The organism is Bradyrhizobium sp. 139, assembly GCF_023074175.1.
GTDB lineage: Bacteria > Pseudomonadota > Alphaproteobacteria > Rhizobiales > Xanthobacteraceae > Bradyrhizobium.
Genome location: NZ_JADPKS010000154.1, coordinates 56,007 through 145,588 on the forward strand (window position 1 = coordinate 56,007; position 89,582 = coordinate 145,588).

76 protein-coding genes and 3 pseudogenes are annotated in these 89,582 nt (G+C 63.6%); 58 read left to right on the plus strand and 21 right to left on the minus strand.

Translation table 11 applies throughout. From position 1 onward, the window contains the following. Positions 1–442 precede the first annotated feature (442 nt). The 4 genes from IVA80_RS33195 to IVA80_RS33210 are packed head-to-tail and all read left to right on the plus strand — an operon-like array spanning position 443 to position 4,455. On the plus strand, positions 443–2,083 hold the full coding sequence (locus IVA80_RS33195) for a hypothetical protein (protein ID WP_247439241.1): 1,641 nt from the start codon (positions 443–445) through the stop codon (positions 2,081–2,083). Between the two features lie 60 nt (positions 2,084–2,143). Further along, entirely contained in the window at positions 2,144–3,187 is a 1,044-nt protein-coding gene (locus IVA80_RS33200) for a TAXI family TRAP transporter solute-binding subunit (RefSeq protein ID WP_247439243.1), read from the plus strand. After that, positions 3,184–3,813, plus strand: a complete 630-nt coding sequence (locus IVA80_RS33205; RefSeq protein WP_247439244.1) for a hypothetical protein — start codon at positions 3,184–3,186, stop codon at positions 3,811–3,813. Before IVA80_RS33200 ends, IVA80_RS33205 begins: the two co-directional genes overlap by 4 nt. 24 nt (positions 3,814–3,837) lie before the next feature. After that, positions 3,838–4,455: a DsrE family protein gene (locus tag IVA80_RS33210; protein WP_247439245.1), complete on the plus strand. Its 618-nt coding sequence runs from the start codon at positions 3,838–3,840 to the stop codon at positions 4,453–4,455. 140 nt (positions 4,456–4,595) lie between these two features. Here the strand turns inward: IVA80_RS33210 and IVA80_RS33215 are convergent, their stop codons facing one another. Then, positions 4,596–5,339, minus strand: a complete 744-nt coding sequence (locus IVA80_RS33215; RefSeq protein WP_247439355.1) for an SDR family oxidoreductase — start codon at positions 5,337–5,339, stop codon at positions 4,596–4,598. Positions 5,340–5,484: 145 nt separating this feature from the next. On the opposite strand from IVA80_RS33215, the gene IVA80_RS33220 reads away from it, so the two are divergent. From IVA80_RS33220 to IVA80_RS33240, 5 genes and pseudogenes are all read left to right on the plus strand, one after another. Next, the gene (locus tag IVA80_RS33220; RefSeq protein WP_247439246.1) at positions 5,485–6,255 is read left to right on the plus strand and encodes a methyltransferase domain-containing protein; all 771 of its coding nucleotides are present in this window, start codon (positions 5,485–5,487) and stop codon (positions 6,253–6,255) included. A gap of 206 nt (positions 6,256–6,461) precedes the next feature. After that, on the plus strand, positions 6,462–7,463 hold the full coding sequence (locus IVA80_RS33225; RefSeq protein ID WP_247439247.1) for a DctP family TRAP transporter solute-binding subunit: 1,002 nt from the start codon (positions 6,462–6,464) through the stop codon (positions 7,461–7,463). Positions 7,464–7,817: 354 nt separating this feature from the next. Beyond that, a pseudogene (locus IVA80_RS38795) lies at positions 7,818–8,048 on the plus strand (TRAP transporter small permease); the annotation flags it as partial. A gap of 267 nt (positions 8,049–8,315) precedes the next feature. Then, positions 8,316–9,596, plus strand: coding sequence for a TRAP transporter large permease subunit (locus IVA80_RS38800; RefSeq protein WP_247439357.1), 1,281 nt, complete (start codon positions 8,316–8,318; stop codon positions 9,594–9,596). 120 nt (positions 9,597–9,716) lie between these two features. Further along, the gene (locus tag IVA80_RS33240) at positions 9,717–11,645 is read left to right on the plus strand and encodes an alkyl sulfatase dimerization domain-containing protein (RefSeq protein WP_247439248.1); all 1,929 of its coding nucleotides are present in this window, start codon (positions 9,717–9,719) and stop codon (positions 11,643–11,645) included. Between the two features lie 141 nt (positions 11,646–11,786). Here IVA80_RS33240 and IVA80_RS33245 read toward each other — a convergent pair whose 3' ends face one another. Then, entirely contained in the window at positions 11,787–12,857 is a 1,071-nt protein-coding gene (locus tag IVA80_RS33245) for a glycosyltransferase family 4 protein (RefSeq protein WP_247439249.1), read from the minus strand. Positions 12,858–13,133: 276 nt separating this feature from the next. Between IVA80_RS33245 and IVA80_RS33250 the strand changes: the two genes are divergently transcribed. From IVA80_RS33250 to IVA80_RS33270, 5 genes are all read left to right on the plus strand, one after another. After that, positions 13,134–14,897, plus strand: coding sequence for an ABC transporter ATP-binding protein (locus tag IVA80_RS33250; RefSeq protein WP_247439250.1), 1,764 nt, complete (start codon positions 13,134–13,136; stop codon positions 14,895–14,897). Positions 14,898–14,955: 58 nt separating this feature from the next. Further along, positions 14,956–17,160 (plus strand): amylo-alpha-1,6-glucosidase, encoded by a 2,205-nt coding sequence (locus IVA80_RS33255; RefSeq protein ID WP_247439251.1) that lies wholly within the window; start codon positions 14,956–14,958, stop codon positions 17,158–17,160. A 22-nt stretch (positions 17,161–17,182) separates the two neighbouring features. Further along, positions 17,183–17,707 carry a PRC-barrel domain-containing protein gene (locus tag IVA80_RS33260; protein ID WP_247439252.1) on the plus strand — a complete coding sequence of 175 codons (525 nt, stop codon included), beginning with the start codon at positions 17,183–17,185 and terminating at the stop codon, positions 17,705–17,707. 23 nt (positions 17,708–17,730) lie between these two features. After that, positions 17,731–19,017 carry an MFS transporter gene (locus IVA80_RS33265; protein ID WP_247439254.1) on the plus strand — a complete coding sequence of 429 codons (1,287 nt, stop codon included), beginning with the start codon at positions 17,731–17,733 and terminating at the stop codon, positions 19,015–19,017. Positions 19,018–19,181: 164 nt separating this feature from the next. Continuing rightward, positions 19,182–20,129 (plus strand): oxygenase MpaB family protein, encoded by a 948-nt coding sequence (locus IVA80_RS33270; RefSeq protein ID WP_247439358.1) that lies wholly within the window; start codon positions 19,182–19,184, stop codon positions 20,127–20,129. 120 nt (positions 20,130–20,249) lie between these two features. Here IVA80_RS33270 and glgA read toward each other — a convergent pair whose 3' ends face one another. Continuing rightward, positions 20,250–21,707, minus strand: a complete 1,458-nt coding sequence (glgA, locus tag IVA80_RS33275; protein WP_256467562.1) for a glycogen synthase GlgA — start codon at positions 21,705–21,707, stop codon at positions 20,250–20,252. Between the two features lie 146 nt (positions 21,708–21,853). Here glgA and IVA80_RS33280 point away from each other — a divergent pair, with 146 nt between their 5' ends. From IVA80_RS33280 to IVA80_RS33315, 8 genes are all read left to right on the plus strand, one after another. Continuing rightward, positions 21,854–23,050 (plus strand): CoA transferase, encoded by a 1,197-nt coding sequence (locus IVA80_RS33280; RefSeq protein WP_247439258.1) that lies wholly within the window; start codon positions 21,854–21,856, stop codon positions 23,048–23,050. A 132-nt stretch (positions 23,051–23,182) separates the two neighbouring features. Continuing rightward, on the plus strand, positions 23,183–24,727 hold the full coding sequence (locus tag IVA80_RS33285; protein WP_247439261.1) for an ABC transporter substrate-binding protein: 1,545 nt from the start codon (positions 23,183–23,185) through the stop codon (positions 24,725–24,727). Between the two features lie 7 nt (positions 24,728–24,734). Next, a complete protein-coding gene (locus tag IVA80_RS33290; RefSeq protein WP_247439263.1) occupies positions 24,735–25,685 on the plus strand; it encodes an ABC transporter permease in 951 nt (316 codons plus the stop codon). Then, on the plus strand, positions 25,672–26,544 hold the full coding sequence (locus IVA80_RS33295) for an ABC transporter permease (protein ID WP_247439265.1): 873 nt from the start codon (positions 25,672–25,674) through the stop codon (positions 26,542–26,544). The genes IVA80_RS33290 and IVA80_RS33295 overlap by 14 nt, the downstream gene beginning before the upstream one ends. Then, entirely contained in the window at positions 26,541–27,533 is a 993-nt protein-coding gene (locus tag IVA80_RS33300; RefSeq protein ID WP_247439267.1) for an ABC transporter ATP-binding protein, read from the plus strand. Before IVA80_RS33295 ends, IVA80_RS33300 begins: the two co-directional genes overlap by 4 nt. Continuing rightward, the gene (locus IVA80_RS33305) at positions 27,530–28,501 is read left to right on the plus strand and encodes an oligopeptide/dipeptide ABC transporter ATP-binding protein (protein WP_247439269.1); all 972 of its coding nucleotides are present in this window, start codon (positions 27,530–27,532) and stop codon (positions 28,499–28,501) included. The genes IVA80_RS33300 and IVA80_RS33305 overlap by 4 nt, the downstream gene beginning before the upstream one ends. 85 nt (positions 28,502–28,586) lie before the next feature. Then, positions 28,587–29,654: an alcohol dehydrogenase gene (locus IVA80_RS33310; protein ID WP_247439271.1), complete on the plus strand. Its 1,068-nt coding sequence runs from the start codon at positions 28,587–28,589 to the stop codon at positions 29,652–29,654. Between the two features lie 133 nt (positions 29,655–29,787). After that, positions 29,788–30,867 (plus strand): isocitrate/isopropylmalate dehydrogenase family protein, encoded by a 1,080-nt coding sequence (locus IVA80_RS33315; RefSeq protein WP_247439273.1) that lies wholly within the window; start codon positions 29,788–29,790, stop codon positions 30,865–30,867. 114 nt (positions 30,868–30,981) lie between these two features. On the opposite strand, the gene IVA80_RS33320 is transcribed toward IVA80_RS33315, so the two are convergent. The 5 genes from IVA80_RS33320 to IVA80_RS33340 all read right to left on the minus strand — a co-directional run bounded on the left by IVA80_RS33320 (position 30,982) and on the right by IVA80_RS33340 (position 34,234). Continuing rightward, positions 30,982–31,266, minus strand: a complete 285-nt coding sequence (locus IVA80_RS33320; RefSeq protein ID WP_247439275.1) for a hypothetical protein — start codon at positions 31,264–31,266, stop codon at positions 30,982–30,984. A gap of 210 nt (positions 31,267–31,476) precedes the next feature. Beyond that, positions 31,477–32,298 carry an enoyl-CoA hydratase gene (locus IVA80_RS33325; RefSeq protein WP_247439277.1) on the minus strand — a complete coding sequence of 274 codons (822 nt, stop codon included), beginning with the start codon at positions 32,296–32,298 and terminating at the stop codon, positions 31,477–31,479. A 130-nt stretch (positions 32,299–32,428) separates the two neighbouring features. Next, positions 32,429–32,668, minus strand: coding sequence for a hypothetical protein (locus tag IVA80_RS33330; RefSeq protein ID WP_247439278.1), 240 nt, complete (start codon positions 32,666–32,668; stop codon positions 32,429–32,431). A 118-nt stretch (positions 32,669–32,786) separates the two neighbouring features. Continuing rightward, on the minus strand, positions 32,787–33,158 hold the full coding sequence (locus tag IVA80_RS33335; RefSeq protein ID WP_211382658.1) for a helix-turn-helix transcriptional regulator: 372 nt from the start codon (positions 33,156–33,158) through the stop codon (positions 32,787–32,789). Between the two features lie 29 nt (positions 33,159–33,187). After that, positions 33,188–34,234, minus strand: coding sequence for a LysR family transcriptional regulator (locus IVA80_RS33340; RefSeq protein WP_247439279.1), 1,047 nt, complete (start codon positions 34,232–34,234; stop codon positions 33,188–33,190). Between the two features lie 479 nt (positions 34,235–34,713). On the opposite strand from IVA80_RS33340, the gene IVA80_RS33345 reads away from it, so the two are divergent. Both IVA80_RS33345 and IVA80_RS33350 read left to right on the plus strand, forming a co-directional pair. Beyond that, entirely contained in the window at positions 34,714–34,980 is a 267-nt protein-coding gene (locus tag IVA80_RS33345; protein WP_247439280.1) for a hypothetical protein, read from the plus strand. A gap of 205 nt (positions 34,981–35,185) precedes the next feature. Then, on the plus strand, positions 35,186–35,917 hold the full coding sequence (locus IVA80_RS33350; RefSeq protein WP_247439281.1) for a cytochrome c biogenesis protein CcdA: 732 nt from the start codon (positions 35,186–35,188) through the stop codon (positions 35,915–35,917). 183 nt (positions 35,918–36,100) lie between these two features. On the opposite strand, the gene IVA80_RS33355 is transcribed toward IVA80_RS33350, so the two are convergent. Beyond that, complete coding sequence (locus tag IVA80_RS33355) at positions 36,101–36,442, minus strand: DUF1236 domain-containing protein (RefSeq protein WP_247439282.1); 342 nt, start codon at positions 36,440–36,442, stop codon at positions 36,101–36,103. A 139-nt stretch (positions 36,443–36,581) separates the two neighbouring features. On the opposite strand from IVA80_RS33355, the gene IVA80_RS33360 reads away from it, so the two are divergent. Beyond that, positions 36,582–36,815: a hypothetical protein gene (locus IVA80_RS33360; protein WP_247439283.1), complete on the plus strand. Its 234-nt coding sequence runs from the start codon at positions 36,582–36,584 to the stop codon at positions 36,813–36,815. A 171-nt stretch (positions 36,816–36,986) separates the two neighbouring features. Here IVA80_RS33360 and IVA80_RS33365 read toward each other — a convergent pair whose 3' ends face one another. Beyond that, positions 36,987–37,133 (minus strand): hypothetical protein, encoded by a 147-nt coding sequence (locus IVA80_RS33365; protein ID WP_247439284.1) that lies wholly within the window; start codon positions 37,131–37,133, stop codon positions 36,987–36,989. A gap of 80 nt (positions 37,134–37,213) precedes the next feature. Here IVA80_RS33365 and IVA80_RS33370 point away from each other — a divergent pair, with 80 nt between their 5' ends. The 3 genes from IVA80_RS33370 to IVA80_RS33380 all read left to right on the plus strand — a co-directional run bounded on the left by IVA80_RS33370 (position 37,214) and on the right by IVA80_RS33380 (position 40,126). Then, positions 37,214–38,212 carry a TRAP transporter substrate-binding protein gene (locus tag IVA80_RS33370; RefSeq protein WP_247439285.1) on the plus strand — a complete coding sequence of 333 codons (999 nt, stop codon included), beginning with the start codon at positions 37,214–37,216 and terminating at the stop codon, positions 38,210–38,212. An 82-nt stretch (positions 38,213–38,294) separates the two neighbouring features. After that, positions 38,295–38,810: a TRAP transporter small permease gene (locus tag IVA80_RS33375; RefSeq protein ID WP_247439286.1), complete on the plus strand. Its 516-nt coding sequence runs from the start codon at positions 38,295–38,297 to the stop codon at positions 38,808–38,810. Beyond that, on the plus strand, positions 38,807–40,126 hold the full coding sequence (locus IVA80_RS33380) for a TRAP transporter large permease (RefSeq protein WP_247439288.1): 1,320 nt from the start codon (positions 38,807–38,809) through the stop codon (positions 40,124–40,126). Before IVA80_RS33375 ends, IVA80_RS33380 begins: the two co-directional genes overlap by 4 nt. 52 nt (positions 40,127–40,178) lie before the next feature. Here the strand turns inward: IVA80_RS33380 and IVA80_RS33385 are convergent, their stop codons facing one another. After that, positions 40,179–41,453, minus strand: coding sequence for a serine hydrolase domain-containing protein (locus tag IVA80_RS33385; protein WP_247439289.1), 1,275 nt, complete (start codon positions 41,451–41,453; stop codon positions 40,179–40,181). A 164-nt stretch (positions 41,454–41,617) separates the two neighbouring features. On the opposite strand from IVA80_RS33385, the gene IVA80_RS33390 reads away from it, so the two are divergent. Continuing rightward, positions 41,618–42,535 (plus strand): dioxygenase, encoded by a 918-nt coding sequence (locus IVA80_RS33390; protein ID WP_247439290.1) that lies wholly within the window; start codon positions 41,618–41,620, stop codon positions 42,533–42,535. A gap of 13 nt (positions 42,536–42,548) precedes the next feature. Here the strand turns inward: IVA80_RS33390 and IVA80_RS33395 are convergent, their stop codons facing one another. Both IVA80_RS33395 and IVA80_RS33400 read right to left on the minus strand, forming a co-directional pair. After that, positions 42,549–44,285: a bifunctional protein-serine/threonine kinase/phosphatase gene (locus IVA80_RS33395; protein WP_247439291.1), complete on the minus strand. Its 1,737-nt coding sequence runs from the start codon at positions 44,283–44,285 to the stop codon at positions 42,549–42,551. A 60-nt stretch (positions 44,286–44,345) separates the two neighbouring features. Further along, positions 44,346–45,185, minus strand: a complete 840-nt coding sequence (locus tag IVA80_RS33400) for a formate/nitrite transporter family protein (protein ID WP_247439292.1) — start codon at positions 45,183–45,185, stop codon at positions 44,346–44,348. A gap of 670 nt (positions 45,186–45,855) precedes the next feature. Between IVA80_RS33400 and IVA80_RS33405 the strand changes: the two genes are divergently transcribed. The 3 genes from IVA80_RS33405 to IVA80_RS33415 are packed head-to-tail and all read left to right on the plus strand — an operon-like array spanning position 45,856 to position 48,930. Next, positions 45,856–47,169: a CmpA/NrtA family ABC transporter substrate-binding protein gene (locus IVA80_RS33405; RefSeq protein WP_247439293.1), complete on the plus strand. Its 1,314-nt coding sequence runs from the start codon at positions 45,856–45,858 to the stop codon at positions 47,167–47,169. 58 nt (positions 47,170–47,227) lie between these two features. Then, a complete protein-coding gene (ntrB, locus tag IVA80_RS33410) occupies positions 47,228–48,124 on the plus strand; it encodes a nitrate ABC transporter permease (RefSeq protein ID WP_247439294.1) in 897 nt (298 codons plus the stop codon). A gap of 11 nt (positions 48,125–48,135) precedes the next feature. After that, positions 48,136–48,930: an ABC transporter ATP-binding protein gene (locus IVA80_RS33415; protein ID WP_247439295.1), complete on the plus strand. Its 795-nt coding sequence runs from the start codon at positions 48,136–48,138 to the stop codon at positions 48,928–48,930. A 49-nt stretch (positions 48,931–48,979) separates the two neighbouring features. On the opposite strand, the gene IVA80_RS33420 is transcribed toward IVA80_RS33415, so the two are convergent. After that, entirely contained in the window at positions 48,980–49,171 is a 192-nt protein-coding gene (locus tag IVA80_RS33420) for a hypothetical protein (protein WP_247439297.1), read from the minus strand. 94 nt (positions 49,172–49,265) lie between these two features. On the opposite strand from IVA80_RS33420, the gene IVA80_RS33425 reads away from it, so the two are divergent. The 7 genes from IVA80_RS33425 to IVA80_RS33455 all read left to right on the plus strand — a co-directional run bounded on the left by IVA80_RS33425 (position 49,266) and on the right by IVA80_RS33455 (position 58,549). Then, entirely contained in the window at positions 49,266–50,645 is a 1,380-nt protein-coding gene (locus IVA80_RS33425) for an MFS transporter (protein WP_247439298.1), read from the plus strand. A 120-nt stretch (positions 50,646–50,765) separates the two neighbouring features. Continuing rightward, positions 50,766–51,194, plus strand: coding sequence for a globin family protein (locus IVA80_RS33430; RefSeq protein ID WP_247439300.1), 429 nt, complete (start codon positions 50,766–50,768; stop codon positions 51,192–51,194). A 10-nt stretch (positions 51,195–51,204) separates the two neighbouring features. Continuing rightward, positions 51,205–52,422: an FAD-dependent oxidoreductase gene (locus IVA80_RS33435; protein ID WP_247439302.1), complete on the plus strand. Its 1,218-nt coding sequence runs from the start codon at positions 51,205–51,207 to the stop codon at positions 52,420–52,422. A 14-nt stretch (positions 52,423–52,436) separates the two neighbouring features. Next, entirely contained in the window at positions 52,437–55,142 is a 2,706-nt protein-coding gene (locus tag IVA80_RS33440; RefSeq protein WP_247439304.1) for a nitrate reductase, read from the plus strand. A 299-nt stretch (positions 55,143–55,441) separates the two neighbouring features. Then, on the plus strand, positions 55,442–56,281 hold the full coding sequence (locus IVA80_RS33445) for an aldo/keto reductase (RefSeq protein ID WP_247439306.1): 840 nt from the start codon (positions 55,442–55,444) through the stop codon (positions 56,279–56,281). A gap of 186 nt (positions 56,282–56,467) precedes the next feature. Further along, a complete protein-coding gene (locus tag IVA80_RS33450) occupies positions 56,468–57,409 on the plus strand; it encodes a DMT family transporter (protein ID WP_247439360.1) in 942 nt (313 codons plus the stop codon). Between the two features lie 60 nt (positions 57,410–57,469). Further along, positions 57,470–58,549 (plus strand): zinc-binding dehydrogenase, encoded by a 1,080-nt coding sequence (locus tag IVA80_RS33455; protein ID WP_247439307.1) that lies wholly within the window; start codon positions 57,470–57,472, stop codon positions 58,547–58,549. Positions 58,550–58,552: 3 nt separating this feature from the next. Here the strand turns inward: IVA80_RS33455 and IVA80_RS33460 are convergent, their stop codons facing one another. Beyond that, entirely contained in the window at positions 58,553–59,014 is a 462-nt protein-coding gene (locus IVA80_RS33460) for an Lrp/AsnC family transcriptional regulator (protein ID WP_247439309.1), read from the minus strand. 133 nt (positions 59,015–59,147) lie between these two features. Between IVA80_RS33460 and IVA80_RS33465 the strand changes: the two genes are divergently transcribed. Next, entirely contained in the window at positions 59,148–61,511 is a 2,364-nt protein-coding gene (locus tag IVA80_RS33465; protein WP_247439311.1) for a transketolase, read from the plus strand. A gap of 304 nt (positions 61,512–61,815) precedes the next feature. Next, positions 61,816–63,246 carry an aldehyde dehydrogenase family protein gene (locus IVA80_RS33470; protein ID WP_247439312.1) on the plus strand — a complete coding sequence of 477 codons (1,431 nt, stop codon included), beginning with the start codon at positions 61,816–61,818 and terminating at the stop codon, positions 63,244–63,246. Positions 63,247–63,414: 168 nt separating this feature from the next. Here IVA80_RS33470 and IVA80_RS33475 read toward each other — a convergent pair whose 3' ends face one another. Beyond that, positions 63,415–64,383, minus strand: coding sequence for an SMP-30/gluconolactonase/LRE family protein (locus IVA80_RS33475; protein WP_247439314.1), 969 nt, complete (start codon positions 64,381–64,383; stop codon positions 63,415–63,417). A 91-nt stretch (positions 64,384–64,474) separates the two neighbouring features. Between IVA80_RS33475 and IVA80_RS33480 the strand changes: the two genes are divergently transcribed. Next, entirely contained in the window at positions 64,475–65,299 is an 825-nt protein-coding gene (locus tag IVA80_RS33480; protein ID WP_247439316.1) for an NAD(P)-dependent oxidoreductase, read from the plus strand. 248 nt (positions 65,300–65,547) lie between these two features. Here IVA80_RS33480 and IVA80_RS33485 read toward each other — a convergent pair whose 3' ends face one another. After that, complete coding sequence (locus IVA80_RS33485; protein WP_247439318.1) at positions 65,548–66,228, minus strand: GntR family transcriptional regulator; 681 nt, start codon at positions 66,226–66,228, stop codon at positions 65,548–65,550. A 182-nt stretch (positions 66,229–66,410) separates the two neighbouring features. Here IVA80_RS33485 and IVA80_RS33490 point away from each other — a divergent pair, with 182 nt between their 5' ends. From IVA80_RS33490 to IVA80_RS33500, 3 genes and pseudogenes are all read left to right on the plus strand, one after another. Next, positions 66,411–68,141 carry an IlvD/Edd family dehydratase gene (locus IVA80_RS33490; protein WP_247439321.1) on the plus strand — a complete coding sequence of 577 codons (1,731 nt, stop codon included), beginning with the start codon at positions 66,411–66,413 and terminating at the stop codon, positions 68,139–68,141. Between the two features lie 40 nt (positions 68,142–68,181). Continuing rightward, positions 68,182–69,032 (plus strand): annotated as a pseudogene (locus IVA80_RS33495) (TRAP transporter substrate-binding protein); the annotation flags it as partial. Positions 69,033–69,268: 236 nt separating this feature from the next. Continuing rightward, positions 69,269–69,487 (plus strand): annotated as a pseudogene (locus tag IVA80_RS33500) (TRAP transporter large permease); the annotation flags it as partial. Positions 69,488–69,497: 10 nt separating this feature from the next. On the opposite strand, the gene IVA80_RS33505 reads toward IVA80_RS33500, so the two are convergent. Beyond that, positions 69,498–70,292, minus strand: a complete 795-nt coding sequence (locus IVA80_RS33505; protein WP_247439323.1) for an enoyl-CoA hydratase/isomerase family protein — start codon at positions 70,290–70,292, stop codon at positions 69,498–69,500. 231 nt (positions 70,293–70,523) lie between these two features. Here IVA80_RS33505 and IVA80_RS33510 point away from each other — a divergent pair, with 231 nt between their 5' ends. Then, positions 70,524–71,744 carry an FAD-dependent oxidoreductase gene (locus IVA80_RS33510; RefSeq protein WP_247439325.1) on the plus strand — a complete coding sequence of 407 codons (1,221 nt, stop codon included), beginning with the start codon at positions 70,524–70,526 and terminating at the stop codon, positions 71,742–71,744. 189 nt (positions 71,745–71,933) lie between these two features. Here IVA80_RS33510 and IVA80_RS33515 read toward each other — a convergent pair whose 3' ends face one another. Next, positions 71,934–72,842 carry a ribokinase gene (locus IVA80_RS33515; protein WP_247439327.1) on the minus strand — a complete coding sequence of 303 codons (909 nt, stop codon included), beginning with the start codon at positions 72,840–72,842 and terminating at the stop codon, positions 71,934–71,936. A 19-nt stretch (positions 72,843–72,861) separates the two neighbouring features. Then, the gene (locus tag IVA80_RS33520) at positions 72,862–73,755 is read right to left on the minus strand and encodes a sugar kinase (protein WP_247439330.1); all 894 of its coding nucleotides are present in this window, start codon (positions 73,753–73,755) and stop codon (positions 72,862–72,864) included. Positions 73,756–73,964: 209 nt separating this feature from the next. Between IVA80_RS33520 and IVA80_RS33525 the strand changes: the two genes are divergently transcribed. From IVA80_RS33525 to IVA80_RS33565, 9 genes are all read left to right on the plus strand, one after another. After that, complete coding sequence (locus IVA80_RS33525) at positions 73,965–74,813, plus strand: VOC family protein (protein WP_247439332.1); 849 nt, start codon at positions 73,965–73,967, stop codon at positions 74,811–74,813. Positions 74,814–74,879: 66 nt separating this feature from the next. Then, positions 74,880–75,587, plus strand: coding sequence for a TetR/AcrR family transcriptional regulator (locus IVA80_RS33530; protein ID WP_247439334.1), 708 nt, complete (start codon positions 74,880–74,882; stop codon positions 75,585–75,587). A 242-nt stretch (positions 75,588–75,829) separates the two neighbouring features. Further along, complete coding sequence (locus IVA80_RS33535; protein ID WP_247439336.1) at positions 75,830–76,639, plus strand: ABC transporter permease; 810 nt, start codon at positions 75,830–75,832, stop codon at positions 76,637–76,639. Between the two features lie 55 nt (positions 76,640–76,694). Beyond that, positions 76,695–77,687, plus strand: coding sequence for an ABC transporter substrate-binding protein (locus IVA80_RS33540; RefSeq protein ID WP_247439337.1), 993 nt, complete (start codon positions 76,695–76,697; stop codon positions 77,685–77,687). 26 nt (positions 77,688–77,713) lie between these two features. Continuing rightward, complete coding sequence (locus IVA80_RS33545) at positions 77,714–78,532, plus strand: ABC transporter ATP-binding protein (protein WP_247439339.1); 819 nt, start codon at positions 77,714–77,716, stop codon at positions 78,530–78,532. A gap of 130 nt (positions 78,533–78,662) precedes the next feature. Beyond that, positions 78,663–80,072, plus strand: a complete 1,410-nt coding sequence (locus tag IVA80_RS33550; RefSeq protein ID WP_247439362.1) for a hypothetical protein — start codon at positions 78,663–78,665, stop codon at positions 80,070–80,072. After that, complete coding sequence (locus tag IVA80_RS33555; RefSeq protein WP_247439341.1) at positions 80,069–81,220, plus strand: Gfo/Idh/MocA family oxidoreductase; 1,152 nt, start codon at positions 80,069–80,071, stop codon at positions 81,218–81,220. The genes IVA80_RS33550 and IVA80_RS33555 overlap by 4 nt, the downstream gene beginning before the upstream one ends. 9 nt (positions 81,221–81,229) lie before the next feature. Next, positions 81,230–82,420 carry a dihydrodipicolinate synthase family protein gene (locus IVA80_RS33560; protein WP_247439342.1) on the plus strand — a complete coding sequence of 397 codons (1,191 nt, stop codon included), beginning with the start codon at positions 81,230–81,232 and terminating at the stop codon, positions 82,418–82,420. Further along, complete coding sequence (locus tag IVA80_RS33565) at positions 82,420–83,283, plus strand: sugar phosphate isomerase/epimerase family protein (protein WP_247439344.1); 864 nt, start codon at positions 82,420–82,422, stop codon at positions 83,281–83,283. The genes IVA80_RS33560 and IVA80_RS33565 overlap by 1 nt, the downstream gene beginning before the upstream one ends. Before the next feature lie 128 nt (positions 83,284–83,411). Here IVA80_RS33565 and IVA80_RS33570 read toward each other — a convergent pair whose 3' ends face one another. Then, positions 83,412–83,786, minus strand: a complete 375-nt coding sequence (locus IVA80_RS33570) for a PRC-barrel domain-containing protein (RefSeq protein WP_247439346.1) — start codon at positions 83,784–83,786, stop codon at positions 83,412–83,414. Positions 83,787–85,005: 1,219 nt separating this feature from the next. Between IVA80_RS33570 and IVA80_RS33575 the strand changes: the two genes are divergently transcribed. From IVA80_RS33575 to IVA80_RS33585, 3 genes are all read left to right on the plus strand, one after another. Continuing rightward, positions 85,006–85,161 carry a hypothetical protein gene (locus tag IVA80_RS33575; protein ID WP_247439348.1) on the plus strand — a complete coding sequence of 52 codons (156 nt, stop codon included), beginning with the start codon at positions 85,006–85,008 and terminating at the stop codon, positions 85,159–85,161. Positions 85,162–85,423: 262 nt separating this feature from the next. Next, positions 85,424–85,822 (plus strand): nuclear transport factor 2 family protein, encoded by a 399-nt coding sequence (locus IVA80_RS33580; RefSeq protein ID WP_247439350.1) that lies wholly within the window; start codon positions 85,424–85,426, stop codon positions 85,820–85,822. Positions 85,823–85,864: 42 nt separating this feature from the next. After that, complete coding sequence (locus tag IVA80_RS33585) at positions 85,865–89,236, plus strand: adenylate/guanylate cyclase domain-containing protein (RefSeq protein WP_247439352.1); 3,372 nt, start codon at positions 85,865–85,867, stop codon at positions 89,234–89,236. Positions 89,237–89,582 lie beyond the last annotated feature (346 nt).

Here is an 89,582-nt window from a genome sequence, read left to right on the forward strand (position 1 = left end):
TCCCATTGTTCGCGCCATTCGCCTCACTGATCCGGCGTAGCGGCCCAATTCGGCGGCTATCTTCGATGCGCCAACTCCCTGCCGGGCGAGCCTGACCAATCGCCGGACTTCCTGCTCGGCCCGCTGCTTTGGCTTTGGTGTTTTCATGGTGCGACGCTCGGCGGCACCAGTGAGCCCGAACAGCCAACACTTGGGAAATTTACGGGTACTGGAGGAAAGCGCGGCGCGAATGGGCTTGCGCAGCACCGGCGCCGGCGGGGCCGTGCTAAAGGATTAATTTGACTTCGTATTTGGCCTAAATTATATAATTTTATTTAATTTATTTATTTCATTTAAACCGCGGCAGCATTTCGATCTAAGCGTGTTCTGAATGAGTACTGAAACCAAGCGACCAGGCCGAGCAATCGCTCCATTATAATTGTTATCGAAAGAGGCGTGATACATGCGCCGACCAATTGATACTGCACCGAGGAACGAAGACATCTGGTTGGAAGATGCGACCGGCGTTGTTGAGATCGCTCACTGGTCGCCCGAGGCGGGCAAATGGGTTTGGAAGGACGGCTCCCCAATCAACAATGCGCCGACCCATTGGTATCCTGGGTATCCTGCAACTGAGGATGTCGATCCAGAGGACGAACCATCAGGCAGTCCGTTCGCAGCAGCTGTCATCTTGATCCCCGTCATCTTCGTTGGGGCGGCGATGCTCGGTGTGTTCGACCCATTCAAAGCGCGAACGATTCATGACGTGACGCGAATCGGCGGCGAGAGCGTCTTCAGCCTCGATCAGCGGCCGGACATCGCGAGCGGATCGCAAGCACTCCTTCAGCGCGAAGCGACCGGACCCCTGATGCTGGCTGTGCCGGCAAGCATGGTGCGGCAGCAGCTCGACGAAAATTCTCCGCGCAGCGACGCACTCGCCAGTGAGCTGGCCGCGGCGCACAGAGAGCTTGATGAAGCGGTCCAGCGCACGCACACGGCGGAAAACGTCGTGGAGGAGCTGCGGAAATCCCTTCAAGAGGAGCAAGCCCGCAGGGCCGAGCTCGCGAACGAACTTGCCGGAGCCCGCCGCGAGATCGACGCGCGTAACGCACAATCCCGCAACGCGGACGATGTGGCCTCGCAGCAGAGAGACGCAGCGGCGGGGGAGATCGCAGAACTGCAGCAGTCGCTGCAGCAGGAGCGGCAAAGGAGCGTCCTCCTGGTGAAGCAGGCGAACGCCGCGCAGGCAGCAGCGGCGAACGCCGAGCAACAACGTCACGAGGCGCAGTCACGCGCCGCCGCACTCGCCAGCGAACTTGCCGGAATACCTCGCGGATCGCTCACGGCGGCAGCTGCGGCCGCGGAGGAAAGCGAGGCGGCGGACCGGGAGAACGCGGAGTTGCGGCAGTCTTTGCAAGACGAGCGGCAGAAGAACGCCGTTCTCATCGCCGAGGGCAAAACAGCGCAGGCGGTAACGGCCAATGCCGAACAACAACGGCGCGCTCTCGAAGAGGCCGAGGCGCACGCCGCCGCGCTGGCGAGGGAGCTTGCCGAAACGCGCCGTGACATCGAAACCCGAAACGCGCAATTGCGCGAGGTGGACGCTGCGGCCTCGCAGCAGAGACAGGCAGCGAACCGAGAGATCGCCGAACTGCGGCATTCGCTGCAACAGGAGCGGAGCGGGACCGAAGCCAGGGAAGGCGAGGGTGCAACGGTATTGAGCCCCACCGACGCGCGCCCGCCGGTGGAGCAAGCAAATGGAGGCCCGATCTTGCCGGCGCCGCAGAACGTGGAATTGACTGCAGCCGGGCTGCCGATAATCGCAGACCAAAACGAGGTGGAGGCCCGATTGATCCCGCGCGCCAGGGCGTTGCTCGATCAGGGAAATATTGGCGCAGCGCGGATTGTACTTGAGCTTGCGGCTGAGAAGGACATTGCGCAGGCAAGTTTCATGCTCGCGGAGACCTATGATCCCGCGGTTTTGTCCGCCTGGGGTACCTATGGAACGCGCGGTGAAGCGGCCAAGGCGCGAGAGCTCTACGCGAAGGCACAGAGGGGCGGTATTCGCGGAGCCAAGGAACGGCTCGATGCGCTGCATCGCTGACAATGGACTTGTTGCTGCAGGACTAAAAAGGTTGTGATGACTGATCCGGAAGGAAACGACATGAACAAGGCGCCAAGGTCACTCGCGTTGCTCCTGCTCGCCGGGTTGGTGCCGGTCGCGCTGATGCTTCAGACGGCCTGCGTGGAAGCCCAAACGGTGAAAAACGCCAAGGCCGATGCACAGCTCGTCCGACGGCCGCTCCCGCAAGAGAACGAAAAAGACCGGATGAACGCCTGGACCGTCGGGCTCGCCGGTGGCCTGCTCGAAGGCGCACCGATCCGCCTCGCCGCAGAAATGGCCCGCGTCGTCGATGACGGAGCGGATCTGCAGCTCCTGCCGATCGTCACGCGCGGCGCCACCGATAATCTGAATGCGTTGATCTATTTGCGTGGTGTCGACACCGCCATCATCAATTCCGACGCGCTCGAGGAGTACAAGATCCAGGTTCCGCAGATCCGCAGTCGCATTACTTACCTGCTCAATCTCTTCCCGTCTGAGCTGCACGTTTTTGTGCGACCGGAGATCACAAGCCTGCAGGACCTTGCCGGCAAGAAAGTAAACTTCAATACCCAGGGCACCGCAGCCGCCTATTCAGGACCATTGATCTTCAGCCGTCTTGGCATCGACGTCGACAAGACGTTCATTCCGCATCAGGTTGCCCTGGAACAGATGCGCAAGGGCGAGATGTCGGCCGTCGTGTTCATCACATCAAAACCCGTCGACGCCTTCGTGCGCGGCCGCTGGGAGGCGGGTTTCAAGCTTCTCCCGGTCCATTACGACAGGAGGTTCGAGGACTATTATCTGCCCGCGACCCTGGACGCAAATGAGTATCCCAATCTGATCAAGCAGGGTGAGCGGGTCTCGACCATCGCGGTGCCGACAACGCTCGTTGCGTTCAACTGGCTGCCACATTCGAATCGCTATCGACGTGTGGCGCGCCTTGTCGAGTACCTGTTCACGCGAATCGACCGCCTGCAGGCACCGGGCTTTGATCCGAAATGGCAGTCGATCAATCTCGCGGCAACCGTCCCTGGGCTGACCCGCTTCCGGGCCGCGCAGGAATGGCTGGATCGCAACGCGCGCAGTGCACAGGCGCGGCCATGAAAACTGCCGCTCCTCCGCTCGCCGTTGCCTTCAACGTTGCCTGCGGAATCGCATACGCGCAAAGCACGAGCGATCCCATGGAAACACTCCGGGCTTGTTCGGCAATGGAGGGACCAGCCCGGCAGGCATGTCTGCAGGACTTATCACGTAAGACTCCACCGCCCGGTCGGCGGGCGTCGGACGATAGCTGGCTGGTCAGCGAGACGACCTCGCCAGTCGACTATTCACCGATCGTCACCGCCACCACCTCTTCTGTTAGAGGCTCGGATGGCGCCGCGATGCAACTCGCAATTCGCTGCCGCAAAGGCCGCACGGAAGTCGTTGTCGCAGGACCGGCGGTGTCGCGCAGGGCCAATGAATACGCCATCTCCTTTCGACTCAATGAAGATCCGCCAATGCAACTTACGGCAGTCTCGCCCTCGTTCGGCTCCGGCGTAGCGTTCGGGGGTGACGTCGTGCAGTTGCTGAAGTCGCTACCCGACGACGGTCACATCGTTGTGCGTCTTTCGACCCGCGCTGACGCGGTGCAGGAGGGACATTTCCTGCTCAGCGGATTCAAGAATGTGCGCGAAAAAACGGCGGCTGCGTGCAAATGGCCACATACCGTCGCCAGACCAGGAAAGTGACAGCCATGCGAGAGGAGACACCAGATGATCAAACTCAAGTCGGCGATAGCAGTCCTCAGCGGCTTGGCGATGCTGCTTCTGGTCGGATCAAACGCGCAGGCGGAACCGGACAATCAGCTGAGCCCGCAGGCGAGTGAGAAGAGCCAAGCGAGCAATCAGAGGCACCCGAGTAGACAGAAGCAGGCGAGCAAGCCGGAGCACAATCACACGAGCAAGCAGGCACCTGCGAGCAAGACGTCGCTGGCTCAGGCGACCAAGCCAGAGATCGACAGGAAGTCGCATCAGCTGATACTGCAGGTTAACTCCAACGAACCTGCGACAATGAACCTCGTCCTCAACAATGCGGCCAATGTCGCGCAATACTACCGCGATCTCGGTGAAGCAGTGTCGATCGAGGTTGTCACCTTTGGCCCTGGCCTTCACATGCTGCGCGATGACACGTCGCCGGTAAAGCCGCGCATCGAGGTGCTCGCGATGAGCCATCCCGAAATTTCCTTCAAAGCCTGCGGCAACACCCAGGAAAATATGCGTAAGGCGGAGAACAAAGACATCAATCTGATTCCACAGGCGACGGTTGTGAAATCTGGTGTCGTCCGCGTCATGGAGCTGCAGGAACAGGGCTGGAGCTATGTCAAACCGTGAGGTCCGCCGGCAATGCGGCCGCGGGATGAGCCGCTATTGAAGCATGTCGCCTCCATCGAGCAAAAACTGGATCTCATCGTCGTCCGGCAAACCGGACATGGCATGGTTTTTGCGGGCCGATGGGATTCAGGAGTCCACCCCTAAAACTGATACCGTCGCAACCCGCCATCCACCGGGATCACGGTGCCCGTGATGTAGCGCGCTACCGGCGAGGCCAAGAACACCGCGAGCGCCGCAAGGTCCTCCGGCTCGCCCCAATAGCCGACCGGGATCTCTTCCTCGGCAAAGCGCTCGCGATAATCCGGCGGATAGTTGCGGCGGATCTGCTCGCTCATGATGCGGCCGGGCGGGATGCAGTTGATGGTGATGCCGTGCTCGCCGATTTCGCGTGATAGCCCCTTGGCCCAAGCGTGCACGGCGGCCTTGGCGGCGAAGGCGGCGTTCAGGCCTTCCGGCTCGGACTTGCCGGTGATGTTGACGATGCGGCCCCATTTGCGCGCGATCATCTGCGGCAGCAGCGCATGCGCGATGCGGCGGTAGCTGGTGAAGTTCAGCGCGATCGCCTCGTCCCATTGGCTGTCGGGCGCATCGACCGGCAGCGGGCGGCTGCCGCCGGCATTGTTGATGAGGATGTCGACATGACCGAGCTCCTTCAGCGCAAAAGCCGCGATGTTCTCCGCCGCGTCCTTCGCCATCACGTCCTGCTCGAACGGCGTGATCAGCCCGCCGCCCACCTCTTTCGCCACTTCGGCAAGCAGGTCGGTCCGCCGCGCCACGCCGACGACGCGGACGCCTTCGGCAGCCAGGCCCTTGGCGATGGCGCGGCCGATGCCGATGCTCGCGCCCGTGACAACAGCGGTTTTCGATTTCAGCCCGAGGTCCATGGTCACACGCTCTCTTGTTTGCTTTTTTGCTTGTTGCTGTTCGTTTCCTGCCCTGTCCCGCCGGCTTGCGAATTGCCTGAGCGGGACGAGCAGTGGTAACCAAGAGCAACGGTGAAGGAAACACGAAAAAGAAAAGGCGCCGGCGATGGTCTGGGATCCGCAGCAATACTTAAAATTCTCCGGCCACCGGCTTCGGCCCGCCATCGACCTCTTGATGCGGATTCCGGAATTCGCCCCGCGCGAGGTCGCCGATCTCGGCGCAGGCGCCGGCAATGTTACAAAACTGATCAAGGAGCGGTGGCCGAACGCGACCGTGACCGGTGTCGAGGGCTCGGCCGAGATGGTTGCCGCCGGCCGCAAGGCGGCGCCGGATGTGGAATGGTCGCATGAGGATCTCGGCCATTGGCGCCCGGCCAAGCAATATGATCTGGTCTATTCCAATGCCGCACTGCACTGGCTGCCCAATCATGCGGCACTGTTTCCGTCCGTGATGGAGAAGGTGGCGCCCGGCGGCATGCTGGCGGTGCAGATGCCGCGCAACTTTCTCGCGCCGTCGCATGTCCTGATTGGCGAGACGGCGCTGAACGGTCCGTGGCGGTCCAAGGTCGAGCATCTCGTCACGCCGCCGCCGGTTGAAGGGCCGGCCTACTATCACAATCTTCTTGCTCCAATGTCGGCCAATGTCGACATCTGGGAAACCGAATATCTGCAAGTGCTCGAAGGCGAGAACCCCGTCAAGGAATGGACCAAGGGGACCTGGCTGACGCGCTATCTCGACGTGCTCGAGGGCGACGAGAAGGCCGCGTTCGAGGCCGTCTATGGTGAGCGCGTGGCAAAGGCCTATCCGAAGAATGCCACGGGACAGACCCTGTTCCCGTTCCGGCGTCTCTTCATGGTCGCCCAGCGCAAGAGCTGATTGCGCTGCAATGCGACATAAGCGCTCGCATCCCCTGACGGGCGCGGGTGCCGGGTTGCGCATTCAACAGCCGTCAAGATAGCTTGAAGGTAGCTTGGCTGCGGCAAATTGGGCTTAGGTCTAGTTGTTCAGGTGGCGGATTGCTGCCACTACTCAAACCGGAAAACAAAAAGACCCGGTTTTAGAGGTTGTTGGGAGGTTACTTCATGCGCAAGCTGCTTCTTGCGGTCGCCGCCGTGGCCATTCTTGTGGCCCCTGCCGTCGCCCAGGCCCAGAGCCCTGTTATCATCAAATTCAGCCACGTCGTCGCCAACGACACTCCGAAGGGCAAGGGCGCCTTGAAGTTCAAGGAGCTCGCCGAGAAGTACACCGACGGCAAGGTCAAGATCGAAATCTATCCGAACTCCACCCTCTACAAGGACAAGGAGGAGATCGAGGCGCTTCAGCTCGGTTCGGTGCAGATGCTCGCGCCCTCGACCGCGAAATTCGCACCGCTCGGTATCAAGGAGTTCGAGGCGCTCGACCTGCCCTGGCTGTTCAAGGACGACCAGACCTATGCCAACGCGATGAAGGGCACGGTCGGCAAGTGGCTGTTCCAGAAGCTCGAGACCAAGGGCATCACCGGGCTCGCTTATTGGGACAACGGCTTCCACATGCTCTCCGCCAACCGTCCCTTGATGAAGCCGACCGATTTCCAGGGTCTCAAATTCCGCATCTCCGGATCGAAGGTTGCCGACCAATATCTCCGTATCCTGGGCTCGATCCCTCAGATCATGGCGTTCTCCGAAGTCTACCAGGCTTTGCAGACGGGCGTGGTCGACGGCTGCGAGAACACCGCGTCCAACTACCTGACGCAGAAGTTCTACGAGGTGCAGAAGGACATCACCGTGTCCTATCACGCGCATCTGCAATACGCCGTCATCGTCAACTCGAAATTCTGGTCGGGCCTGCCGCCTGATATCCGCACCCAACTCGAAAAGGCAATGGCGGAGGCGTCCGACTACACCAACTCGATCGCGCGCCAGGAGAACGAGGATGCGCTGGCCGAGATCAAGAAGACGGGCAAGACCACGCTGCATTATCTGACGGACGCCGATCGCAAGGCGTGGCAGGAGGCGATGCAGCCGACCTACAAATGGGCGAAGGGGCGGGTTGGGCAGGAAGTGCTCGATCTCGTCGCCAAGGAACTCGACGTCAAGATGAACTGACGGCGGCGCTGTTACGTTATAAGAACAACCATGAACGGTCGGGGGTGATCGCACTCCCGGCCGTTGCTCTTGAATGATGAGCCAAGCTGGGGGACCAAGTTGCTGCGTGTACTGAATCGTGTGCTCAATCATCTCGAAGAATGGCTGATCGCGACGATGATCGCGGCTGCGACATCGCTCATCTTCGTTGCCGTGCTGCACCGTTACGGGGCGGGGCTGTCGATCGATATTGCCAAATGGGCGGAGGCGCGCAACCTGGCCTTCCTCGCCGTGCCCGCGCGAGCGACATTCGTCTGGCTTGCTGCCGTCGACCTGTCCTGGGCGCAGGAACTCTGCATCTACATGTTCATCTGGATGGCGAAGTTCGGTGCGGCCTACGGCGTACGCACCGGCATCCATGTCGGCGTCGACGTGCTGGTCAATGTCCTGCCCGGAGGATCGCGCCGCCGCGTCATCACTTTCGGCCTGATGTGCGGCGCCCTTTTCACCGCCATCGTGGGCTATTTCGGGGCCGCGTTCGTCGGCCAGATGTGGCAGACCGGCCAGCAATCCAACGATCTCGAAGCGCCGATGTGGTTGGTGTATCTCACGATCCCGCTCGGCTCCGGGCTGATGTGCTTCCGCTTCCTGCAAGTCGCCTGGTCGTTCTATCGCACCGGCGAGCTGCCGCATCACGACATGGCCGGAGTCGAGGGCGTCGAGGCAGACCCGATCCATCCAGCCCCGGTCACGCGCAGCCAGGTCGCCCGCGACGAGCGCAGCCCGCTCGGCTGGGTCCTGATGTTGTTGCCGGTCCTGATCGTCGTCCTGTGCTTCGCCCATGCGGCGCACGTCATCACGCTGCCGCAGGGACTGCGCGTCGCCGTGGTCTTCGCCCTCCTGCTGTCGTTGATGCTCACGGGCATGCCGATCTCGATCGCACTGGGTCTGACCGTGCTCAGCTTCATGTTCACGCTGACCGACGTGCGAACCGAATCGGTGGCGCTGAAACTGTTCACCGGCATCGAGAGCTTCGAGATCATGGCGATCCCGTTCTTCATCCTCGCCGGCAACTTCCTGACCCACGGCGGCGTGGCGCGCCGGATGATCGCCTTCGCAACCGCGCTGGTCGGCCATTGGTACGGCGGTCTCGCGCTTTCGGGCGTGGTCGCCTGCGCGCTGTTCGCCGCGATTTCCGGCTCGTCGCCGGCGACCGTGGTGGCGATCGGCTCGGTAATCCTGCCCGCCATGATCGCACAGGGATTCCCGAAGCGGTTCGGCGCAGGCGTGATCACGACCTCCGGCTCGCTCGGAATTCTCATCCCACCCTCGATTCCGATGGTGCTTTTTGCCGTCTCCACCAACAGCTCTGTCGGCAAGCTGTTCATCGCCGGGATCGTGCCGGGGCTCGTGCTGGCCACGCTGCTCGGCGCCACGACCTTCTATCGCGCTTGGCGCAATGATTACCCGCGGATGCCGAAGGCGACTTTCATGCAGCGCCTCGATGCGTTCCGCAAATCGATCTGGGGAATCCTGCTGATCGTGATCGTGATCGGCGGCATCTACAGCGGCCTGTTCACGCCTACCGAAGCTGCCGCGGTCAGTGCGGTCTACGCTTTCATCGTCGCGGTGTTCATCTACAAGGACCTCAAGCTGAGAGACGTGCCGCGGGTGCTGCTGTCATCGGCGAATCTTTCGGCGATGCTGCTCTACATCATCACCAACGCCGTCTTGTTCTCGTTCCTGATGACTTACGAGAACGTGCCGCAAGCGCTCGCGCAATGGATGATCGACCAGGGTCTCGGCTGGATCGGCTTCCTCCTCGTCGTCAATCTGCTGCTGCTGCTGGCGGGCAACGTGATGGAGCCGTCCTCGATCATCCTGATCATGGCGCCGATCCTGTTTCCGGTCGCGATCAAGCTGGGCATCGATCCGATCCATTTCGGCATCCTGATGACGGTCAACATGGAGGTCGGGCTGTGCCATCCGCCGGTCGGCCTCAATCTCTACGTCGCCTCAGGCATCGCCAAGATGGGTATCACCGAGCTCACGGTCGCGGTCTGGCCATGGCTCTTGACCATGCTGGCGTTCCTCATGGTTGTAACCTATTGGCCGGGTCTGTCGTTGTGGCTGCCTCGCCTGCTGGGCATGTAGCCGCGCATACGGCGCATCCTCTCGCCTCGTGGGCGAGGGGGAAGTCGTAGCCTCGCCAGCAATGGCAATCGGCTGCCAGATGCGGTTAGATGCCGCGCGACAGGCCGGGAGGATCCAGAGATGACAGAAGCCAGCAGCGAGCCGAAGGACGCAACGCCGTCCGTCATCGCGCAGCAAGCGGCGATGCTGAATGCGCTGCCGTTTTCCGACACGCGGGATTTCGACGATGCCGCGCGCGGCTTTCTCGGCACGATCGAGAACGCGACGATCACAAATCCGCAAGGCAGGACGGTCTGGAGCCTCGAGCCCTACGGCTTCCTGTCGTCCGAGCAGGCGCCGTCGACGGTCAATCCGAGCCTGTGGCGGCAGTCGCGGCTCAACATGCAGCACGGGCTGTTCGAGGTCGTGCCCGGCGTTTACCAGGTGCGCGGGCTCGATATCGCCAACATGACGCTGGTCGAGGGCGACAGCGGCGTCATCGTCGTCGACACCCTGACCTCGATCGAGGGCGCGCGCGCTGCGCTCGATCTCTATTTCAGGCATCGTGGCGCGCGGCCGGTCGCGGCCGTGATCTTCACTCATACCCACACCGACCATTGGGGCGGCGCGCGCGGCGTGCTGGAGGAGGATGCGCTCGCCACCGGCCGCGTGCCGATCATCGCGCCGAACCTGTTCATGGAGCACGCGGTCTCCGAGAACATCATTGCGGGACCGGCGATGCTGCGCCGGGCGCAGTATCAGTTCGGCCCGTTCCTCGCCAAGGGCGTGCGCGGACAGGTCGATTGCGGCCTCGGCAAGTCGATGGCGGCAGGTTCAGTGGCGCTGCTGCGGCCGACCGATCTGATCATGGCGACCGGCGACAAGCGCGTGATCGACGGCGTCGAATTCGAATTCCAGATGGCGCCGAACAGCGAAGCGCCGGCGGAGATGCACTTCTTCATTCCGCGCTACAAGCTGTTGAACCTCGCCGAGAACTGCACGCACAATTTTCACAATCTGCTGCCGTTCCGCGGCGCCGACGTGCGCGACGCGCTGGCCTGGTCGAAATATCTGAGCGAGGCCTTGCAGCTGTGGGACGGCAAGGCGGAGGCGATGTGCGGTCAGCATCACTGGCCGGTGTGGGGCCGCGAGCGGATCGGCACGATGATCCGGCAGCAGCGCGATCTCTACAAATTCGCGCACGACCAGACCATTCGCCTGATGAACCACGGCATGACCGCGGCCGAGATCGCCGAGACGATCCAGCTCCCGAAGAGTCTCGAAGGCGCCTGGCACGGCCGCGGCTATTACGGCCATATTCGGCATAACGTGAAGGCGGTCTACCAGAAATATCTCGGCTGGTACGACGCCAATCCGGTCAATCTCGATCCGCTGCCGCCTGTGGAAGCGGGCAAGAAGTATGTCGAGTATATGGGCGGCGCCGACGCCATTCTCGCGCGCGCACGCAAGGATTTTGACAAGGGTGAGTTCCGCTTTGTCGCGCAGGCGCTCGGCCATCTCGTCTTCGCAGAGCCGGAGAACGAGGCGGCGCGTGCGTTGCTGGCGGATACGCTCGAGCAGCTCGGTTATGCCGCCGAGAGCGCGACCTGGCGCAACGCCTATCTATTCGGTGCGCAGGAGCTGCGACAGGGCATGCCGAAGACGCCGCCGCGCCCGCCGATGCCGCGCCAGACGCTGGCCGCGCTACGCACCGAGCAGCTCTGGGACGTGCTCGGCATCCGCCTCAATGGTCCCAAGGCCGAAGGCAAGCACATCGTCCTGAACTGGAGTTTTACCGATACCGGTGAGACGTTCGTGCTCAACCTGGAGAACTCTGCGCTGACCTATGCCGAGGGCGTGCAGGCGGAAGATGCGGATGCGAGCTTCACGCTCGCGCGCGCAACGCTCGATGAAGTCATCGCCAAGCTGACGAGCTTTCCGGAGGCGGTGGCCGCCGGCAAGGTCAAGCTCACGGGCAACCCGATGCGGCTTGCCGAGCTGATGGGCCTGATGGACGAATTCCCGCGCATGTTCGAGATCGTCGAGCCGAAGCGGGCGGTGGTGGTGTAAGGCCACCGTCGCCGCTGCGTTCTCACTGTCATCGTCCGGCTCGACCGGGCGATCCAGTATTCCGTGACGCCGGTGATCGAACCGAGAAGCTGCGGCGTACTGGATGCCCCGCCTTCGCGGGGCATGACAACGAGCGGGGGCCTACTCCGCGCTGCTCACCAGCTTGATCCGCGGCGCCTGCGCTTCCGTCAGGCTGCGATACGCCGCGAGATAATCCAGCGCCATCCGGCGCGCGGTGAAGCGCGCCTCGAACTGCCGGCGGATGGCCGCGCGATCCAGCTGCGCGAGGCGATTGACGACGCCGGCTGCGCTGATGATGTCCTCGACCACGAAGCCGGTGAGGCCCTCGTCGATGATCTCGGGCACCGAGCCGCGGTTGAAGGCGACGACCGGCGTTCCGCAGGCCATGGCTTCGATCATCACGAGGCCGAACGGCTCCGGCCAGTCGATCGGCAACAGCAGTGCCAGCGCGCCGCTCAGGAAGTCCGATTTCTCGTGGTCGCTGATCTCGCCGATGAAGTCGACCAGCGGATTGTTCTCGATCATCGGCCGGATCAGCTCGTCATAGTAGTCCTGGTCGGCGCGGTCGACCTTGGCCGCGATCTTCAGCGGGATGCCGCAATGGGTCGCGATCTTGATGGCGCGGTCGACGCCTTTTTCGGGCGCGATGCGGCCGAGCACGGCGAGATATTCCTGGCGAGCCGGCTTCGGCGTCAGCAAATTCTCCGGCAGGCCGTGGTGAATCGTGGTCACCCAGTTCGCCTGCGGCACCGGCCTGCGCTGTGCGTTCGAGATCGAGATCACCGGCATCTTGGAGAAGGTGTTGAACACCGGCTGATGCTCCGGAAGGTCGAGCCGGCCGTGCAGCGTGGTCAGGAACGGGGTCGGCTGCCGGTGGAACAGCGACCACGGATAGTAGTCGAGATGGAAGTGGAGGAAGTCGAACTCCTCGTCGTCACATTTCTGCCGCACGCGCTCCAGGAGCACCATGTGCAACGCGTTGGGATCGCGCACGGAACCGTCGAGGCGAAGCGCCCGCGGCCAGAGTGCATCCAGCTTCGCCGACGTGTGCGAGTCGCCGCTGGCGAACAGCGTCACGTCGTGTCCAAGGGCGACCAACTCCTCCGTCAACCAGTGCACCACCCGCTCGGTGCCGCCATACAGCTTGGGTGGAACAGCCTCCGTCAACGGAGCTACCTGCGCGATGCGCATCTCACCATCTCCTCTGTGCGATCATGAAAGTTAAGCCCCCGCCGTGTTTCGGCACCGACATGCCAGTCGAGGGAACGTTCTCGCATTTGCGAAGTTCCTTCAACGAACGTTACTTCTTCGACACACTTCAGCGCGGCCGCGATGCTGCCATCTCCTCTTCTCACATCGTCCGCATCCGCATGTCGTGATGACCCGGCTCGGGAACCGAGGCGACGCGGTCGATGTTCAATCGGCTATTGGAAAAATTCGAAAACATCACGACGGGGTTGCAGTCACATGGATCACCTTTCTGGCTACGCGCGCAGGCCATTTGCCTTTGTCTTGCGCTATCTGCGACGACGGCTGGCGTCGCATCTGGTGATCCTCACCGCTGTCGTCGCAGCCGTTGCCTGTTCCGTGGGCACGCAGTACGGCGTCAAATCCCTGGTCGACAGTCTGTCCGCGGGAACATCGCACGGCGGCAGCGTATGGCTGGCATTCATTTTGCTCATGTCGCTGATTGCTGCCGACAATTTCCTGTGGCGGATCGCGAGCTGGACCGCGAGCTTCACCTTCGTTCGTGTCACGGGTGATTTACGCCGTGACATATTTCGTCATCTGACCGGACACGCTCCGAGCTATTTCTCGGACCGCATGCCCGGCATGCTGACCAGCCGTATCACCGCGACCTCCAACGCGGTGTTCACCGTCGAGAACATGTTCGTCTGGAATGTGTTGCCGCCGTGCATCGCCACAGTTGCGGCCATCGCGCTGATTGGAACCGTCAGTCCTTATATGGCACTCGGCCTGATCGTGATCGCCGGCGGCATGGTGATCGCGATGTTTCATCTGGCCGCGGCCGGCAAGCCGCTGCACGACGACTTTGCCGACAAGGCCGCCGTCGTCGACGGCGAGATGATCGACGTCATCAGCAACATGCCGCTGGTCCGCGCCTTCTGCGGCATCGGCCATGAGCACGAGCGGTTCGACGCGACGGTGAACCGGGAACTGACCGCGCGTGGCCGTAGCCTGCGTTATCTGGAAAAGCTGCGGCTCACGCATGCCGGCGTGACGGTCGTCCTGACGGTGGCACTGATGGCCTGGGCGATCACGCTCTGGCAGCAGGGCGAGGCGACCACCGGCGATGTCGTGCTGGTCTGTACGCTCGGCCTCTCCATTCTCAACGCGACGCGCGATCTCGCGGTGGCGCTGGTCGATGTCACCCAGCATGTCGCGCGCCTGACCGAGGCGATCGCGACCTTGCTCGTGCCGCATGAATTGCGCGATCATCCCGAGGCTGAGCCGCTGATGAAGAGCGGCGCCGCGATCGCGTACAACAACGTCACCTTCGGCTATCCCGGCGGCGCGAAGATCTTCGAGCGGTTCAGCCTGCGGCTGCAACCCGGCCAACGCGTCGGCCTGGTCGGCCAGTCCGGCGGTGGCAAGTCGACCTTGTTCACGCTGCTGCAGCGCTTCTACGACGTGGACGAAGGCAGCGTGACCATCGACGGCCAGGATATTTCGATGGTGACGCAGCAGAGCTTGCGCGAGGCGATCTCCGTGGTGCCGCAGGACATCTCCCTGTTCCATCGCTCCATCCGCGAGAACATCCGCTACGGGCGGCCGAACGCGACCGACGACGAGGTGCTGCGTGCGGCGATCGCGGCGCGCTGCGATTTCGTCGAAACCCTGCCGGAAGGTCTCGACACCATGGTCGGCGACCGCGGTGTGAAAATGTCCGGCGGCCAGCGCCAGCGCATTGCGATTGCGCGCGCCTTCCTGAAGGACGCGCCGATCCTGCTGCTGGACGAAGCGACCGCCGCGCTCGACAGCGAATCCGAGGAGGCGATCCGCGAGGCGCTGTCGCGCCTGATGCGCGGCCGCACCGTGATCGCGATTGCGCACCGGCTGGCGACGCTGCGCAATTTCGATCGCGTGGTCGTGCTGAAGAATGGCAAGATCATCGAGGACGGCGCGCCCGACCGCCTGATGCAGGGCCACGGTCCCTACCGCGAGCTGGTTACGCAGGAGATGAGCCGACTCGCGAAGTTCGCCGCGTAAAACCAACAGTTGCATTCGCGTTGGTCGCGTTCCGAAACAGGCCGCAGGGGAGCAGCTCATGGCAACCGAAGCCGTAACACAGATCATCTCGGTATCGCAGACGGTGGAGGCCGTCGCGGAGCAGGGGTTCTACATTCCGATGACGGGGCCCGCTGCGCGGCCCCGCCGGTCGCTCAAGCACGACGACACTTTCATCGTGCTGGACAGCCATGGCGACATCGGCGCCTCCGCGGGCGGGCCGGACGGCCTGTTCAACTGCGACACGCGCTATCTGGCGCGGCTGGAGCTCGTGCTCGACGACCTTCAGCCGCTGCTGCTCGGCTCGAATTTGCGTGACGACAATTCGTCCCTGACCGTCGATCTCACCAATCCCGACATCTATCGCCATGGCCGCATCGTGCTCCAGAAGGATCTGCTGCACATCGTGCGCACGATCTTCCTGTGGCGCGGCGCGGCCTATCAGCGCATCGGCGTCCAGAACCATGGCGACCGTCGCGCCAGCTTCGAGCTGACGCTGCTGTTCGACAACGATTTTGCCGATCTGTTCGAGGTGCGCGGCGAGCGGCGCCCGCGCCGCGGGACCGGCACCAGCAAGTTGCTAGGGCCGACCGACGTGCTGTTCGACTATCGTGGCCTTGACGATGCCGAGCGTACCACCGGCCTGCATTTCGACCCGCGCCCGACGCGGCTGTCGGTGAATTCCGCAACCTGGCAGCTCGATCTAGACGCGCATGAGTCAAAATCCCTGTTCGTGGCGGTGTCCTGCAACCGGCCGATCGCGGAGAAGCCGGCGCGCTTTTTCAGGGGCCTGCTCGCCCATCGCCGCGAGATGCGCCAGTCGACGATGGGTTCGGCCAGCATCGAGACCTCCAATAACATCTTTAACGAGGTGCTGTGCCAGGCCATGGCCGACCTCAACATGCTCATGACGGAAACGCCGCAGGGGCGTTATCCCTATGCCGGCATTCCCTGGTACTCGACGACGTTCGGCCGCGACGGCCTGATCACCGCGCTCCAGATGCTGTGGGTCGATCCGCGGGTCGCGAAGGGCGTGCTGCGGCGGCTCGCGCACTTTCAGGCAGAGGCGGCCGATCCGCTGAACGACGCGGCGCCCGGAAAGATTCTGCACGAGATGCGTGGCGGCGAGATGGCTGCGCTCCGTGAGGTGCCGTTCGCGCAATATTACGGCAGCGTGGATTCGACCGCTTTGTTCGTGTTGCTCGCCGGAAGCTATTTCGAGCGCACCGGCGATGAACAAACCTTGACCGAGCTGTGGCCGGCGATCGAAGCGGGGCTGGCCTGGATCGACGGCCCCGGCGATCCTGACCAGGACGGCTTTGTCGAATACCAGCGCGCTACGGAAAAGGGTCTCGCCAACCAGGGCTGGAAAGACTCTTACGACGCGATCTTCCATGCCGATGGCCGGCTTGCGGAAGGCAATCTCGCCCTGGCCGAGGTGCAGGGTTACGTCTTTGCCGCCAAGCAGCGCGCCGCGCGTTGCGCGTTGTGGCTCGGCAAGAATGATCTCGCCAAAAAGCTCGAGACCGAGGCCAAGGCGCTGGCCGCGCGCTTCGAGAAGGCATTCTGGTGCGAGGAGCTCGGCACCTATGCGCTCGCGCTCGACGGCAATAAGCGGCCCTGCAAGGTGCGGACATCCAATGCCGGGCAGGTGCTGTTCAGCGGCATGATCCGCGAGAACCGCGCACGTCTGGTCGCCGCCGACTTGATGCGGCCGTACTTCTTCTCCGGCTGGGGCATCCGTACCGTCGCGCAAGGCGAGGTGCGCTACAATCCGATGTCCTATCACAATGGATCGATCTGGCCGCACGACAATGCGCTGATCGCGCTCGGGCTCGCGCGCTACGGGCTCAAGCATTCGGTGGCGCATGTCTTCAAGGGCTTGTTCGACGCGGGGACCTATATGGATCTGCGGCGACTGCCCGAATTGTTCTGCGGCTTCCGGCGCGAGAAGCGGCGCGGCCCGACGCTCTATCCGGTCGCCTGTGCGCCGCAGGCCTGGGCCAGCGCGACGCCGTTCACGCTGCTGGAGGCAGCGCTCGGCATCGAGTTCGATGTGGCGCGCGGCGAGATTCGCCTGCGCAATCCGCATCTGCCGACGTTCCTGAACGAGGTGATCCTGCGCGATCTGCGCCTGGGCGAGTCGAGCGTGGATCTGCGCGTCAGCCGTCACGGCGACGACGTGGCGCTGGAAGTGTTGCGCACGCGCGGCCAGATCCAGGTCTCAATCGTGCTGGCGCGCTAGGCGCGCGCCGGGAGGAGGGTACATGCGTTCCGCCGGATGGTTGGTCAGGAGCGTGGCGATCGTCGCAGGCCTGACGGTTGCCGTATCGCGTGCCGCGGAGGAGCAGCCCGCGGCCGCCCCAAGCGAAGCAAATGCGCCGGCAACAGTGCAGCCGCCGGCCTCCACCGTGCCCATTACGCCGAAGAACGCCGCGCCGCCGCCGTCCGTGACCATCATCGGTGCAAGCGACGCCCATGGCGTGCTCGGCCGTGACGTGCGCAGCGCCGCGGACGAGGACATGGGCCGCATCGTCGACATCATCGTCGACCGCACCGGCCATGTGCGCGCCGCCGTGATCGATTTCGGCGGCTTCCTCGGCGTCGGCAGCCGCAAGATCGTGGTGGACTGGAACGCGATGCGGTTCGGCAAGATTGCCAACAAGAAGGACAGCATCACGCTGGAATTGACCAAGGCGCAGGTCGCCGCCGCGCCAGAATACAAGGAAGACACGCCGATGGTCGTGCTCGGCGCGTCCGGCAGCCTGCAGCCGCTGCAAGCAGTTCAGTGAGCGGCAGGGAGGGATGGCGGCCGGTGCTGTTGTCGAGGAAGCCGAACCACGCAGATCGCGATAGCCGCGTCGAACACGACAAATTTGCTGCGTCATCGCCTGCCGGCATACCGGCGCCGTCGCGCCAGAGCCTGCGCGGTCTCGACTGGTTCATTTTCTTCCTCGCCGACGTGCAGACCGGGTTTGGCCCCTTCATCGCGGTCTACCTCACGACGCAGAAATGGACGCAGGTCGAGATCGGCTTCGTGCTGTCGATCGGCGGCATCGTCGCGCTGATCGGGCAAATGCCGGGCGGCGCGATCATCGATGCCGCAAAATCCGAGCGGTTGGTCGCAGCCCTTGCGATTGCGACCATCGGCTGTTGCGCGCTCGCCTACGCGGCGATGCCGATCTTCGCCGTCGTGGTGACGGCCGCAACGCTGCATGCGGCAGCGAGCTGCGTTCTGGGTCCCGCGATCGCGGCGATCAGCCTCGGCCTCGTCGGCCCGCTTGCGATCGGTGAGCGACTCGGCCGCAATGCGCGCTTTGCGTCCCTCGGCAACGGCGTCGCCGCCGCGGTGATGGGCACGGCCGGCTATCTTCTGTCGAGCCGCTCGGTGTTCCTCGTCACCTTCCTGCTCGCGATTCCGACCCTGATCGCGCTGTCCCGCATCCGCGAGGAGGAAGTGGACATCGCGCGCTGTCACGGCGAGATGCCGCGCGAGGCGGAAGACCGCGGCGACACCAATGTCTGGCACCTGATCCGGCAACGACCGCTCATCGTCTTCGCGCTGAGCGTGCTGCTGTTGCAGCTCGCAAACGCCGCGATGATGCCGCTGATGGCGAGCGCGGTGACGGCGCGGTCGAGCCAGTGGGCGACGGTGCTCGTTGCCTTCTGCATCGTCGTCCCGCAGGCGATCGTGGCACTGCTGTCGCCGACGGTCGGGCGCAAGGCGCAGCTTTGGGGCCGCCGGCCGCTGCTGCTGATCGGGTTCGCCGCGCTGACGATCCGCGGCCTGCTGTTCGCAACGATCCGCGATCCCTATCTTTTGGTGCTCGTGCAGGTGTTCGACGGCCTTACTGCGGCGGTGTTCGCGGTGATGATTCCGCTGATCGTGGCCGACGTCGCCTTCGGCAGCGGCCATTTCAATCTGGCGCAAGGCATTGTCGGGACCGCGACGGGCATCGGCGCGGCCCTGAGCACAGCGCTTGGCGGCTATGTCAGCGACAAGTTCGGCAATGCGACGGCTTTCATCGGATTGTCGGGTGTGGCCGCAACGGGGCTCCTGCTCATTCTCTTCGTGATGCCGGAGACCCGGCGCACGGCATGATCGCGGCAAAAAAAACGGCCGGCCGAAACAGGTTCGGCCGGCCAAGTGGGTGCGATGTTCAAAGCGGGCGTGCTGCGGCCAACCGCTAAGGGACTCGTGCTTCATCGAATTGCCACAGGCTTTGCGGATCGTCGGTGCTCGTCCGCAGTCGAAAGGCCCTGCAAGTGGTGTCCGGGAACGATCTGGAGTCTGCCCTCGATCAGGTCCGCGCTCACGCGGCGGCTCCCCTTGCGGGCGTGTTCGGTCCGACCTCGGTAACCTGGCAAATCGATCGGGAGGCCGTTATCTTTCTCGGCGCCGGCCGTGCGCTGTTATTGCAACTGGCCCACCCTTGGGTCGCGGCCGCCATCGCCGAGCACTCGAAAACCTTTGCCGATCCGATCGGCCGCTTCCACCGCACTTTCGACATCGTCTTTGCCATGGTGTTCGGCTCGCTTGACCGGGCCTTGCTCTCGTCCCGGCAACTGCACCGGCGCCATAGCATGATCGTCGGCGAGATGCCCGAGGCCGTCGGTCCGTTCGCCGCAGGCTCGCGCTACTGTGCCAATGACATCCCGTCGCTGCGCTGGGTTCATTCGACGCTGGTCGAGACCGCGCTCATGGCCCATGACCTGGTCCTGCCGCCGCTTTCGGCAGAGGAGCGCGAACGCTATTGGACCGAGAGCCGGATGTTCGGCGCCTTGTTCGGGTTGACGGGGGACGATCTGCCGGCGGATTGGGCAGGCTTTGTGGCCTACACCACGGCGATGACGCAGTCGGACACGTTGACCGTCAGCGCGGCGGCGCGCGAGATCGCAAGGCAGATTTTTGACGGCGCGCGCCCGTGGTTGCGGCCACCGCGGTGGTACCGCGCGCTCACGGCGAGGATGCTGCCGGAGCCCTTGCGTGCGGGCTTCGGTTTTGAGCTCGACGAGCGCGATGCCAGCTCGGCCGACAGCGCGCTGAAATGGATCAGGCGCGTCTATCCGAAATTGCCGGACCGGCTGCGCTATGTCGGCCCCTATCAGGAAGCGCAGGCACGGCTGCGCGGCGAGCCGCAGCCAGACTGGATGACCCGATGCCTCAATAGGGCCTGGATCGGCCGCTCGCAGATGAATCAGCGCGGCAAGTAGAGTCTCTGTTGTTCCGGCGCGCGCGGACGCGAGCCCTGAATCCATTTCTCCCAGCATTCCGTCGGCGCGATGGATTCCGGGTTCGCGCCAAGAGGCGCGCCCCGGAATGACAGAGCCGCCTCACACCGCCGCCAGCTTCCGGTACAGCGCGCTGTAGCTGCCGGCCGAGATGCTCCAGGAGAACGACCGTCCCATGGCGCTGCGGCGCATGGAGTCGAGCTGGTCCTGCGCCATGAAGGTCGAGAACGCGCGGCGGACGCCGCCGAGAAAGGACGCCCGCGAGGGCTGCGAGAACAAAAAGCCGGTCTCGCCGTCGGTGATGGTCTCGGCAAGCCCGCCGGTCTGGTGTCCGATCGGCAGCGAGCCGAAGCGCTGGGCATACATCTGGCTCAGCCCGCACGGCTCGAAACGCGACGGCATCAGGGTGAAATCGCTGCCCGCGAAGATGCGCCGCGCCTGGGCGTCGTTGAAGCCGATCACCACCCCGATCGCGTCGGGACGGCGGCGATGCGCGTCGATCAGGGCCTGCTCGAGCGCGGGCTCGCCGGAGCCGGTGACCACGATCTGCCCGCCGGCATCGACGATCTCGTCCGCCGCCGACAGCACGAGGTCGATGCCCTTCTGGTGCACGAGGCGCGCGACGATGCCGAACATCGGGCCGCGCGACACCGCGAGCCCGAACTGCTTGCGCACGTAATCCGCATTGGCCTTCTTGCCGACCCAGTCGCCGGCGCCGAATTGCTGGGCAAGCTGGGCGCAGGAGCGTGGGTCCCAGCTCTCGTCGATGCCGTTGAGGATGCCCGTGAGCTCGGCCGCGTCGGAGCGGACACGAAGCAGGCCTTCGAGACCGCAGCCAAATTCCTCCGTCGTGATCTCGCGTGCATAGGTGCCACTGACGGTGGTGAGGTGCGAGGCATAGACCAGCCCGGCCTTGAGGAACGAGAGCTGGTCGTAGAATTCGACGCCGTCGATATGGAAGGAGCTCTCGGGTACGCCGATCCGCCGCAGCGAGTCCTTCGGGAAGAGACCCTGATAGGCGAGGTTGTGGATGGTCAGGATCGACGGCAGCTTGGCCCCGCGCCAGGCGAGATAGGCCGGTACGAGCGAGGCCTGCCAGTCATTGGCATGGATCAGGTCTGCTGCCCAATTCTTGTCCAGCTTGCCCATGGCCAGCTCAGCGGCTGCCGAGGCCAAGCGCGCAAAGCGAATGTCGTTATCCGGCCAGTCGCGTCCGAACTCGTCGCCGTAGGGATTGCCGGGCCGGTCGTAGAGCTGTGAGCACAACAGCACATAGACCGGCAGCCCGTCCTTGGTCGCAGCCCGGCCGAGCGAGCAGGCCGGCATCTCTGCAAATGCCGGGCAGCGGCCAACGATCTGAATATGCGTGAGTTGTTCGATGATGTCGCGATAGCCGGGCAACATGACCCGGATATCGGCGAAGGCGCGAAGGGCTCGGGGAAGGGCGGCGGAAACGGCTCCAAGTCCGCCGACGCGGACGAAGTCGTCCATCTCTGTCGTAACGAATAAGACCCTCAAGAACAGCTGCCCCTCTGCCCTAGCCCGTTTGCTTTTATGCAAGAACGGGTCCAGTTGCCCTGGAATTCCCAAGCCGGCAATTCCCCGTTCGGTAAAGGCTTTCCTACTCAGCCGCCGCCCACTAGGGTCGGCGCACCAACAACAGAGAACTTCGATCGTTCCTGAGAGACCCAAGGACGTAAGCAGGCATGCAGCTAACAGATAAGCATGAGGGGACGACGACCAAGGCCTTCGCCGGCCTCAGGGTCGTGGATTTTTCGACCACCATCGCCGGTCCCCACTGTGCGCGGATGCTCGCCGACATGGGCGCCGAGGTCATCAAGGTCGAGACCGATGGTGGCGAGACGATGCGGACCCGGCCGCCGCTGCGCAAGGGGTGCAGCACCGTGTTCGGCCAGCTCAACGTCGGCAAGAAAAGCGTCGTGCTCGACCTCAAGTCCGAGGACGGCAAGGAGGCTGTGCGCCGGCTGGCGGCGACTGCCGATATCCTGGTCGAGAACTTTCGCCCCGGCGTGATGCGCCGCCTGCGGCTCGACTACGACAACCTGCGGCCGGTCAACCCGAAGCTGATCTATTGCTCGATCTCGGGCTACGGCCAGAGCGGCCCCTCGGCCGAGCTGCCCGCCTACGCGCCGGTGATCCATGCGGCCTCCGGCTACGACATGGCGCATCTCGCCTACCAGCCCGGCCGTAACCGTCCCGATTATTGCGGCATCTACCATGCCGACGTCGTCACCGGCACCTACGGCTTCGGCGCGATTGCGTCTGCGCTCTATCAGCGCACCGTGACCGGCCTCGGCCAGCACGTTGACGTCTCCATGCTGGAGTCGATGCTGAGCTTGACGCTGATCGAGTTGCAGAGCTCGCAATTTGCGGTGAAGCCGCCGCCGCGCCCGATGTTCGGCCCGACCGAGACGGCCGACGGCTACGTCATGATTACAGTCGCCAGCGAGAAGACGTTTCAGGGACTGATGGGCGTCATCGGCCGCCCCGAATGGATCTCCGATATTCGGTTCTCAACCTATGCCGCGCGCCGCGAGAACTGGGCGGACGTGATGGACGGTGTCGAGGCGTGGTCGCGGCAACTCCCGACTGAGGCATGTCTTGCTGAGCTCACCGCAGCCGGAGTGCCGGCGTCGGCCTATCGCACCGTGTCAGAAGCGCTGGCCGATCCGCAGCTCGCACACCGGCAGGCGCTCTCGTCTGTGGAGGATGAAGGCGGATCATTCCAGGTGCTCAATTTGCCGTTCCGGATGTCGGGTGCCGACACCAAGCCCGCCAAAACGATGGCCGTGCTCGGCGAGCATACGGATGCGCTCCGCAACGAGGTCGGCCTCGCCAGTGAGGCGCCAATTCCGTCAGGCAAAACAGTCGCGACGCGCTGAGCGCATTGCGCCGCGCGCGTGCGGCATTTGATCTCTCGTGCGTTCCTCTTGCCGTGGCGAGCATTTGTCGCCAATCTCGCCCCCGGTCATTCAACGATCCGAAACATCGGACGAGGGATCCCGGGAGGAACCATGACGAACATTGCTGCCGCGGCGCGCAATTGTGTGCCGATTTTCCTCGCTGCGGCATTTGCCCTTCTTCCGTCGGCTGAGCCCGCACGGGCGCAGAAGCCGGGCGGTAGCATTACCGTCGGTCAGGAGCTGGAGATTACGGGCTTCGATCCGCTCAAGGTCGGCGTCTACGACACCTCGACCTTCACCGCAGCGGCCGCGATCTTCGACACGCTCACCACGCTCGACGACAAGGGCGAGGCCGCACCAAAGCTCGCGGTGTCCTGGACCCATTCCGACGACTACAAGAGCTGGACCTTCAAGCTGCGCCAGGGCGTGAAATTCCACGACGGCACGCCGTTCAACGCGCAGGCCTTCAAGGAGAATTTCGACCGCCAGAAGGACCCCGCCAACAAGTGCCGCTGCGCCTTCTACATCACCAACGTCAAGGAGGTGCTGGCGCCCGACGAATACACCGTCGTCTACAATCTCACCGATCCTGCCGTGAATCTCCCGGCAGTGATCAGCATCCAGAGCCAGAACAACGTCGTGCATTCGCCGACGGCCTGGAAGACCAAAGGCGACGACTACAATCGCAATCCCGTCGGCACGGGTCCCTACATCCTGAAATCATGGACCGCGGGCGACCGCATGGTCCTGGAGAAGAACCCGGACTACTGGAACAAGGGCCGTCCCTATCTCGACCGCATCATCCTGAAGCCGCTGCCCGACGCGCAATCGCGTTTTGCCTCGCTGCAATCGGGCGAGGCCGACATCATATGGGACGACGAGAACGACGCCGACAACATCATGAAGGCGCAGAAGGACTCCAAGCTGACCGTGCACACCTACAAGGGCTCGGGCGCGCAGGTCTACGCCTTCAATACCAAGCTGGCGCCGTTCGACGACGTCCGCGTGCGGCAGGCGCTGGCGATGGCGATCGACCGTCCAAAAATGTCGCAGGCGATCAGCAACGGCCTGAGCCGGCCCGCGACCAATCCCTACGGCGAGGGCTCCTGGGTCAAATGCAAGGACGACGGCGCGTTGCCGTTCGACGTCGAGAAGGCCAAGGCCCTGATCAAGGACTATGGCAAGCCGGTCGAGTTCAAGATGCTGGTGACCGCCACGCCCCGCGGCCGCATGATCGGCCAGGTGCTCCAACAATTCTGGAAGCGCGCCGGCGCCAATATGGAGATCGAGCAGGTCGACCAGGCCACCATTCCGCCGCGCGCCTTCATGCGTCAGTTCCAGCTCGTGCCCTGGCGCATCGTCGACCTCGCCGATCCCGATCCGCAGATGTATGCAAACTTCCGCAGCGGCAGCCCGCTGGCGCTGGCCAACTTCGCCGATCCGGAGCTCGACCGGCTGCTCGACCACTCCCGCATCACCGCCGACCCCGCCGCGCGTATCGAGGACTATTGCGCGATCAGCCGCCTGATCAACAAGGAAGCAATCTGGTTCTGGACCTTCCAGAACACCTATTACGCGCTGTCGAGCGCCAGGCTGAAGGGCTTTCCAAAGATCTACAACGGCGTGATCGACGTCTCGACCACCTGGCTGGAATGAACGCGCGATGCTGAATTTCGTCGTGCGGCGGCTTCTTGCCATCCTGCCGGTATTGCTCGCCGTTTCGCTGCTCACCTTCCTGATCGCTTCGCTGCTGCCGGGCGATCTTGCCTATGTCATCCTCGGCGATCAGGCGACGCCTGAGAATGTCGCGGCGCTGCGCCGTGACATGGGGCTCGACCAGCCGCTGTGGTGGCGTTATCTGAGCTGGCTCGGTCACGTCCTGCAAGGCGATCTCGGCCGCTCGTTCCGCACCGGGCAGACGGTGTTGCAGGCGGTCGCCGAGCGCATTCCGGTTTCGCTCGAGCTGATGCTGATGGCCGAATTCATTGGGCTCCTGATCGGCGTGCCGCTGGCGATCGCCTGCGCCGCGCGCGCCGGCGGCGCGTTCGACCGCTTCATGACCGGCAGTGCCTTCGCCATGCTGTCGATGCCGTCCTTCCTGACCGCGATCCTCTTGATCTACCTGTTCGCGGTCGAGCTGCACTGGTTGCCGGCGACGGGCTATGTACCGTTCACCGAGGCGCCGCTCGCCAATTTGCGCTTCTTCGTGCTGCCGGCACTGACGCTGGCGCTGGCGGAATGGCCGGGCATCATGCGGGTGCTGCGCTCCGACATGATCGCGACCTTGCAGGAGGACTATATCGCGCTCGCCAAAGCCAAGGGTCTTAAACCTTCGCGCATCCTGTTCGTGCATGCGCTCAAGCCGTCGTCGCTGACGCTGGTGACGGTGACAGGCATCAATATCGGCCGCCTGCTCGGCGGCACGCTGATCGTGGAATCGATCTTCGCGCTGCCGGGCATCGGCCGGCTCCTGGTCGGCGCGATCTACACCCGCGATCTCGTCATTCTCCAGGGCGTGGTGCTGCTGGTCGCCGCGGGCTTCGTCATCGTGAACTTCATCGTCGACATGCTCTATGCCGTGCTCGATCCCAGGATCCGCCATGGCCACGCTTGAGCTGTCAATTCGGGACGAGGCGGCGTCGGAGCCTGTTCGCCGCAGGCGCAAGCTAGGCCTCTTGTTCTGGCTCGCGAGCGCCTGGCTCGCGATCATCCTAGCCCTCGCGATCCTCGCGCCGGTGCTGCCGCTCCAGAACCCGACCGACATGGACATGCTGGAGCGCCGCGCCGCCTTCTCCAGCGAGCATTGGCTCGGCACCGACGGGCTCGGCCGCGACGAATTCGCCCGCCTGGTCTTTGGCGCGCGCGTCTCGCTGACGGTGGGGCTGATCGCGCCGATGATCGGCCTTGCGCTCGGCGGCGCGCTTGGCCTGCTCGCCGGCTATTTCCGCGGCCGGTTCGAGACGCTGGTGGTCGGCAGCATGGACGTGCTGCTGGCCTTTCCGCCGCTGATCTTCGCCCTCGCGGTGACCGCCTATCTCGGCCAGTCCATTCCCAATCTCACCTTGATCCTCGGTGTACTCGGCATTCCCGCCTTCATGCGCGTGGCGCGCGCGGCGACACTGACGCTGGCGCGGCGTGAATTCGTGATCGCGGCCGAGGCGCTTGGCGCTTCCCATGCACGCATCCTGCTGCGCGAGCTGCTGCCGAACGTCATCCTGCCGCTGCTGGCCTTCTTCCTGCTCGGCGTCGCCGTCACCATCGTGGTCGAGGGGGCGCTGTCCTTCCTCGGGCTCGGTGTGCCGCCGCCGATGGCGAGCTGGGGCAGCATGATCGGCGAAGGGCGCGACAGTCTCGACGTCGCGCCGCGGCTCGCCTTCCTGCCGGCGGCGGGGCTGTTCCTGACCGTGCTGGCCTTCAACCTCGTCGGCGACACCTTGCGGGCGCTGACCGACCCGCGTCAGGGGGCGCTGTGAGCCCGCCGCTTCTGACCATCGAGAACGTCGCGGTCGAGCTGCCGACCCCGCGCGGAAACTTGCGCGCCGTCGATCATGTCGATCTGTCGCTGGAGGCGGGCCGCACGCTCGGCATCGTCGGCGAATCCGGCTGCGGCAAGACCATGCTGTCGCGCGCGGTGCTTCAGCTGCTGCCGAGGCAGGCGAAGCTGACCGGACGCGTGATGTTCGACGGCCATGATCTGGTCCGGCTCAAGCCGGAAAGCCTGCGGCGTCTGCGCGGACGCGACCTTGCGGTCGTGTTCCAGGATCCCATGACCTCGCTCAATCCGGTGCTCACCATCGGCACCCAGCTGATGGAGACGATCCAGGAGCATCTGGAGCTCGACGCGCCGTCGGCGCGGAAGCGCAGCATCGAGCTGCTCGCCGCCGTCGGCATTCCGGCGCCGGAGCAGCGGCTCGCGCAATATCCACATCAATGTTCCGGCGGCATGCGCCAGCGTATCGCGATCGCGATCGCGCTGTCCTGCGAACCGAAACTCCTGATCGCCGACGAGCCGACCACGGCGCTCGACGTGACCATCCAGGCGCAGATCCTCGATCTGCTCGCGCGCGAGCAGCGCCGCCGCCATATGGCGATGATCATCATTACCCACGATCTCGGTGTGGTCGCCGGCCGCGCCGACGAGGTCGCGGTGATGTATGCGGGCAGGGTGGTCGAGCGCGCGCCGACGCAGGCGTTGTTCAAGCGCATGCACATGCCCTACACTGAGGCGCTGCTGGCGGCGATCCCGAAGCTGGACACCGCGCCGCATACGCCGCTGCCCGCCATCTCCGGCCGTCCGCCCGATCCGACGCGGCCGCTGAAGGGCTGTTCCTTCGCGCCGCGTTGCCGCTATGCCGCCGAGCGCTGTCGCGAGGCCAAGCCCGAATTGAAAGGCGCGGAGATGCCGGGACATCTCTATGCCTGCTTCCATCCGATCCAGATGGCGGAGGGGATTGGCGCATGATGCAGCTTGCCGTGCACGATGAGCCGCTTCTGGACGTCGACAATCTCGTTGTCGAATATGGTCTCGGCAACAGGACGGTCCACGCGGTCTCCGGTGTCAGCTTCCAGGTCGCGCGCGGCGAGACGCTCGGACTGGTCGGCGAATCCGGCTGCGGCAAGTCGACGCTGGGGCGCGCGGTCCTGCAATTGCGTCGCGCCAAATCCGGCCGCGTGCTGTTCGACGGCGAGGATCTCACCGCGATGGAGGGCGAGGCGCTGCGCAGGATGCGCCGCCGCGTGCAGCTCATTTTCCAGGATCCGATCGCCTCGCTCAATCCGCGCCGGCGCATCGGCGACATCGTGGCCGAGCCGCTCATCATCGCCGGCGTCAAGGATGCCACCGAGCGCAAGCGCCGCGTCCACGAGGTGCTCGGCGCAGTCGGGCTCGACCCTGACATCGTGGCGGGCCGTCTGCCGCACGAATTCTCCGGCGGCCAGTGCCAGCGCATCTGCATCGCGCGGTCGCTGGTGCTCAATCCCGAATTCATCGTCTGCGACGAGCCGGTCTCGGCGCTCGACGTCTCGATCCGCGCGCAGATCCTCAATCTGCTCGAGGAGATGAAAGCACGCTTCGGCCTGACGCTGCTGTTCATCGCCCATGATCTTGCCGTGGTGAAGGCAGTCAGCGACCGCGTCGCGGTGATGTATCTCGGCCGGCTCTGCGAGGTCGGCCCATCAGAGCAATTGTTCGCAAAACCCGCGCATCCCTATACGGACCTGCTGTTGCAGGCGATCCCGGTCCCTGATCCGGATGTCCGTCCCGTCGAGGGTGTGGCAATTGGCGAGCCGCCATCGCCGATTGCGCCGCCGTCCGGCTGCCGCTTCCGCACCCGCTGCCCGCGGGCCGATCAGCGATGCAGCGCGGAGATACCGGAGCTGCGCGAGGTGGCGCCCGGCCAGTTCGCGGCTTGCCACCATCCGCTGGCCTGAACTAAGACCGCTGCCGGGTTTGTCTCGCCCTGCCGGTCATGGCATGGTGGCTCGTGAGAACGAGAAGCATGCCGGGAGGACGCAGATGAAGAGTTTCAAGGTCGCCGATTTCAAGGCGCCGCTGCAGGAGTTCGACGAGGCCACGCCGGAGCCGTCGGGCACGCAGGTGCTGATCAAGGTGAAGGCCGCGGGCGTCTGCCACAGCGACCTCCACATCTGGGAAGGCGGCTACGATCTCGGCCACGGCCGCAAGCCGCTGTCGCTGAAGGATCGCGGCATCAACCTGCCGCTGACCATGGGGCACGAGACCGTCGGCGAGGTCCTCGCCTTTGGCCCCGACGTAAAGCCGACCGACCAGGGCGATCTGAAGCTCGGCGATGTCGGCCTGGTCTATCCCTGGATCGGCTGCGGCAAATGCGCTGTTTGTCTTGCGGGCGACGAGAACATGTGCGCGACGCCGCGCTCGCTTGGCGTCTATTGCGACGGCGGCTATTCCGATCACATGCTGGTGCCGCATCCGCGCTATCTGCTCAATCTCAGGGGGCTCGACCCGGCGGCGACCGCGCCCTACGCCTGCTCGGGCGTCACCACCTACAGCGCGCTGAAGAAGGTCGAGCAGCACTTCGACACCCCGATCGTGATGTTCGGTGCCGGCGGCCTCGGCCTGATGGCGCTGTCGCTGCTCAAGGCGATGGGCGGCAAGGGCGCGATCATGCTCGACATCGACGCCAGGAAGCGCGAGGCCGCAGAGAAGGCCGGGGCGCTCGCGACCGTCGATCCCAAGGCGCCGGATGCGCTGGAGCAGCTGGCCAAGAAAGCCGGCGGGCCGATCCGCGCCGTGATTGACCTCGTCGGCAACGCCGCGACCACGCAACTCGGCTTCGATTGCCTGACCAAGGGCGGCAAGCTCGTCATCGTCGGCCTGTTCGGCGGCGGCGCGACCTGGGCGCTGCCGCTGATCCCGATCAAGGCGGTGACGATCCAGGGAAGCTATGTCGGCAATCTGCGCGAGACGCAGGAGCTGCTCGATCTCGTCCGCACCAAGAACGTGCCGCCGATCCCGGTGACGCGCCAGCCGCTCGCCAAGGCCAATGACGCGCTGGTGCAATTGCAGCAGGGCGCGGTGGTCGGGCGCACGGTGCTGACGCCGTAGCAACCGCTCTCTCTTCGTCATTGCGGGGAGCGAAGCGACCAAGCAATCCAGAGTGCCTCCACAGATGCAGTTCTGGATTGTTTCGCTTCGCTCGCAATGACGACTTGGCTAACTCCTTCCTGAGCCCGTTCAAATGTCCGCAAACAACGCCTTCCACATTGCCGTGCTTGCCGGTGACGGCATCGGTCCCGAAGTCATGGCGCCGGCCATCGAAGTCCTGCGCAAGATCGAGGCGAAGTCCGGCTTACGCTTCCGCTTCACCGAGGCGCCGGCGGGTGCCACCAATTATCTTGCGACCGGCAAGTCGATGCCTGATACCACCATCAAGCTGTGCGAGGAGGCGGACGCCATCCTGCTCGGCGCCTGTGGCCTGCCGTCGGTGCGCTACCCCGACAATACCGAGATCGCGCCGCAGATCGAGCTGCGCTTCATCTTCGATCTCTATGCCGGCGTGCGGCCGGCGCGACTCATTCCGGGCGTGCCGAGCCCGATCGTCGGCGCCGACCAGCGCGGTATCGATCTCGTCGTGATCCGCGAATCGACCGAAGGCCTGTTCGCCTCGATGGGCAAGGGCGTCGTCACCCATGAGGACGCGCGCGAGACCATGGTGATCACGCGCAGGACATCCGAGCGTCTGTTCGAGTTCTCGTTTCGCCTCGCCGAGCGGCGCAAGGCGCGCGGCAAGCCGGGGATGCTGACTTGCGTCGACAAGGCGAACGTGTTCAAGGCCTTTGCTTTCTTCCGCGGCATCTTCGACGAGATCGAGAAGCACCATCCGGTAGTGAAGACGGATCGGCTCTATGTCGATGCCTGCTCGGCGATGCTGGTCAAGCGGCCCTGGGATTTCGACGTGATGGTGATGGAGAACATGTTCGGCGACATTCTCTCCGACATCACCGCGAGCATGATCGGCGGCCTCGGCATGGCGCCGTCCGCCGACATCGGCGACAAGTATGCCGTGTTCCAGCCCTGCCACGGCACCGCGCCCGATATCATGGGGCAGGGTAAGGCCAATCCCACCGGCATGATCCTGTCCGCGGCGATGATGCTGGACTGGCTCGCCGACAAGCACGGCGTCGAGAGCGCGGCGGAAGCCGGCGAGACGATCGAGCGCGCGGTGGATCAGGTCTATGCCGGCGGCATCGAGCCGATGGAGTTCGGCGGCAGCGACGGCACGGCCGACATTACGAAAGCGGTGCTTGCGGCACTCTGAAAATAATCGGATAGCGGCTGCTTCACCCCTCACCGCAGGTGGGGCGAGGGAGCGCAGTGTCTGCGCGACGACAGGCTAGACGCAAAAAGGGAGCTTCGCGGCCCGCTTCGTAAATCACCAGCGGCGCCAGTAGTGGCGATGTCCCCAGCCCCACGGACGTGGGCCGTAGAAGCGTCGCGGGCCGCCATAATAGCCGTAGGCGCCGTAATAGTTCGGACGCCAGAAGCAGCGGCCCCAGGGGTTGCACACCCAGCGTACCTGATCGACATCAGCGGCCGGACCGCTCGCAATTCGATCCGCCTGCGGGATGCCGTTCGGCATCGCCGCGAGCGCCGGTCCCGAGGTGAGCGCCACACCACTGATGGCAGCCAGAGCAAGAACAGCAAATTTTGCCTTCATCGCAACCTCCCTCATTGATGGCGAAAGAACCGCCGGGACATCAATTGGTTGCTCCCGTGTGGGAGGCGCGCAGGAATTTAATCTTCCTGAATACATGTTCACGTTGTCTCCCGTCATTGCGAGGAGCGAAGCGACGAAGCATCCAGGCCGCCTCCGCAGCGGCAGTCTGGATTGCTTCGCTTCGCCGCTTCGCTCGCAATGACGACGGAATCATCGCCCCTGGAACTGCGGCTTGCGCTTCTCCATGAACGCCTGCCGGCCCTCGCGAAAGTCTGCACTGTCCATGCAAACATTGCCGATCGCCTTGATCGCCTCCATGTCGCGCTGGCTCTCGTCCTTCAGCACTTGCGCGATGGTTATCTTGGCCGCCTTGATCGCGAGCGGCGCGTTCTCCGAAATGCCTTGCGCAATCGCCATGGTCTCGCCCCAGAGCTGATCGTCCGGAATCACACGCTCCACCAGTCCGATGCGCAGCGCCTCGGCAGAATCGATGCGCATGCCCGTGTACATCAGAAGCCGCGCCCAGGACGGTCCGACCAGCGACACCAGATGCCGCAAGCCGTCATAGCCATAGGCGATTCCGAGCTTGGCGGCGGGAATGCCGAACTGGCTGCCATGCGCGGCGATGCGGATATCGGTGAGCATCGCGACCTGCATGCCGCCGCCAAGGCAAAAGCCCTGGATGCAGGCGATCGTCGGCTTGGGATAATCGGCGAGCAGCGCGCGCTGGGCGGCGCTGCGTTTTGCATATTCCTCCGATGCCGCCGCGTTGTGGCGGGTCTTCTCGAACTGGCTGATGTCGGCGCCGGAGACGAACGCCTTGCCGCCGGCGCCGCTCAGGATCACGACGCGCACCGTCTGGTCATCGCGCAAGCTCGTCAGCGCCTCGCCGAATCCCTCCCACATCTCCAGCGACATCGCATTGCGCTTGTCGGGATTGTTGAAGGTGATCACGCCGACGCCACTGGTTGTGTGCTTGAGGATCTTGCCGTCGGCGTAAGCTGCCTCGGTCGTGCTGGAAATGTCGGGCATCGCGCGCTCGCTTGTCGTAGGCCGGGCGCAATGTGCGGCCGGGCCGAGGTCGGGGTCAACCGCGCCGAGGGATGCGGCTTTGCATCCGCCTGTACCGCGATTGCATGGCGCTAGCGCGTCATGTGCGCGGTCAGGGATGGCTACCGGCATTGCTGAAGAACGCCGCCTCGGTCTTGCCGACGATCACGCGATAGCGCCGCACCACCACATTGTTCTCGACCGCTTCGGCGAGGGCGGCGGGGATGTTGACCACGACATGGCGCTGGCCGAAGCCGAAATTCATGTTCTCGATCCGCTGGAGCGAAGCCTCCGTTTGCCGTATGCGCTTCTGCACCGGAAGGTTCATCGCTGCGATCGTGCGCGGCGTCATGGCCGCCCCGAAAAGAGAGCCGCGCGCAAGCGCGCGGGCTAGGCCTCGTTCAATCCGGCCGCGCCCCCATGACGCGGTGGATTGAACATCGGCCGGTGGGCCAGAGCGCCGATTGATCTCAGGCTTCGTTCGCCGCGATCGATTCCATCAGCGAGACGAGCTGACGCTGCACCGTCTGGTCCTTGATCTTGCTGTAGGCGCGCAGCAGGCGGAGGCTGAAGGCTGAGTCCAGGAAGAGCAGGCTCTCGACTTCGCGCGCCTTGTTGTCGCCGTCATAGAAGAAGGTTACGGGCACGTCGAGCGAAGTGGCGATCTGCTGAAGCCGAGCCGCGCCGACGCGATTGACGCCCTTCTCGTATTTCTGGACCTGCTGGAAGCTGACGCCGAGCTTCTCGCCGAGCTCGGCCTGCGAGATCTTCATCTCGACGCGCCGCAGACGGATGCGTTTGCCCAGCTCAATGTCCGGCTTGCCGGCACTGCGCTGCTTCATTCTCTTCGCCGCTGTTTTCATTCGTTTTCTCATCGTTCTTCGGTTGAAAATCCCCCGAAGAGCTGGGTCAGGGGTTCGCCCATATACGAGTCCTTGAATTCATGCGGATGCACGAACTCTTCCTTAAACCACGGGAATCGCGCCGGATTGAAGGCTTCGATCAGCCAGTCAATCATGTGCCGCACTCGCGGAATCCGGCCGCTACCAGGATGGTAGGACAACCAGATATCCAGCGGTCGGTTCAACTCGACCTCCAGTGGAATCAACTTCCCGCCAAGCGCAATGGCGTAGCTCGGGAATACGCCGATTCCGGCGCCATTCGCGACCGCCCAGTAGTTGGCGCTTGAGACGTTGGTCTTCATGACCAGCAGGTCACGTTCCGGAACGCCGGGGAAGAAGCTCTCGAACGTTTCCTTGGCGGCGAGCTGGTCGGCGAACTGCAGCACCAGGCGGTGCTTGATCAACTCCATCGCCGAGCGCGGCGCGCCATGTCTTGAAATGTATTTTTCGGAGGCCCAGAACATCAGATGCATGCGGCCGAGCCGCACCAGCTTGACGTCGAGCGCCGAGGGACGCGACAGATGGATGGCGACGTCGGCCTCGTGACGGGAGACGTCGGCCGAGCGCATCGCGCAGTGCAGGTCGACCAGGATCTTCGGATAGGCCTGCTGGAATTCGACCAGCCGCGGGGCGAGCCAGAACGTCCCGAGGCCCTCGGTCACGGCCACACGAACTTCGCCGGACAGAGCGTTGGCCGTCGAATCGCTGGTGCGCAGCACGTCGAAGGCAGCCGCCTCCATGCGCTCGACGGCGGAGACCACCAGTGCACCTTCATCGGTCAGATGAGTGCCGTGGACGTCGCGGGTGAACAGCGTGGTGCCGGTCTGGCGCTCGAAATCATCAATCCGGCGGCGGACGGCATTGATCGACAGCGACAGGCGTTCAGACGCCGAGCGAAAACTGCCGCATCGAACGACTTCCAAGAATATGCGGGCCGCATCCCAATCGGAGAGGCCGCTGATATTGATCTTTGGGCGTTCCTCCAGCGGAACGCCCCTTTCCGCCAAGGAGTGCATACAAGTCCCTTCGGGTCGCTAAACTGGCAGAATCTTAAGCAAACCACAACCACTGCGGGTTGGGGAACGGCGAGTTTTGAACGCCATCCTTACTGCCGCGTGGGCGGTATCCAAGTGCTGACAAGGGCCGGGAATCGGGCAGACCATCGTCCGAAAGAGGGGTGTGACGTGAGTTCCGTTGCGAGCCGTGAAATGGCTGCGGGATTATTGGCGCTGTCCATAACGGACGTGCTTGCGCGAGACCTGCCGGCTTGCGGAATGGATCAATCACACGGCGCTACGCGTTTTGTTTCCGGCCGCCACAATAATGGCCTCCCGCCCAGCGGGGCGATGTTCGCTGCAACCACAGTTTCCAGGCAGCAACACATTGAAATCAAATTCGGAGGCGCGGGCGCCTCGTGTTATCCTCGACCCTTCATGGGGGCCGAGGGGATCACCACAAGCACGTCTCGCAGGCCGAATTAACGGAAAGAACGCCGGTGTCGCATTCAGACGAACAGTTGCAGTCGGTGCTGGAGACGCTTGAGGAGTGCCGCAGGGTTCTCAACCAGAGCAATAGCCGCGAGTCGGCCGAGCTGCTGTCCATCGTCATCCTCGATGTGCGGATGAAGCTCAAAGGAATTGACAGTGCCGATCTCAAGGCGCTGTGCGACGAAATGCTGCGGAGCGCTGGAAGCCAACCGCAGCCCCCTTCCAAGCAGACGCAGGACCAGCCCCGGCGTCCGCTGCTCCGCGTGGTGAAGTAGCCGCGCCGCCGAGTCTCGCTTTTTGGCGAGATTTGTGCGCGTCCCGATGCCGCATCTGTGATCACAGACGGCATCGGGAGGAGCCCTGGTTTTGTGCGCCTCTGTTGCGCATTTTCCGGCATCGGCTACACCAGAGCCGGTTCGGCTCCGGTTTGCGTGCATTCCCCGTGCGTGGCCAAGAGCCTGAGATGGCTCCGACTGCATCATGCAAAATGTTTCGATCCCGGCGGCGCTGATTGCCGGCCTCGTCAGCTTCCTCTCCCCTTGCGTCCTGCCTCTGGTCCCGCCCTATCTGATCTATCTCACGGGCGCCACGATCGAGCATGTCGAGAGCGACGAGCCGACCTCGGCCTCCAAGCGCGCTATCATGATGTCGGCGCTCTTGTTCGTGCTCGGCTTCTCCACGGTGTTCGTGGCGCTCGGCGCCAGTGCTTCGCTGATCGGCGGGCTGATCCGCGCCTGGTCGGCCGAGCTGTCGATCCTCGCCGGCATCGTCATCATCGTCATGGGCCTGCACTTCCTGGGACTGACGCGGATCGGCCTGTTGATGCGCGAGGGACGGCTGCCGATCCCCAAACCCGTCGGCCTGTGGGGCGCCTACGCCATGGGGCTGGCCTTCGCCTTCGGCTGGACGCCCTGCATCGGCCCGATCCTCGCCGCGATTCTCTCGATCGCCGCAGCCGAAGCGACCGTGACGAAGGGCGCCGGCCTGCTCGCAGTCTATTCCGCAGGTCTCGGCATTCCCTTCCTGATCGCGGCGCTGATGATCGAGCAGTTCTCAAAGCTGTTCGCGCGCATGAAGGGCCATCTCGTCAATGTCGAGCGCGCCATGGGCGTCTTGATGGTGATCACCGGCATCGGCTTTCTCACCGGCACCGTCTCGAATGTGAGCATCTGGTTGCTGGAGACCTTTCCGGCGTTGCAGACGATCGGGTAGAGCGCGATACAGTTCTGTCGCCCTGGGCTCGTCTCCACGATTTTCGCAGCGGCGCGCAGTCCAGAGACGTAGACAATCGCCAGGCTGAGCCCAGCAATCCGGGCCTCAGATGCGATTTCATGCGGCGCGGCGAACTCGGGGAGGGGGAGGCCGCCTTTACGGCGACCGCCAATCTCGCCTTGATCAATCGATTTCCTGCACGACCGTGCGCGATCCGGGATCCACGAGCATCACGCGATCGCCGGAGTAGACGTAGCGATACTTGGTGAGCGAGGGACCCCAGTCTGTCGGAACCGCCTCGAGCTCGACATCGCTCGGCACCGTCGCGCCCACGATGATCTTTTCCTTCGTCGTAACCGGGCGAACGCGGTGCTCGGTGACGTAGGATTTGATCTTGGTTCGGTATTGCGGCTCGATCTGAACCGCGGCCGCATGACCGGTTCCGGTCGTGGTCTCCACGGTGGATTGCGCGAACGCGCCGGTCGAGATCATCACCGCCGCGGACAGCAGGAACAGCTTCTTCATCTTGTTCTCCTCAAGAGGCTAAGCGCCGCAACAACATCCTGCCACGCAGGGCGTTCCTGAGCGCATAGGAACAAATTGCCATTTTTTCCCGTTTACGAAGCGGCCGGGTCGGAATGCCCGGCGATTGGAGGAGGAGAAAATGAAGCTGAGAGTAGCGACTGCAGCGCTGATGCTTGCTGCATTGTCCCTGCCGGCGTTCGCGGCCGACGAGTTCTATGTCGTGCAGGACGTCAAGACGAAGAAGTGCACCGTCGTCGACAAGAAGCCGACGGACACGTCCATGACGGTCGTCAGCCCGTCGGGTACGATCTACAAGTCGCGCACCGAGGCTGAGAGCAGCATGAAGACGGTCAAGGTCTGCACATCAAACTGAAAACTGAGGAGGATGACAAATGCCGGTTTTCATTCTGTGGGCCGTACCGGCCGTTCTGGTGATCGGCGGCGGCATCTATCTGATCGGCCATATGCACTAGGCCTGTGATTGAAGGCGAGCGGGTTTCTGCGTGCAGCGCACAGGTCCGCACGTCTCTTACGAGCACGTCTCTTACGAGAATGCGAGACCGTCCATGCGGCCTGCCGCGCGCCAGCAGGAGCGCGAGTTGCAGTGCAACAGGTTGTGCAGGAATAGCCCTGCGACGAAGATTACCTCCAGCGCACGCGAAATGACTTCCGTCCTGCCGACGTTTTTCATACGCTTCCCTCTCGCAAGCCGCATGCCGGCTGCGCTCACGGCCCGGCTACAGGGCCGGAGCATCAAAGGGAGGGGAGACGATGAAGCGACGGTCATTTCTCGCTGGTATCGGGGCGAGCACTGCGGCGGCTGCGGTTGGCATGCCATCGATTCTCAGGGCGCAAGCGCCGATCACGCTGAACGGCGCGGTCCAGTTCAACGACGATCATGCCTTCAACCGGGCGCTGCTCCGGTTCGAGGAACTGGTGAAGAAGTACTACGGCAAGCCGATCAACTTCACGCTGCACCGCAACTCATCGCTCGGCCTCGAAAAGCAGTATTTCGAATACATGTCCCAGGGCAAGGCGGTCGATTACGGCATCGTCTCGCCGGCCCATATGTCGACCTTCGCCAAGGCGGCGCCGTTCATCGATGCGCCCTTTGTGTTCAAGGGCATCGAGCACATGAACAAGGTGGTCGAACAGAATATCCTTGCGCCGGTCGCCGATGAAGTCGCGGCCAAGGCCGAGGTCGTTCTGATTGGTTATGCAGGCGGTGGCATCCGCAACATCTTCGCCAATAAGCCGCTCAAGAACCTTGCTGACCTCAGGGGTCTCAAGGTTCGCGTGCAGGGCGCTCCGATCTGGTCGAAGACGTTTGCGGCCGTCGGCATGAGCCCGACCGTAATCGCCTACAACGAAGTCTACAACGCCATCCAGAACGGCGTGATCTCGGCCGGCGAAAACGAGGCGGCCGGCGTCGAGGCGATGAAGTTCTATGAAGTGGCACCCCATCTCAACCTGACGCAGCATGCGGTATCGATCCGGCCGATCTGCTTCTCGGTGAAGACGCTGAAGACCTTGCCCAAGGACTTGCAGGACGCGATCATGAAGGCCGGCAAGGAGGCCGGCGACTACGGCCGTCAACTGGAGTCGAGCGAGGAAGTCGTCAAGCTCGACACGCTGGAGAAGGCCGGCAAGCTCAAGCGCGTTCCGTTCGAGGAGCGCGACGCCATGAAGAAACTCGCCGATCCCGTGATGGCCACCTACGCCAAGGAAATCGGCGCCGAGGGCATCTTCGAGAAGATCAACGTCGCCTGAGAATTGTCGCATCGCGCGACAGGAAGTCGGGGCAAGCCAGACGGCTTGCCCCATTCCGTGATCGTGATCCCCCGGAGCCATGATGACTGAAATATCGATGCCGCCGAACCCGTCGCTATGGCGCCGAGCGACGGCGGCCTATGCAAAATTGCTGGAAATTTTGCTCGCCGCCTGCGTCGGCATTCTGGTCATTCCGGTCACGTTGCAGATCATCTCGCGCTACACGCCGTTCATTCCGTCCTACATCTGGACCGAGGAGATGGCGCGCTTCCTCTTCATCTGGACGATCATGATCGGCGCCATGGTCGGCATCAGAGAGTCGCAGCATTTCGAGGTCGACGTCTGGCCCGACCTGTCGCGCCGTAGCGAAGCCGCGGTGCGGATTCTCGCGCGGCTGGGCATATTGGCGATGGCGCTGGTGTTCGTGTGGGCCGGGCTCGAATTCACGCGATTCGCCTGGAACCGAACGTCTGAACTGGCGGATCTGCCGCTCTGGATGATCCATGTCGCCTGGCCAGTGGCCGGCGTGACGTGGATCGTATTTGCGGGTGAGCAGATTGTCGACGAGATGCGGATCCTGGTTGGGGCAAATCGATGAGCGGCAATATTCTTTCTGCCGGACAGGCCGCGATGGTCCTGTTCGGGACTTTCGTTGGCCTGCTCATCATACGCGTGCCGGTCGCCTTCGCACTCGGCCTCGCCTGTGTGCCGATCCTTTTGACCGAGCCGCGCCTGTCGATCATGACGCTCGCGCAGGAGACCTTCAACGCCTACAATTCATTCATCCTGCTGGCGGTGCCATTCTTCCTGCTGACCGCCAACCTGATGAGCATCGGCGGCATCACCGACCGGCTGGTCGCGCTGTCGCGCTCGATGGTCGGACACTGGCCAGGATCGCTGGCGCAGATCAATGTCGTGCTGTCGGTGTTCTTTGCAGGCATCTCAGGCTCCTCCACCGCGGACGCGGCGAGCCAGTCCAAGATCTTCATCGATGCTCAGACCAAGGAGGGCTACGACCTCTCGTTCTCCATCGCCATCACCGCGGTCTCGGCCGTGCTCGCGGTCATCATCCCGCCCTCGATCCTGATGATCGTGTGGGGTGGACTGATCTCGACCTCGATCGCCGCGATGTATCTTGCCGGCATCGTACCCGGCCTGCTGATCGCGGGAGCACAGATGGCGACCGTGCATGTCTATGCCGTGCGCCGCGGCTATCCCACCTATCCGAAAGACAGCTGGCGCGACATGTGGTGGGCTATCTTGCGGTCGATACCGGCGCTGATGACGCCGTTCATCATTGTCGGCGGGATTCTGCTGGGGTGGTTCACCGCGACCGAATCCGCCTGCGTCGCGGTGCTTTATTCCATGGCGCTGTCGACGTTCTTTTACCGTGAAACCGGCGCGCGCCAGCTCTACAAGGCGTTGCTCGACACCGGACGTCTCGCCGGCGTCGCGCTGTTCTGCATCGGTACCGCGAGCGCCTTCGGCTGGCTTTTGGCTTATTACAGGATTCCGCAGGAACTGCTGGCCAACGTCTCGACCTGGGGCATGGGCCCGATTGCAGCGGGCTTCTTCATCTCCTTCTGCTTTCTGGTGGTGGGCTGTTTCCTCGACGCCATCCCGGCCATCATCATCGTCGGTACCGTGCTGGAGCCGCTAGCCAAGTCCGTAGACCTCCATCCTGTCCAGTTCGCGATCATTTCCATCATATCGCTCGCCTTCGGACTGGTGACGCCGCCCTACGGCTTATGTCTGATGATCGCCTGTTCGATTGCCGGCGTGCGGCTGCGTTATGCCCTGAAGGACACGGTGATCATGCTGATTCCGATGTTGCTCGTGCTGGCGGCGGTCATCGTTTGGCCAAGCGTGTCGCTGTTCTTGCCGCGTCTGATCGTGCCGGAGATGCTCAAATGAGCGCCTGATATCGCGATCCCGCGGCCCACAGCCGCGGGATCGGTTCAATTGGTCAGAGATTGCTCTCAGTGATCGCGGCATAGACCATGCTGCGCAATTCGCGCCGGAGCGGATAGGCGCTCGACGGCAGCACCTGGGTCATGAAGATGGTGATCAGCTCCTCGGCCGGGTCGATCCAGAACGAGGTGGTGGCCGCGCCCCCCCAATTAAATTCGCCGGGGCTGCCGGCGATCATCGTCTCGGCCGGGCGCATGGTCACGGCGAAGCCGAGGCCGAAGCCGATGCCGTTATAGGCGGCTTCGGAGAACAGCGAGCGCGAGACGTCCGGCAGCGTGCGGCCGCCCGGAATGTGATTGCTCGTCATCAGGGCCAGCGTCTTCGGCCCGAGCAGCCTGACGCCGCCGAGTTCGCCGCCATTGAGCAGCGCGCGGCAGAAGGTGAGATAGTCGGCAACCGTCGAGCACAGCCCGCCACCGCCTGAGATGAAGGAGGGCGGGATGAGGAACGAACTCTTGGTCGGGTCGTCCTGCAGCGTCAGGCCCTCGCGGCGCTGGCCGGCATGGAAGGTCATGCCGCCACCGGGATCGGCTGAATAGCAGGCCGCGAAACGGTGCGCCTTGGCGGCCGGCACGTGGAAGTCGGTGTCGGTCATGCCGAGCGGATCGAGGATACGTGTTTTGAGGAAACGCTCGAACGGCATCCCCGAGATCTTGCCGATGAGGTAGCCAAGCACGTCGGTCGCCACCGAGTAGTTCCAGGCTTCGCCCGGCGAGAATTCCAGCGGAATTTTTGCCAGCGCCTCGATCATGCTCTGGAGCGTGCCGGACTTCTCGACCTCGCCGATCTTTTCAGTGCGATAGGCGGCATCGACGTTGGAGCGCTGCTGGAAGCCGTAGGTGAGGCCGGCGGTGTGGCGCAGCAGGTCGACGATCAGCATCGGCCGGGACGGCGGCCGGGTCAGGAAGGAAGGCGCGGTGCCGGCGACGAACACGCCGAGATCCTTCCATTGCGGAATGTATTTGGCGACGGGCTCGTCGATCGCGACGAGGCCTTCCTCGACCAGCATCATGAAGGCGACGCTGGTAAGCGGCTTGGTCATGGAATAGATGCGGTAGATGGTGTCGTCCTTGACCGGCGCCTTGCGCTCGATATCGGCAAAGCCCTGCACCGAGCTGTGGGCGATCTTGCCGCGGCGAAAGACCAGGAGCTGCGTGCCCGGGAAGCGGCCGGCATCGATGTACCGACTTTTCAGGTGCGCATCGACGCGGTCGAGCGCAGCCTTAGACATGCCGACGGATTCGGGCGAGGCGGGGGTGGGAGCGAGCATCAGTTCCTCCGGGCGGTTTTGTAGGGAATTGATAGCCGAAATGGCAGCCCCATTCCAAGCGGGTTGCGCTTAACGCGGCCCCGCCGGCTGGTGTAGGCTCCACCCTGGAACGTGTCCAAGGAGCCCTTCCGGGGCCAACGGAAAAAACGTAAGGCAAACGCACCATGACCCAGTTCAACGAGACCGAACTCACCGAAGCCGTGGTCACGAGCTTCGACAACACGCCTGACACGCGCGCGAAATTCCTGCTCCAGGAATTGGTGAAGTCGCTGCACGATTACGTGAGCAAGACCGGCCTGACCTTCGCGGAATGGGAATACGCGATCGATTTCCTGACCCGCACCGGCCAGAAATGCACCGATACCCGCCAGGAGTTCATCCTGCTGTCCGACGTGCTCGGCGTCTCCATGCTGGTCGACGCGGTCAACCACCGCGACCGCGAGGGGGCCACCGAGACCACCGTGCTCGGTCCGTTCTATGTCGGCGAGCACAAGGTGACCGCGCACGGTACCGACATCTCTCCGAATAATCAGACTGGCGAACGGATGTTCGTGCAGAGCCGCGTCACCGACCTCAACGGCAAGCCGCTCGCCAATGTCCCCGTCGACGTCTGGCATGCCGACGATGACGGCTTCTACGATTCACAGAAGCCGAATTATGACGAGGTCGGCGCCTCGGCGCGGGCGCGCTTCATCACGGATGGCGACGGCCGTTTCTTCTTCCGCACCATTTTGCCGTGCAGCTACCCGATCCCGACCGATGGCCCGGTCGGCGAGATGATCATGCAGACCAAGCGTCATCCGATGCGCCCGGCCCATGTGCACTTCCTGGTCAATGCGAAGGGGTACGAGCCGCTGATCACGCACGTCTTCATGGACGGCGACAAATATCTTGATTCCGATGTGGTGTTCGGGGTCAAGGACGACCTCGTTGCCAAGGTCGAGCCGCGCAACGATCCGGCGATGCCCGACGGGAGCAAGGCGAGCGGGCAATGGCACCTGATGACCTACGAATTCCATCTCAAGCCGGGCGGCGGCATGGCGCCGAAGCCGCTCGGAACGAAGGCGGCGGAGCCGGCCTGACGAAGCCGGCGCCCTAGCGCGCGTGCAGCAGGGCCAGCAGCACCACGACGGCGCAGGCGAGCGCCGCCGTGGTCAGCTTCCAGAACATCAGCGGACTGCGCTCCAACAGGGGTGTGATCCGCGTGTCGAGATAGGCCGGATTGGGCGTGCGAAGCTCGAAGACGAATTCGGACAGATCCTCGTGCCGCTTGTAGGGATCCGGATGCAGCGCACGCCTGAGCGCGCCGTCGACCCACGCGGGCACGTTGCGGTTGTCGTCGGCCGGGCGGTACTGAAGCCTCCGCACGTCCGACTTGCGCCGGATCCTGGCGATCTGGGTGCCATAGGGAAGCTTGCCCGTAAGCATCTGGTAGCAGATCACGGCCAGCGAAAACATGTCGGAGCGCGGCGAGCCGCCTTGCCCAAGAAAATACTCCGGCGCGGTATATTGGACTGTTCCCAGGATTTCGTCGGCCTCACCTAACGGCGCGGCCTCGGTGACGCCTGCCACCCTGACCGATCCGAAGTCGATGATTTTCGCGGTCCCCGTCTTGTCGATCAGGATGTTGTCCGGCCTGAGATCCTGATGCAGCATCTCCATGCGGTGGAAGGCGCGCAGACCCGCGGCGATCTGCTCGACCAATCCGCGGACGGTATCGAGATCGGGGCGCGGATTGTCGGTCATCCACTGCTTCAGGGTCTGCCCATCGATGAATTCGGCCGCGACGTAGAGATAGCTGCGCCGTCTCGACTGTGACAGCGGCTTCAGCACGTGCGGGCTGTCGATCCGGCGCGCGATCCACTCCTCCATGAGGAAGCGCTTGCGATAGGCCGCGTTGTCGCGCAGATCAATCGACGGCAGCTTGAGCGCGACCGGCTCCTCGGTCTCCGTATCGACGGCCAGATAGATATGACTGCGGCTGCTGCCGTGGATTTCCCGGACGATCCTGTAACCGTCGAAGATCGCCCGCGGCTCCGGCAGCGGAGGCAGCGGCAGTTCGGAGGTCCGATTGAAGATGCCGGCCGGGTCGCGCTGCGGCACCGCGTCGATGCGGAGGATCTGGACGGTGATGTTGTCGTCGCTGCCGCGCCGGTATGCTTCCTCGACGATCGCCTTTGCCGCCCCGTCGAGCTCGGCTGCGTGCTCGCCGAGTGCGCTCGTGATGAAACGCGGGTCGACGAATTCGTAGGCGCCGTCGGTTGCCAGGATGAAGGTGTCGCCGGCCTCGATCTCGAACGCCTGGTAGTCGATCTCGAGCTGCGGATTGATGCCGAGCGCGCGGCCGAGATAGGTCTGCTCCGACGACACGATGATCCGGTGATCGTCGGTCAACTGCTCGAGCGCCTTGCCGGAGACGCGGTAGACGCGACAGTCGCCGACGTGGAAAATATGCGCGGTGGTTGCCTTGATGACCAGGGCGCTGAGGGTGCAGACGTAGCCCTTGTCGCGGTCATAGGCATATTGGCTCTTGCGCGTCTGCGCGTGCAGCCAGGAATTGGTCGCATCCAGCACGCGGCGGGCGGACGTCTTCACCGTCCAGGATTCCGACGTGCAGTAATAGTCCATCAAGAAGCTTTTGACCGCCGACTCGCTGGCGATCTGGCTCACCGTGCTGCTCGAGATACCGTCGGCCAGAACGGCCGCAATGCCCTTGAGGCTGAGCTGCGGCTCGTCCGGAATCAGGACGCCGTGAAAATCCTGGTTGATGGGCTTGCGACCCTTGTCGGAATGTTGGCCGACCGAAATCTGAAATCCGGGGGTCATCGTCATCACCAGGAGAAGGGAGCCTCACCCTGGTCGGGCGAGGCTCCCCTGTCGAGACGTATTCGATCAGGCCGCAACGCGGGGCGGCGTAGCCTTGCCGGCCTGGCGCTTCGGCAGGGTCATGACGTGCGTGGCGTAGAGGGTCATCCCGGTGAAGGCGAGGCCGCCCACGAGGTTGCCGAGCACGGTTGGGATCTCGTTCCAGATCAAATAGTCCATGATCGAGAACTTCGCATGGAGCATCAGGCCCGACGGGAACAGGAACATATTCACGACGGAATGCTCGAACACCATGTAGAAGAACACCAGGATCGGCATCCACATCGCGATGACTTTGCCGGAGACCGAGGTCGAGATCATGGCGCCGACGACGCCGGTCGAGACCATCCAGTTGCAGAGCATTCCGCGCAGGAACAGTGTCGCCATGCCGGCGGCGCCATGGGCGGCATAGCCGAGCGTTCGGCCTTCGCCGATGTTTCCAATGGCTGCTCCGACCTTGTCGGGGTCTTGCGTGAAGCCGAAGGTCGTGACGAAGGCCATCATGAAGGCCACGGTGAAGGCGCCGGCGAAATTGCCGACGAAGACGAGGCCCCAGTTGCGCAGCACGCCGCCGAAGGTGACGCCCGGGCGCTTGTCGATCAGGGCGAGCGGCGAGAGCACGAACACGCCCGTCAGGAGGTCGAAGCCGAGCAGGTACAGCATGACGAACCCGACCGGAAACAGCAGCGCGCCGACCAGCGGCTGGCCCGTGTTCACGTTGATCGTGACGGCGAACCACGCCGCCAGCGCGAGGATGGCGCCGGCCATGTAGGCCCGGATGATGGTATCCCGGGTGGACATGAAGATCTTGGATTCGCCCGCATCCACCATCTTGGTGACGAATTCCGAAGGCGCGAGATACGACATCAATGGTTCCTTTTGCTTCGTAAGTTGGACGACATGCGCCTGAGAGAGCGTGGCTGAAACGTCATGGGACGTGCGGGCTGGCCTGCCGCGCACGAGGGCGATGGAAATTGGAAGCCTTGGGAATCGCGTCACGACAACCGAGCCGAGGAGGGCCGCGAAGCAGTTGAGCTTCCGGGTTGCTGCCGCCAGCGGCTGCAACAATGCGGCAAAGCCGCAGTCTTCGTTGACGTCAATGGAAATGCAAGTTGCGTGCCGCCCGGAGGCATCAGAAAGATGAAGCAATTTCAACGGGATGAGTCTGTGCTCGAACTGATTTTGCCGCGGCTCCGGGCCTCCAGCTTGAGCTGATGCACAAGCTTTGTGCGCCGCACAAGAATTGAGCAGGTCGCAATCTTCGAATGCGCAACAATCCTGCGACGGTCTGGCGCCCCTCTTTAACATTCTGATGACATTTTTCGCGACTCCGGGCTTGGCATGAAGCTTGAATAGTTCCAGGCCGACGCCATTGAAGCCGTCCCGCGAGACTTCTCATCCGATTTGCTGACGCCACCAGACGGGGGTTTTCCCCGTCTTGCGTTTGCATGCGCCAACGCCGGCGCAACCGGACGGACGGGCCGCTCGCGCGCACTGACGCATCAATTCTGCAACGACGCAAAGGACGACACCGCCTATGACCACGCGCATCCGCCGGCCCTCGGGCCTGAGCCGCCGTCAATTGTTGAAGGCCACCGGCAGCACCGCTGCCCTTCTTGCCGCTGCCAAGCTGAATTTCCCCGCCGGCGCGTTCGCGCAGGACGCCGGCCCCGAGGTCAAGGGTGCCAAGCTCGGCTTCATCGCACTCAGCGACGCAGGTCCTCTGTTCGTCGCCAAGGACAAGGGCCTGTTCGCCAAATACGGCATGCCCGACACCGACGTGCAGAAGCAGGCGTCCTGGGGCACCACGCGCGACAATCTCGTGCTCGGCTCGGAGGGCAACGGTATCGACGGCGCGCACATCCTCACCCCGATGCCGTACCTGATCTCCGCCGGCAAGGTGACGCAGAACAACCAGCCGACGCCGATGTACATCCTGGCGCGGCTCAATCTCGATAGCCAGTGCATCTCGGTTGCCAACGAATATGCCGATCTGAAGCTCGGCGTCGATGCGTCGCCGTTCAAGGCGGCGCTGGAGAAGAAGAAGGCGTCCGGCAAGTCCGTAAAGGCCGCCATGACCTTCCCCGGCGGTACTCACGATCTCTGGATTCGCTATTGGCTCGCCGCTGGCGGCATCGATCCCGACAAGGATATCGAGACCATCGTGGTGCCGCCGCCGCAGATGGTGGCCAACATGAAGGTCGGCACCATGGATTGCTTCTGCGTCGGTGAGCCCTGGAATCTGCAATTGATCCACCAGGGCATTGGCTACACCGCGGTCAATACCGGGGAGCTCTGGAACAAACATCCGGAAAAATCCTTCGGCATGCGCGCCGCGTTCGTCGACAAATATCCGAAGGCGGCGAAGGCGCTGCTGATGGCGGTGATGGAAGCCCAGCAGTGGTCCGACAAGGCCGAAAACAAGGCCGAACTCGCCACTATCATGGGCAAGCGGCAATGGATGAACTGTCCGGTCGAGGACGTGCTCGACCGCACCGCCGGCAAGTTCGACTACGGTCTGCCCGGCAAGGTGGTCGAGAACTCGCCGCACATCATGAAGTACTGGCGCGACCATGCCTCCTATCCGTTCCAGAGCCACGATCTCTGGTTCCTCACCGAGGACATCCGCTGGGGCAAATACGAAGCCGGCTTCGACACCAAGGCGCTGATCGCCAAGGTCAACCGCGAGGACATGTGGCGCGATGCGGCCAAGACGCTCGGCGTTGCGGCCGCAGACATCCCGGCCACCACCTCGCGCGGCAAGGAGACCTTCTTCGACGGCAAGGTATTCGATCCCGAGAATCCGGCCGCCTATCTGAAGTCGCTCGCGATCAAGCGCGTCGAAGTCTGATGGAGCCAGCGGCCGCCAATGGGCGGCCGCATCTTCCTTGAGCCGAAGAGAGATTGCGATGAACATGCCTGCCACGAAGATGGACATTGAGGCCGCGACGCCTGCGGGCACCGCCGCGCCGGTCGTCGCGATGACGCCGAAGCGTCCGCCGCGGTCCGAGACTTACGCGCGGATGGCGAGGGAGACTGCCGTCCGCGTCATCCCGCCGCTGGTCGTGATCGCGCTGCTGACGCTGGTATGGGAGCTCGTTTGTCGCCGCGCCGGTTCGGCGCTGCCGCCGCCATCGCGGGTGTTCAAGGACACCAAGGAGCTGATCCTGGATCCGTTCTTCGACCATGGCGGCATCGACAAGGGCCTGTTCTGGCATCTCTCCGCCAGCCTCCAGCGTGTCGCGCTCGGCTATTCGCTGTCCGCGATCGCCGGCATCGCGCTCGGCGTGCTGGTCGGCCAGTCGGTCTGGGCGATGCGCGGGCTCGATCCGCTGTTCCAGGTGCTGCGCACCATCCCGCCGCTCGCCTGGCTGCCGCTGTCGCTCGCCGCCTTCCGTGACGGCCAGCCGTCGGCGATCTTCGTTATCTTCATCACCTCGATCTGGCCAATCATCATCAACACCGCGGTCGGTATCCGCAACATCCCGCAGGACTATCGCAACGTCGCCGCGGTGGTGCAGCTCAACCCGCTCGAGTTCTTCTCCAAGATCATGATCCCGGCGGCCGCGCCCTACATTTTCACAGGGCTTCGCATCGGCATCGGCCTGTCCTGGCTTGCGATCGTCGCGGCCGAAATGTTGATCGGCGGCGTCGGCATCGGCTTCTTCATCTGGGATGCCTGGAACTCCTCGCATATCAGCGAGATCATCCTGGCGCTGTTCTATGTCGGCATCATCGGCTTCGTGCTCGATCGCCTGATCGCGGGCCTCGGCAAGATCGTCACCCGCGGCACCGCGCCGAACTGAGGGGAAAGCACATGACCGCCTATCTGAAGCTCGATCACATCGACAAGATTTTTACCCGCGGCGCCGCCACCACCGAGGTGCTGAAGGACATCAACCTGACGATCGAGAAGGGCGAATATGTCTCGATCATCGGTCATTCCGGCTGCGGCAAGTCGACCCTGCTTAACATCATCGCAGGCCTGACCGGCGCCACCACCGGCGGCGTCCTGCTCGAGAACCGGGAGGTCAACTCGCCGGGGCCCGACCGCGCGGTGGTGTTCCAGAACCACAGCCTGCTGCCCTGGCTCACTGTCTACGAGAACGTCAGGCTCGGCGTGGACAAGGTCTTTGCCAGGACCAAGACCCGCGCCGAGCGCGACGCCTGGGTCATGCACAATCTCAACCTCGTGCAGATGGCCCACGCCAAGGACAAGCGACCCTCGGAAGTCTCCGGCGGCATGAAGCAGCGTGTCGGCATTGCCCGTGCGCTGGCGATGGAGCCGAAGGTGCTGCTGCTCGACGAGCCCTTCGGTGCGCTCGACGCGCTGACGCGCGCGCACTTGCAGGATTCGGTGATGGCGCTGCATCAGAAGCTCGGCAACACGATTCTGATGATCACCCACGACGTTGACGAGGCGGTGCTGCTATCCGATCGCATCGTGATGATGACCAACGGGCCGAGCGCGCGCATCGGCGAGGTGCTGGAGGTGCCGCTCGCACGTCCCCGCAAGCGGCTCGATCTCGCGACCAGCTCCACGTATTTGAAGTGCCGCCAGCGCGTGCTCGAATTCCTCTATGAGCGTCATCGCTTCGTCGAGGCCGCGTAACACCTCGGTAACGCGTGCTGACCCCGCGCCTAATTTTGAATCATCAAGCTCAATCCTTGTGCGCCGCACAGGGATTGAGCGAATCGCAAAATTTGCGTGCGAAATAGTCCTGCAGAAATTTCGAGCAATGCGAATAAGCGCCTGAATTTCCAGTCTTTCCGGAATGCGCGCGGTTGGCACGGAAATTGAAGCGCCAACTGCGACGCCAACGACGACGTCCCTCAACATCATCAATCAGCATCGTGAACTCGCCACCGGGGCTTGGCCTCGGCGCGCGCCTCCGCGTGGAGGCAGAGCCTGCAACGACGCAGCGGTGAGCCTGGAAGGGATACTCAATGACGAAGAATCCAACGTGGATTTCGGACTGGCGCCCCGAAGATGAGGCGTTCTGGAATGCGACTGGCAAGACCATCGCGCGACGCAACCTGATCTGGTCGATCGTGGCCGAGCATATCGGCTTCTCTGTCTGGCTGATCTGGAGCATCGTCGCCACCAAGCTGCCGCAGGCGGGCTTCCACTACACCACCGACCAGCTGTTTCAGCTCGTCGCGGTGCCGGGGCTCATCGGCGCCTTGATGCGCTTTCCCTACACATTCGCGGTAACGACGTTCGGCGGCCGCAACTGGACCATCTTCAGCGCGGCTGTCCTGTTCATCCCGACGCTGTCGCTCGCCTGGTTCGTCAGCCATCCCGACACGCCGTTCTGGCTGATGCTGCTGGTCGCCTCGACCGCGGGCCTCGGCGGCGGCAACTTCGCCTCCAGCATGACCAACATCTCCTTCTTCTTCCCCGACCGGATGAAGGGATGGGCCCTCGGCCTGAACGCCGCCGGCGGCAATATCGGTGTCTCCAGCGTACAGCTCCTGACCCCGATCCTGATGACGCTCGCCGTCATCAACCTGTTCCAGGCAAGCCCCGTCGACGGCGTCTTCCTCCAGAATGCCGGCCTGATGTGGGTGCTGCCGATCGCGATCGCGGTGTTCGGTGCGGTGTTCTTCATGAACAACCTGACCACGGCCAAGTCGTCGATCAGAAACCAGCTTGCCGTCGTTAAACGCAAGCACACCTGGATCATGGCGTATCTCTATATCGGCACGTTCGGATCCTTCATCGGCTACTCCGCGGCGTTTCCGCTGCTGATCAAGACGCAGTTTCCGGCGGTGACGATCGCGATCGCGTTCCTGGGGCCGCTGGTCGGTTCGCTGTCGCGTCCGCTCGGCGGCTGGCTCGCCGACAGGATCGGCGGCTCGATCATCACCTTCTGGAATTTCATCGTGATGGCGGGCGCCACGGTCGGCGTGCTCTACTTCGTCGGGCAAAAGGATTTCATCGGCTTCCTGTCGATGTTCCTGATCCTGTTCGTGACCACGGGCATCGGCAACGGCTCGACCTATCGCATGATCCCCTCGATCTTCCGCGAGCAGAACCTGTTCAAGGTGCGCGGCAAGGGCGATGCGGCGCGCGCGCTGGCGCTGAAGACGGCGAGCATCGAGAGCGGTGCGGCGGTCGGCTTCATCGGCGCGGTCGGCGCTGTCGGCGGCTATCTGATCCCGACCGGTTTTGGCAAATCGATTGCCCTGACCGGCGGCCCGCAGCTCGCGCTCGCGATCTATCTCGCCTTCTACGCCTCCTGCCTCGGCATCACCTGGTGGTTCTACCAGCGTCGCAGCCCGCAGGGTGAGGGCGCGGCAAGCCTTGCGGAAGCGCGAGTCTGAGTTTGGCACAAATGTCGCTTCTCCCCGTACGCGGGGAGAAGTCGCTGATGGACGTTTGACCCATGAACCTGGTTCGCAATGGCGCGCACCAAGGCAAACCGAAACAGGCAGGAGAGCATCGTGACTTCAGAACAGATCACCCTCGTTCAGCAGAGCTTTTCCAAGGTCGCGCCGATTTCAGAGGCGGCCGCGGTGCTGTTCTACGATCGCCTGTTCGAGGTGGCGCCGTCCGTGCGCGCGATGTTTCCCGAGGATATGACCGAGCAGCGCAAGAAGCTGATGGGTATGCTCGCGGCCGTCGTCGGCGGCCTGTCGAACCTCGACTCGATTCTTCCCGCGGCCTCGGCGCTCGCCAAGCGTCACGTCGCCTATGGCGCCAAGGCCGAGCACTATCCGGTGGTCGGCGCGACCTTGCTGTGGACCCTTGAGATGGGCCTCGGCGAGGCCTGGACGCCCGAACTCGCCACGGCCTGGACCGACGCCTACGGCGTGCTGTCCGGCTACATGATTTCCGAGGCCTACGGCGCACAGGCGCAGGCCGCCGAATAGGAGATGCCTCGTGAGTGAACCGCTCGTCATCGTCGGTAACGGTATGGCGGCCGCGCGTCTGGTCGACGAGCTCGCCAAGACCGCGCTCGGCCGCTACGCGGTCGCCGTGATCGGCGAAGAGCCGCGGCTCGCTTACAACCGCGTGCTGCTCTCCTCGGTGCTGGCCGGCGAGACCGGTTCGCACGAGATCGAGCTTCGGCCGGCCGACTGGTGGCGCCATCGCGGCGTCACGGTGCGCTACGGCTATCGCGTCACCGAGATCGACACCGGCCGCCGCGAGCTCAAGATCGAAGGTGAAGAGAGCATGGAATATTCCAAGCTCGTGCTCGCCACCGGCTCGATGCCGCTGCGGCTGAACGTACCGGGCGCCGATCTCGCCGGCGTGCACACCTTTCGCGACACGCGCGACGTCGACCTGCTGCTGACGCTTGCGGCTGCCAGGAAGCGCGTCGTCGTGGTCGGCGGCGGCCTGTTAGGGCTCGAAGCGGCCTATGGTCTTGCGAAAGCCGGCGCGCCGGTGACGCTGCTGCACCTGATGGACCGGCTGATGGAGCGCCAACTTGATCTGCCGGCGGCCGATCTGCTGACGACGCTGGTCGAGCGCAAGGGCATCCGCATCCTGCTCAATGCGTCGACCGCCTGCATTCATGGTGAGGGCCATGTCGAAGCCGTCGAGCTTGCCGACGGCGGCCGCATCGAGGCCGATGCCGTGATCTTCGCCGCCGGCATCAGGCCCAACATCGCGCTGGCAAGGGACGCCGGCATCGCGGTCAATCGCGGCATCGTCGTCAACGATGAGATGCAGACGGCCTCGCCTGACATCTACGCGCTCGGCGAATGCGCCGAGCATCGCGGCACCTGCTATGGCCTGGTCGAGCCGGCCTACGAGCAGGCGCGCGTTCTTGCGCGGCATCTCGCCGGCCGGCCTGCGTCCTATCAGGGCAGCGTGGTCTCGACCAATCTGAAGGTCTCCGGCGTCAGCGTTTTCTCCGCCGGCGATTTCATGGGCGGGGAGGGCAGCGAGAGCCTCGTGCTCTCGGATACAAGGCGCGGTATCTACAAGAAGCTGGTCATCGCCGATGGCCGGCTCACCGGCGCCGTGCTGATCGGCGATACCGTCGATGCGTTGTGGTACCTCGAGCTGATCCGCAATCGCGACAAGGTGGCGGCGATTCGCACCGACATGATGTTCGGCCGCGCGCTGGCGCGTCCCGCCAACGCGGCTTGATGAGGCGGCTTGATATGACGGCGATCGACCCGAAGCTCCGCGCCACCAAGACGACCTGCCCCTATTGCGGCGTCGGCTGCGGCGTGCTGGCGACGCCCGACGGCAAGGGCGGTGCGGCGATCGCGGGCGATCCCGATCATCCCGCCAATTTCGGTCGGCTGTGCTCCAAGGGCTCCGCGCTTGGCGAGACCGTCGGGCTGGAGAGCCGACTGCTCCATCCGATGATCCGCTGCAAGGGCGCGCTGGAACGCGTCGCCTGGAGCGATGCGCTCGACCACGTTGCCCATCGCATGCAGCACATCGTGGCGCGCGACGGTGCCGACGCGGTCGCGTTCTATCTCTCCGGCCAGCTCCTCACCGAAGACTATTACGTTGCCAACAAGCTGATGAAGGGTTTTGTCGGCACGGCGAATGTCGACACCAATTCGCGGCTCTGCATGTCGTCCTCGGTCGCCGGCCATCGCCGCGCCTTCGGCGCCGACACCGTGCCCGGCTGTTACGAGGATCTCGACGAGGCCGATCTGCTGGTGTTCGTCGGCTCGAATGCGGCCTGGTGCCATCCGGTGCTGTTCCAGCGCATGCTGAAGAACCGGCAGGAGCGCGGCGCGCGCATGATCGTAATCGATCCGCGCCGGACCGATACCGCGGGCGACGTCGATCTGTTCCTCGGCCTCAAGCCCGGCACCGACACCGCCCTGTTCTCTGGCCTGTTCGTCCATCTCGCCGACAATGGCGCGCTGGACCAGGACTACATTGCGCAGCACACGTCGGGCTTTGACGACTCGCTGGTGCGCGCGCGCAGCATCGCCGGTGGCGTTACCGCGACCGCGCTGGCGACGGGGCTCTCCGAGCAGGACGTCGCCGCTTTCTTCAAGATGTTCCGCGACACGCCCCGCGTCGTCACGCTGTATTCGCAGGGCGTCAACCAGTCGGCGCAGGGCACCGACAAGGTCAACGCGATCCTGAACTGCCATCTTGCCACCGGGCGTATCGGCAAGCCGGGTGCCTCGCCGTTCTCGCTCACCGGCCAGCCCAACGCGATGGGCGGCCGCGAGGTCGGCGGCCTCGCCAATCAGCTCGCCGCGCATATGAATTTTACGCCGCCCGATATCGACCGCGTGCGGCGGTTCTGGAAGGCGCCGCGCATCGCCACCCATGAAGGGTTGAAGGCGGTGCAGCTGTTCGAAGCGATCAACCGCGGCGAGGTCAAGGCGCTGTGGGTGATGGGCACCAACCCCGCGGTGTCGCTGCCCGACGCCGACTTCGTGCGCGAGGCGCTGAAAAAGCTCGAGCTGTTCGTGGTGTCCGAGAACGTGCTTTCCAACGACACGGTCGACGCCGGTCCGCATGTGCTGCTGCCCGCGCTGGCCTGGGGCGAGAAGTCGGGCACCGTTACCAATTCCGAGCGCCGCATCTCGCGCCAGCGCTCGTTCCTGCCGGCGCCGGGCGAGGCGCGGCCGGACTGGTGGATCCTTAGCGAGACCGCAAAGCGCCTCGGCTTCGGCGACAGCTTCAACTACAAATCCGCCGCTGACATTTTCCGCGAGCATGCCGCACTCTCCGCTTTCGAGAATGACGGCAGCCGTGACTTCGACATCGGCGCGCTCACTGCGTTGTCCGACGACGCCTTCGATGCGCTCGAGCCCGTGCAGTGGCCGGCGCGGGAAGGGCAAGTGCCCGGCGAGCGCTTCTTCGCGCGCGGCGGCTTTTTCACCAATGACGGCAAGGGCCGCTTCGTCGCGCCGGAAGTGCCGGCGCTGCGCGGCGAGACCGGCCTGTCGCGCCCGCTGCGGCTCAACACGGGGCGCATCCGCGACCAGTGGCACACCATGACGCGCACGGGTCTCAGCCAGCGGCTGGGCGCGCATCTGCCGGAACCGTTCGTCGAGATCCACCCTGATGACGCCGGCAAATACAGCATCGTCCATGACGGCTATGCCGGCATCACCACCGACTACGGCCAGTGCATCCTGAAAGCCGTCGTCAGCGAACGCCAGCAGCGCGGTACGCTGTTTGCGCCGATCCACTGGAGCGCGATGAATGCCTCGCACGGCCGCGTCGGGGCGCTCGTTCAGTCCTTCACCGACCCGTTCTCGGGCCAGCCGGAGTCGAAAGCCACGCCCGCGGCGATCGCGACCTATGAATACGTCTTCCGCGGTTTTGCGCTATCGCGAAAGCAGCTCGATCTGCCACCGAACTTGTTGTGGACCCGCGTCACGGTTGCCGGCGGCTTCGGTTATCTCTTCGCCGACAATGCGGATCTTTCGCGCTGGCCGGCCTGGCTTGATGGCGTCGCCGGCGACGACGTCGCCGACTACCGCGACTTCGGCGGCGGCGTTTATCGTGCGGCATCGTTCGCAGGCGACCGCATCGAAACCTGCCTTTTCGTCGGCCCGGCGCATGATGCCGGCGACTGGGAGGTGGTGAAGAGCCTGTTCGTGGCAGATCACGTCACCGACGAGCAACGCCGCATGCTGCTGTCCGGCAAGTCGACAGAGGGCGCGGCCTCGACCGGCCCCATCGTCTGCGCCTGCTTCGGCGTCGGCCGCGGCACCATCTGCGACACCATCGCCGGCGGCGCGCGCACCGCCGCCGAGATCGGCGCCAAGCTCAAGGCCGGCACCAATTGCGGCTCCTGCATGCCCGAGCTGAAGCGGCTAATCGCGCAGACGGACGCCGCACCGGCGAAACAGGCCAAGGTCGCGGGCGCAGCGAGCTAACAACTCTCTTTCTCTCCCGTAGCCCGGATGGAGCGAAGCGAAATCCGGGACCTCCCTGCCGCTTGGCGCGAACTCCGGATTGCGCTCCGCTCCATCCGGGCTACGAGTTCTTTCGTCATTGCGAGCGTAGCGGAGCAATCCAGCATCCCTCGAAGGAGATAGCCTGGATTGCTTCGCTGCGCTCGCAATGACAGCGGAGTTGTGAGCGCCAGCTCGCGCCCTATCTGCTATAGATCGGTGAACTGAACTCTCGAGCTCTGTGGCGATTGTTTGAGCGAGAGAACGGTATCGGAGCAGACATGAACACAAATCCCTTCGGCAAAACCGGCGCCAGCGTCTCCGTCATCGGGCAGGGCACCTGGTATCTCGATCATGGCGATCGCAAGCGCGCGATCGCTGCGCTTCAGCGCGGGCTCGATCTCGGCATGACCCATATCGACACCGCCGAGATGTATGGCGATGCCGAGCTTGTCATCGCCGATGCGATCGCAAGCCGGCGCGACGAGGTGTTCCTCGTGTCGAAAGTGCTGCCGAGCAACGCTTCGCGGCGCGGCACCATCACCGCCTGCGAGCGCTCGCTGAAGCGGCTGAAGACCGATCGGCTCGATTGTTATCTGCTGCACTGGCGCGGTTCCTATCCGCTCGGGGACACCGTGGCCGCGTTCGAGGAACTGGTGAAGGCCGGCAAGATCAAATCCTGGGGCGTCTCCAATTTCGACGCCGACGATCTCCACGAAATTCTCGATGTCGCCGGCGAAGGCCGCATCGCCTGCAATCAGGTGCTCTATCATCTGAAGGAGCGCGCGATCGAGCATGCGGTGATGCCGTGGTGCGAGCGGCATGGTGTCGCGGTCGTCGCCTATTCGCCATTCGGGCACGATGATTTTCCGGATGCACGCAGCAAGGGCGGCGCTGTGCTCGCGCGCATCGCGGAGGCGCGTCGTGCGACGCCGCGTCAGGTCGCGCTGAGCTTCCTCACCCGTGTGATTACGGTGTTCGCGATCCCGAAGGCGTCGTCCGCGGAACATGCAGGCGAGAATGCGGCCGCCGGCGATCTCGTGTTGACGAAAGACGAGATTTCCGCGCTCGATGCGGCGTTTCCGCGCGGTCCGAAGCCGCGCAGCCTGCCCATGCTGTAATGCACAAGCGCCTGGTATTAATGGAGTCTTGACGCGCGCGGGCGCCTGCGCATATCGGCATCCTGTTTTCGGAAGTTGTGAAAGCGGCGCATTTGTCGTTTTTTACTCCCGTTCCCGAATCGCATTTCCCAGGTTCCAGCCGTGACCCCGCCGCCCGCCGCAGCCGCAAGGCTCGACAGTATTCCCATGCCCGTGCCGGAGAAGAAGCAAGAGGCTCGCCGCGCGCCTGCGCGTGTCGATCATCCCTTCAAGGGCATTGCGCTCGTGCTGCTGTCGACGATCTTCCTCGGTTGCTCGGACGTCACCGCGAAATATCTCGCGGCCAGCCTGCCGTCGATCGAGATCACCTGGATCCGCTTCGTCACCTTCGCGCTGATGTTCACGCCGGTGATGCTGCCGGGCTCGCCGCTGCAGGCGATGCGCACCGAGCGCCTCGGCTTGCAGCTGATGCGCGGCGCCGCGCTGCTCGGCTCGTCACTGTTCTTCATCACCGGTCTGAGCTTTCTGCCGATCGCGGAAGCCTCCGCCACGGGCTTCGTCTCACCGCTGTTCGTCACTGCGCTGTCGATCGTCTTTCTGAGCGAGAAGGTCGGGATGCGCCGCTGGATCGCGACCGCGATCGGCCTGACGGGCGTGATGATCATCCTGCGGCCGGGCTCGAGCGCGTTTCATGCCGCCGCGTTCTTCCCGATCGTCTCGGCGTTCTGCTGGGCCGCCGCGCTGATCCTGACGCGGATGATGAGCGGGCGCGAAGCCGTCCTCACCACGATGGCGTATTCGGCGCTGACGGGCGTTGCGATCCTCAGCCTGATGGTGCCGTTCGTCTGGGTGACGCCGGGCTGGACCGCGATCGGGCTCGGCATCGTGATCGGCGTCGCGTCCACAGTGGGCCAGTGGATCATCGTGCTGGCCTATCGCTACGGCGATGCCTCGGTGCTGGCGCCGTTCTCGTATACGCAGCTGCTGTGGGTCAGCATTTTGGGCTTCTTCCTGTTCGGCGAAGTGCCCGATATCTGGACAGTTACCGGCGCCGCGTTCATCGTCGCCAGCGGCCTCTACATTGCCCATCGCGAGCGCATCCGCCGCGCCCAGCTCCTGGTTCTGGAAGAGCGGTCTCCGAACCCCTGACGCAAGTTCGCGCGTGGCGCTTCGTGCTATCAACGGCTCCAGCAATACGGGAGGAGCCGGATGCGCGCTGCGATTTTCAGGAACGGTGAGATTGTCGTCGACAGGATGGCTGAGCCGAGGCCCGGCAACGGCCAGGTGCTGGTCAAGACGTTCGCCTGCGGCATCTGCGGCTCCGACCTGCATGCGCGCCAGCACGCGCACCGCATGGCGGAGATGGCGAAGAAGGTCGGGCGCAAGCCGATGGATCTTTCGCGCGACGTCGTGTTCGGCCATGAATTCTGTTGCGAGATCGTGGATTACGGTCCCGGAACCGCGCGCAAGCTCAAGCCGGGCACGCGCGTCTGCTCGCTGCCGGCGCTCGTGACGCCGCAGGGCATCGAGGGCATCGGCTATTCCAACGACAATGTCGGCGGCTATGCCGAGGCGATGCTGCTCAGCGAGCCGCTGCTGCTCGAAGTGCCCAATGGTCTTGCGCCGGAACATGCGGCGCTGACCGAGCCGCTCGCCGTCGGCGTCCACGCCGTGGCCAAGGCCAACATCCGCGGCGGCGAGGTGCCGCTCGTGATCGGCTGCGGCCCGGTCGGGCTCGCGGTGATCGCCGCGCTGAAGATCAGGGGTTTGCATCCGATCATCGCTGCCGACTATTCGCCGGCGCGGCGTGCGCTTGCGGCAAGGCTCGGTGCCGATATCGTCGTCGATCCCAGGGTCTCGCAACCCTATGCGACCTGGGCCGAGCACGCGCAGATGTCGGACGCGGAGAAGGCGGCGCGCCCGCCGCTCCAGGCGATGCTCCCCGCGCTGAAACCCGCGATCATTTTCGAATGCGTCGGCGTGCCCGGCCTGCTCCAGCAGGTGTTCGAGGGCGCCCCGCGCGATGCGCGCATCGTGGTGGTCGGCGTCTGCATGGAGAGCGACAGGAGCGAACCCATGCTCGGCATCATGAAGGAGCTCAACGTCCAGTACGTGCTCGGCTACACGCCGGACGAATTTGCGGCGTCCCTGCGCCTGATCGCGGAGGGGCAGGTGGATGCGGCAGCGATGGTGACGGCCGAAGTCGGCGTCGATGGCGTCGCCAAGGCGTTCGCCGATCTCGCCAATCCTGAGGCGCACACCAAGATCATCGTGCAGCCGTGGCGGTGACGCCTACACCGGCAGCGCGATCGAATACTTCACCTGGCTGAGCGCAAAGCTCGACTCGATGGAGGCGATGCCGTCGAGCCGGGTCAGCTTGGTCTTCAGGAAGGTCTCGTAGGAGGCGAGGTCGGCCGCCACCACGCGCAAGAGATAGTCGCGGTTGCCGGTCATCAGATAGCACTCCAGTACCTCATCCCATTTCGAGATCGCGCGCGCAAAGCGGTTGAGATCCTCCTCCTTCTGCCGCGCCAACTTGATCGAGATGAAGACGCTGACATGCAGCCCCAGCGCCTTCTGGTCGACGGTGGCGATGTAGCGGCTGATGACCCCGCGCTCCTCCAGCAGCTTGACCCGGCGATGGCAGGGCGACACCGAGAGCCCGACCTTGTCGGCCAGTTCCTGCATGGTCAGCCGGCTGTCGTTCTGGAGCAAAGCGAGGAGTTTTCGGTCGATGGCGTCGAGCGCGGGCATTGGAATGAAACCTGGATTTTATGGCCGGATATCGGTAAACTATCCCAATATCGACCGGTATTGCGCGAAAAATTGAGAAGTTTGGCCACGCCCGCAGGCGTATCATCGGCCACCTGTTTCCGGGAGCTTCGCCATGCCCGTTGATACCGCCCGTCTCGACACATTGACCGCGCTGGCCCGCAAGGCGCTGTGGCTGTCGTCATGGACCATCCACCATGCCAACCACATCCGTCCCAGTTCGGACGGGCTCAAGGTCGGCGGCCACCAGGCCTCGTCGGCCTCGCTCGCCACCATCATGTCGGCGCTGTATTTTAGCGTGTTGCGGCCCGAAGACCGCGTCGCGGTGAAGCCGCATGCGAGCCCGGTGTTCCACGCCATCCAGTATTTGTTCGGTCGGCAGAGCCGCGAGAAGCTCGAGAACTTCCGCGGCTTCAGGGGCGCGCAGTCCTATCCCTCCCGCACCAAGGATGTCGACGACGTCGATTTCTCGACCGGCTCTGTCGGCCTCGGCGTCGCGCAGACGCTGTTCGCCTCGCTGGTGCAGGACTACGTCAAGGCACATGGCTGGATGAAGGATCGCCGCGAGGGGCGGATGATCGCGCTGGTCGGCGATGCCGAGATGGACGAGGGCAACATTTTCGAGGCGCTCGCGGAAGGCTGGAAGCACGGCCTGCGCAACACCTGGTGGGTGGTCGACTACAACAGGCAGTCGCTCGACGCCGTCGTGCGCGAGGGGCTCTGGGAAAAGTTCGAGACCATGTTCCGCAATTTCGGCTGGGACGTGGTGATCGTGAAATATGGCCGCCTGATGCGCGAGGCCTTTGCCGAGGCCGGCGGCGAGGCGCTCAAGCGCTGGATCGACAATTGTCCCAACGCGCTGTATGCGGCGCTGTGCTTCCAGGGCGGCGCGGCCTTCCGCAAACATCTGCACGACGAGATCGGCGACCAGGGACCAATCACCAAGCTGATCGACCGCCGCAGCGATGAAGAGCTGCTGGCGCTGATGTCGAACCTCGGCGGCCACGACATGGCGAGCATGCTGGAGGCGTTCGAATCCATCGATCACGATCGCCCGGTCTGCTTCATCGCCTACACCATCAAGGGCGTCGGCCTACCATTCCAGGGCCACAAGGACAATCACGCCGGCCTGATGACGGTCGCACAGATGGAGAAATATCGCGACAGCCAGAACATCCGGCCCGGGCACGAATGGGACAAGTACGAGGGCCTTGCGCAGGATGCCGCCGAGCTCGACGCCTTCCTCGCGCGCGTGCCGTTCAACCAGGACGGCCGCCGGCTGACCGCGCCCGTCGTCGAGGTGCCCCAGCAACTCGCCTTCAAGCCGACGCCGCAGATGTCGACCCAGCAGGGCTTTGGCCTCGTGCTGAACGAGATCGCGCGGGACGACAGCGAACTCGCCAAGCGCATCGTCACGACGTCGCCGGACGTTACTGTCTCCACCAATCTCGGTCCGTGGGTCAACCGTCGCGGCCTGTTTGCGCGCGGCGAGAAGGCGGACTTATTCCGCAGCGAGAAAATTCCGTCCACTTTCAATTGGGACTTCTCACCCAAGGGCCAGCATCTCGAGCTCGGCATTGCCGAGATGAACCTGTTCATCATGCTCTCGGCGCTCGGCCTGTCGCACCAGATCAATGGCGAGCGGCTCTTGCCGATAGGCACGCTCTACGATCCCTTTATCGAGCGCGGGCTCGATGCGCTGAACTATGCCTGTTACCAGGACGCGCGCTTCATGGTGGCAGCGACGCCATCGGGCATCACGCTCGCGCCGGAAGGCGGCGCGCACCAGTCGATCGCGACGCCGCTGATCGGCATGGCGCAGGACGGGCTCGCCTCGTTCGAGCCGGCTTTCGTCGACGAGCTCGCCGTGATCATGGCTTGGGGCTTCAATCACATGCAGCGCGATCCGGGCGAGGGCGGCTCGGTGTACTTACGGCTCTCGACGCGCAGCATCGAGCAGGCGCAGCGGATCATGACACCGGAGCTGGCGCAGGGCATCACCGACGGCGCCTATTGGCTGCGCAAGCCCGGCCCCAATGCCGAAGTCGTGATCGCCTACACGGGCGCGGTTGCGCCCGAAGCGATCGAGGCGACCGGCTTCATCGGCGAGAGCCGCCGCGACATCGGCCTGCTCGCGGTCACCTCGGCAGATCGCCTCCACGCCGGGTGGACCGCCGCGCGAAACCTGCGGCGCGATCGGCGCGGCGTGCAGCATCTCAGCCACATTGAAAAACTTTTGGCGCCGCTGCCGCGCGACTGCGGCATCGTGACCGTGATCGACGGCCATCCGGCCGCGCTCGGCTGGCTCGGCAGCGTCCGCGGCCACCGCGTCGAGGCGCTGGGCGTCGAGCAGTTCGGCCAGACCGGGACGATTGCCGATCTCTACCGTCACTACGGCATCGATGCCAACGCCATCATCGATGCGGCCGAAAGCCTCACCACCGGCGCCCCGGTGCTCCATCGGAAAATGGCGGTGTAGTTGAGGTAACCACTTGCATGGGCCCCGGCTCAGCAGCGCACCGCTGAAGTAGCGCTGCGCTGCGTCCGGGGCACGAGAGCTGTCTGGACACGCTCTAGTCTCGTGTCCCGGACAAGGCGCGACATGAAATGTCGCGCCGCCGAGCCGGGACCCAGAGCTACGCTTGCCTCGGTCCAACCCACGCTCCATATTCCGCGCGTCCGCCGCAACGCTGGCCCCGCATATGGCGGGTTCAACTGCCGGCGCTTTCGTGCAAGGATGCCTGCCGAAACGCCCCCACCATGCCCCCAAGAAGAGGTTAACGATGGTCAATCGCATGCAATTCTACATCGACGGCGCCTGGGTCGATCCCGCCGTCAAGAAATCCACCGCCGTGGTCAATCCGGCGACCGAAGAGGCGATGTACGAGGTTGCGCTCGGCTCCAAGGCCGACGTTGACAAGGCGGTCGCCGCCGCCAAGCGCGCCTTTGCAACGTTCTCCCAGACCAGCCGCGAGGAGCGCGTCGCGCTGCTGTCGAAAGTCATCGAGGTCTACAAGGGCCGCCTCAAGGAGATCGGAGCCGCCGTCTCCGACGAGATGGGCGCGCCGCTGCCGATGGCCGAAAAGCTCCAGGCCGGCGCCGGCCTCGGCCATCTCATGACCACGCTCGACGTGCTCAAGAACTACCATTTCGAGGAACCGGTCGGCACCGCCATGGTGCTGCGCGAGCCGGTCGGTGTGGTCGGCATGATCACGCCGTGGAACTGGCCGCTCAACCAGATCGCCTGCAAGGTCGCGCCTGCGCTGGCCGCCGGCTGCACCATGATCCTGAAGCCGTCGGAGTTCACCCCGACCTCGGCTTTGATTTTTGCGGAAATCCTCCATGAAGCCGGCGTGCCGAAGGGCGTGTTCAACCTCGTCAACGGCCTCGGTCCCGAGGTCGGCGCCGCCATGAGCGAGCATCCTGACATCGACATGATCTCCTTCACCGGCTCGACCCGCGCCGGTATCGACGTGGCCAAGCGCGCGGCGCCGACCGTGAAACGCGTCAGCCAGGAGCTCGGCGGCAAGTCGCCGAACGTCATCCTCGAAGGCGCCGACCTGACCAAGGCGGTGACGGGCGGCGTGATGCACATGTTCAACAACTCCGGCCAGTCCTGCAACGCGCCCTCGCGCATGATCGTGCCGCTGTCGAAGATGAAGGAAGTCGCCGCGATCGCGAAGGCTGTGGCCGACAAGACCAAGGCGGGCGATCCGCGCGGCGAAGGCACCACCATCGGCCCCGTCGTCAACCGCGGCCAGTGGGACAAGATCCAGGGGCTGATCAAGAAGGGCATCGACGAGGGCGCAACGCTCGTCGCCGGCGGCCCGGGCCTGCCCGAGGGCGTCAACAAGGGCTTCTATGTCCGCCCGACCATCTTCGCCGACGTCACTCCCGACATGACGATCGCCCGCGAGGAAATCTTCGGACCGGTGCTGACCATCATCGGCGCCAAGGACGAAGCCGACGCCGTGCACATCGCCAACGACACGCCCTATGGGCTTGCCGGCTATGTCTCGGCCGACACCGTCGAGAGCGCCAAGCGCGTCGCGCGCCAGATCCGCGCCGGCAACGTCAATCTCCAGGGCGTGCCCAACGACCGCACCGCGCCGTTCGGCGGCTACAAGCAGTCCGGCAACGGCCGCGAGTGGGGCAAGTACGGCCTCGAGGACTTCCTCGAAGTGAAAGCCGTCGCCGGCTTCAACGCGGCGTAAGCTTTCATCGTCGAGAATGAACATGACGCCGGAGCGGGACACCGCTCCGGCGTTTTCCATTCGTAGGGTGGGCAAAGGCGCGCTTGCGCGCCGTGCCCACCATCTTTCCGAAAATCGTCATCTCGTTTGGTGGGCACGCTTCGCTTTGCCCACCCTACGATTCGAGTGTTAGCCCCCCACCGTGCCCTGCGTGTTCACGTACAGCGCGTAGATCGACTGGCTCGCTGCCATGAACAGGCGGTTGCGCTTGACGCCGCCGAAGCAGAGATTGGCGCAGCGCTCGGGCAGCGCGATGCGGCCGATCATGACGCCGTCGGGCGCGAACACCACGACGCCGTCGAGTTCGGGATCGCCCATGCCCCAGCCGCACCAGAGATTGCCGTCGATGTCGCAGCGCATCCCGTCCGGCGTGCCCGGACCGGCATCGATGTGGACGCGCTTGTTGGAAATCGTGGTGCCGTCAGCCGAAACGTCATAGGCGAGAATTTTCCGGTTCGGCACGCCGCGGGATTCCACGACGTAGAGGATCTTCTCGTCCGGCGAGAAGCACAGCCCGTTCGGGCCGAGCACGCCTTCGGCGACGATGGTCGCCTTGCGGCTAACGGGATCGAGCCGGTAGACGTTGGGCTCGATCTCGGGCTCGGCCTTGTAGCCCTCGTAATTGCCGAGCAGGCCGAAGGTGGGATCGGTGAACCAGATCGACCCGTCGGATTTCACCACGACGTCGTTCGGCGAGTTGAGCTTCTTGCCGTTGAATGAATCCATCAGCACGGAGATTTCGCCGTCATATTCGGTGCGGGTGACACGGCGGCCGCCATGCTCGCAGGTGACGAGCCGGCCCTGGCGATCGCGGGTGTTGCCGTTGGCAAAATTCGAGGGCTTGCGGAACACGCTGACGGCGCCGGTCTCTTCCTCCCATTTGATGATGCGCTGGTTCGGGATGTCGCTGCACAACAGGTAGCGCCCGTCGCCGAACCAGACCGGCCCTTCGGCCCAGCGCAGGCCGGTCGTCAGCCGCTCCACCGCCGAGAGTTTCAGCCAGTACTTTTCGAAGCGGGGATCGAGTGCACTTATCGCCGGATCGGGGTAACAAGTCGCCGGCCGCCAGCCTTGATTATGGGACGATGCATCGTTCATGTGCAGTTCTCGTTGTTGCGTTCCCTCTGTCCAAGTCTGCTAGCATCGGATATCTACGGCCGCAAATCGGTTGCCAAATACGAGGAAAGACATGCCGCGCATCTTGATGACGGGAGCTTCGGGCGGGATCGGAACGCGCCTGCGGAAACTTCTGCCGCCGATCTATCCGGACCTCCTTCTCAGCGACATCCGCCCGCCCGCCGATCTCGGGCCGAACGAGCAGTTCAAGGCGGCGGACCTCTCCGATCTCGCGCAATGCGAGGCGATCTGCGAGGGCGTCGACGGCATCATCCATTTTGGCGGCTATTCGGTCGAGGGCCCGTGGGGCGACATCCTCCAGGCCAACATCATCGGCGGCTACAATCTGTTCGAGGCCGCGTACCGCAAGGGCGTCAAGCGCGTGGTGTTCGCCTCATCCAATCACGTCGTCGGCTTCTATCCGCGCCACCACAAGATCGGCACCGACGTCACCGTGCGCCCCGACGGACGCTACGGCGTCAGCAAGGTGTTCGGCGAAGCAGTCGGCGCGCTCTATGCCGACAAGCACGGGCTGAAGGTCACCTGCATCCGGATCGGCAATTGCGACGAGCGGCCGCTCGATCATCGCCGCATCGCGATGTGGCTGAAGCCGGAGGATCTCGTGCAGCTCTGCCAGATCGGGCTCGAGCATCCCGACATTCATTTCGAGGTGTTCTACGGCGTGTCCCTGAACGAGCGCGCCTGGTGGGATAATCACCGCGCCTACGCGTTCGGCTATCGCCCGACCGGCCGCTCCGAGGATCATGTGGCGCACGCGATGGCCGAGCAGGCCAAGCTCAAGCCGGATCCGATCGGCGACCACTACCAGGGCGGTGCGTTCTGCAGCAACGAGTTCGACGGCGATGCGAGCCGCATCATCGACTGGACCAAGCGCTAGCTTGCGGCAGGCTATCGCATATGAATCGGGAGGCTGCCGGACGAGCTCGGCCTGTATGGTTCGAGACGCCCGCTTTGGCGGGCTCCTCACCATGAGGGTCTAAAATCTCGCCGCAAAACGCGACCTCATCCTGAGGGCCCGCCGCAGACGGGCGTCTCGAAGGATGGCCGCAAGCAAGCTTCCCGCTACGCTTTTCTTCACCTGCGATAGCCCTCCCGCTTGCGGGGAGAGGCGAAGGAGCCGCCGCGCTAGTTCTCGCCGTCGCGGATGCGCTTGAGATAATCCGACTTGCTGAACTGCATGTGATCGACGCAAAGCTGCGCCAGCGCCCAGCTGTCGCGGCCCTTCAACAGCTCGATCATCAGGTCGTGCTGGCGCCGCGACTGTGCCAGCCCGTCGCGGTCGGCGAGGTTCTTGGCGCGCATCGGCAGCGTCAGGTTCATGTAGTCCTGGAGCGAGCGCACGAGATAGGGATTGCCGCAGGCCGAGAACAGCGCGAGGTGAAAGGCATCGTTGGTCTCGTGAATGCCGCGCAGATCCTGCAAGTCGGCCTTCGCGCAATATCGCCGTTGCAAAGCGGTCAGCGCGTCGATCAGGCCTTGCGGCGCGGGCAGGGAGATCATCAGCGCCGCCTGCCGCGTCAGCATCTCCCGGACCTCGTAGATTTGCCGGACTTCCGCCGCCGAGTAGAACCGCACCGTGGCGCCGACGTTCTTCTCGCGGCGGACGATGCCGCGCCGTTCCGCGTCCACCAGCGCCTGGCGCACGAAGTGCCGAGAGGTGCCGTAACGTGACATCAGCGCGTCCTCGGTGAGGCGCGCGCCCGGCGGGAAGCGGCCGAAGATGATGTCCTCGTCGAGCCGCGGGACGACATCGTCCGGGTCGTCCCCCCGGACCGTCATGGCGTCTGCGGTGTGAATGTCGGACATGCCCTCGGCCTCCGGCGCCTGGCCGGTCTCTCCTGTGGAGCAGGGAAGGCCCGGATTGTCAATAATCTGGTTGCTGTGGGGGACGTCAGGCCAGAAACCGATCGGTTTACGCCTATCTTATTGACAATCGAGGGGCAGCCTGTACCACAATGGCAAGGTAGCAAGTTAGATGGAGTGGCATGATGACGAGTGGCTTGCGCAAAGGGCTGACGAGCTATGGCGATGCCGGCTTCTCGCTGTTCCTGCGCAAGGCGTTCATCAAGGCCATGGGCTATTCCGACGACGCGCTGGAGCGCCCGATCGTCGGCATCACCAACACCTATAGCGACTACAATCCCTGCCACGGCAACGTGCCGCAGATCATCGAAGCGGCGAAGCGCGGCGTGATGCTGTCCGGCGCGATGCCGTTCGTGTTCCCGACCATCTCGATCGCCGAGAGCTTTGCGCATCCGACCTCGATGTATCTGCGCAATCTGATGGCGATGGATACCGAGGAGATGATCCGGGCGCAGCCGATGGATTCGGTGATCGTGATCGGCGGCTGTGACAAGACTCTTCCTGCGCAGGTGATGGCGGCGATCAGCGCCGATCTGCCGACTGTGGTCATTCCGGTCGGGCCGATGGTGGTCGGCCATCATCAGGGTGAGGTGTTAGGGGCCTGCACCGATTGCCGCCGTCTGTGGGGCCAGTATCGCGCCGGCGAAATGGATGATGCCGAGATCGAAGCGGTCAATGGCCGCCTCGCGCCGTCGGTCGGCACCTGCATGGTGATGGGCACGGCCTCGACCATGGCCTGCATGATTGAAGCCATGGGCCTGTCGCTGCCGATGAGCGCGACCATCCCGGCGCCGCATGCCGAACGCTTTCGCCTGGCCGAAGCCAGCGGCAGGGTTGCCGCCGAGATGGCCAAGACCAAGGGTCCGAAGCCGAGTGAGCTGCTGACTCCGGCCTCGTTCAGGAACGCGCAGGTCGTGCTCCAGGCGATCGGCGGCTCGACCAATGGCCTGATCCATTTGACGGCGATGGCGCACCGCTCGCCTCATCGCCTCGATCTCGGGGTGTTCGACCAGATCGGCCGCGAGGTGCCGGTGCTGATCGACCTCAAGCCGTCCGGCGAACACTATATGGAGCATTTCCACCACGCCGGCGGCGTGCCGAAATTGCTGGCGCAGCTCGGCGATCTCGTCGATCTCGACGCGCAGACCATCAGCGGCCAGACGCTGCGCGATGTCGTCGCGAATGCGGAGGACGTGCCGGGCCAGGATGCGATCCGTCCGCGCGACAATCCGATCAAGAAGGAAGGCGGGCTTGCCGTCCTGCACGGCAACCTCGCGCCGCGTGGTGCCGTCATCAAGCAATCGGCCGCGAGCCCCAAGCTGTTGCAGCACACGGGGCGCGCGGTGGTGTTCGAATCCGTCGAGGACATGACCCTGCGGGTCGACCATCCCGATCTCGACGTGAACTCTGATGACGTGCTGGTGCTGCGCAACGCCGGCCCGAAGGGCGCGCCCGGCATGCCGGAGGCGGGCTATCTGCCGATCCCGAAGAAGCTCGCGCGCGGCGGCACCAAGGACATGGTGCGCATTTCGGATGCGCGCATGAGCGGCACCGCGTTCGGCACAATCGTGCTTCATATCACGCCGGAATCCGCCGTCGGTGGGCCGCTCGCGCTGGTGAAGAACGGCGACATGATCCGGCTGGATGTTGCCAAGCGCAGCATCGAGCTGCTGGTCGAAGCTGCCGAGCTGGAGCGTCGGCGCGCCGCATTGAAGCCGGCGGCTGCGCCGGACGAGGCGCGGCGCGGCTACGCCTGGCTGTTCAACGAAACTATCATGCAGGCCGACGAAGGCTGCGACTTCGATTTCATGCAGAGGACTGGGAAGCAGACTGAGCAGAATACTGAGAAGGGGTGACGAACCACCCGAACGAGCGCTCAGACCGCTAAAGCGGCGGGCGGGCGATCTCTTTGCCGACAAGCTCAAGGAATTGAGCAAAGGCACCATGATCATCGACCAGTATCCGGGCGCGCAGCTCGGGCAGGAGCCGCAGGTGCTCCAGCTCGTGAAGGCCGGCGACATCGAATTCGCGATCATCTCCTCGGCCAACACCGCAACGATCTCGCCGCAGGCCGGCGTGATGTCGCTGCACTATTTGTTCCGCGACGCGAACCACGTGATCAAGGGGCTTGCCGATCCCCGCGTGTTCGAAGCGCTCAAGACCATGATCGACGAGACCACGCAAGGCCTGCACGTGATCGCAACGGGCTCGCAGGGCGTGCGTCACATGTACTCCAAGAAGGAGATCCACAATGTCGGCGACATCAAGGGGCTGAAGATCCGGGTCCAGGCGACCGCGACCGAGGACACCATGTTCCCGGCCTACGCCGCCCAGACCGTGCACATGCCGTTCGGCAGCGTCTACACCTCGCTGCAGACCGGCGTGGTCGATGTCGCCGAGAACAGCATCAACGTCTACCTCGTCAACAAGCACTACGAGGTGGCGCCGAGCACGGGGCCAACAACGCGCTGGTGTTCATCTCCGACAAGCTCTGGCAGAGCCTGTCGGCCGAGCAGAAGCAGTGGGTCCAGGCCGCGGCCAACGAGGTCAGCACGAAAGAGCCGGCGAAGGCGTTCGACCTCGAGCGCACCGCGGCCGAGAAGCTGAAGAAGATGGGCGTCAAGATCGTCGACAACGTCGACAAGAAGAGTTTCACGGCAATCGCCGACCCCTATCTCGACAAGCTCGCCAAGGAGCTCGGCCCGCACGCCGAGAAGGTCAAGGACCTGATCCGGTCGATCAATTAAGTGCTTGCGGCCATCCTTCGAGACGCCCGCCCTCCGGCAGGCCCTCAGGATGAGGTTGCGTTTCGCGGTGAGACTTTAGACCCTCATGGTGAGGAGCCCGCCAAAGCGGGCGTCTCGAACCATGCAGGCCGAGCACGATCGGCAGCTTCCTAGCTGTCACATGCGATAGCTCCGGGACGACGGGGAAGTAAATGGCCATCGCCGACAAACTGCTGGTGCAACGGCAACGTCACTCGCCTTACGGGCTCGTGCTGCTGATGGCCTCGAAGTTCGTCGGCATCAGTTTTGCCAAGGCGTTACGCGCCGCGTTGCCGATCTATCTGGTGTTCCTGGCCACCATCGCGTTCGCAATCTACTTCCCGAGCGTGGTGCTGTGGCTGCCGCAGCACGTGCTGCCGGAATCGGTCGGCTGCTTCAAGTCGCCGGCGGGGACAGGCTACATCTGTCCGAAATGAGGGCTTGCAGCTATTTCCCATTGCTCGTGAATTTCTTCACGGCGATGCGAAACTCTTCTGTGTTCATCGCCATGATGATCTTGTGCTCCTCGGCATCGAGCTGCTGCTTCACCGGCGTGGTGGCAGCCTGGTAGACCAGCGACTTCGTGCCGGCGATCGCCGCAGGCGGGTTCTGCGCAAGGCGCTCTGCGAGCTTGCGTGTGGCCGGCTTTAGCTCCGCGGCGGGAACGACCTTCGCAACCAGGCCCCATTCATAGGCCTGTTGCGCGGTAAAATTGTCCTCGGATAGGAAGATCTGGAGCGCACGTCGTGATCCGACCGTACCGACGATCCCGACCGTCGAGCCGCCGTCCGGCGACACCCCGATCTTGGCATAAGCCGGCGTGAACCTGGCGTCGTCCGCGGCAATGCAGAGGTCGGTGACGAAGGCGAGGCCCATGCCGGCGCCTGCGGCCGAGCCGTGGACGCTCGACAACGAGATCTTCGGCATGCGCCGGATGATCTCGATGAAGGCGTGATAGTGCTTGAGCAACTCGCCGACAACCGGCGTCACGGTGCCCGTTTCGGCCGCAGCACCAATCGTCTGCAAATCGCCACCGGCCGAGAAGGCGCGGCCTTCCCCTTCGAGGACCACGACCCTGATGTCATCGGCGGCCTCAATGCAGGCTGCGAGCTGTTCGAGCTTTTGCGCGATCCCAAGGTTGATCGAGTTGAAGGCAGCGGGGCGGTTGAGCGTGATGGTTGCGATCGGACCGTCGATCCGGAGCAAAGCGGGATCGTTGGGCTGTGAGACGGGAGCTGGCATCGGAGAAATCCCCGGCATGAGGTCGTTGCTGCAACTAAATCGCAGAAGGGCAGGGGTGACAACCCCGCATGCCGCGCAGTGCCCTTGCGCAAGCCGAAACGATAGGATCAAATGGGGCTGCCTTCGTTGAGGAACGGACACGAGCGCCGGCTCCTCCTGGGTAAGCCAAGCCAATTCAGCGAGAGGAGACGACATGGGTTACGCTCGTGTCTCCGGAAATGGGCTGTACCAATGACGGACGGTCCGGTGATCATCGTCGGTGCCGGCCACGGCGGCTATCAGGCCGCGGCGTCCCTGCGCCAAGCGGGCTTTTCCGCTTCGATCTGCCTGATCAACGACGAGGCGCATCTGCCCTATCAGCGGCCGCCGCTGTCCAAGGCCTATATCAAGGGCTCGGCCGGGCCGGACAGCCTGATGTTCCGGCCGGAGAAATTCTACCAGGACCAGACAATCGAGCTGATGGCGGGCCGCGCGGTGTCGATCGATCGCGCCGGGCGCAAGGTGCACCTCGCATCTGGCGAGACACTGACCTACGGCCACCTCGTGCTGGCGACGGGCGCGCGCAACCGCCTGCTCGATCTGCCCAACGCCAATCTGCCCGACGTGAAATATCTACGTATCCTCGACGAGAGTGAGGCGCTGCGCGAAATCATTCCGTCGAAGGCACGGGTGGTGGTGATCGGTGCGGGCTTCATCGGCCTGGAATTCGCGTCCACCGCGCGGATCAAGGGTCTCGAGGTCGACGTGCTCGAACTCGCCCCGCGTGTGATGGCGCGCGCGGTGACGGCGGAGGTTTCCGAGTACTTCCAGCAACGGCATCGCGAGGCCGGCATCCGTATCCATCTCGGGGTGCAGGCAACCTCGATCGAGGCCGAGGGCGGAGAGGTCACCGGCGTCAGCCTCAGCGACGGAAGGCATCTGCCGGCCGACCTTGTCGTGGTCGGTGTCGGCGTGCTGCCGAACATCGAGCTTGCGGCGGAGGCGGGGCTTCCCGTCGCCGCGGGCATCATCGTCGACGAATATCTTGCGACGGCCGATCCAAATATTTCGGCGATCGGCGACTGCGCGTTGTTCGCAAGCCCGCGCTTCGGCGGATCGCAGCGGCTGGAATCGGTGCAGAACGCCACCGACCACGCCCGCTGCCTCGCGGCGCGGCTGACCGGCGACCGCAAGGCCTACGACAGCCATCCCTGGTTCTGGAGCGACCAGGGCGACGACAAGCTCCAGATCGCAGGGCTGACCACCGGTTACGACCACGTCGTGCTGCGCGGCGATCCCGCGAAGAAAGCGTTCTCGGCGTTCTGCTACAAGGGCGACAGGCTGCTCGGCATCGAGTCGGTCAACCGTGCCGGCGATCACATGTTCGGCCGCCGCCTGTTCGGCATGGAGCGCTCGATCACGCCGGAGCAGGCCGTGGATGAAAGCTTTGATTTGAAGGGCGCGCTGGCGTGAGGTCTTCTCCCTCGCCCCGTTCTTACGGGCCGCGACGAGCTTCGCTCGCGCTGGAGGGGCGGGGTGAGGGGCTCTATCCGCAAACCCGATGACAGTTGGACTCGCGGAGGCTCCCCCTCACCCGGATTGCATCTTCGATGCAATCCGACCTCTCCCCGCAAGCGGGGCGAGGTAAAGAAGCGCTCCGCCCTACAAGACGGCGGCGACTTCTGCAGCCGTCGGCATCGATGGCCCGGCGCCTATGCGCTGCACGGAGATCGAGGCGGCGGTGTTGGCGAAAGCGAGCGCGGCACGCAACGGCACTTCGTCGGCCAGTTGCGCCGCGAGCGCGCCGACGAAGCAATCGCCGGCACCGGTGGTGTCGACTGCCTTCACCATGCGGCCGGGCACGAAAATCTCCTGCTGGCCGACGAGCGCGAGCACGCCGCGCTTGCCGAGCGTCACGCAGATGGTCTGATCCTTGCTGGCCTGAAGCCGCCGCGTTGCATCGATGATCTGCGCCGGATCATCGTCTTCGGACAGCTCGACACCGGCGAGGAAGCCGAGCTCGGTCTCGTTCAGCACGAGTACGTCGACGAGCGCGAGCAACTCGCTGGACATTTTCTGCGCCGGCGCCGGGTTGAGCAGCGTTATCGCTTGAGCAGATCGCGCCCGCAAAAAGAACGCGGCAATCGTCGGCAGCGGGATCTCGAACTGGCTGACGGCAACATCGCCCTTCACCAGCGGAACGACGGTGACGTCGTCTGCGTCGACCAGCGCATTGGCACCGGGAATGACGACGATGGTGTTGTCGGCCTCGGCGACTGTGATGATCGCGGTGCCGGTATGGACTTCGACGTTCTCCTGGAGATAGCCGAGATCGATGCCTTGATCGCCAAGGAAAGTTTTCAGCTCAGCCCCGAAGGAATCCTTGCCGAGCCGTCCGATCAGCGTGGTCCGCGCACCCAGCCTTGACGCCGCGACTGCCTGGTTCGCACCTTTGCCGCCCGGAAAATACAGCACCTGCCGGCCTGCGACGGTCTCGCCGACTTTTGGGTGGCGATCGGCCGCCGCCACCACATCCATGTTGATGCTGCCGGCGACGAAGACGCGTCCCATGATATGCCCTTACAAAATCCTAGACCCTGACCTCGAACTCGTGCCTGACCTTGGCGATGTCGACAAGGGTCGGCAAGCCGGCCTCGTTGCCGAGGCGCTGGATCTTGAACGTCGAGGCAGCGCGCGCGAAGTCGAAATGCTCGCGCCAGCTTTTGCCGGGATGAGCCAGATATGAATAAATGTAGGCGCCGTGGAAGACGTCGCCGGCGCCGTTGGTGTCGATCACGCGCTCGCGCGGGATCGGCATCGCCGGCATGATCTCGACCGCGCCTGTTTCGTTGTACCAGAGCAGGCCATTCTCACCCATGGTGATGCCGCCGATCTTGCAGCCGCGGCCCTTGAGGTAGTCGAGCATCTTCTCCGGCGTCAGATCCATCTGCTCGCACAGCCGCTCGGCGACGATCGCCACATCGATGAATTCCAGCAGCTCATGCGTGTTGGTGCGCAGGCCGCCGCCGTCGAGCGAAGTCAAAATGCCGGCCTCGCGGCAGACTTTTGCGTAGTGGATCGCGGCATCGGGCTGGTGGCCGTCGACATGCAGCGCGCGGCAGCCGCCGAGATTGAGCATCGGGAACGGATGGATGTGGTCGTCGTCGCGGCAGCGGACGATGGCGCGCTTGCCGTCCTTTGGCATGATGAAGGAGAGCGAGGACTGGTTGACCTTCCGTCCATGTAGTGAGATCGCGTATTTCGCGCACATGTCCATAAACATGCGGCCGAGCCAGTCATTGGCCGCCGTGGCGATGAGGTCGGGCACGATGCCCAGCTTGGCGCAGCAGAACGCCGCCGTCACCGCATTGCCGCCGAAGGAGACCGCGTAGTCCGAGGCCACGTGCTTTTCGTCGCCGGTCGGCATGTGGTCGGTGATGAAGACGACGTCGATATAGGTCTGTCCGATAAAGAGAGCCTGCATTGCTTGTCCGTGATGCGCTTTGTGGTCCCGGCCGACGGGCTTACTCTAGCATCGGTTCCGCTGATGGGCCGCTGAAATTATTCGCAAAATCGCGGTCCGAAGCGCTTGAGGTCGGCTTGGGGCCGGAATACGACCATCATCGGGCAATGCCAAGCCCGGACAAATGCCGTCTCTCGGCCGGATGTTCCAGATCGATCGAAAGGGAAAACATGATCGTCGGCCTCGATCACGTCGTCGCTCTGGTGAGGGATATTGGTGCGGCCAAGACAGCCTATCAGACGCTGCTCGGGCGCGCGCCGGCCTGGCAGAATTCCGGCGAGGGCGCCGACCGGGTGCTCTTCACCCTTGAAAACATGACGATCGAATTGATGGCGCCGAGCGGCTTCAGCGTCGCCGCGGACCGGATGCGGGCGCTGCTTGACGACCGCGAAGGCGTGCTCGCCAGCCTGTGCTTTCGTGTCGCAGACATGGGCAAGATGCACCGGCGGCTGGAGCGGGTGGCTTTGCGGCCCGATCCGGTCGCCGAGGTCGAAAGCAGCGACGCCGAAACCGACGCCGTCCTGCACTGGAAGCGTACGCGTGCCGCCACGGAGCTGACGCGCGGCGTGCGCCTGTTCTTTCTCGAACTGGCCGAGGAACGCCCGCTATCGGCTGCCACCGACTTCGCGCCGATCGATGCGCTCGATCACGTCGTGATCACGACCGAGGATTCCGAGCGTGCCGCCGCACTCTACGGCGCGCGGCTCGGGCTCGACCTCGCGCTCGACCGTTCGCACCAGGATTGGGGCCAGCTGATGTTCTTCCGCTGCGGCGACCTCATCGTCGAGGTGGTGCGCCGCCCCGTGGCGGGCGGCGACCTCTTGCATGACCGTCTGTGGGGCCTGAGCTGGCGGGTGGCCGACGTCGACGCCGCGCGCGCCCGCCTGATCGCCGCCGGCCTCGACGTCACCGAGGTCCGCAACGGCCGCAAGCCCGGCACGCGGGTGATGACGGTCCGAACCGGCACCTGCGGCATCCAGACCGTGCTGCTGGAGCGTTCGCCAAAGCCGGTGGAATGACGAACGTTCTCAAACGCCGGCGCGCGTGTTACACGGCATCCTGAGAACACCCAGTGAGCAACCGGTTTGGCGAAGGCAAAGCGAACTCTGAAATGGCAGCGCGATCCGGAGGGGATGCGGCTGCGCATTCTCGAAGCCGCCAAGCAGGAGTTTTCGGCCCACGGCCTTGCCGGCGCGCGTGTCGACCGCATCGCAGCCAAGGCCGGCGCCAACAAGCGCATGCTCTATTACCACGTGGGCAACAAGGACGAACTCTATCTCGCGGTGCTCGAAGGCGCCTATGACAAGATCCGCAGCGAGGAGCGGGGGCTGGATCTGGAGCATCTCGATCCGCCCGAAGCGATCCGGCGCCTGATCGAGTTCACCTGGAATTATTTCCTGCGCAATCCCGAATTCCTGTCGCTGCTCCAGACCGAGAACCTCGCGCGCGCAAAGCACCTGAAACGCTCGGCCAAGGTCAAGTCGATGCACTCGCCCTTCGTCGAGATGATCCGCACCGTGGTGCGTCGCGGCGTCGCCAGCGGCGACTTCCAGGTCGCGGTCGATCCGGTCCAGCTCTACATCTCGATCGCCGCGCTCTGCTTCTTTTATCTCTCGAACTCGGCCACGCTGAGCGTGATCTTCGGCCGCGACCTGCTCGCCAAGGACGCCAAGGACGAAAGGTTGGCGCACATGGTCGGCCTCGTGCTCGCCGCGTTGACGGGGCAATCGGCCGCGCTGTTCGAGATCGCCAAGACGTCGAAGTCGCGCACCGCGGTGGCGCAGACGGTTTAATCCTACACTCTTGCCGCATTCGTCATGGCCGGCTTGTCCCGGCCATCCACGCGTCCGCGCGTGAGCGAAGACGTGGATGCCCGGGACATAGGCGAGCGGAAGCGCCGCCGTCTTTCAGACGGCTATGCCCGGGCATGACGAGCGGGGAACCCCGGCACAAAACGTCACAGGGAAACCGCTGGACAGTATTTATCCAACGGGTTAATTTCTTCCCCGAAGAACAAGACGACCGGGAGTGAAAATTGGCTGAGCTGAAGCCGCAAGGTGCGGTGTCCAAGATGCTGAATGCGGCCTGGATCCGGCCGTTCCTGTTCCTGGTCTTCATTGTCGTCGCCTGGGATCTCGCGATCCGGCTGTTCAGGATTCCCGCCTACCAGATCCCGTCGCCGGGCGATGTCATTGCAGTGCTGCGCACCGACTGGCCGGAGCTGCTGCGCCAGTCGTGGCCGACGACCTATGCCACCGTCTGTGGTTTCCTGCTGTCCGCGCTGTTCGGCATCCCCGTCGCCATGCTGATCGCGGGATCGAAGACGGTGGAGAGCTACGTCTATCCGCTGTTGGTGTTCTCCCAATCAGTGCCGAAGATCGCGATCGCGCCGCTGTTCGTGGTCTGGTTCGGCTTCGGCATCATTCCGAAAGTGATTTCGGCGTTCCTGCTCGGTTTCTTCCCCGTGGTCGTGTCCGCCGTGCAGGGCTTCAAGTCCGTCGACCCCGACATGGTCGATCTCGCCCGCGCCATGCAGGGCAGCCGGTTCCAGGTGTTCTGCGCGGTGAACCTGCCGCATGCGCTGCCTGCGATCTTCTCAGGCCTGAAAGTCTCGGTGACGCTGGCCGTGGTCGGTGCCGTCGTCGGCGAATTCGTCGGCTCCAATTCCGGTATCGGCTACGTGATGCAGCGCTCGATCGGAACCTTCGACCTGCCGACGATGTTCGCAGCCCTCGTGATCCTCGCTCTGCTCGGCGTGATCCTGTTCTGGATCGTGGACCGGATCGAGAAGCTGGTCATTCCCTGGCATGTCAGCCAGCGCGAGGACGTGATTTTCGCTTCTTAACTAAAGCAACGAACGGCCACCAACGGCCGGGCAATAACGACAAGGGAGAGTGACGATGAAGCGGTGGATAGGAGCGGTCTCGGCGGCGGTGATGGTGTTCGCGGCGATGCCGGCGCAGGCGGCCGACAAGGTCGTGCTGATGCTGAACTGGTACGTCTACGGCGAGCACGCGCCGTTCTATTACGGCAAGGCCAAGGGCATTTACGCGGCCGAGGGCATCGACCTCGAGATCCAGGAAGGCCGCGGCTCGGCTGCAACCACGCAGGCCGTTGCCGCCAAGACCGCCGACTTCGGCTATGTCGACGTCCCCACCATGATGCGCGCCGCGATCAAGGGCGCGCCTGTGGTCGCAACCGGCGTGCTGCTCCAGACCAGCCCGATGTCCGCCATGGGCTTTGTCGACAAGAACATCAAAAAGCCCGAGGACATCAAGGGCAAGACGGTGGCGATCACGCCGGCGGACTCGATGACCCAGATCTGGCCGCTGTTCCTGAAGAAGACCGGCCTGAAGGAGAGCGACTTCCAGACCGTTGCCGGCGACGGCCAGACCAAGCTCAATGCCGTCATCAACGGCCAGGCGGATCTGCTGCTCGGCTATGTCATGGACCAGTCCATGAAGATCAAGGACGCCACCGGCAAGGACGTCTATCCGATCAAGTTCGCCGACTACGGCATCAACATGGTCTCCTCGGGCATCATCGCCAACGCCGATTACGTGAAAGCCAATGCCGATCTCGTCCGCCGCTTCATGTCGGCGACGACCAAGGCGGTCGAAGCCGCCGAGAAGGAGCCGAAGGCGGCCGCGCAATCGATCCTCGATGCCAACCCCAAGGGCGGCAAGATCGATACGCTGACGCAGGGCTTTGAGCTGACCATACCGCTCTACCGGACGCCGGAAACCAAGAGCAAGCGGCCGTTCCAGGTCACCGACCAGAACATGACGGACTCCGTCAACCTGATGGTCGAATATGGCGGGCTCGACGCCAAGGCCAAGGAAAACCCGAAGGCCTTCTACACCAACGACTATCTGCCGAAGAGCGGCTCGTGAAACCAGCCGCGATATCGAGTGATGCCATGCAGCCGGCCGCCCATCTGAAACTGGTGAGCGACCGGGCCGCTGGCGATGCGTCGGGCATCACACTGTCCGGCGTGTCGAAGACCTACCGGACGCGCGACGGCGATGTGCCGTCGCTGCGGCCGCTCGATTTTCACATCAACGACGGCGAGTTCTTCGTCGTGGTCGGCCCGTCCGGCTGCGGCAAGTCCACGCTGCTCAAGCTGATCTCGGGGCTGCTGCCGCCGACCTCAGGCGAGATCCTGGTCGAGGGCGAGAAGGTGACGAAGCCGCACGGCAATGTCGGCATCGTCTTCCAGAACGCGCTGCTGCTGCCATGGCGCAACATCCTGTCCAATGTGATGCTGCCGATCGACATGAAACGGCTGCCGCGGCAAACATATCTCGACCGTGCCAAGGCGCTGTTGAAGATGGTCGGGCTCGAAGGCTTCGAGAAGAAGCTGCCCTGGCAGCTCTCCGGCGGCATGCAGCAGCGCGCCTCCATCTGCCGCGCGCTGGTGCATGATCCCAGGATCATGCTGATGGACGAGCCGTTCGGCGCGCTCGACGCGCTGACGCGCGAGCGCATGAATGTCGAACTGATGCGGATCCAGCGCGAGACCAGGAAGACCGTGCTGCTGATCACGCATTCGATCCCCGAGGCCGTGTTCCTCGCGGACCGCGTGCTGGTCATGACCGAGCGCCCCGGTGCGGTCGCCGCGATCTATGACGTGCCACTGCCGCGCCCGCGCTCGCTCGATGTGATGGCCGACCCTGTCTTCACCGAGCTCGTGCAGCGCATCCGCAAACATTTCTTCTCGCAAGGGGCGCTGGACTAGCGACGATGAGATCAATTTCGATTTCCGGAGCGTCATGCCCGGGCTTGTCCCGGGCATCCACGCTTTGCCCCGCGCGACAAAGAACGTGGGTGCCCGGGACAAGCCCGGGCATGACGACCTTCTCAGGATCATGCCTGTGCGCCTGAAGCTGCGAGACATCGCCTTCTTCGAACGACCCGTGCGTTTCGCGCGGCCGTTCCGCTTCGGCGCGATCACGATCAATGCGACGCCGCAGCTGTTCGTACGGGTCGAAATCGAGGTCGAGGGCAAAGGCAACAATAAGGGAAGTGCAGTCGGCGCCAGCGCCGAGCTGCTGGTGCCGAAATGGTTCGACAAGCGGCCGGAGCTGTCGCCGGCGCAGACGGTCGATGGCCTGCGGCGCTCGCTGGAGATTGCGCGGGGGCTTTATCTTGCGCGGACCGGATTTCTGACGGCTTTCGATCTGCATGCCTCGTGTATCGGTGCCCAGGTCGCGACGTGTGCGAAAAACAACATTCCGGCGCTTGCGGCGGCTTATGGCCCCGCGGCGATCGACAAGGCGATCCTCGATGCATTGTTGCGCGCCGCCAAGACCAACTTCTTCGATGGGATGGCCGCCAACATTGCCGGCATCGATGCGCGGCTTTCTCCTGACCTGACGGAAGCGGACATCACGACGTTTCTCTCCGGCCGGAAGCCGCTGTCGCGTGTTGCTGTCAGGCATACCGTCGGCCTCGACGATACGGTCGAGGGTAAGGGCGGTGTTGCCGATGCGCGCGAGAACGCCGGTGCAAATTATTTCAAGCTGAAGCTGTCGGGCGATCCCGTGGCCGATGCAGTGCGGCTGGCCCGCATCGGCAAGGAACTCGATGCGCTGGGACGCGGCTGCAAGGTGACGCTCGACGCAAACGAGCAGTACGCCGATCTCGCGGCGCTGCATGCGCTGATGGAGCGGCTCGATCACGATCCCGCATTGCGACCGATCTCGTCGCGATTGCTTTATGTCGAGCAACCGATGCCGCGCGACATCACCCGGCAATCCCCGCTCGGCTCGCTGGCCGCGTGCGATTTCATCATCGATGAAGCCGATGATTCCTACGATGCGTTCCCGGCGGCGCGGGCGCTGGGCTATCGCGGCATTTCCTCGAAGTCCTGCAAGGGCCTCTACAAGTCCATCATCAATGCGACGCGCGCGGCGAAATGGAGCGCGGACGGTGAGAGGTTCTTCGTCACCGGCGAGGACCTCACCTGCCAGGCCGGCCTTGCCGTGCAGCAGGATCTCGCGCTCGGCGCCCTGATCGGCGTCACCCACGCCGAACGCAACGGCCATCACTATGTCGACGGCTTTGGCGAGACGCCCGCCGCGGAAGCCCAGGCCTTCGCCGCCGCGCATCCCGGTCTCTATGCCGACGCCGGGCAGGGCGTCCGGCTCTCCATTCACAACGGCGATCTCCTCACGGGATCGCTTCATTGCACGGGCTTCGCGACGTCGGTCCATCCGGACTGGTCGGCGCTCGCCCCGCTCGAACAGCCAAAATCACTCTGGGAGAAATTGGCATGACCACTCAACGCCTCGGCCTCATCATGAACGGCGTCACCGGCCGCATGGGGCTCAACCAGCATCTGATCCGTTCGATCGTCGCGATCCGCGAGCAGGGCGGCGTCCGGCTGAAGAACGGCGACCGCGTGATGCCCGATCCGATCCTGGTCGGCCGCAGCGCCGACAAGATCGAAGGGCTCGCCAAGCAGTTCAATATCACCCGCTGGACGACCGATCTCGATGCGGCGCTCGCCGACAAGAACGATACCATGTTCTTCGATGCTGCGACCACGCAGGCCCGGCCGGGTCTGCTGACCCAGGCCATCAATGCCGGCAAGCACGTCTATTGCGAGAAGCCGATCGCGACGAACTTTGAAGAGGCGCTCGAGGTCGTCAAGCTTGCCAATGCCAAGGGCGTCAAGCACGGCACGGTGCAGGACAAGCTGTTCCTGCCCGGCCTGAAGAAGATCGCGTTCCTGCGCGATTCCGGTTTCTTCGGCCGCATCCTCTCGGTGCGCGGCGAGTTCGGCTATTGGGTATTCGAAGGCGGCTGGCAGGAGGCGCAGCGGCCGTCCTGGAACTACCGCGACGAGGACGGCGGCGGCATCATCCTCGATATGGTCTGCCACTGGCGCTACGTGCTCGACAATCTCTTCGGCGAAGTCGAGAGCGTGATGTGCATCGGCAGCACCGACATTCCCGAGCGTTTTGACGAGCAGGGAAAGAAGTACAAGGCGACTGCGGACGATTCGGCTTACGCCACGTTCCAGCTCAAGGGCGGCGTCATCGCCCATATCAACATGTCCTGGGTGACGCGTGTCTACCGCGACGACCTCGTCACTTTCCAGGTCGACGGCACGCTCGGTTCGGCGGTCGCGGGCCTCTCCGACTGCGTGATCCAGGCGCGGCAGGCCACGCCCCGGCCGGTGTGGAATCCGGACGAGAAGCGGCTGCACGATTTCTACGGCGACTGGCAGAAGCTGCCGGTCAATGTCAGCTACGACAACGGCTTTAGGGAGCAATGGGAGATGTTCATCCGCCACGTCTATGAGGATGCGCCCTACAAGTTCACGCTGCTCGAAGGCGTCAAGGGCGTGCAGCTCGCTGAATGCGCGTTGAAGAGCTGGAAGGAACGGCGCTGGATCGACGTCGCGCCGATCAAGGTCTGAGGAGCAAGCATGAACAAGCCTGTCTTGCCGATGTCGTCATTGTCGCTCAAGCTGCCGAAAGCCGATCGGTCGATCGAGACCTATCGGCTCGCGGCCTCGCGGACATTTCCCGCAAAGCTCGAGGGACCGCTGAATCGCATCGCGTTCTCGGCCGTGCATACCGTCGTCGATCCCTTCGCCGACAACGATCCCTGGCTTTCGGTCACCGTCGACTGGGACAAGACCATCGCGTTCCGCGAGCACGTCTGGGACCTCGGCCTCGGCGTTGCCGAAGCCATGGACACCGCGCAGCGCGGCATGGGGCTGGACTGGCCGACTTCACTGGAGCTGATCACGCGTTCGGTCGCCGCCGCCAAGCGGCGCAACGCGCTGGTGTTCTCGGGCGCCGGCACGGACCATCTCGCGGTCGAGGATGCCAAGAGCCTCGACGACGTGATCCGCGCCTATGAGGAGCAGATCGCGGCGGTCGAGAAGGTTGGCGGCCGCATCATCCTGATGGCCTCGCGTGCGCTGGCGAAACTTGGCCGCAACGCCGATGATTATGCAAAAGTCTATGATCGCGTGCTGTCGCAGGTCCGCGAGCCCGTCATCATTCATTGGCTGGGCGACATGTTTGATCCGGCGCTGACGGGATATTGGGGCACCAAGGATCTCGACAAGGCGATGGACATTGCGGTGGCCATCATCAACGCCAACGCTGCCAAGATCGACGGCGTAAAAGTCTCGCTGCTGGACAAGCAGCGCGAGATCGACATGCGCAGGCGCCTGGACAAGCGCATCAAGATGTACACCGGCGACGACTTCAATTACGCGGAGCTGATCGCCGGCGACAGCCAAGGCTTCTCGCACGCGCTGCTCGGCATCTTCGACGCGATCGCGCCGGCGGCGTCCTACGCGCTGTCGCGGCTGGCCGCCGGCGACGAAGCCGGCTTCCACGACGTGCTGGGGCCAACCGTGCCGCTGTCGCGCCACATCTTCAAGGCCCCGACGCGCTTCTACAAGACTGGCGTGGTGTTCATGGCCTACCTGAACGGCCACCAGGATCATTTCACCATGGTTGGCGGCCAGGAGAGCACGCGCTCGACGCTGCATCTGGCTGAACTGTTCCGTCTCGCCGATCAGGCTGGCCTGCTCGCCAATCCGGAACTGGCGACGCGACGGATGAAGACCGTGCTGGCTTCGCACGGGATCGAACCCTGATGCGCGATTTTTCGTCCGACCATCGCTGGCTGTCGCTGAACACGGCGACAGTCCGCAAGCAGGGTGACCTTGTCCAGATCATCGACGCCTGCGCACGTCACGGCATCCGCGCCATCGATCCCTGGCGCGACCAGGTTACTGCCGTGGGCCTCGACCGCGCCGCGCGTGCGGTGCGCGAAGCCGGCCTCGCGCTTTCGGGCTATTGCCGCGGCGGCATGTTCACCTCCGACGCGTCGCGTCGTGGCGAAGTGCGCGACGACAACCGGCGCTGCGTCGATGAGGCCAAGGCGCTCGGCGCGCCCTGCATCGTGCTGGTCGTCGGCGGCCTGCCGCAATATTCCAGGCCGGGCAGCGAGGCTTCCAAGGATATCGCCGGCGCGCGAAGGCAGGTCGAGGAAGCCCTTGCCGAGATGCTCGACTACGCCAGGCAGGCAAAGCTGCCACTGGCGATCGAGCCGCTGCATCCGGCCTATGCGGCCGATCGCGCCTGCGTCAACACGACGAAGCAGGCGCTCGACATCTGCGATCGGCTCGATCCCGGTCGCAGCGGCATGCTCGGCGTCGCGCTCGATGTCTATCACATCTGGTGGGATCCGGAGCTGATGGGCCAGATCGCGCGTGCCGGCAAGGATCGGCTTCTGGCGTTTCACGTCTGCGACTGGCTGGTGCCGACCAGCGACATCCTCAACGACCGCGGCATGATGGGCGACGGCGTCATCGATATCAGATCGGTGCGCGAAGCGGTCGAGGCGCAAGGCTTTGCCGGCTATTCGGAGATCGAGATCTTTTCCAACGATTGGTGGGGCAAGCCGATGGACGAGGTGCTACGCACCTGCATCGCGCGCCATAAGACGGTCGTGTAGGTCTGACGCGCGCTGCCCTCACGGGCTTGCGACCTGTTGCAGCGTGTTGAAGCTCGCCTTCTGCTCGCGGCTCGGTGTTGAATGGTTCAACTGGCAACCGAGATTGAGAATTTTCAGGTGCGTTGGCCTTACAGGCCGCGCCCCTCCCAGTACATGGGCGTCCCGTAATACCGGTGGGTGCGTGTTTCCCAGTCTCTATCCTGCCACGAGTCATCACTGAACTCAGGTGCATCCTTCAGCTGTTGCTCGGTGATACTCGTTCGAAAACCACCAAGCGACGTATCGAATGTCAGAGCGCCCCACGGGATGGGATAATGGCTGTGGCCCAACCCTACAAATCCGCCAAAGCTCATCACGGCATAAGCCACGCGACCTGACATCTTATCGATGATGAGGTGATCAACCTCACCGATGTTCTTTCCATCTGCCCCATAAACCTTGGTTCCCTGAATGTCTTCGCTTGAGATGCATTGATGATCCGGATGGGCTGTCGCGCGGGCCATGGCTTCCTCCCTCACAAGTGGGTTTTGGCGACTTAACTCTGACCGCTACAGAGTCGTTCCTGGCACTCCGGAGAACATTTCACGACGAAGGCGCCGCCACAGCGCCAAGCACCATCTATCATCGCTGATATTGGCTCTAACAACCTCCAGTCCCGATGACCTTGCAAAGACCTGAGACTCCCGTGACGCAGCCCTGACCGCGAAACCGTAGTCCAAAAGGTGTTGAACGACGCGCCGGTCCAAAAAGCCGGTACCGCCGAAGGCAGTCACTTTTCGGCTGGTCATCCTGCTTCAACCTGACCGCAAAGTCGACGCGATGGCTCCCCACCGCCTCGGTTTATACCCGCCGTGAAGGTTTCTACCTTGCTTCACAAATGATCGCGAAGATTGGTGCCACACCTTCTTTTTGAACGCAGTGGTCGCAGCAATAATAGGTGCCATCCGGCGGGCAATTGTTGAGCAGATCGATAGTCCGAGATCGGTGCCGTTGGTTTTGCCCCGAACAGGTCCCACGTTCGCTTCCTGGTTGGAGTACCACCAATGATGTAGTGGACAGTCATCAGCTTTCAGGCAGAATGTCATCACCCCAATGACGCAGCCTCGCCACAGTCTGTGCCAGACCGGATGCGGTAATCAGTGGCATCAACGATCAGCAGGCACGGCGGATGTACCCATGCCTGATGATCTTGAATGGCCCCGACGTGTAATCGTCGGGGCCATTGTTGTGATGTGGCAAGGCTAGCGACTTTTGCCGAAGGGCGCCGGCGTGGTCCTGTCCCGGACCCGTTTCATTGCGGCGAAAAAGAAAGACCGCCCGAAGGCGATCTTGCAGTCCAATGCGCCGGGCCAAAATAGTCTCGGGATCAAACTTTGTCCGGCCCGGTTTGATCGCGAGCATAACCATCCAGGAAGGGCCGCTCACAATTCAGATTTCAGTCCTGAAATGGAATGCACCTGCGACTTGGCAACCCGTCGTGCGATGCGAGCTTTGTTGCATGCCTGCGTATGGCGCAGGCCGCGCCGCTGTCATTCTGCGCGCTGCCTTTTGCTGCCGCCAGTGCCCGCGTCGTTTCGGTCCGACCAAGTCGGTGAAATGTCAGACGATTGCGCTGTCATCGATTGACCGTCAAACAGCGGACTATCACTCGTCGATTCAATTTGCGAAGCTGTGACAACACAAATGCGCTTGTAAGCAAACAAACGCGAAGGGAGGTTCGCAGTGGAGAAGGTGCAGCGCTTGCGTGCAAGGGGTTCGCTGTGCCGGCAACAGGCCGCGTACAACAGCATGAACAAATGGAAGCTGCTCGCAGAAGCAGAATACTGGGATCACCTGACCGATCTTGAGCTGTCTTCTTACTTCCAACAACGCCATTAGCTCTGAGGTAGAGCGGCCTCAAGCGATCACAAACGCGAACGACGCTCGGCGGGAGACGATTTCCGCCGCCTGAAGGACGGACGAGGCCGTCTTCTCACTTGCTGCCGGGCTCGACACGATCGCGAATGACCGTGAGCGGAAGTATGGATATGCCCTCGTTAGATCCCCGGTCTAGCCCGGTTCCCGCACGTTCCCGATTTCGCGCACTGCCCAGCAGTGATAAGATGCGGTAGTCACCAGGGCTAACCTGAGGGAGGGAATCATGACGAACTTGGCCTCCTCGACGAGCTTCGACGTTGGAGCCGAAGTTACTGGAGCTTATGCGGCCTGGGATTTGGCGTTCAACAAAGCTGACGCTAAAGCGGTCGCCGCAACCTATATTTCGAACGCCAAAGTGCTGCCACCGACGCATCAGGTCATATCGGGTCCGGAAGAAATCGAGAAGTTCTTCGCTGGGCTGTTTTCAGGCGGATTCACTGATCACAAACTAACGATCATAGACGTGGGTGGAGATGAGAAGGTCGTCTACAGTACCGCAAAATGGACGGCCAATGGCAAGGGACCCGATGGGAGCCGCCAAAGTGCTGGCGGCATTGCCACCCATGTGTTCGAGCGTCAAGCGGACGGCTCACTGAAGCTGAGGTTGCATACCTTCAACTGAGTTCGCCGTCGTATCGCTTGGCGCCGCGCGAGGAGACTTCGCGTGGACATAGCCGAATGGCTTCGCAGTCTTGGGCTGGAGCGCTACACTCAGGCCTTCCAGGAAGCCGAAGTCACGCCGGATGTCCTGCAAGATCTGACTGAAACCGATCTGCGAGAACTTGGCTTGCCGCTCGGCCCGCGCAAGATCGTACTGAAGGCGATTCAAGCACGCTCATCATCGATCGCTCCCGCCCCCATTGATGCTGGTGAGCCAACTGAACAGATAAGGCCGGCACTCCCCTCAGAGGCGGACCGTCGGCAGCTTACGGTCATGTTCGTCGACTTGGTCGGTTCAACCGCGCTCGCCTCAGGGCGCGACCCCGAGGAATTGCGTGACCTCATGCAGGCCTACCACAACAGCGTGGCGGGCGAGATCGCCAGGTTCGAAGGCCACATAGCCAAGCTCTTGGGCGACGGCGTTCTCGCGTATTTCGGTTGGCCGCGGGCGCATGAAGATGAGGCGGAGCGTGCCGTCCGCGCCGGGCTTCGAGTGACCAAGGCGGTCGCCTCCCTAACCGAGCCGGGCGGTGTAGCGCTTGCCGCTCGCGTCGGCGTTGCAACCGGTCTCGTCGTGGTCGGCGAACTGATAGGCGAGGGAGAGGCTCGTGAGCGCGCAGTGATCGGCGAAACCCCGAACCTGGCTGCCCGACTGCAGAGTCTGGCCGAGCCTGGTGATGTGGTGATCGCTGAGTCAACGCGCCGCCTACTCGCCGAAGCCTTCATGTACCAGGACCTCGGCACGGTGCCTCTCAAGGGTTTCCCGGAACCAGTGCAGGCCTGGCTTGTCATTGGCGAGGGCGCGGCCGAGAGTCGGTTCGATGCCCAGCACGGTATCGCAACGACCGCGCTCGTCGGACGGAATCAAGAACTTGCATTGCTCTTGGACCGCTGGGAGCAGGCGAAAGAGCGAGAGGGACAGATCGTCCTGCTCGGCGGCCAAGCAGGCATTGGCAAGTCCCGGCTCGTGCGCGCACTGCGCGACCACCTCGCAGGTGCGCCGCACACGCCACTGAGCCATTTCTGTTCTCCGTTCCATACCAGCACCGCGTTGTACCCTATCATTGGCCTCCTTGAGCGGGCAGCAGGAATACGACGGGAGGACGCTCCAGAAGAACAGCTCGATAAACTCGAGGCCATGCTCGCTCTTGCAACAAACGACGTGCATGAATGCGCGCCGGTTCTGGCGGACCTCCTGGCAATCCCGACAGGTGAGAGATACCCGCCACTTGCACTTAGTCCACACCAGAAGAAGGAGCGAACGTTCCAGGCTCTCCTGGAGCAGATACAAGGCCTCGCGGCAAAGCAGCCGCTGCTCGCCGTTTACGAGGATGTTCACTGGGCAGACCCCACCATGCTCGAACTCCTCGACCGGGCCGTTGACGAGGTGCAGCAACTTCCGATTCTGATGATTGTCACCTTCCGGCCAGAGTTCGTTCCGCGCTGGACAGGTCATGGGCACGTGACAGCGCTCTCTTTAAGCCGACTGGGTCGCAGGCAAGGGACGGCTATCGTTGACCGGATCACTGGCGGCAAAATACTTCCACAAGAGGTGCTTGAGCAGATTTTGGCCAAAACTGATGGCGTGCCGTTATTTGTCGAGGAGCTTACCAAGGCCGTCGTTGAATCCGGACTGCTCAAAGACCATGGCAATCGCTACGAGTTGATAGGCCCGTTGCCGCCGCTGGCGATTCCGACGACGCTGCAGGACTCCTTGATGGCCCGCCTCGATCGGTTGGCGCCGGTCAAGGAAGTCGCGCAGATCGCTGCTTGCATCGGGCGCGAATTCGGACACGATCTTTTGCGATCAGTTACAGCGCTCGACGAATACGCGCTCCAGCGTGCTCTCAATGAGCTATTGAGAGCCGAGCTCATATTCCGGCGTGGAGCACCTCCGGATATTGGCTATAGCTTCAAACACGCGCTGGTCCAAGACATCGCGCATGAGAGCCTCTTAAAGAGCAAGCGGCAGCAGATCCATGCCCGCATCGCTGCAGCTCTCGAAGAACAGTATCCTGCCCGCGCGGAGGCCGAGCCGGAAACGATTGCTTCACACCTTACGCAGGGTGGGCTGGCGGGAAAGGCAGTCGGCTATTGGCTGCGGGCCGGCCGGATTGCAGCGGGACGTTCCGCCAATCTCGAAGCGATCACTCACCTCACAAGGGGACTGGAGGCACTCAAGTCCAATCCACAGGGACCGGAGCGCGATCGCCAGGAACTCGCGCTGCAAACGGCGATCGGAGGTCCGCTGATTGCCATTCACGGATACACGGCTCCGCAACTGGGTACGGCCTTCAGCAGGGCTCACGCGCTCTGTTATGAACTCGATGACACGGGTGCCTTGTTCGCTACTCTTAGCGGGAAGTTCATTTTCCACTTCGTGCGCGGCGACTTTGGTGCCATGCAGAGCCTCGTTGCCGAGGCGCAGCGCGCCGCCGAGCGCACCGGCGACACGGCACTTGAATTAGCTACACATCGTTTGGCGGCGCTAACCGCCATGCATGCCGGCGACTTTCTTACGGCTCGCTCGGAGCTCGAAACGATCTTGAGTCGTTATCAGCCGGACACGCATCGGCCGCCGCCAGTTCACTATGTACATGACCCGAAGGCCTCGGCGTTACCCTACTTGGCAGTTGTGCTTTGGATCCTAGGCTACCCCGAGCAGGCCCTGATGACCAGCCGCGCGGCGTTTGAATACGCTGCTGAGCTAAACCAGACGAACCTTACCGCGCACGTGCAGGTCTATGGCGGAGCGGGGCTTGCGGAACTGATGGGTGACATCGCGGCTGTGCATGCGCACGCCGAAGCCATCATCGATCTTGCCGATAAGCACAGCCTGAACTATTGGCGCTTGAGCGGCCTCATCCTACGGGGTTGGGCAATGGCACAAGAAGGTAACGTAGACGGCGGTCTGGCGCTCATGCGCCTCCGTCTGAACGAGCGGGACAGGCTCGGAGCCAGTTGGTACCAGGTCCGGTACTTGTGGATGCTCGCGGCGACGTACCACCGGTTGGGTGACGACGAAAACGGTTTGGCCACCCTGGCGGAAGCGAAGGCCATTGCTGCGCGCAACGAAGAGCACATGTGGGAGGCGGAACTTGCATGCATTGATGGCGAACTGCATCACATTCGTGGTGCTCCAGCTGAGGAAGTCGAGAATTACTTGCAAGCTGCGCTCAAGATCGCCCAGAGCCAAAGCGCGAAATCCTTTGAATTACGTGCGGCTATGAGCCTGGCTCGGCTTTGGCGCGACCAGGGGCGGATGGCCGACGCGCGAGGCCTCCTTGGCTCCGTTTACGGCTGGTTTACGGAAGGCTTCGAAACAACAGACCTTCGTTCCGCCAAGGTACTCGTGCAGGAACTTGCTGAGGTTTAATGCCTTCGTTCAGTGACGCATAAAGGCACCCGCATCTAGGCGCAGGTCTGGTGCTCCCGGTGAACCGAAGCTTGCCTGCTGATGTTCGCGCAATCTTGAAAACCAAGGTGGGTGTTGGCGGGCACTCGGCCCCCACGACGAAGGGCCGAATGGTGGAAAGATGATCTGCCATCGACGGCGGCATTGGCTCCCAGCAGCCCTTGCAGCCGCCCTCTGACGGTGCTCGCGTAAGCCCCCGGTGAAGGCCGCCTTCCCGGATCGTGCTCAAGCGTGAGATGCTTTGCTCATTAATTTGCAAACAAATGAGCAAACGTGACGACGGTAACGGTTCTATCCGGTCCAGAGC

What these genes read in the sequence shown, in the direction of transcription:
- IVA80_RS33570 (WP_247439346.1), bottom strand. Translation starts at nt 83,786, where the DNA reads ATGGCCCGCGCGACAGCCCATCCGGATCATCAATGCATCTCAAGCGAA.
- IVA80_RS33580 (WP_247439350.1), top strand. Translation starts at nt 85,424, where the DNA reads ATGACGAACTTGGCCTCCTCGACGAGCTTCGACGTTGGAGCCGAAGTT.
- IVA80_RS33565 (WP_247439344.1), top strand. Translation starts at nt 82,420, where the DNA reads ATGCGCGATTTTTCGTCCGACCATCGCTGGCTGTCGCTGAACACGGCG.
- IVA80_RS33215 (WP_247439355.1), bottom strand. Translation starts at nt 5,339, where the DNA reads ATGGACCTCGGGCTGAAATCGAAAACCGCTGTTGTCACGGGCGCGAGC.
- IVA80_RS33255 (WP_247439251.1), top strand. Translation starts at nt 14,956, where the DNA reads ATGGCAACCGAAGCCGTAACACAGATCATCTCGGTATCGCAGACGGTG.
- IVA80_RS33445 (WP_247439306.1), top strand. Translation starts at nt 55,442, where the DNA reads ATGAACACAAATCCCTTCGGCAAAACCGGCGCCAGCGTCTCCGTCATC.
- IVA80_RS33310 (WP_247439271.1), top strand. Translation starts at nt 28,587, where the DNA reads ATGAAGAGTTTCAAGGTCGCCGATTTCAAGGCGCCGCTGCAGGAGTTC.
- IVA80_RS33305 (WP_247439269.1), top strand. Translation starts at nt 27,530, where the DNA reads ATGATGCAGCTTGCCGTGCACGATGAGCCGCTTCTGGACGTCGACAAT.
- IVA80_RS33490 (WP_247439321.1), top strand. Translation starts at nt 66,411, where the DNA reads ATGACGAGTGGCTTGCGCAAAGGGCTGACGAGCTATGGCGATGCCGGC.
- IVA80_RS33440 (WP_247439304.1), top strand. Translation starts at nt 52,437, where the DNA reads ATGACGGCGATCGACCCGAAGCTCCGCGCCACCAAGACGACCTGCCCC.
- IVA80_RS33220 (WP_247439246.1), top strand. Translation starts at nt 5,485, where the DNA reads ATGGTCTGGGATCCGCAGCAATACTTAAAATTCTCCGGCCACCGGCTT.
- IVA80_RS33200 (WP_247439243.1), top strand. Translation starts at nt 2,144, where the DNA reads ATGAACAAGGCGCCAAGGTCACTCGCGTTGCTCCTGCTCGCCGGGTTG.
- IVA80_RS33260 (WP_247439252.1), top strand. Translation starts at nt 17,183, where the DNA reads ATGCGTTCCGCCGGATGGTTGGTCAGGAGCGTGGCGATCGTCGCAGGC.
- IVA80_RS33195 (WP_247439241.1), top strand. Translation starts at nt 443, where the DNA reads ATGCGCCGACCAATTGATACTGCACCGAGGAACGAAGACATCTGGTTG.
- IVA80_RS33285 (WP_247439261.1), top strand. Translation starts at nt 23,183, where the DNA reads ATGACGAACATTGCTGCCGCGGCGCGCAATTGTGTGCCGATTTTCCTC.
- IVA80_RS33245 (WP_247439249.1), bottom strand. Translation starts at nt 12,857, where the DNA reads ATGCGCATCGCGCAGGTAGCTCCGTTGACGGAGGCTGTTCCACCCAAG.
- IVA80_RS33375 (WP_247439286.1), top strand. Translation starts at nt 38,295, where the DNA reads ATGACTGAAATATCGATGCCGCCGAACCCGTCGCTATGGCGCCGAGCG.
- IVA80_RS33460 (WP_247439309.1), bottom strand. Translation starts at nt 59,014, where the DNA reads ATGCCCGCGCTCGACGCCATCGACCGAAAACTCCTCGCTTTGCTCCAG.
- IVA80_RS33295 (WP_247439265.1), top strand. Translation starts at nt 25,672, where the DNA reads ATGGCCACGCTTGAGCTGTCAATTCGGGACGAGGCGGCGTCGGAGCCT.
- IVA80_RS33455 (WP_247439307.1), top strand. Translation starts at nt 57,470, where the DNA reads ATGCGCGCTGCGATTTTCAGGAACGGTGAGATTGTCGTCGACAGGATG.
- IVA80_RS33330 (WP_247439278.1), bottom strand. Translation starts at nt 32,668, where the DNA reads ATGACGCCGCGCACGATCGCAGCGATGAACCTTCCGGTGCAGAAGCGC.
- IVA80_RS33470 (WP_247439312.1), top strand. Translation starts at nt 61,816, where the DNA reads ATGGTCAATCGCATGCAATTCTACATCGACGGCGCCTGGGTCGATCCC.
- IVA80_RS33510 (WP_247439325.1), top strand. Translation starts at nt 70,524, where the DNA reads ATGACGGACGGTCCGGTGATCATCGTCGGTGCCGGCCACGGCGGCTAT.
- IVA80_RS33545 (WP_247439339.1), top strand. Translation starts at nt 77,714, where the DNA reads ATGCAGCCGGCCGCCCATCTGAAACTGGTGAGCGACCGGGCCGCTGGC.
- IVA80_RS33360 (WP_247439283.1), top strand. Translation starts at nt 36,582, where the DNA reads ATGAAGCTGAGAGTAGCGACTGCAGCGCTGATGCTTGCTGCATTGTCC.
- IVA80_RS33365 (WP_247439284.1), bottom strand. Translation starts at nt 37,133, where the DNA reads ATGAAAAACGTCGGCAGGACGGAAGTCATTTCGCGTGCGCTGGAGGTA.
- IVA80_RS33340 (WP_247439279.1), bottom strand. Translation starts at nt 34,234, where the DNA reads ATGCACTCCTTGGCGGAAAGGGGCGTTCCGCTGGAGGAACGCCCAAAG.
- IVA80_RS33370 (WP_247439285.1), top strand. Translation starts at nt 37,214, where the DNA reads ATGAAGCGACGGTCATTTCTCGCTGGTATCGGGGCGAGCACTGCGGCG.
- ntrB (WP_247439294.1), top strand. Translation starts at nt 47,228, where the DNA reads ATGAACATGCCTGCCACGAAGATGGACATTGAGGCCGCGACGCCTGCG.
- IVA80_RS33325 (WP_247439277.1), bottom strand. Translation starts at nt 32,298, where the DNA reads ATGCCCGACATTTCCAGCACGACCGAGGCAGCTTACGCCGACGGCAAG.
- IVA80_RS33390 (WP_247439290.1), top strand. Translation starts at nt 41,618, where the DNA reads ATGACCCAGTTCAACGAGACCGAACTCACCGAAGCCGTGGTCACGAGC.
- IVA80_RS33280 (WP_247439258.1), top strand. Translation starts at nt 21,854, where the DNA reads ATGCAGCTAACAGATAAGCATGAGGGGACGACGACCAAGGCCTTCGCC.
- IVA80_RS33485 (WP_247439318.1), bottom strand. Translation starts at nt 66,228, where the DNA reads ATGTCCGACATTCACACCGCAGACGCCATGACGGTCCGGGGGGACGAC.
- IVA80_RS33385 (WP_247439289.1), bottom strand. Translation starts at nt 41,453, where the DNA reads ATGCTCGCTCCCACCCCCGCCTCGCCCGAATCCGTCGGCATGTCTAAG.
- IVA80_RS33415 (WP_247439295.1), top strand. Translation starts at nt 48,136, where the DNA reads ATGACCGCCTATCTGAAGCTCGATCACATCGACAAGATTTTTACCCGC.
- IVA80_RS33290 (WP_247439263.1), top strand. Translation starts at nt 24,735, where the DNA reads ATGCTGAATTTCGTCGTGCGGCGGCTTCTTGCCATCCTGCCGGTATTG.
- IVA80_RS33250 (WP_247439250.1), top strand. Translation starts at nt 13,134, where the DNA reads ATGGATCACCTTTCTGGCTACGCGCGCAGGCCATTTGCCTTTGTCTTG.
- IVA80_RS33425 (WP_247439298.1), top strand. Translation starts at nt 49,266, where the DNA reads ATGACGAAGAATCCAACGTGGATTTCGGACTGGCGCCCCGAAGATGAG.
- IVA80_RS33555 (WP_247439341.1), top strand. Translation starts at nt 80,069, where the DNA reads ATGACCACTCAACGCCTCGGCCTCATCATGAACGGCGTCACCGGCCGC.
- IVA80_RS33450 (WP_247439360.1), top strand. Translation starts at nt 56,468, where the DNA reads ATGCCCGTGCCGGAGAAGAAGCAAGAGGCTCGCCGCGCGCCTGCGCGT.
- IVA80_RS33505 (WP_247439323.1), bottom strand. Translation starts at nt 70,292, where the DNA reads ATGCCAGCTCCCGTCTCACAGCCCAACGATCCCGCTTTGCTCCGGATC.
- IVA80_RS33420 (WP_247439297.1), bottom strand. Translation starts at nt 49,171, where the DNA reads ATGCTGATTGATGATGTTGAGGGACGTCGTCGTTGGCGTCGCAGTTGG.
- IVA80_RS33515 (WP_247439327.1), bottom strand. Translation starts at nt 72,842, where the DNA reads ATGGGACGCGTCTTCGTCGCCGGCAGCATCAACATGGATGTGGTGGCG.
- IVA80_RS33350 (WP_247439281.1), top strand. Translation starts at nt 35,186, where the DNA reads ATGCAAAATGTTTCGATCCCGGCGGCGCTGATTGCCGGCCTCGTCAGC.
- IVA80_RS33335 (WP_211382658.1), bottom strand. Translation starts at nt 33,158, where the DNA reads ATGAAGCAGCGCAGTGCCGGCAAGCCGGACATTGAGCTGGGCAAACGC.
- IVA80_RS33525 (WP_247439332.1), top strand. Translation starts at nt 73,965, where the DNA reads ATGATCGTCGGCCTCGATCACGTCGTCGCTCTGGTGAGGGATATTGGT.
- IVA80_RS33225 (WP_247439247.1), top strand. Translation starts at nt 6,462, where the DNA reads ATGCGCAAGCTGCTTCTTGCGGTCGCCGCCGTGGCCATTCTTGTGGCC.
- IVA80_RS33205 (WP_247439244.1), top strand. Translation starts at nt 3,184, where the DNA reads ATGAAAACTGCCGCTCCTCCGCTCGCCGTTGCCTTCAACGTTGCCTGC.
- IVA80_RS33240 (WP_247439248.1), top strand. Translation starts at nt 9,717, where the DNA reads ATGACAGAAGCCAGCAGCGAGCCGAAGGACGCAACGCCGTCCGTCATC.
- IVA80_RS33355 (WP_247439282.1), bottom strand. Translation starts at nt 36,442, where the DNA reads ATGAAGAAGCTGTTCCTGCTGTCCGCGGCGGTGATGATCTCGACCGGC.
- IVA80_RS33520 (WP_247439330.1), bottom strand. Translation starts at nt 73,755, where the DNA reads ATGCAGGCTCTCTTTATCGGACAGACCTATATCGACGTCGTCTTCATC.
- IVA80_RS33400 (WP_247439292.1), bottom strand. Translation starts at nt 45,185, where the DNA reads ATGTCGTATCTCGCGCCTTCGGAATTCGTCACCAAGATGGTGGATGCG.
- IVA80_RS33540 (WP_247439337.1), top strand. Translation starts at nt 76,695, where the DNA reads ATGAAGCGGTGGATAGGAGCGGTCTCGGCGGCGGTGATGGTGTTCGCG.
- IVA80_RS33210 (WP_247439245.1), top strand. Translation starts at nt 3,838, where the DNA reads ATGATCAAACTCAAGTCGGCGATAGCAGTCCTCAGCGGCTTGGCGATG.
- IVA80_RS33320 (WP_247439275.1), bottom strand. Translation starts at nt 31,266, where the DNA reads ATGAAGGCAAAATTTGCTGTTCTTGCTCTGGCTGCCATCAGTGGTGTG.
- IVA80_RS33560 (WP_247439342.1), top strand. Translation starts at nt 81,230, where the DNA reads ATGAACAAGCCTGTCTTGCCGATGTCGTCATTGTCGCTCAAGCTGCCG.
- IVA80_RS33315 (WP_247439273.1), top strand. Translation starts at nt 29,788, where the DNA reads ATGTCCGCAAACAACGCCTTCCACATTGCCGTGCTTGCCGGTGACGGC.
- IVA80_RS33395 (WP_247439291.1), bottom strand. Translation starts at nt 44,285, where the DNA reads ATGACGATGACCCCCGGATTTCAGATTTCGGTCGGCCAACATTCCGAC.
- IVA80_RS33550 (WP_247439362.1), top strand. Translation starts at nt 78,663, where the DNA reads ATGCCTGTGCGCCTGAAGCTGCGAGACATCGCCTTCTTCGAACGACCC.
- IVA80_RS33480 (WP_247439316.1), top strand. Translation starts at nt 64,475, where the DNA reads ATGCCGCGCATCTTGATGACGGGAGCTTCGGGCGGGATCGGAACGCGC.
- IVA80_RS33380 (WP_247439288.1), top strand. Translation starts at nt 38,807, where the DNA reads ATGAGCGGCAATATTCTTTCTGCCGGACAGGCCGCGATGGTCCTGTTC.
- IVA80_RS33465 (WP_247439311.1), top strand. Translation starts at nt 59,148, where the DNA reads ATGCCCGTTGATACCGCCCGTCTCGACACATTGACCGCGCTGGCCCGC.
- IVA80_RS33475 (WP_247439314.1), bottom strand. Translation starts at nt 64,383, where the DNA reads ATGAACGATGCATCGTCCCATAATCAAGGCTGGCGGCCGGCGACTTGT.
- IVA80_RS33405 (WP_247439293.1), top strand. Translation starts at nt 45,856, where the DNA reads ATGACCACGCGCATCCGCCGGCCCTCGGGCCTGAGCCGCCGTCAATTG.